The organism is Streptomyces sp. NPDC046915 (assembly GCF_040644935.1).
Lineage (GTDB): Bacteria > Actinomycetota > Actinomycetes > Streptomycetales > Streptomycetaceae > Streptomyces.
In genome coordinates this window covers 1-115,092 of sequence record NZ_JBEYXB010000022.1, presented here as the reverse complement: position 1 = coordinate 115,092, position 115,092 = coordinate 1, and the positions used below count along the sequence as shown (strand labels likewise).

At 71.1% G+C, this 115,092-nt stretch carries 92 protein-coding genes and 8 pseudogenes (1 of these 100 only partly in view); 37 read left to right on the top strand and 63 right to left on the bottom strand.

What is annotated here, in order from left to right:
- The 12 genes from ABZ915_RS39630 to ABZ915_RS39575 all read right to left on the bottom strand — a co-directional run.
- Positions 1-49 carry the beginning of an acyl carrier protein gene (locus ABZ915_RS39630; protein WP_361813563.1) on the bottom strand. Its footprint begins 224 nt before the window's first position, so the window shows 49 of its 273 coding nt (coding positions 1-49); its start codon is at positions 47-49; its stop codon lies off the left edge, out of view.
- Positions 49-1,371: a type III PLP-dependent enzyme gene (locus ABZ915_RS39625; protein WP_361813561.1), complete on the bottom strand. Its 1,323-nt coding sequence runs from the start codon at positions 1,369-1,371 to the stop codon at positions 49-51. The genes ABZ915_RS39630 and ABZ915_RS39625 overlap by 1 nt, the downstream gene beginning before the upstream one ends.
- Complete coding sequence (locus ABZ915_RS39620) at positions 1,355-2,869, bottom strand: class I adenylate-forming enzyme family protein (RefSeq protein ID WP_361813559.1); 1,515 nt, start codon at positions 2,867-2,869, stop codon at positions 1,355-1,357. The genes ABZ915_RS39625 and ABZ915_RS39620 overlap by 17 nt, the downstream gene beginning before the upstream one ends.
- Positions 2,869-4,089, bottom strand: a complete 1,221-nt coding sequence (locus ABZ915_RS39615; protein ID WP_361813557.1) for a hypothetical protein — start codon at positions 4,087-4,089, stop codon at positions 2,869-2,871. Before ABZ915_RS39615 ends, ABZ915_RS39620 begins: the two co-directional genes overlap by 1 nt.
- Positions 4,079-5,443, bottom strand: coding sequence for a TrpB-like pyridoxal phosphate-dependent enzyme (locus ABZ915_RS39610; RefSeq protein ID WP_361813555.1), 1,365 nt, complete (start codon positions 5,441-5,443; stop codon positions 4,079-4,081). The genes ABZ915_RS39615 and ABZ915_RS39610 overlap by 11 nt, the downstream gene beginning before the upstream one ends.
- Entirely contained in the window at positions 5,440-5,718 is a 279-nt protein-coding gene (locus tag ABZ915_RS39605; protein ID WP_361813553.1) for a phosphopantetheine-binding protein, read from the bottom strand. The genes ABZ915_RS39610 and ABZ915_RS39605 overlap by 4 nt, the downstream gene beginning before the upstream one ends.
- A 24-nt stretch (positions 5,719-5,742) precedes the next feature.
- Positions 5,743-7,035, bottom strand: coding sequence for a glutamate-5-semialdehyde dehydrogenase (locus tag ABZ915_RS39600; RefSeq protein ID WP_361813551.1), 1,293 nt, complete (start codon positions 7,033-7,035; stop codon positions 5,743-5,745).
- A gap of 6 nt (positions 7,036-7,041) precedes the next feature.
- A complete protein-coding gene (locus ABZ915_RS39595) occupies positions 7,042-7,782 on the bottom strand; it encodes an SDR family oxidoreductase (RefSeq protein ID WP_361813549.1) in 741 nt (246 codons plus the stop codon).
- Positions 7,779-8,528 carry an alpha/beta fold hydrolase gene (locus ABZ915_RS39590; protein ID WP_361813547.1) on the bottom strand — a complete coding sequence of 250 codons (750 nt, stop codon included), beginning with the start codon at positions 8,526-8,528 and terminating at the stop codon, positions 7,779-7,781. The genes ABZ915_RS39595 and ABZ915_RS39590 overlap by 4 nt, the downstream gene beginning before the upstream one ends.
- Positions 8,528-11,734: an amino acid adenylation domain-containing protein gene (locus tag ABZ915_RS39585; protein WP_361813545.1), complete on the bottom strand. Its 3,207-nt coding sequence runs from the start codon at positions 11,732-11,734 to the stop codon at positions 8,528-8,530. The genes ABZ915_RS39590 and ABZ915_RS39585 overlap by 1 nt, the downstream gene beginning before the upstream one ends.
- On the bottom strand, positions 11,731-11,985 hold the full coding sequence (locus ABZ915_RS39580; RefSeq protein ID WP_361813543.1) for a phosphopantetheine-binding protein: 255 nt from the start codon (positions 11,983-11,985) through the stop codon (positions 11,731-11,733). The genes ABZ915_RS39585 and ABZ915_RS39580 overlap by 4 nt, the downstream gene beginning before the upstream one ends.
- Before the next feature lie 272 nt (positions 11,986-12,257).
- Positions 12,258-13,583 carry an MFS transporter gene (locus ABZ915_RS39575; protein ID WP_361813541.1) on the bottom strand — a complete coding sequence of 442 codons (1,326 nt, stop codon included), beginning with the start codon at positions 13,581-13,583 and terminating at the stop codon, positions 12,258-12,260.
- Positions 13,584-13,725: 142 nt separating this feature from the next.
- Between ABZ915_RS39575 and ABZ915_RS39570 the strand changes: the two genes are divergently transcribed.
- Positions 13,726-14,298, top strand: coding sequence for a CGNR zinc finger domain-containing protein (locus ABZ915_RS39570; RefSeq protein WP_361813539.1), 573 nt, complete (start codon positions 13,726-13,728; stop codon positions 14,296-14,298).
- 145 nt (positions 14,299-14,443) lie between these two features.
- Here the strand turns inward: ABZ915_RS39570 and ABZ915_RS39565 are convergent, their stop codons facing one another.
- Entirely contained in the window at positions 14,444-16,858 is a 2,415-nt protein-coding gene (locus ABZ915_RS39565; RefSeq protein ID WP_361813537.1) for a condensation domain-containing protein, read from the bottom strand.
- Positions 16,859-17,131: 273 nt separating this feature from the next.
- Here ABZ915_RS39565 and ABZ915_RS39560 point away from each other — a divergent pair, with 273 nt between their 5' ends.
- Positions 17,132-18,691, top strand: coding sequence for an amino acid adenylation domain-containing protein (locus ABZ915_RS39560; protein ID WP_361813535.1), 1,560 nt, complete (start codon positions 17,132-17,134; stop codon positions 18,689-18,691).
- A gap of 371 nt (positions 18,692-19,062) precedes the next feature.
- Here the strand turns inward: ABZ915_RS39560 and ABZ915_RS39555 are convergent, their stop codons facing one another.
- From ABZ915_RS39555 to ABZ915_RS39535, 5 genes are all read right to left on the bottom strand, one after another.
- A complete protein-coding gene (locus ABZ915_RS39555; RefSeq protein WP_361813533.1) occupies positions 19,063-19,983 on the bottom strand; it encodes a LysR family transcriptional regulator in 921 nt (306 codons plus the stop codon).
- Between the two features lie 107 nt (positions 19,984-20,090).
- Positions 20,091-20,684, bottom strand: coding sequence for a TetR/AcrR family transcriptional regulator (locus ABZ915_RS39550; RefSeq protein ID WP_361813531.1), 594 nt, complete (start codon positions 20,682-20,684; stop codon positions 20,091-20,093).
- A 192-nt stretch (positions 20,685-20,876) separates the two neighbouring features.
- Complete coding sequence (locus ABZ915_RS39545; protein ID WP_361813529.1) at positions 20,877-21,650, bottom strand: glucose 1-dehydrogenase; 774 nt, start codon at positions 21,648-21,650, stop codon at positions 20,877-20,879.
- Between the two features lie 36 nt (positions 21,651-21,686).
- Entirely contained in the window at positions 21,687-22,391 is a 705-nt protein-coding gene (locus ABZ915_RS39540) for an HAD family phosphatase (protein ID WP_361813527.1), read from the bottom strand.
- Between the two features lie 71 nt (positions 22,392-22,462).
- Complete coding sequence (locus ABZ915_RS39535; protein ID WP_361813525.1) at positions 22,463-23,119, bottom strand: ScbR family autoregulator-binding transcription factor; 657 nt, start codon at positions 23,117-23,119, stop codon at positions 22,463-22,465.
- Between the two features lie 299 nt (positions 23,120-23,418).
- Here ABZ915_RS39535 and ABZ915_RS39530 point away from each other — a divergent pair, with 299 nt between their 5' ends.
- Complete coding sequence (locus tag ABZ915_RS39530; RefSeq protein ID WP_361813523.1) at positions 23,419-24,357, top strand: ScbA/BarX family gamma-butyrolactone biosynthesis protein; 939 nt, start codon at positions 23,419-23,421, stop codon at positions 24,355-24,357.
- Positions 24,354-24,734, top strand: coding sequence for a DUF4440 domain-containing protein (locus tag ABZ915_RS39525; RefSeq protein ID WP_361813521.1), 381 nt, complete (start codon positions 24,354-24,356; stop codon positions 24,732-24,734). The genes ABZ915_RS39530 and ABZ915_RS39525 overlap by 4 nt, the downstream gene beginning before the upstream one ends.
- A 239-nt stretch (positions 24,735-24,973) precedes the next feature.
- Here ABZ915_RS39525 and ABZ915_RS39520 read toward each other — a convergent pair whose 3' ends face one another.
- The 3 genes from ABZ915_RS39520 to ABZ915_RS39510 all read right to left on the bottom strand — a co-directional run bounded on the left by ABZ915_RS39520 (position 24,974) and on the right by ABZ915_RS39510 (position 26,586).
- Positions 24,974-25,645: a nucleotidyl transferase AbiEii/AbiGii toxin family protein gene (locus ABZ915_RS39520; RefSeq protein ID WP_361813519.1), complete on the bottom strand. Its 672-nt coding sequence runs from the start codon at positions 25,643-25,645 to the stop codon at positions 24,974-24,976.
- Positions 25,646-25,659: 14 nt separating this feature from the next.
- Positions 25,660-26,007, bottom strand: coding sequence for a hypothetical protein (locus tag ABZ915_RS39515; protein ID WP_361813517.1), 348 nt, complete (start codon positions 26,005-26,007; stop codon positions 25,660-25,662).
- 225 nt (positions 26,008-26,232) lie between these two features.
- A complete protein-coding gene (locus tag ABZ915_RS39510) occupies positions 26,233-26,586 on the bottom strand; it encodes an antibiotic biosynthesis monooxygenase (RefSeq protein WP_361813515.1) in 354 nt (117 codons plus the stop codon).
- Positions 26,587-26,853: 267 nt separating this feature from the next.
- Between ABZ915_RS39510 and ABZ915_RS39505 the strand changes: the two genes are divergently transcribed.
- Positions 26,854-27,390 carry a response regulator transcription factor gene (locus ABZ915_RS39505; protein ID WP_361813513.1) on the top strand — a complete coding sequence of 179 codons (537 nt, stop codon included), beginning with the start codon at positions 26,854-26,856 and terminating at the stop codon, positions 27,388-27,390.
- A 65-nt stretch (positions 27,391-27,455) separates the two neighbouring features.
- On the opposite strand, the gene ABZ915_RS39500 is transcribed toward ABZ915_RS39505, so the two are convergent.
- Positions 27,456-28,256: a calcium-binding protein gene (locus ABZ915_RS39500; protein WP_361813511.1), complete on the bottom strand. Its 801-nt coding sequence runs from the start codon at positions 28,254-28,256 to the stop codon at positions 27,456-27,458.
- A gap of 299 nt (positions 28,257-28,555) precedes the next feature.
- Here ABZ915_RS39500 and ABZ915_RS39495 point away from each other — a divergent pair, with 299 nt between their 5' ends.
- The 3 genes and pseudogenes from ABZ915_RS39495 to ABZ915_RS39485 all read left to right on the top strand — a co-directional run.
- Complete coding sequence (locus tag ABZ915_RS39495; RefSeq protein WP_361813509.1) at positions 28,556-28,975, top strand: MarR family transcriptional regulator; 420 nt, start codon at positions 28,556-28,558, stop codon at positions 28,973-28,975.
- A 49-nt stretch (positions 28,976-29,024) separates the two neighbouring features.
- Positions 29,025-30,446, top strand: coding sequence for an MFS transporter (locus ABZ915_RS39490; protein ID WP_361813507.1), 1,422 nt, complete (start codon positions 29,025-29,027; stop codon positions 30,444-30,446).
- Between the two features lie 43 nt (positions 30,447-30,489).
- Positions 30,490-30,624: pseudogene (locus ABZ915_RS39485) on the top strand (IS5/IS1182 family transposase); the annotation flags it as partial.
- On the opposite strand, the gene ABZ915_RS39480 reads toward ABZ915_RS39485, so the two are convergent.
- Entirely contained in the window at positions 30,624-31,352 is a 729-nt protein-coding gene (locus tag ABZ915_RS39480) for an SDR family oxidoreductase (protein WP_361813505.1), read from the bottom strand. The pseudogene ABZ915_RS39485 and the gene ABZ915_RS39480 overlap by 1 nt on opposite strands.
- Before the next feature lie 75 nt (positions 31,353-31,427).
- Here ABZ915_RS39480 and ABZ915_RS39475 point away from each other — a divergent pair, with 75 nt between their 5' ends.
- Together ABZ915_RS39475 and ABZ915_RS39470 are read left to right on the top strand one after the other, a co-directional pair.
- Entirely contained in the window at positions 31,428-31,805 is a 378-nt protein-coding gene (locus ABZ915_RS39475; RefSeq protein ID WP_361813503.1) for a MerR family transcriptional regulator, read from the top strand.
- A gap of 16 nt (positions 31,806-31,821) precedes the next feature.
- On the top strand, positions 31,822-32,085 hold the full coding sequence (locus ABZ915_RS39470; protein WP_361813501.1) for a hypothetical protein: 264 nt from the start codon (positions 31,822-31,824) through the stop codon (positions 32,083-32,085).
- A gap of 297 nt (positions 32,086-32,382) precedes the next feature.
- Here the strand turns inward: ABZ915_RS39470 and ABZ915_RS39465 are convergent, their stop codons facing one another.
- The 3 genes and pseudogenes from ABZ915_RS39465 to ABZ915_RS39455 form a co-directional block, all read right to left on the bottom strand.
- Positions 32,383-33,579, bottom strand: a complete 1,197-nt coding sequence (locus ABZ915_RS39465) for a macrolide family glycosyltransferase (RefSeq protein ID WP_361813499.1) — start codon at positions 33,577-33,579, stop codon at positions 32,383-32,385.
- A gap of 59 nt (positions 33,580-33,638) precedes the next feature.
- Positions 33,639-34,079 (bottom strand): annotated as a pseudogene (locus ABZ915_RS39460) (CatB-related O-acetyltransferase); the annotation flags it as partial.
- Between the two features lie 97 nt (positions 34,080-34,176).
- Complete coding sequence (locus ABZ915_RS39455) at positions 34,177-35,646, bottom strand: MFS transporter (RefSeq protein WP_361813497.1); 1,470 nt, start codon at positions 35,644-35,646, stop codon at positions 34,177-34,179.
- Positions 35,647-35,797: 151 nt separating this feature from the next.
- Between ABZ915_RS39455 and ABZ915_RS39450 the strand changes: the two genes are divergently transcribed.
- Entirely contained in the window at positions 35,798-36,364 is a 567-nt protein-coding gene (locus tag ABZ915_RS39450; protein ID WP_361813495.1) for a TetR/AcrR family transcriptional regulator, read from the top strand.
- A 637-nt stretch (positions 36,365-37,001) separates the two neighbouring features.
- On the opposite strand, the pseudogene ABZ915_RS39445 reads toward ABZ915_RS39450, so the two are convergent.
- Positions 37,002-37,445: pseudogene (locus ABZ915_RS39445) on the bottom strand (RHS repeat-associated core domain-containing protein); the annotation flags it as partial.
- Here ABZ915_RS39445 and ABZ915_RS39440 point away from each other — a divergent pair.
- A pseudogene (locus ABZ915_RS39440) lies at positions 37,446-37,676 on the top strand (XRE family transcriptional regulator); the annotation flags it as partial.
- A gap of 303 nt (positions 37,677-37,979) precedes the next feature.
- Here the strand turns inward: ABZ915_RS39440 and ABZ915_RS39435 are convergent.
- Together ABZ915_RS39435 and ABZ915_RS39430 are read right to left on the bottom strand one after the other, a co-directional pair.
- Positions 37,980-38,339, bottom strand: a complete 360-nt coding sequence (locus ABZ915_RS39435; RefSeq protein ID WP_361813493.1) for a hypothetical protein — start codon at positions 38,337-38,339, stop codon at positions 37,980-37,982.
- Between the two features lie 379 nt (positions 38,340-38,718).
- Complete coding sequence (locus ABZ915_RS39430; RefSeq protein WP_361813491.1) at positions 38,719-39,456, bottom strand: helicase associated domain-containing protein; 738 nt, start codon at positions 39,454-39,456, stop codon at positions 38,719-38,721.
- A 142-nt stretch (positions 39,457-39,598) separates the two neighbouring features.
- On the opposite strand from ABZ915_RS39430, the gene ABZ915_RS39425 reads away from it, so the two are divergent.
- Positions 39,599-39,988 carry a hypothetical protein gene (locus ABZ915_RS39425; protein ID WP_361813489.1) on the top strand — a complete coding sequence of 130 codons (390 nt, stop codon included), beginning with the start codon at positions 39,599-39,601 and terminating at the stop codon, positions 39,986-39,988.
- A 51-nt stretch (positions 39,989-40,039) separates the two neighbouring features.
- On the opposite strand, the pseudogene ABZ915_RS39420 reads toward ABZ915_RS39425, so the two are convergent.
- Positions 40,040-40,324, bottom strand: a pseudogene (locus ABZ915_RS39420) (helicase); the annotation flags it as partial.
- Between the two features lie 216 nt (positions 40,325-40,540).
- On the opposite strand from ABZ915_RS39420, the gene ABZ915_RS39415 reads away from it, so the two are divergent.
- Positions 40,541-41,344 (top strand): methyltransferase domain-containing protein, encoded by an 804-nt coding sequence (locus ABZ915_RS39415; RefSeq protein ID WP_361813487.1) that lies wholly within the window; start codon positions 40,541-40,543, stop codon positions 41,342-41,344.
- A gap of 26 nt (positions 41,345-41,370) precedes the next feature.
- Here ABZ915_RS39415 and ABZ915_RS39410 read toward each other — a convergent pair.
- Together ABZ915_RS39410 and ABZ915_RS39405 are read right to left on the bottom strand one after the other, a co-directional pair.
- Positions 41,371-41,886, bottom strand: a pseudogene (locus ABZ915_RS39410) (nucleotidyltransferase family protein).
- Positions 41,887-42,248: 362 nt separating this feature from the next.
- Entirely contained in the window at positions 42,249-42,476 is a 228-nt protein-coding gene (locus ABZ915_RS39405) for a hypothetical protein (RefSeq protein WP_361813485.1), read from the bottom strand.
- Positions 42,477-42,763: 287 nt separating this feature from the next.
- Here ABZ915_RS39405 and ABZ915_RS39400 point away from each other — a divergent pair, with 287 nt between their 5' ends.
- Positions 42,764-46,564 carry a DNA-binding protein gene (locus tag ABZ915_RS39400; protein WP_361813483.1) on the top strand — a complete coding sequence of 1,267 codons (3,801 nt, stop codon included), beginning with the start codon at positions 42,764-42,766 and terminating at the stop codon, positions 46,562-46,564.
- 2 nt (positions 46,565-46,566) lie between these two features.
- Here the strand turns inward: ABZ915_RS39400 and ABZ915_RS39395 are convergent, their stop codons facing one another.
- From ABZ915_RS39395 to ABZ915_RS39385, 3 genes are all read right to left on the bottom strand, one after another.
- Positions 46,567-47,244, bottom strand: a complete 678-nt coding sequence (locus ABZ915_RS39395; protein WP_361813481.1) for a TnsA-like heteromeric transposase endonuclease subunit — start codon at positions 47,242-47,244, stop codon at positions 46,567-46,569.
- Between the two features lie 117 nt (positions 47,245-47,361).
- Positions 47,362-50,001, bottom strand: a complete 2,640-nt coding sequence (locus ABZ915_RS39390; protein ID WP_361813480.1) for a Helicase associated domain protein — start codon at positions 49,999-50,001, stop codon at positions 47,362-47,364.
- Positions 49,998-50,564, bottom strand: coding sequence for a hypothetical protein (locus ABZ915_RS39385; protein WP_361813478.1), 567 nt, complete (start codon positions 50,562-50,564; stop codon positions 49,998-50,000). Before ABZ915_RS39385 ends, ABZ915_RS39390 begins: the two co-directional genes overlap by 4 nt.
- Before the next feature lie 149 nt (positions 50,565-50,713).
- On the opposite strand from ABZ915_RS39385, the gene ABZ915_RS39380 reads away from it, so the two are divergent.
- The 4 genes from ABZ915_RS39380 to ABZ915_RS39365 all read left to right on the top strand — a co-directional run bounded on the left by ABZ915_RS39380 (position 50,714) and on the right by ABZ915_RS39365 (position 53,406).
- Positions 50,714-51,007 carry a hypothetical protein gene (locus ABZ915_RS39380; protein WP_361813476.1) on the top strand — a complete coding sequence of 98 codons (294 nt, stop codon included), beginning with the start codon at positions 50,714-50,716 and terminating at the stop codon, positions 51,005-51,007.
- 128 nt (positions 51,008-51,135) lie between these two features.
- A complete protein-coding gene (locus ABZ915_RS39375; RefSeq protein WP_361813474.1) occupies positions 51,136-51,303 on the top strand; it encodes a hypothetical protein in 168 nt (55 codons plus the stop codon).
- Between the two features lie 1,246 nt (positions 51,304-52,549).
- On the top strand, positions 52,550-53,023 hold the full coding sequence (locus ABZ915_RS39370) for a transcriptional regulator (RefSeq protein WP_361813472.1): 474 nt from the start codon (positions 52,550-52,552) through the stop codon (positions 53,021-53,023).
- Positions 53,023-53,406: a helix-turn-helix domain-containing protein gene (locus ABZ915_RS39365; RefSeq protein ID WP_361813470.1), complete on the top strand. Its 384-nt coding sequence runs from the start codon at positions 53,023-53,025 to the stop codon at positions 53,404-53,406. Before ABZ915_RS39370 ends, ABZ915_RS39365 begins: the two co-directional genes overlap by 1 nt.
- Positions 53,407-53,479: 73 nt before the next feature.
- Here ABZ915_RS39365 and ABZ915_RS39360 read toward each other — a convergent pair.
- Positions 53,480-54,106, bottom strand: a pseudogene (locus ABZ915_RS39360) (class I SAM-dependent methyltransferase); the annotation flags it as partial.
- Between the two features lie 169 nt (positions 54,107-54,275).
- Here ABZ915_RS39360 and ABZ915_RS39355 point away from each other — a divergent pair.
- Positions 54,276-54,764, top strand: a complete 489-nt coding sequence (locus ABZ915_RS39355) for a hypothetical protein (protein ID WP_361813468.1) — start codon at positions 54,276-54,278, stop codon at positions 54,762-54,764.
- Here ABZ915_RS39355 and ABZ915_RS39350 read toward each other — a convergent pair.
- Positions 54,758-55,312 carry an XRE family transcriptional regulator gene (locus ABZ915_RS39350; RefSeq protein WP_361813466.1) on the bottom strand — a complete coding sequence of 185 codons (555 nt, stop codon included), beginning with the start codon at positions 55,310-55,312 and terminating at the stop codon, positions 54,758-54,760. The two genes, ABZ915_RS39355 and ABZ915_RS39350, sit on opposite strands and share 7 nt — an antisense overlap.
- 241 nt (positions 55,313-55,553) lie before the next feature.
- Positions 55,554-56,216 carry a DUF4097 family beta strand repeat-containing protein gene (locus tag ABZ915_RS39345; protein WP_361813622.1) on the bottom strand — a complete coding sequence of 221 codons (663 nt, stop codon included), beginning with the start codon at positions 56,214-56,216 and terminating at the stop codon, positions 55,554-55,556.
- Between the two features lie 245 nt (positions 56,217-56,461).
- On the opposite strand from ABZ915_RS39345, the gene ABZ915_RS39340 reads away from it, so the two are divergent.
- Both ABZ915_RS39340 and ABZ915_RS39335 read left to right on the top strand, forming a co-directional pair.
- The gene (locus ABZ915_RS39340) at positions 56,462-57,187 is read left to right on the top strand and encodes a helix-turn-helix domain-containing protein (protein ID WP_361813463.1); all 726 of its coding nucleotides are present in this window, start codon (positions 56,462-56,464) and stop codon (positions 57,185-57,187) included.
- 13 nt (positions 57,188-57,200) lie between these two features.
- Positions 57,201-58,454, top strand: a complete 1,254-nt coding sequence (locus ABZ915_RS39335; RefSeq protein ID WP_361813461.1) for an MFS transporter — start codon at positions 57,201-57,203, stop codon at positions 58,452-58,454.
- On the opposite strand, the gene ABZ915_RS39330 is transcribed toward ABZ915_RS39335, so the two are convergent.
- From ABZ915_RS39330 to ABZ915_RS39245, 18 genes and pseudogenes are all read right to left on the bottom strand, one after another.
- A complete protein-coding gene (locus ABZ915_RS39330) occupies positions 58,362-59,738 on the bottom strand; it encodes a hypothetical protein (RefSeq protein WP_361813459.1) in 1,377 nt (458 codons plus the stop codon). The genes ABZ915_RS39335 and ABZ915_RS39330 overlap by 93 nt on opposite strands.
- Before the next feature lie 6 nt (positions 59,739-59,744).
- Positions 59,745-61,595, bottom strand: a complete 1,851-nt coding sequence (locus ABZ915_RS39325; RefSeq protein WP_361813457.1) for a B12-binding domain-containing radical SAM protein — start codon at positions 61,593-61,595, stop codon at positions 59,745-59,747.
- Between the two features lie 30 nt (positions 61,596-61,625).
- Positions 61,626-62,441: a hypothetical protein gene (locus tag ABZ915_RS39320; RefSeq protein ID WP_361813455.1), complete on the bottom strand. Its 816-nt coding sequence runs from the start codon at positions 62,439-62,441 to the stop codon at positions 61,626-61,628.
- On the bottom strand, positions 62,434-63,876 hold the full coding sequence (locus ABZ915_RS39315; protein WP_361813453.1) for a radical SAM protein: 1,443 nt from the start codon (positions 63,874-63,876) through the stop codon (positions 62,434-62,436). The genes ABZ915_RS39320 and ABZ915_RS39315 overlap by 8 nt, the downstream gene beginning before the upstream one ends.
- 89 nt (positions 63,877-63,965) lie before the next feature.
- Positions 63,966-65,750, bottom strand: a complete 1,785-nt coding sequence (locus tag ABZ915_RS39310) for a methyltransferase domain-containing protein (protein WP_361813451.1) — start codon at positions 65,748-65,750, stop codon at positions 63,966-63,968.
- Entirely contained in the window at positions 65,747-67,624 is a 1,878-nt protein-coding gene (locus ABZ915_RS39305; RefSeq protein WP_361813449.1) for a non-ribosomal peptide synthetase, read from the bottom strand. Before ABZ915_RS39305 ends, ABZ915_RS39310 begins: the two co-directional genes overlap by 4 nt.
- Positions 67,611-71,558 carry an amino acid adenylation domain-containing protein gene (locus tag ABZ915_RS39300; protein WP_361813447.1) on the bottom strand — a complete coding sequence of 1,316 codons (3,948 nt, stop codon included), beginning with the start codon at positions 71,556-71,558 and terminating at the stop codon, positions 67,611-67,613. Before ABZ915_RS39300 ends, ABZ915_RS39305 begins: the two co-directional genes overlap by 14 nt.
- Entirely contained in the window at positions 71,555-78,571 is a 7,017-nt protein-coding gene (locus ABZ915_RS39295; protein ID WP_361813445.1) for an amino acid adenylation domain-containing protein, read from the bottom strand. The genes ABZ915_RS39300 and ABZ915_RS39295 overlap by 4 nt, the downstream gene beginning before the upstream one ends.
- Positions 78,568-80,286, bottom strand: coding sequence for a condensation domain-containing protein (locus tag ABZ915_RS39290; RefSeq protein WP_361813443.1), 1,719 nt, complete (start codon positions 80,284-80,286; stop codon positions 78,568-78,570). The genes ABZ915_RS39295 and ABZ915_RS39290 overlap by 4 nt, the downstream gene beginning before the upstream one ends.
- On the bottom strand, positions 80,279-81,211 hold the full coding sequence (locus ABZ915_RS39285; RefSeq protein WP_361813441.1) for a TauD/TfdA family dioxygenase: 933 nt from the start codon (positions 81,209-81,211) through the stop codon (positions 80,279-80,281). The genes ABZ915_RS39290 and ABZ915_RS39285 overlap by 8 nt, the downstream gene beginning before the upstream one ends.
- A gap of 2 nt (positions 81,212-81,213) precedes the next feature.
- Positions 81,214-83,076 (bottom strand): fatty acyl-AMP ligase, encoded by a 1,863-nt coding sequence (locus tag ABZ915_RS39280; RefSeq protein ID WP_361813439.1) that lies wholly within the window; start codon positions 83,074-83,076, stop codon positions 81,214-81,216.
- A gap of 1 nt (position 83,077) precedes the next feature.
- Positions 83,078-83,284: an MbtH family NRPS accessory protein gene (locus tag ABZ915_RS39275; protein WP_361813437.1), complete on the bottom strand. Its 207-nt coding sequence runs from the start codon at positions 83,282-83,284 to the stop codon at positions 83,078-83,080.
- Between the two features lie 91 nt (positions 83,285-83,375).
- Positions 83,376-86,894: an amino acid adenylation domain-containing protein gene (locus ABZ915_RS39270; protein ID WP_361813435.1), complete on the bottom strand. Its 3,519-nt coding sequence runs from the start codon at positions 86,892-86,894 to the stop codon at positions 83,376-83,378.
- 7 nt (positions 86,895-86,901) lie between these two features.
- Positions 86,902-88,137 carry an MFS transporter gene (locus ABZ915_RS39265; RefSeq protein ID WP_361813433.1) on the bottom strand — a complete coding sequence of 412 codons (1,236 nt, stop codon included), beginning with the start codon at positions 88,135-88,137 and terminating at the stop codon, positions 86,902-86,904.
- Between the two features lie 234 nt (positions 88,138-88,371).
- A pseudogene (locus tag ABZ915_RS39260) lies at positions 88,372-88,707 on the bottom strand (transposase); the annotation flags it as partial.
- A gap of 189 nt (positions 88,708-88,896) precedes the next feature.
- Positions 88,897-89,280 carry a DUF6009 family protein gene (locus tag ABZ915_RS39255; protein WP_361813431.1) on the bottom strand — a complete coding sequence of 128 codons (384 nt, stop codon included), beginning with the start codon at positions 89,278-89,280 and terminating at the stop codon, positions 88,897-88,899.
- A gap of 193 nt (positions 89,281-89,473) precedes the next feature.
- Positions 89,474-90,994 (bottom strand): phage/plasmid primase, P4 family, encoded by a 1,521-nt coding sequence (locus ABZ915_RS39250; RefSeq protein ID WP_361813429.1) that lies wholly within the window; start codon positions 90,992-90,994, stop codon positions 89,474-89,476.
- Positions 90,991-92,052 carry a bifunctional DNA primase/polymerase gene (locus ABZ915_RS39245; RefSeq protein ID WP_361813427.1) on the bottom strand — a complete coding sequence of 354 codons (1,062 nt, stop codon included), beginning with the start codon at positions 92,050-92,052 and terminating at the stop codon, positions 90,991-90,993. Before ABZ915_RS39245 ends, ABZ915_RS39250 begins: the two co-directional genes overlap by 4 nt.
- Before the next feature lie 823 nt (positions 92,053-92,875).
- Here ABZ915_RS39245 and ABZ915_RS39240 point away from each other — a divergent pair.
- Positions 92,876-93,133: a hypothetical protein gene (locus ABZ915_RS39240; protein ID WP_361813425.1), complete on the top strand. Its 258-nt coding sequence runs from the start codon at positions 92,876-92,878 to the stop codon at positions 93,131-93,133.
- A gap of 32 nt (positions 93,134-93,165) precedes the next feature.
- On the opposite strand, the gene ABZ915_RS39235 is transcribed toward ABZ915_RS39240, so the two are convergent.
- The 6 genes from ABZ915_RS39235 to ABZ915_RS39210 form a co-directional block, all read right to left on the bottom strand.
- Positions 93,166-93,654 (bottom strand): carboxymuconolactone decarboxylase family protein, encoded by a 489-nt coding sequence (locus tag ABZ915_RS39235; protein WP_361813423.1) that lies wholly within the window; start codon positions 93,652-93,654, stop codon positions 93,166-93,168.
- A 190-nt stretch (positions 93,655-93,844) separates the two neighbouring features.
- Positions 93,845-94,939, bottom strand: coding sequence for a ParB/RepB/Spo0J family partition protein (locus tag ABZ915_RS39230; protein ID WP_361813421.1), 1,095 nt, complete (start codon positions 94,937-94,939; stop codon positions 93,845-93,847).
- Positions 94,936-96,198 (bottom strand): AAA family ATPase, encoded by a 1,263-nt coding sequence (locus tag ABZ915_RS39225; RefSeq protein ID WP_361813419.1) that lies wholly within the window; start codon positions 96,196-96,198, stop codon positions 94,936-94,938. Before ABZ915_RS39225 ends, ABZ915_RS39230 begins: the two co-directional genes overlap by 4 nt.
- A 174-nt stretch (positions 96,199-96,372) precedes the next feature.
- Positions 96,373-96,666 (bottom strand): acyl carrier protein, encoded by a 294-nt coding sequence (locus ABZ915_RS39220; protein WP_361813417.1) that lies wholly within the window; start codon positions 96,664-96,666, stop codon positions 96,373-96,375.
- 137 nt (positions 96,667-96,803) lie between these two features.
- The gene (locus ABZ915_RS39215) at positions 96,804-97,745 is read right to left on the bottom strand and encodes an RNA polymerase sigma-70 factor (RefSeq protein ID WP_361813415.1); all 942 of its coding nucleotides are present in this window, start codon (positions 97,743-97,745) and stop codon (positions 96,804-96,806) included.
- Positions 97,742-98,959 carry an FAD-dependent oxidoreductase gene (locus ABZ915_RS39210; protein WP_361813413.1) on the bottom strand — a complete coding sequence of 406 codons (1,218 nt, stop codon included), beginning with the start codon at positions 98,957-98,959 and terminating at the stop codon, positions 97,742-97,744. The genes ABZ915_RS39215 and ABZ915_RS39210 overlap by 4 nt, the downstream gene beginning before the upstream one ends.
- 657 nt (positions 98,960-99,616) lie before the next feature.
- Here ABZ915_RS39210 and ABZ915_RS39205 point away from each other — a divergent pair.
- The 3 genes from ABZ915_RS39205 (at position 99,617) to ABZ915_RS39195 (ending at position 102,665) form a co-directional block, all read left to right on the top strand.
- Entirely contained in the window at positions 99,617-100,729 is a 1,113-nt protein-coding gene (locus ABZ915_RS39205) for a bifunctional DNA primase/polymerase (RefSeq protein WP_361813411.1), read from the top strand.
- 98 nt (positions 100,730-100,827) lie between these two features.
- Positions 100,828-102,267 carry a phage/plasmid primase, P4 family gene (locus ABZ915_RS39200; protein WP_361813620.1) on the top strand — a complete coding sequence of 480 codons (1,440 nt, stop codon included), beginning with the start codon at positions 100,828-100,830 and terminating at the stop codon, positions 102,265-102,267.
- On the top strand, positions 102,264-102,665 hold the full coding sequence (locus ABZ915_RS39195; RefSeq protein WP_361813409.1) for a DUF6009 family protein: 402 nt from the start codon (positions 102,264-102,266) through the stop codon (positions 102,663-102,665). The genes ABZ915_RS39200 and ABZ915_RS39195 overlap by 4 nt, the downstream gene beginning before the upstream one ends.
- Before the next feature lie 307 nt (positions 102,666-102,972).
- Here the strand turns inward: ABZ915_RS39195 and ABZ915_RS39190 are convergent, their stop codons facing one another.
- Positions 102,973-103,911 (bottom strand): ScbA/BarX family gamma-butyrolactone biosynthesis protein, encoded by a 939-nt coding sequence (locus ABZ915_RS39190; protein WP_361813407.1) that lies wholly within the window; start codon positions 103,909-103,911, stop codon positions 102,973-102,975.
- A gap of 298 nt (positions 103,912-104,209) precedes the next feature.
- Here ABZ915_RS39190 and ABZ915_RS39185 point away from each other — a divergent pair, with 298 nt between their 5' ends.
- From ABZ915_RS39185 to ABZ915_RS39135, 11 genes are all read left to right on the top strand, one after another.
- Positions 104,210-104,965 carry an HAD family phosphatase gene (locus ABZ915_RS39185; protein WP_361813405.1) on the top strand — a complete coding sequence of 252 codons (756 nt, stop codon included), beginning with the start codon at positions 104,210-104,212 and terminating at the stop codon, positions 104,963-104,965.
- A complete protein-coding gene (locus ABZ915_RS39180) occupies positions 104,962-105,735 on the top strand; it encodes a glucose 1-dehydrogenase (RefSeq protein WP_361813403.1) in 774 nt (257 codons plus the stop codon). The genes ABZ915_RS39185 and ABZ915_RS39180 overlap by 4 nt, the downstream gene beginning before the upstream one ends.
- A 179-nt stretch (positions 105,736-105,914) precedes the next feature.
- Positions 105,915-106,583 (top strand): ScbR family autoregulator-binding transcription factor, encoded by a 669-nt coding sequence (locus ABZ915_RS39175; protein ID WP_361813401.1) that lies wholly within the window; start codon positions 105,915-105,917, stop codon positions 106,581-106,583.
- A 387-nt stretch (positions 106,584-106,970) separates the two neighbouring features.
- On the top strand, positions 106,971-107,606 hold the full coding sequence (locus tag ABZ915_RS39170) for a ScbR family autoregulator-binding transcription factor (RefSeq protein ID WP_361813399.1): 636 nt from the start codon (positions 106,971-106,973) through the stop codon (positions 107,604-107,606).
- Between the two features lie 245 nt (positions 107,607-107,851).
- A complete protein-coding gene (locus tag ABZ915_RS39165; RefSeq protein ID WP_361813397.1) occupies positions 107,852-108,697 on the top strand; it encodes an AfsR/SARP family transcriptional regulator in 846 nt (281 codons plus the stop codon).
- A gap of 138 nt (positions 108,698-108,835) precedes the next feature.
- A complete protein-coding gene (locus ABZ915_RS39160; protein ID WP_361813395.1) occupies positions 108,836-109,780 on the top strand; it encodes an SRPBCC family protein in 945 nt (314 codons plus the stop codon).
- Positions 109,781-110,565: 785 nt separating this feature from the next.
- A complete protein-coding gene (locus ABZ915_RS39155; protein WP_361813393.1) occupies positions 110,566-111,240 on the top strand; it encodes a hypothetical protein in 675 nt (224 codons plus the stop codon).
- Complete coding sequence (locus ABZ915_RS39150) at positions 111,237-112,133, top strand: 4'-phosphopantetheinyl transferase superfamily protein (RefSeq protein WP_361813391.1); 897 nt, start codon at positions 111,237-111,239, stop codon at positions 112,131-112,133. The genes ABZ915_RS39155 and ABZ915_RS39150 overlap by 4 nt, the downstream gene beginning before the upstream one ends.
- A gap of 196 nt (positions 112,134-112,329) precedes the next feature.
- Positions 112,330-114,363, top strand: a complete 2,034-nt coding sequence (locus ABZ915_RS39145) for a condensation domain-containing protein (protein ID WP_361813389.1) — start codon at positions 112,330-112,332, stop codon at positions 114,361-114,363.
- Between the two features lie 285 nt (positions 114,364-114,648).
- Entirely contained in the window at positions 114,649-114,849 is a 201-nt protein-coding gene (locus ABZ915_RS39140; protein WP_361813387.1) for an acyl-CoA carboxylase subunit epsilon, read from the top strand.
- A 37-nt stretch (positions 114,850-114,886) separates the two neighbouring features.
- On the top strand, positions 114,887-115,092 hold a 206-nt coding region (locus tag ABZ915_RS39135; protein ID WP_361813385.1), incomplete at its 3' end, for a carboxyl transferase domain-containing protein.

Here is a 115,092-nt window from a genome sequence, read left to right as displayed (position 1 = left end):
CGAGGAACTTCAGGAACGGTGCGAGCAGTTCGGTGAAACGGGCATCCATCACTTCACTCCAGGGTGGGTGCGGGCCGAGGCCGGGACGGTGGTGCGGGTCAGGTGGATCCGGGTGATGTCGGGGACCGCGCCGGGGCGGTCGCTGTCGATGACGGCTTCCGCGGGCAGCGGATGGCCGAGGAAGGCGACGAGGCTCGCGCTGAGCCCGTAGGCGCCGACGTTGGGGACGGCGAGCAGGTCGCCGGGCCGCAGCGCGGGCAGCCGCGCGGCGCGCGCCCAGGTGTCGAGCGGGGTGCACAGCGGGCCGGTGACCAGGGCGTCGATGGCCGGTTCGCGGTCGCGCCCGCCCTCGCCGCGGGGGTCGCCGGGCACCAGGCGCGGGTTCAGGGCGGGCAGCCGCCGCAGTCCGGACATGCCGCCGAGGTGGTTGATGCCGGATTCGAGGACGACCACGTCCTTGCCGTGGGACCGCTTCACGTCGAGCACGGCCGTCAGCAGGACCCCGGCCGTGCCCACCAGATAGCGGCCCGACTCGAAGACGACCCGCGGGCCGCCGTCGTGCCGGCCGGGCAGTTCGTCGTCGAGCAGTGCGGTGAGCCTGGGACGCAGTCCGGACAGGTCGAGCCGCGCGCCCTCCGCCGCGAACGGCGCGCCGAAGCCGCCGCCGAGGTCCAGGACGCTGATGTGCACGCCGTGCTCCGCCAGCGCCGCCGTCAGGGTCCTGGCGGTACGCAGCGAGCGGGCGAACTGGCCCACCAGCGCGTCGACCTCGCCGAGGTTGGTGCCCATGTACAGGTGGAGGCCGACGACCTCGGCGTGCGGCCGGCCGGCGAATCGTTCCGGCTCGCCCAGCACCCATCCGGTGTCCGCGCCGAACTGCGAGGCCACTCCGGTCATCGCCAGGCCCTGGCCCGGCACCGGCTGGTCGTCGTTGACCCGCAGCAGGCACCGCGCCGTGACACCGGCACGGCCGGCGAGCCGGTCCAGTTGCTCGATCGCGTACGGGGAGTCCACGGAGAACGTCCGCACGCCGTGGCGCAGCGCGTGGCCGATCTCCTCGTCCCGCTTGCCGGGGCCGGTGTAGAGCACGTCCCCGGCCGGCCAGCCCGCGCCGAGCGCCGCCTCCAGCTCGCCGGTGGAGCACACCTCGGGGTGGGCCCCCCGCTCGCGCAGCACGGCCAGCAGGGACGGGTGCGCGTTGGCCTTGAGGGAGTAGTACAGACCCGAACCCGGCGGCAGCGCGTCACGCAACGCGTCGTGGTTGCGCCGGACTTCGGCCAGGTCGTACACGTACGCCGGGGTGGGGACGCGGGAGAGGACCTCCGGCGGCACCGGCGGGACCGGCAGGACGGCGCTATCGGGCCCGGACACGGGTGGCCTCCTGCGTCAGGACGGCCAGCGCCTTGCGGTCGACCTTGCCGTTGCCGGTCAGCGGCAGCGCGTCGACGATTCTGCAGTGGCGCGGGATCTTGAACTCCTCGATCTGCTCGCGCATGCCCTGGAGCACCTCGGCGGGCGACAGCTCGCCGACCGCGAACAGCAGGGCGGGGGAGGAGTCCTGGGGCGGCAGCACGGCGGCCGCGCCGACGCCGGGGATGCGGCGGGCGGCCGCCTCGACCTCGGTGGCGCTGACGCGGAAACCGTTCTCCTTGTAGATGTCGTCGCGCCGGCCGTCGAAGTACAGGTATCCCTCCTCGTCCACCCACCCGTAGTCACCGGTGTGCAGTTGCGGCAGGAGACCCTCCACGCGGCGGAAGCGCTGCGCGGTGAGCGCCGGGCGGCGCCAGTAGCCCGCCATGACGTTCGGGCCGCGCACCACGATCTCGCCGATCTCACCGGGGGGCCTGCGGCGGCCGTCGTCGTCGACGACGAAGACCTCGGTGCCGGGCAGCGCGCGGCCGCTGGAGCCGGGCCGTGTCAGGTCGCCGTCGGGCGGCATGATGGTGGCGCGCTTGCACTCCGTCAGGCCGAACATCAGCTGCACCCGCAGGCCGGGCAGCGAGGACCGCAGCGCCTTCAGCGTCTCGGCCGGCATCGCCGCCCCGGTGTTGGTGAGCAGTCGCAGCGGCGGCCTGTCGTGGGACGCCCTGCGCAGCAGCCGGGCCAGGGCGTCGGCCACCGACGGGACGGCGGCGAGTACGGTGGCGCCCGCGCGGACCAGGTTCCCGAGCAGCGCCGGACCGACCTCGGCGGGCCGGCCGAGCACGACGTGGGCGCCGGCCGGCGCCGACACGAACAGCTGGTACAGGCCGTAGTCGAAGGAGAGCGGCAGCGGGCTGTAGACGACGTCGTCCGCCCGGTAGTCCAGCACCGATCGGATGGCCGCGGCGGAGAACGTCAGCTGCTGGTGGGTGCTGACGACGGCCTTCGGCAGCGAGGTGGTGCCCGAGGTGTAGATCAGGCACACGGGGTCGACCGCGAGGGGACCGGGCCGGACAGCCTCCGGCACGGGCGTGTCCGCGAACGCCACCGCGGCCACCGCCTGGGTGGTGGCGGTGCGCACCCCGCGGCGCTGCGCGGCGAACTGCGAGTCCGGGGTGTCGGTGACGAGCAGGCCGGGCTCGCAGTCGTCGAGGACGTGGTCGAGCTGGATCCCCTGGACCTGTTCGTGCAGCAGCGAGAAGGCGACCCCGGCCCGCGAGGCGGCGTACACGAGCGCGGGCTGGACGGTGGAACCCGGCGCGCAGACCACGAGCCGGTCGCCGCGCCGCAGCCCGCAGGCGTGCAGCCAGGCGGCCAGCCGCCGGGAGGCGGCGTCGAGTTCCCGGTAGCGAAGCGTGTGGTCGCCGCTGGTGACGGCGGGCCGCTCGGGCCACTGGGCGGCGGCCCGGTCGAGCAGCTCGTGCAGCAGGGCGGGGTGGGCGGACATCAGTTCCCTCCGGTGCGGGCGACGGGACGGGCGGGGGACGGCGCCGTCGTGCCGGTGGGCAGGGCGCGCAGCACGATGCGGCAGATGCCGTCGACGTGGTGAAGGTTCTCCGGTACGAGGTCGTCCGCGACGAACTCCACGGACAGCTCGCGTTCGAGGCGTTCGACGATCTCCACCACCCGGAAGGAGGTGAAGCCGGGTACGTCCGCCAGGGGCTGCCCGCCGAGCAGGGCCGCCGGGTCGGTCCTCAGCACGGCGCCGGCGCTGGCCGCGACCCGCTCCCGGAGCGCGGCGGGCACGGGCGTCCGGTCGGCTGTCCGGTCGGCCGGGACCGGATCGGGCGCGCGGGCCGCTGTTCCGGAGCCGAACACCTCGCGGTCCCGGCCGAGTTGCTCCGCCAGGCGGGTGAACAGCTCCCCGGCCGCGGGCCGGCCGCGCTCGACGCGGCGGTAGCCGAGGTAGACGCTCTCGGCCAGCTGCTCCCAGGCCCGCACGTGCGCGAGGACCGTCGGGTCGTCGGCGAGCACGCCACGGGAGTGGAGGAAGCGGGCGTGCAGCTTGCGGGAGCGGGCGAGGAGCCAGGTCTCCAGGGTGAGCCGGTCCAGGGCGGCGAGCCGGTCGGGGTGCTCCGCGTAGGCGGTGACGTACCGGTCGGCCACCTCCTCGTCGGCCAGGTCGAGTCCGGCGGCGGCCGGAGCGGTGGGTGTCTCGGCGGGAGCGAGGGTGACGGACAGGGCCGGTCCGGGCACGGCGGCGGCCAGCTCGGCGCGGCTCAGCGGGCGGCTGACCGGCCGGGCGCCGCCCCAGGGGGTGTCGTTGTGGTAGCCGTCCACCACGACGGCGCCCGTGCCGTCGGCCGGCTCCAGCAGGAAGCTGTGGTCCATGTGCCGCCGCCCGAAGTACGGCACCCACGGCAGGTGGTAGGCGTCGGCCACCAGGTAGCGGCCCGCGGCCGGTGCGACCGCCTCGCCCGGCCGGGTCGTCCGGAGGTCCAGGACGGTGAGCCCGAGGCGGTGGGCCGTCTCGGTGAGCTGGTCGGCGGCGGAACGTTCCACCGTGGGCAGCCCGTCCGGCCCCGGCACCGGACGGAAGCGCAGGACGGCACCCAGGTCCAGATGGGTTCCCGGGCCGTGCCAGCGGTCGGCCAGGACCGCCAGATTGACCTGGACGCAGTCGAACAACTGCCATTCCACGGTTCCGGGTGCGACGTCAGCGTTCATGGCCGGCTCCCGCACCCGCGAGCTGCGCCACCCGCTCCAGGTCCCCCATGGCGCGGCCCAGCGCCTCCGGGTCGGGCCTGTCGTTGCTCAACTCGCCGTCCAGCAACTGCTGGTAGGCCCCCAGGTCGAGGTAGCCGTGGCCGCTGACGCACACCACCACGCCCTTCTCGGCGCGCAGCGGGCCGTTGTTCCCCTCGGCTCCGGCACCGGCCAGGCGCGCGGCCGCGGCCAGCGCGTGGCCGGACTCCGGGGCGGGCAGCACCATCTCGCTGCGGGTGAAGCGACGCCCCGCGTCGAGCGCCTCGACCTGGCCGACGGCGGTGGCCGCGATCTGGTCGCGGTGACGCATCGCGGAGAGCACCTTCGCGGCGCCGTGGAAACGCAGCCCGGCCGAGTGCGAGTCGGGGATCGGGTAGGAGCTGCCGATGGTGTACATGGCCTCCATCGGCCCGGTGCCGGTGGCGTCCGTGTGGTCGTAGGCGTACGTCCCGCGGGTCAGCTTGGGCGTCGTACTGGACTCGGCGGCCACCAGCAGCGGCGGCTCGGCGCCCGCGGCGGCCGCGGCCGAGAAGAACGGCAGCGCGATCCCGCCGAAGTTGGAGCCCGCGCCCACACAGCCCACCACCGCGTCGACCGACGCGTCGAGGCCGGCGAGCTGGTCGGCGGCCTCCAGGCCGATCACCGACTGGTGCAGGATGCTGTACGTCTCTCCGCTGCCGATGCAGAACGCCGCGCCCTCGGTGCGGGCGGCGTACTCCACCGCCTCGCCGATGGCCAGCGACAGGCTGTTGACGCCGGCCTCGCTCCGCCGGGCCACGTCGGTCAGCGGGCTGGGACTCGCGTGCACGGTGGCGCCGAGGGTCCGCATCAGCGTGCCCCGGTACGGCTTGCGGCGCAGACTCCCGCCGACCATGAAGACCGTGCACTTCATGCCGAACAGCGCGCAGGCCGCGGCCAGGGCGGTGCCCCACTGTCCGGCGCCGGTGCCGCTGACGAGCTCCCGCACGCCGGCCCGCGCGTAGTAGTAGGCCTGCGCGAGGGCCGTGTTGAGCTTGTGGCTCCCGGAGATGTTGCCGCCCTCGTACTTCACGTAGACCGGCACCCGTGCCCCGACCGCGCGCTCGAAGCGCTCGGCCCGCCACAGCGGCGTGGGGCGGAACGCCCGGTAGGCGTCGGCGACCTCGGCCGGGATCTCCCAGTACTCCTTCAGCTGCACGCTCTGCCGCACCAGCTCCATCGGCAGGTTGACCTGGACGCTGCCGCCCGCGGCCCGCCCGCTGCGGTCCGGGGGCAGCTGCTCGTCCAGACGTGGCAGGACACTGCGCCAGCGGGCCGGCAGACCGGTGCCGCTCACCGGGACGCCTCCGCCCCGGACAGGACGATCTCGATCAGGTCGTGGACGGTCTGGAAGCTGCGCCCGACGAACAGGTCGTCGGGGAGGACGATGTCGAGTTCGTCCTCCAGGCGCACCAGCATGCCTACGAATCCCAGCGAGTTGACGCGCAGGATCTCTCCGTTGAGCGGTTCGTGGTCGTCGATGTCGGCGGGCCGCAGGGACAGCCGCGACTCGGCGATGACCACGCGCTTGACGGACTCGGTGACCGCGGTGCGGTCAAGTCCGGTGATCATGTTTCCTCCGTGGAAGGTCCGGGGTCAGGGACGGGGTTCGGTGAGCGGGCTGCGCAGCGTGCCGTGCGCCTCGACGACCCAGCTGTGGGTGACGAGCGAGCCGAGGGTGACCGGGCCGCGCACGTGCATGCGGCCGGTGCTGATGGAGATCTCGGAGCCGAGGCCGAGCGTGGGGCCGTCGTGCAGGCGCAGGGAACCGTTGACGACGATCGCCGCGGCGTCGACCCGGCGGGTGAACTCCTCGCTCACGTCGTCGTCCCCGGCGAGTACGCCCTCGGTGTGCCCGGAGCCGTGCCGCCGGATGTGGGCCACGGCCTCGTCCAGGCCCTCGACCGCGCGCACACCGATCGTGGCGTCGAGGAACTCCCGGCCGAGGTCGTGCTCCCGCAGCTCCTCGATCCGCCAGGGCCGGCCGCCGCCGGCCTCTCCACCGGGCCGCGGCACCCGCGGGTCGAGCCGTACGGTCACCTGCCGGTCGCCGCGCTCGGCGGCGCGCAGCATCGCGGTCACGAGGTCCTCGGCGACCTCGGCGTCGACGAGCATCATCTCGGCGGTGTTGCAGGCGGTCGGCTCCGGCAGCTTGCTGTCGAGGGCGACCTCCGCGGCGAGCTCCAGGTCGGCGCTGCGGTGCACGTAGACGTGGTTGACTCCGCCGCCGCTGGCGATCACCGGGATCGAGGAGGTGCCGCGGCAGTGGTCGATGAGGGAGGGGCTGCCGCGCGGGATCAGCACGTCGACGGCGTCGGACCGCTTGAGCAGGGCCCGCAGCTGCGCCCGGTCGGGGTCGTCGAGGACGGTGACCAGGTGGCCCGGGAGCCCGGCGGCCTCCAGGGCCTCGCGTGCCACGGCGGACAGCGCCTCGTTGGTGCGGGCGATCTCCTTCCCGCCGCGCAACAGCACGGCGTTGCCCACCGCGACGGGCAGCAGGGCGCCCTCCACGGTGACCGTGGGACGCGCCTCGTACACCATGAACACCACGCCGAGCGGCTTGGGGACGCGCAGCCGCACCCCCCAGTCGCCCACGGGGACCCCGGGGTCGCGGGCGGTCACTTCGGCCAGTTCGCCGAGGACGGCGTCGGTGAGCCGCTCCAGCCCGCCGAGGTGGGCGTCGGTCAACCGCAGCCGGTCGAGCAGGACGGGTGACAGGCCGCGCTGTTCGGCGCGGGCCAGGTCCTCGGCGTTGGCGGCGAGGACCGCCGGCCAGTGGTCGGCCAGGCGCTTGGCGAGTTCACGGCAGTAGCGTTCGTACGCCGGATCGCCGGTCGGTGGTGCGGCCGCCAGGGCGGCACGCGCGGATGTCAGTACTGCGTCGGTCATGATCTCCTACCACATGAACTGGCCGCCGTCGACGATCAGCTTCTGGCCGGTGACATAGCCACTGAGCGGGCCCACGAGGTACTCGAGGGCGTCGGCGATGTCGTCGGTGGAGCCGATGCGTCGCTGCGGGATCTCGGACAGGACGGCGGCGCGGTTTCGGGGTTCGTTCAGCCGGAACCGGGTGACGAGCTCCTCGGTCTCGGTCATTCCGGGGATCAGGCAGTTGACCCGGACGGTGGGCGCCAGCTCCAGGGCCAGGCACTTGGTGAGCTGGAGCAGACCCGCCTTGGCCGCGGCGTAGTTGACGCCGTCGGCCCGGGGGCGGATGCCCGTGGTGGCACCGATGTTGACGACCGTGCCGTCCCCCGCGGCGAGCATCGCCGGGGCGAACGCCTGGGTGAGGTGGAAGGGCCCGGACAGATTGGTGTCCAGGACGCGCTGCCAGTCGGACGCCGTGAGGTCGAGGAACGGGCGGTCGATGTTGATGCCGGCGTTGTTCACCAGCACGCGCGGCGTGCCGTGCTCGGCGAGGATGTGCCGGGCCGCCTCGCGCACCGAGTGGCTGTCGGAGACGTCGGCCGGCACGGCGATCAGGCCGTGTTCGTCGGCGGCCGCCCGGGCCGCTTCCTTGTCGGCCCGGTAGAGGGCGACGGTGCGGTGGCCGAGGCGCACCAGGCGCCGGGACAGGGCGAGTCCGATGCCGCGGGTGCCACCGGTGACGACGGCGAGCGGGCCGCGGCCGGTCATCGCGCGTACTCCTGTGCCGCGGTGGTGAGACGGTCCAGGAAGGCGAGACGGCCCAGGAACTCGTCCAGATGCCCGAGCAGGACGGACCGGTGCGCGGGCTCGAACACCTCGAAGTGCCCGCACTCGATACGGCGTACGGCCAACCGGTCGGCGAGGCGCTGCCAGCGGTCGACCTGCTGCGCGCGGTGGGCACTCGCGCAGGCGATCAGCAGGGCCAGGCCGGTGCCCCGGACCTCGGTGCGGTGGCCGGCACTGGCCCGGATGTGCGCGAGCGCCGTGGCACGCGCCCGTGCCGCGTCCCGGCCGCCGCCCAGATCGCTGACGGACCGTTCGACGGCGGCCGCCAGGTCGGCCCGTACGGCGTCGCCGACGGTCTCCCGTTCGGTGAAGCTGTCGATGAGGACGACGGCGGGCGCCGGCCCGTCCTCCGCCAGCCGGGCGGCCAGCTCCCAGGCGATCACGCCGCCGAGCGACCAGCCGACGAGCAGGTTCGGCCGGCGCGGCAGCCCGGCCACCAGGCCGAGGTATCTGCGGGTCATCTCCGGGACGCTGTCGTCGGGTTCCTCACCGGCCAGCAGTCCGTCGGCGCGGATGCCGTGCACACCGCCGTGGCGGGCGAGCCGGCTCGCGACTCCGAGGTACTGGGCGAGCCCGCCGCCCGCCGGGTGGATCAGCAGGCTGTCCAGCGGGCCCGGCCGCCTCGCGAGCGGGACGAGCAGGCGCGTGTCGGGGGCGAGGGCGTCCATCAGGCACCGCCCCGAGCCTTGTCGATCCACTCGGCCTGGGCGCCGATGGTGGGGTCGCGGAAGAAGTCGAGGAGGGGGATCTGCACGCCGTGGTGTTCCTCGATCCTGGCGCGCGCGGTCATCACGTTGAGCGAGTGCGCCCCGTACTCCAGGAGCGAGCGGTCGACGGGGATGCCGGTGCGGCCGAGCAACTGCCCCCACATCTCCTGGAGCCAGGCCTGGAGCGGGTTCCCGGCCGTGGTGACGGCCCCGGTGCCGGAGCGGGCCTCCTCACGGACGGCCCGTTCCGCCTCCGCCACGAGGGCCGTGCGGTCCACCTTGCCGTTGCGGGTGGTGGGCACGGCACCGACCGCGAAGACCCGCGAGGGCACCATGTACCCCGGGACCGCGTCGGCCACCCGGCGCCGTACGTCGTCCGGCTGCGGCGAGCGGCCGTCCTCCGGTACGAAGAACAGCACCAGCCGCCGGTCGGCCCCGTCCCCGAGGACGGCGGCCACCGCGAGGCGTACGCCGGGGTGGGCGGCGGCCGCCGTCTCCAGTTCGCCGAGCTCCACCCGGTAGCCGCGGATCTTGACCTGGTCGTCGTCGCGGCCCAGGAAGACCAGCGTGCCGTGCTCGTCGCGCAGCACCTGGTCGCCGGTGCGGTACATGCGGGCGTCGTCCTGCCCGCCGCGCGGATCGGGCAGGAAGCGTTCCGCGGTGCGCACGGGGTCGTTGACGTACCCCCGCGCCGGGCAGGCACCGCCGAGGTACAGCTCGCCCGGCACTCCGAGCGGCGCGAGGTGGCCGGTGCCGTCCACCACGTGGGCGGTCACATGGGTGATCGGGCGGCCGATCGGGACGTGGGCCGGCCACGGACGGGTGCCGGCGGTGAGCCGGTGCGTGGTGACGGCGTGGGTCTCGGTGGGGCCGTAGAGGTTGACCAGACGGATGTGCGGGCGGTCGGCGAAGAAGTTCCGGATGCCGTCGTCGAGGAGGAGCTGCTCCCCGGAGACGCACACGTGACTGAGGTCCGGCAGGTCGTCCCCGGCGTCCTGGGCGGCCCGGGTGAAGGGGCGCAGCGCGGCGACCGGGAGGTAGACGTGGGAGATCCGCAGCGCGCTCACCCGGGCGAGCACCGCGGGCAGGTCCCTGCGGTCGGCGGGCTCGCGGGAGACCAGGGTCCCGCCGGCCACGAGGGTGGGCAGGATCTCCTGGAAGGAGACGTCGAAGCCGAGGGGGGCGTACTGGAGGAAGCGGGTGCGCTCGTCCATCTCCAGCGCGTCGAGCTGCCAGGCGGTGAGGTTCAGCAGCGGGCCGTTGTCCATCAGGACGCCCTTGGGCCGGCCGGTGGAGCCGGAGGTGAACATCACGTACACCCCGTCCGTCCCTCCGTCCGTCCCTCCGTCCGTCCCTCCGTCCGTCCCTCCGTCCGTCCCTCCGGCGTCACCGGCCGGCTCGCGGTCCGGCGGTACGTCGCCGTCGCCCGGCCCGGTCAGCTCGCCCAGCGCCACCACCCGGGCGCCGTCGACCGCGCCACGGCCGACGACCAGGCGGCAGCCGGCCTTTTCGGTCATGTACGCGAGCCGCTCGCCGGGCAGGGTCAGGTCCAGCGGCAGGAACACGGCGCGCCGGTCGAGTGCGGCCAGGACGGCCACGACCGTGTCCACCAGCGTCGGCGTGGTCAGGCCGACCACGGTGCCGGGGCCGACACCGTGCCGGGCGAGGCCCGTCGCGGCGGCGCGGACCAGCGCGCCCAGCTCGCCGTAGGTCACGCGCCGGCCGTCCTCCTCGACGGCGGTCGCGTCGGGCCGCCGGGCCATGCCCGCGCGCACCCAGCGGTGCAGGTCCGGGTGGGGCGGCCGGCGCCAGAAGCCGTCATCGGCGTGGGACTCGGCTAGCGAGGCGTCCTCGAAGAGTTCGGCGAGGACCGTCCCCGGACGTTCGACGGCCCTTGCCAGCAGGCCGGTCAGCGAGTCGGCCAGCGCGGAGACGAGCGGCTCGGGCAGCAGCTCGCGGTCGTGTTCCAGTTCGAGCAGCCAGCCGTCGGGCCCGGGGGTGACGCCCAGCCAGAGGTCGAACTTCGCGGTGCCGTTGCCGTGCTCACGCACCCGGCGGACGACGGAGCCGGGTTCCGTGCCGGTGGCGTCCTGCATGGCGAGCATGCAGGAGAAGACGGGGTTGCGGTTGGTCGAGCGGTCCGGTTCGACCCGGCGCACGATGCGGTCGAAGGAGACCGCCGCGTTGCTCTTCACCCGGTCCGCCTCGGCCCGGACCGTCTCCTTGACGAAGACGTCGAAGGGCTGGTCCCAGGGGACGTCGACGATGAGCGGCAGCGTGTTGACGAAGAAGCCGCACAGGTCGAGGGAGCCCAGGGTGCGGCGGGCCAGCACCGGGCTGCCGAACACCACCGACGCGTTGGCCGAGTGCCGGGCGAGGAGTGCCGCGTAGACGGCCGAGAAGAAGACGAACGGGCTGACGCCGAGCCCCGAGCAGACCTCGTCGAGGGCCCTGGAACGCTCCGGGGACAGCCGGAGCTCGCGGCGCGCGCCGGCGAAGGCGGTGCCGGCGGGCCGGTTCGGGCGGGGGTTGAGGACGGTGGCGGGCACCGCGCGCAGCCGGTCGGCCAGTTCGGCGGCCGCCCGCTCGACGTGCTCCTCGTCGGCGGCGGAGAGCTGTGCGGCCAGCTCCCGGCACAGGGCTCGTTCGCGGGCGACGCGCATGCGGTCGACGTCGAGGTCTCCGCGTACGGCGGAGGTGAGGTCGCGGACGAACTGGCGCAGCGAGAAGCCGTCGAAGACGAGGTGGTGCACGACCAGCAGCAGGGTCGAGCGGGAGCGGTCGCCGGTGTGCAGCAGCGCGGCCCGCAGCAGCGGGGGTTGCTCCAGGTCGAAGGCGTGCCCGCCGAGTTCCGCCAGCAGTTCGGCGCGCCGCCGGGCGAAGTGGCCGGCGTCCGTCGAGGCGACCGGCAGCGGGGCCTCGTCCGGGACGGCGCCCAGTTCCGCGTGCGGGGTGGGCCGTTCGCGCACGGCGAGACGCAGCGCGGGCTGTACGGCCAGGACGGCGGTGAGCGCCGACCGGATCGTCCCGGGGTCGAGCGCCGGGTCCAGTTCCAGCTCGGCCACGACGTTGTACAGGTGCGGAACCGGCACGGTGCCGTGCACGACGAGCAGACCCTGCTGGGCCGCGGTCAGCGGCAGGGTGGCGAGCTGGGGCGCGACGGTCATCGAACGCTCTCCGCCGGGAGGAGCAGACCGCGCAGCCACTGCTGGAGGTCTCCGACCGTACGGACCGCGCTCAGGCCCGTCGGATCTATCTCCTGGTCCGGGTCGGGGACCAGCTCACTGGCGATCCGCACCACGGACAGTGAATCCAGTCCGACCTCGGCCAGCAGGGAATGGTCGTGGAAAGGTACGCGCACATACCTCCTGACCACCGAAATGATGTCGCCGCCGGTCATGTCGTCCGTACGGTTCATTACTCAGACTCCTCAGGCAACGGTCGCTTTTCATGGCGCTGAAAAGATGATTGGGAATTGCCGAGAAGTGGTCAAGCGGCGATTGCCGCGGTTATCGAGGGAGTTGATGGACCGGTCGCCGGCGGAGCGACCCATTGAATTACTCGATCGGGGATGATCGAATTCTTCGCTCGGAAAAGGCAGGCCCGACGCGAAGAGGAGGCCGGTGATCCGGCCTCCTCTCCGGGTGGGGGCGCGCTACGTCCCCCCGCGGGGGAGCGCGCCGCGGCGTGTCATGCGCGCTCCTCGCCGAACACCTCCGCGAGGGCGGGGCGTGTCAGGACCCGCAGGAAGGGGGGGACGGTGAGGGCGACCGACGCGGCGAAGACCATGAACGCGAGCCGCAGGCCGAGCCACTCGGCGAGCAGGCCCATCACGCCGGCCCCGATGGGCATGGCGCCCCAGCTGAAGAGGCGGCTCACGGCGCTGTAGCGGCCGAGCATCGCGTCGGGCACGAGGCGCTGCCCGATCGTGCGGGAGTTCACCGTCCACAGCGTGCCGCCCATGCCGCCGGCGAAGGCCGCGGCGGCGACCGCCCAGAGGCTGGTGGTCAGCGCGGGCACGGCCATCATCGCGAAGGTGCCGACCAGGTCGGCGAACATCACCCAGCGGCGCCCGAGAGCCCGGTTCACCCAGGTGACGGCGAGGGCGCCGACCAGGCCGCCCACGCCCAGCGCGCTCAGCAGCGTCCCGTACTGACGGGGGCTGAGCTCCATCACGTCGGTGGCGAACAGCGGCATGAGCGCCAGCCAGGCGCCCCAGCAGGCGCACAGGACGGTCAGGATCAGTGACATGGTGCGCAGCAGCACGTGCTGCCACAGGTAGCGGAGCCCGCCGGCGATCTGCTGGTTGACGCTCGCGGCGACGTCCGCCGCCGAGGCGTCCCGGGCGGCCCGGAAGCGGCCGGCGAGCAGGAGCAGGACCAGTGCGGCGGCCAGGTAGGACACCCACGTCACGCCGAGGGCGACGCCCGTGCCCGCCGCGAGCAGCAGGCCGCCGACGAAGGGCCCGCAGAACTCGTTGCACACCGTCTCGGCTCCGGCGATCCAGGCGTTCGCGCGCTCCCGGCCCTCCGCCGGGACCAGGGCCGGGATCAGGGCCGACGCCGCGGTCAGCGCCATGACCTCGGCCACGCCGAGCACCGCGCCGACGGCACAGAGCACGGCGATGGTGATGCCGTCGGCCGCCGCGACCTGGACCAGCGCGCCGAGCGCGAGCAGCCGCAGCGCGTTCGCGCCCCACAGCAGGCGCCTGCGGTCGACGCGGTCGACCAGGACGCCGACATGGAGGGCCACCAGCAGCCAGGGCAGCGACAGGGTGAGCGACACCAGCGACACCTGGGCGGGGGAGCCGGAGGCGCGGGTGGCGAGGAGCGGCAGGGCGATCTTGGTGACGCCGTCCGCGAGGTTGGTGATCGCGGTGAAGGCCAGAAGGACCAGGGTGTTCCGCGTGCCGCGCCGCGCGGTGGGCTGCCCGGCGCGCTCCGCCGCGACCGTCACCGGCGCTCGCACGGGCACGGGCACAGGCACGGGCACGGCCTCGAGGGCTTGGTCGCTCATCACTCTTCCCCTAACCGCCTAACGGCTTCACCGGTTATTCCCGAGGGGTCGAGTCTGACACGGGACGGGCCGACTTCGCTACCCGGTAAAGCCGTTAGCCGGTTATCAGGTGTAGGCTGGCCTCCTTCCGAGGAGGTGGCTCATGCTCGACGCCCCGGCTGCGGCCCAGCTGATCGAGGCCTTCGCCAACACCGTCGACGTGGAACTCGGCACCGACGAACTGGACAGCGCGAGCGCGCTCTCCAGCTGGCTCGTCGACCGCGGGCTGCTCGACCACGGCCGCCGGATCAGTGCCGAGGACCACGCCCTGTGCCTGCGCCTGCGCACCGGCATCCGGGAGGAGCTGGGGGTCAACGTCGGCGACAGCGCCGACGCGGCGCTCCTCGCCGGAGCCGACGAGGCACTGCGCGAGCTGCCCGTACTCATCACCGTCCGCGGCGGCACCCACGACCGCGGCGTCCTGTCCCCCGCCCCGGACCTGCCACCGGTCAGAAAGGCCCTGGCCGGCCTCGCGATCGCCTGGAGCGAGCTGCGCATCACCGGTGACGCGGCCCGGCTCAAGCGCTGCGCCGAGCACGCCTGCGCCTGGGTCTTCTGGGACGTCTCCAAGAACCGCAGCCGTCGCTGGTGCTCGATGCGCGTCTGCGGCAACCGCGTCAAGGCCCGCCGGCACTCCGCGAAGCAGGCCGCCGCGGCCACGGGCGAGCCGGCCTGAACGACGCCGGGCACGCGAAAACGCCCGGCCGGGAAACCCCGGCCGGGCGTCTGAACGAACTCGAACCAATCGCTGCCTGGAACCAATCGCTGCCTGGAATCGCTACCTGGAACCAATCGCTACCTGATCGAACGTGCGCCGGCCTTCAGCGCACCATCACCGGCAGCAGCGTGGCCGCGAGCTGCGCGACCCGGCGGACGGGCTCGCCCCGCAGCAGCGCGTAGTGGTCGGTGGGCAGCCGCACCGTGCTCGGCTCGCCCGTGAACAGGCGCCGCCAGCGTGCCACGTCGTCGTCGGTCAGATCGGCCGCCACCAGCAGCGCCGGGACGTCGACCACGCCCGCGTCCCGATACCCGGCCATCGCCGCCCCATGCCGTGCGTGCAGCGCGTACCGGGCGTGCAGCGCCTGCGAGGGCGCCTCACCCACGGTGGCGCGCAGCAGCGCGGCCAGCGTGTCGATCCCGCGGTCGGCCCGGCGCCCCAGACGCAGCCGGTCCGGCCGCACCGCCGGGTCCGCGGCGTGCAGCGCGGCCCGCGCGAACGCGTCGAGATCGTCCCGTTCCCCGCCGGAGGAGTCGCCGGGGACGGGCGGGTCGAGCAGGAGGAGCGGGGGACAGGGCTGGCCGTGTCGCCGGAGCCCGGCCGCCATCGCGTGGGCCAGCAGCCCGCCCATGGACCAGCCGCCGAGCAGATCCGGCAGCCGCTCGGCGCGCAGCAGCGGCTCGAGATAGTGCTCCGCCATGTCCTCGACGGTCGTCCCGCCCGCACCGTTGTCCTCGCTGACGGTCACCCGCCAGTCGGCGGGCAGCGCGTCGACCAGCTCACGGTAGGGAACCCTGCCCACGCCCGCGCCGTGCACCAGGTGCAGATACGGACCGCCCGGCGCACCTCCGCGCATGGTCACGGGTCCGCTGCCGCGGACAGTGGCGGGGGTGCCGGCCGGGGCCTGCTCGGCGTGCGGCGCGAGCAGCTGGGCCATCCGCCGCGGTGTGGGCTCGTCGAGCCATTCCGTTATGTCCAGCTCCCGGCCCGACTCCGCCTCCACCAGGGCGACGAGTTCGAGGACCTGCAACGAGTACCCGCCCACTTCGAAGAAGTCGTCGTCCATGCGCACGGCCGTACCGAGCACGCGCTGCCAGTCGGCCAGCAGTCCGGCGGCCGGTCCGGCGGAGGACGTGCGCCCGGCCGCCGGGACCGCCCGCGGCGGCGCGGGGAAGCCGGCGACGGCCCGTGAGGCCACGCGGAGGCCGCGCAGGGTGCCGCCCGGGGCGGCCGAGGCGGTCAGCACGCTCTCGATGTCGTTCAGGAAGGCCCGTACGGTGCTCTCCCCGAGCTGGTTCGTGTCGTACTCGATCTCCAGGACGGTGTGCTCCCCCTCCTCGAAGATCCCGACGAGGAGCTGGCAGCGTGCGCTGGTCGACGGGCTGGGCAGCAGCCGGGCCGGTCCTTCGCCGAGCGACAGCCCGGAGCCGATGCCCCCGTGATGGGTGACCAGCACGGGGTGTGTCGAACCGAGCGCCGCCCGGTCCTCGGCGGACAGCTCGGCGAACACCTCGGAGAAGCCGACGTGTTGGTAGGGCAGGCTCTCCCACAGGCCGTCCCGGGCGCGGGCGACCACGTCGTCGAAGCCTTCGTCGGCGGCGACCTCGTCCGCCAGGAGCACGGTGTTGGCGCAGTAGCCGACCCGCCGCTGGTCCTCGGCGGTCAGCCGGTTCGCGACGACGACACCCAGCGCGGTCCGCCCCACCGCCCCGCCCCGCGCCAGCACCGTACGGACCGCGGCGAGCTGCACCGCGAAGGCGGTGCAGCCGACCCGCTGGGCGATCTCCGCGACGGCCGCCTGGGCACCACCGGAAAGCCGGTGCCGCAGTCCCGCCCCGGACGAACGGCCCGCCGGCCGCTCCGCACGGTCCGGTGCGAGAGCGGCGGCCTTCACCCCGCGCAGTCGTCCGCTCCAGAACGCGCGGTCGCTCGCGGCCTTCGCGTCGCTCCGCTCCCGCCTGCCGAACTCCCGGTACGGCACGGCCGGTTCCCGGAACACCTCCGTGGCGGTCACCTGCGGCCCACGGTTGCGTACGGCCTCGTACGCGACCCGCAGGTCGTCCACCACCAGCTGCATCGCCCAGCCGTCGAGGACCGCGTGGTGCACGGTGATCAGCACCTCCTCGACCTCGCCCACGGTGACGTGCGCGAGCCGGGCCAGCGGCACGGACTCCAGGTCGAAGGGCGTCGCGTGGAACCGCGCGGCCACGTCGTCGAGCAGCGCCTCGGGCAGGCGGTCCGCCGGTGGCCGGCTCCAGCCCACCTCCTGCGGCGCCGCGTCGGCGGCGTGATGGACCAGCTGCACCACGGTGTCGCCGCGGCGGGCGAAGGAGGTCCGCAGGGCCTCGTGCCGGTCCACGACGAGCTGCCAGGCGACGGCCAGGACCGCCGGGTCGAGCCGCGTGACCCTGAGCCGCCAGGTGAGGTTGTAGAGATCCTTGCGCTCAGCGCGGTGCTGAATCCACCACAAGGCCTCCTGGGCGGGCGAACTGGGGAGTTCTACGGGTACCGATGTCATGGGTCCTCACCGGGAATGGGGATTCGTGTGCTCGCAGAAGAGCTCGCGGCAGAGAGGGCAGCGGCAATTGTCTTCGCGTACCGGCGCTCACGACAAACAAGGAATTCAGAATCTCTATGGCCGGTCGCGCACCGGCGGACGCACTCTTGACCGTTTTCGGCCGACTGCCAATACCATCCTCCCGACGCCTCCAACATGCATTTGATTTCCTTATCGCGAAGCCGAGAGCTGTTCCCGCGTCATGCGACGCGTCACGGAAGAGGACCGGACATCATGAACGCCACCAGGACCATGTACGACTGGTTCGCCGCCTCCGTCGCCGCGCACGGCGACCGGCAGACCGCACTCGAAGTCGCCGGGGAGCACCTGACCTACGCCGAACTCGACGCCACCGCCCACCGGCTGGCGGGCGAACTCGTCGCCGGACACGGCGGTGTCCCGTCCCGGGTGGGCCTGCTGGCGGCCCGCAGCACGGCCGCCTACGCGGGATACCTCGCCGCCCAGCGGCTCGGCGCCACGGTCGTTCCGCTCAACCCGGCCTTCCCGCCCGCCCGCAACGCCACGATCGCCCACGACGCCCGCCTGGATCTCGTGATCGCCGAGGAGGACGCGCCGGGCCACGCGGACCTGCCCGTCCCGGTCGTACGGCTGTCGACCGAGCGGATGGCGGCGCTCCGCACCGGCGCGGTACCCGAACTCCCGGCGTCCACGGCCGGACCCGACGATCTCGCGTACATCCTGTTCACCTCCGGCTCGACGGGCCGGCCCAAGGGCGTACCCATCGCGCACCGCAACGTCTCGGCCTATCTGAGCCATGTCATCGCGCGCTACGAACTGGGGCCGGGCGCCCGTGTCTCCCAGACCTTCGACCTGACCTTCGACCCGTCGGTGTACGACATGTTCGCCGCGTGGGGCTCCGGCGCCACCCTCGTCGTGCCCAGCCGCAAGGACCTGCTGTCGCCGGTGCGGTTCGTGAACCGGCAGCGCATCACCCACTGGAACTCCGTCCCGTCCGTGGCGTCCATCGCGCTGCGGCTGCGTGCCCTGAAGCCCGGTTCCATGCCGACGCTGCGCTGGAGCCTGTTCTGCGGCGAGGCCCTGATGCTGAACCACGCCGAGGCCTGGCGGGCCGCGGCCCCCGGTTCCATCCTCGAGAACATCTACGGCCCCACCGAGATGACCGTGACGTGGACGGAGTTCAGGCTGCCCGCCCGCGAGGAGGACTGGCCCCGGCCGGCCAACGGCACGGTGCCCATCGGCACCCCCTACCCCGGTCAGGAGCACCTCGTCGTCGACGAGGACGGTCGCCCGGCCCCCGACGGCGAGCTGTGCGTGCGTGGCTCGCAGCGCTTCCCCGGCTATCTGGACCCGGCCGACGACATCGGCAGGTTCCTGTCCTTCGACGGCGACCGGGCCGTCCCCTACGACGGTTCGCGGCCGCTGACGTCCGCACACTGGTACCGCACCGGCGACCGGGTGACCACGCTCGACGGGGAGCTCGTCCACCTCGGGCGACTCGACCACCAGCTCAAGATCCGCGGCTATCGGGTCGAACTCGGCGAGATCGAGTCCGCCCTGCTCGCCCGGACCGGCGTCACGGAGGCCGTCGTGGCCGCCCTGCACCGGCCGGACGGCGAGGTGGAGCTCGCGGCCGTGTACACCGGCTCCACCCGGGACACGGAGGGCCTGCTCGCAGGCCTGCGCGAGCGGCTGCCCGCCTACATGGTTCCGAACAGCCTCACCGCGCTGGACGCGCTGCCGCTCAACGCCAACGGCAAGGTGGACCGCGGGGCCCTGACCACCCTGCTGTCCGCACCGACCGCGGCGGCCTGATCCGCCAGGGCCTGTCCGGCGGATCAGGCCGCAGACGCGGGGCTTGGCACGCCCATCTGCGGCGTTGTCGTCGGTTGCCGACTCCCCCACGCTCGGCTTCTCCCCCACTCTCGGCTTCGCTCGAGCGGGGGGACCCCCATGCGCGGGGGGACCCCCATCGCGTCGACGCCCTCCTCCGCCTTGCAGCTGGACGCCCCAAGCCCCGCTCACCAGTGCCGATGAGGCACCGCGCATTTCCTGCGGCCGGATCCGCCGGACAGGCCCTGGACAGGAGAGACCACGGCCGGGTTCCCCGCGAGGGGGCCCGGCCGTCGGCCGTGGGTGTCCCGCGCCCCGCGCATTGGGGCGGGCGACCGGCCGCGGCCGCATGGTCAGCCGACCGCCTGCGGCGCCGGCTCGGCGGCCGCGTCCGACTCGGCCATCACCTGCCGGGCCGTGCCGAGCACCGTGTGGAACACCGAGTCGTCGCCGAGGCCACGACGCCAGACGCACTGGGAGTACACGGCGAACGGCGGCCGCCAGTCCACGCACCGCAACTGCCCCCGCCGCAGCTCCTGCGCGACGGCCACGGTGGGCAGCAGCGCCATGCCGATGCCCTCGCCGACGCTGCGCTTGACCGCGTCGACGGAGCCGAGGACGAGGATCCCGCGAACCGCGGCACCCGCCTCGGCCAACGCCGTCTCGAAGCCGCGCTGGTAGCCGCTCCCCCGATGGGCGCAGGCCACCGTGTGGGAGGCGAGGTCGGCGGTGGACCGCACCGGCCGGCCGGCCAGGGGATGCGAGGGGTGGGTCACCAGACTCATGGTCTCGGGGCGCAGCACGAGGTGGTTCACGTCGGCGGCCGCGGTGCGCGGGCCGATGAAGAACGCGCAGTCGACCTGTTCCTCCCGTACGAGCCGCACCGGGTCGTCGTCCAGCGTGCGCAGCGACAGGTCGAGCTCATGGTGCCTGAGGTGCAGGTACTCGATGAGCGGGACCAGGCGGTAGGTGACGATGCATTCGGCGGCCCCGATCACCAGCGTCTCCGGGGCGTCGGCCGGCCCGGACACCGACTGCTGCGCCAGCTCGCTCAGTTGGACGATGCGGCGCGCGTAGCGGTGGAGCCGGCGCCCCGCGGGAGTGAGCCGGGCTCCGCCGGCCGTGCGGTGCAGCAGCGGTGTCTCGAGCGTCTGCTCGAGGGACTTGATGCGGGCGGTGACCGTCGGCTGGGCGAGTCCGAGGATGCGGGCCGCCTGCGTGAAGCTGCGGTACTCGGCGACCGTCAGGAACGCGCTGAGATGCTTGATGTTCATCCGTCAGCTCACACCATCTATTCCGAGGGCAGTCGTTCCGGGCTCACCACACCATACAGAACGTTCGCTATGTTTTTCTAGTACGGAATGGCGGCTGCCGCCGGCGCTCACCGGGCCGCGACACCCCGCAGAACCAACTGCCACATCAGTTCCACCTGGTCGGCGAGGCTCTCGGTGCCGCAGACCCTCGCCACATCGTCCGTCCGGACCGTCGACTCCACACCGGCGAGCAGATACACGACCAGGGCGGCGAGCGTCTCCGGACAGCCCACCGACCCCAACTGACCATCCGCCCGCGCCCGTTCCAGCAGGTCACGCACGGTGGGCAACCAGGATCGCGACCACTGTTCCGTCACCTCCGGCTGCTCCCGGGCGACCCGCGCCGCGGCACGGACGGCGACGTCCCGCTCAAGGAGCTCCGCGAGCGCCACGGTCACGTCGATCGCGGCGCGCAGCCGCGACGTGTCGGCCGACAGCGTCCGGTCCAGCACCGCGGCGACGCTCGCCTCGCCCTCTTCCCGCACCGCCTCGGCCAGCGCCCTCTTGGACGGAAAATGAAAGGTCAGAGCCCCCATGGACGCATCCGCCACCTCACAGACACGGGACAGCCTCGTCCCCTCGTAGCCCGACCTGTCCATCTCGAGCGCCGCCGCCTCGACGATCCGGGCCCGCGTACGCACGGCTCGCTCCTGCTGCCCCATACATCTCCTCCTCAGTGATCAACCTCGTACAGAAGATGCCACCACCGCCTTGTCTTAGCAAAACGATCGTTCGCTATGCTTTACTTTCGGACAACCGCCTTCTAGCTACCGAAAAGGGATGTTGGGGGGCGCCGCACCGCGTGGGCGCACCGCGCCGGGACGCGGTGCGCCCACGCGGTGCGCCCGCGAGACCTACACGGCGGTCGAACCGCCGTCGACCGCCATCGCGGCCCCCGTGACGAACGACGACCGGTCGCTGCACAGCCACGCCGCGGCCTGCGCCACCTCGTCGGGCCGCGACATCCGCCGTTGCACCGAGTCGGCGAGGAAGACCTCCTCCAGCTCGGGCCGTTGAGCGATGACGTCGTCCATCATCTCGGTCCGGGTGGCACCCACGACGAGTGCGTTGACGCGGATACCCCGTTGCCCGTAGTCATGCGCCGCCGCCCGCGTCAGGCCGATCACCGCGTGCTTCGCGGCGACGTACGCCGCCGAGGCTCCGGTGGCCTTCAGCCCCGCGACGCTGGAGGTGTTCACCACGGCGCCGCCGCGGCCGGAGTCGAGCATCGCCGGTATCTGGTGGTACAGGCAGTTCCACACCCCCCGCACATTGACGTCCATGGTCCGCTCGTACGCCTCCGCGTCCACCTCGTGGAGGGGGACTCCCGCCGTGGCGTAACCGGCGTTGTTGAAGGCGGCGTCCAGCCTGCCGAACGTGTCCACGGCCGTCGCCACGGCCCGGCCGACGTCGCCCGGCACGGTCACGTCGCCCGCCACCGCGGCGGCCCGGCCGCCGGCGTGCCGGATGCTCTCCACCAGCGCGGCCAGCCGCTCCTTCCGGCGGGCCATGAGGACCACGGCCGCCCCCTCGTCGGCGAACAGCCGGGCGGCGGCCGCACCGATCCCGCTCGACGCCCCGGTGATCATGGCCACCCTGCCGCTCAGCAGCCTGCGCTCGTCACCCATGGGTCAACTCCCCCCTCGCCACGTCACGGTGGCCGCTCAGACCGCCCACACGGCGCCGGCGGCGGCCTCGGCGTCGACCGACCGCAGCAGCTCTTCGTCGATGGCGTGCAACGAGTCCACCAGATGCCCCGCCCCGACCCCGGCCTCGCGCATCAACTGCCGCTGGAAGCTGTGCTCGAAGCGGCTCGGATGCCCGATGAACGGCATCCCCAGCGCTCTGGCCGCCTCCGCGACCGTCGCGACGTCGTCGATCACCAGCACCTGGTCGTACGTGAGGCCGAAGTACTCGGTGGCGATCTCGTGCAGACCCGGCCGGAACGCGTCGGTGCAGATGTAGCCCGGCTCGTCGAACAGGTCGGCGTGCTCGCCGAGGAACCTGTCGAAGTGGCTCTTGTCGAGACCTCCGTAGCAGACCGTGCGCAGCCCCGACTCCCGCAGCCTGCCGACGAGTTCGAGCGCCCCGTCGTTCACCCGCACCGGGTGCTCCGCCACGTACCGCGCGCGCTCCTCGAAGTACGCCTCGAGCGCCTCCTCGCCCGTCATGGGCTCGTCGATCGCCTCGGCGAGCAACCGGCCCGCGACCGAGCGGGGCCGGGAGAAGATGCTCCGCTCGATCTCGGCGGTGTAGGCGCAGCCGCGGCTCACCAGGAAGTGGTGGATGACCGGGCTGAAGGTGTCGTTGAGCATGACGCCGTCGATGTTGACCGCGCCGAGGCGCAGGTGTCTCGGACCGTGGACCATGTCTTCTCCCCAGTGGGATACGGATGGGATATGGATCTCGCGGTGGTCGCTGCGCTCGCCGGTGCCGGCCGTCAGTCGTTCACGGCGCTGCCCTGCTCCCGGCCGAACGCCGCGGACGTCGCGGCCTGCAAGATGTCCTTCGCGCGTGCCTCGTTCACCTCGGTCCGGGCGATGACGGCCGGCACGGCGATCCCCGGAAGCAGCAGCCGCCACATCCGCACCACCCGGTCCCCCAGATCCGACCGCCCCTCGCTCGCCACGGCGGAGTAGGTCTGCATGCCCGTGCAGGCCTCGACGACGAACTCGGCGAGTTCTTCGGGATCGACGCCTGCCTGCAACTCGCCCTTGGCGGCCGCGACTCGCAGACAGTCGGCCATTATCCTGCCCCAGTCCTGGTAGGGCTTGGCGTCCCGCATGCCGAACGAGCCCTGTTCACTGGTGAGTCGCACGCCCGCCCGCAGCAGCGGATCCGCCCTCAGCTGCTGGGACCAGGCCAGGGTGATGTCGACGAGCCGCTGAAGGCCCTCGGACTCCAGCCACGGGACGATCGACTCGGGCTGCGCGTTCATGACCGCGCGTGCGAGCTGTTCCTTCGACTCGAAGTGGAAGTACAGGGCCCCGGCTGTGAGCTCGGCTCGCCGCAGGATGTCCTTGATGCTCGCGCCGGCGAAACCGGACTCGTCGAATACCTCCGCCGCCGCCCGGAGCAAGACATTCCGAGTCTGCACTCCCCGTTCCTGTTTTGCCTGACGAGCCACGAGCACCTCCTAGCGAAACCGAACACTCTTTACGATATCGAGTCTTCGCTGCCGAATCAGCTGGCACTCAAGGAATAATCAAGTCCGCTTGCCCGTAAAAACACCATTTGCCAGGATCCATGATCCCGATCCTTGACCGATGTCAAACCTCACCTTTACCTTTTATTGGAGGAAAAACAAAACGAGCGCTCTCTATATTGTCGATGGCACCTGTTCCTGCCGCATCCCGCACGTCACGCAAGGTCAACCACATCCCTGGGGGGATCAGCATGCTCGTGACTGCCCTGGCGCCGAGGGTCATAGTGCGTCCGTCCGCCGCCTTCGTCACCCGTCAGTACGTGCACAAGACGGCCGCGTCCGAAGTGCTGCTGACCGGGCTGTCCCCGACCGGGGCCGACCGCTACCACATCACCGCCCGGTGGCCGTCCGAGCACCCCTTCTACGGCCCGCAGAGCGGCTTCCACGACCCGCTGCTCATCGCCGAGTCGGTCCGCCAGACCGTGCCGCTGCTCAGCCACGTCGCCTACGGAGTGCCCTTCGGGCACCGCCAGACATGGAGCAGCTTCCGCTACGAAGTCGACCCCGTCGCCCTGACGTTCACCGGAGCGGACGCGCACATCGACATGCGGACCACCTGCTCCGAGGTCATCCGCCGCGGCGGCCGGCTCTCCTCCCTGCGCATGCAGGTCGACCTGTTCATCGACGGCCGCCCCCTGGGCGTGGCGGAGTCCAGGTTCTGCAGCCTGCCCCCCGCCGTCTACCGCCGCCTGCGGGGCCCCTACGCCGACACCGCACAGGCCGCACGGCACACCCTCCCCCTCGCACCCCCCATGGCACCGGCCCGAGTCGCCCGCACCCACCCCGCCGACGTCGTCCTGTCCCCCACCCCGTCACCCCTGCGCACCCAACTGCGAACCGACCTCTCCCACCCCATACTCTTCGACCACCCCGTCGACCACGCACCGGGCATGCTGCTCCTCGAAGCCGCCCGCCAGACCGCCCACGCCACGGTCCACCCACGCCCCATGCTCGCGACGGGCCTCGACGCCGTCTTCACCCAGTACGTCGAGTTCGACGCCCCCTGCTGGATCGACCACGCCCCGACCCCGACCCCCGCGAACGGCCCCGCGCTCGTCCGCATGGAAGCCACCCAGAACGACACCAGCGCCTTCGCGGCGACCGTCGCGATGACCCCCGCACTCGGATGACCGACTCCCCGCGCAACGGTGAGAGCGAGCACGCCGTACAAGCGGCCATGGACGCGGAACTACGCCTGCTCGATCCCGAAGTGCGCGCCTCCTCAACCCTCGTACTGGAGCTGCTGGACCCGGACTTCACCGAGTTCGGCGCATCGGGCCGCCGGTGGGACGTCGAGTCCATCCTCTCGGTGACCGGCTCCGGCACGGTGTCACCGGAGTCCCCGGTGGAGGTCAGCCAGATGTCCGGGGTCGTCCTGGCCCCCGGCATCGTCCACCTGACGTACTTCGCCGACCACCAGGGCCGCCGTGCCTGGCGGAGCTCCGTGTGGCGACTGGCAGACACAGGCTGGCGCCTGTACTTCCACCAGGCGACTCCGACCAGCTGAGCCGGCAGAGACCTCCGCCTGCTCCCGCACAACCCGAAAACCCCGCCTCCGGTAACCCGGGGGCGGGGTTTCTCTGTGGAGCGCCGGGCAGGCCTTGCACCTGCATTTCCCCGCAGGAAGCGGGACGTCTTTCCTTGGACCACCAACGCACTGAGCCCTGCCCGCTCTTGAGCGGCGAACTCAAGATCTACTGTACACCTTCTACAGCCCTGCCCCACCCCCGCGAAGCGGAGCCTGGATCAGAGATCGTCGGGGTCCTCCTGACTCTGCAGACGTGCTCCGATCTCGGTGGCCCACTCCAGAGCCCACGCCCGCAGGGCACCGATCTGATCGGGCTGGAGGCCGTAGTCGGCGTAGTCCTGGTCATCCCACCACTCGGCGCCGGTGAGACGGTCGTGTAGGTCTCCCAGACTGAATTCGAACCGCGCGTGACGTCGACCGAGGTTCTCGAGATCGGCCTTGGACCGGTGCTGGGAGGCGGCGTGGACGTCGATCAGATCGCGCACCGCACCTCTGTCGGCCAGCGCCCGCACCTTGGTTCCGATCACGTCGTCCAGCGACAGCACCGGGCCGTACTCGCTGGACGTCGGCGGGTGCCAGAGCACCTCTTTCAGGACGTCGACCTCGCACTGCTCGCCCGTGCCGGGGTCGGTGGCGAGGAGCCGGCCCGAAAGCGCCCCGATCTCGATCTGTTCGACCTGCCAGCCACGCTCCGTGAGCCCGTCACGCACGGAGCGGACGATCTCGCCGATCGGCGCCGGGTTCTCGGTGGCTACGTCGACGTCCTGGGACAGGCGGTCGACCAGGCCGTGAGCCTGGACCGCGTACCCACCGGTGATCACCAGCGGGTACGGGGTCCCGATGTCGAGGACGTCGGCCAGAAGACGACGGTGCAGTTCGGTGAGGTTCACGCGGCAGCGGCGGCCTAGTTCGCGGGCAGCTCTGGGAAGCGGTCCTCCCAGGCGTCCCGGAGGGGACGGCTGACCAGCGTGCGCAGGACGGGCCACTGGGCGATGAGCAGATCGCGGCTGAGGAAGGCGACCAGGTCCTGACGCTGCCCTTCAGCCAGTACGGTGCGGTACAGACTCATCCGCGACCGAGGCTGGCCGAGCCCATAGGAGCGGCGGCCGGACCAGACGACGTGCAAAGGCAGATCCACCGTGCCGGCCGACGGACCGGCGAGCTCCTCCAGCGACGCGGGGAGCCGCCGAGCGTACTGCTCACGCAGCATCTCGTATGCGTTCGGCGCCGAGGACGTGAGGGACACGGACATGCCTCTCAGTATCGCCCCTCTGGGCCCCGTCACACAAAAGGATCCCGCCCCCGGTAACCCGGGGACGGGATCCTGTGTCGGAGCGCCGGGCAGGCCTTGCACCTGCATTTCCCCGCAGGAAGCGGGACGTCTTTCCTTGGACCACCAACGCACTGAGCCCTGCCCGCCCTTGGGCGGCGAACTCAAGATCTACTATACAACACTCGTACGTGGCCTGATCCCGGCCTACGCTCGCGTGAACCCGTGGCTCCGCTCCACTTTCGCCACATGCAGCGTGTAGCTCCGGTACCACTCGGCCTGCCCGCGCTTCTGCGCCGCGCGGTGCTCGGCGTTGCTCCGCCACTCCGCGAGGGCGTCGGCGTCGCGGAAGTACCCGACGGTGATGCCCAGCCCGCCAGGAGTCTGCGCGTGGTCCATCCCCAGGAACCCAGGGACGTCCTTCACCAGGTCCTCCATGCGTGCGTTGGTCTCGCTGTAGCCGCTCTGGTCCTGGGCCCGCACTGTGGTGAAGACAGCCACGTAGTAGGGGGGTTCATAGGCCTCGACGGGCATGACAGGCGCTTCGGAGTGATCGCTCATGGCGCCACCGTAAGCCAGGGTGCGCCGCCCAACGGCCGGCGCTGATGTCGGCGGCGTGATTTATTCCGGGATTCGGTTGATTTAGTCCGGGCTTGATGGTCTTGTAGCTTCCCCTCCGCGGATGTCATGTTGAGAGACACCGCTTTCAAACGCGGTCGGCCGTTCCAGCATTGAGAGAATTTCATGCGGGTAGTTCGAGTAGCCGTGCACGCGGAGGACGCCCTCACGCTCCTCGGACTGATCGGATCGCTGGCAGGAACACCAGGCTTGGCCCTGACCAGCCCCGCAACGGGCGCGGCAGCCGACGTGACCGTCGTGTCCGAGCAGCGAGTGGACCCCGCTGTCATGGAGCTACTGAGAAGCCTGGGCAAGCCGCTGTCCGGGTTCCTCCTCATCTCCGACAACACCTGGCAAGCCGACTACTCGGAGGCGATCGAGCTGGGCGTACGTGCCGTCTTGCGCCGAGACGAGTTCACCCAGCAACGGCTGCTCGAAAAAATCCGTCTCGTGGCGGACGGCCATGCCTGCTTTCCCACCGAACTGCAAGGCGGCCTGCTCAACCATATGAGCCGCATCCAGCGGGACATCCTGGCCCCCCGCGGTCTCGCCCCCTCAGGCCTCTCGGCGCGGGAAATCGACGTACTGCGGATGGCGGCGGACGGCTATAGCCAAGCCGAAATTGCGGAGAAAATGTCCTATTCCGAGCGTACGATCAAGAATGTCTTCCACGGCCTGATGAAGCGCCTCCACCTGAGGAACCGCACCCACCTTGTCGCATACGCCGTCCGGGCCGGCCTGATCTGATCCAGCCACAGAGGGGCCCCGCCTGCGGCGGGGCCCCTCTGTGGCTGGACGGGGTGCTTGCCGGATCAGGGACGCACATCGACGTAGTCGCCGGTGGCCTTGGCCGGCCCGGTGGTGTTGGTGCCGGTGAAGCTCCACCGCCAGTAGCCGTCCTTGACTGCCTTGGCCGTGGTGCGAAGGGTGCCGGTGTCGCTGGTGTTCACGGTGGCCACCGTGGTGTAGGTGCTGCTTCCCTTCGGGCGGAACTGGAGTTTCACGGCTTGGCCCGCGTATCCCGCATACCGGTAGGTGTCCCAGTTGGCCCGCACGAGCTTGCCGGTGACGGTGATACGAGCGCCCTTGGCCACCGGTTCCGGTGAGGCGTTGACCGTGAGCCGCGCGGCACGCTTGAGGCTGAAGGACCCCACGCCGGGGGCAAAGGCGGAATCGCCGTCGTTGGCGTCGACCAAGGCGTCGACCGACCATGTTCCCGCGTTGGTGTTGGCCAGGTCCACTGGGTCGTCGCTGCCCGGAGCCGGGTGGGCGTTGACGGTGAACCCCGTCGTGCATGCCGTCGCGGTCTCGCAGAACGCATCGGTGGTGTAGAAACCGCCGTGCGGCCCCTTCAGATCGACATCGGCGAAAGACAGACCGGAGTCATCCGATCCGGTGACCGTGACCGGGAACTGCACGTTGTGCGTGATACCCACGATGACGTCATGTCCGGAGTTGACGGTGGCACCGCTGACCACCGGGCCGCTGGGCGCGGTACCGGACGCGGCATCGGCCGAGGCGCCGACCCCCGCCAGCAAGACGGCGACGGCCCCCACCACGAGACCGCGGCCTGTGGCGCGACCGACGGGCTTGGGCCGGGCGAAGCGGCTCATGAATCCTCCCAGGGATGACAGGCCTTGCTGCCAACCACACCGCGCGCGAAGGCAGTTGATGGCGAGCGCAGGAGACCGATGTATGTCACTCCCTACGACTGCCGAACCGGCCCGATCGTTGCCCCAGCCCGGACGGGAAGACAATCAGCCACCCGCCGGTAGAAGGGTGATCGATCCACCGGGGGGCTTGCCAATATTAGAAGGTTAGCCTTGCAAAATTATCCTTGCAAGGCTAGCCTTCTAATGTGACATCGCGAGCATCGGACGACCGCACCGAAACCTTTGAACCGGACCCCGCGTTGATCGGGGTCGCCACGCGGCTGCGGATCAGCATCGGCGCGTTCAGGCGCCGCAGTCACGAAGCGCTGAGCGAGGGAGATTTGACGGGCCCGCAGCTGACGGGCCTCTCGCGGCTCGAACGGCTGGGTCCGGTCACCACTGCGGCACTGGCCAGGCGTGAGCAGATCACTCCCCAGGCGATGGGCGCCACCGTCGCGGTCCTGGAAGGCCGTGGGCTGGTGGCCCGTACCGCTGATCCCGCTGACGGGCGTCGCTGGCTGCTCACGGTCACCGATGCCGGCCGGGCCGTGCTGAGTTCCGAGCGCAGCGCCGTCGCCGACAGGATGGCAACGGCGATGGCGACGTCCTTCACTTCCGAGGAGATCGCGACTCTCGACGCCGCGGCGCCGCTGATCGAGCGGCTGGCCGACCTGTTCTGACCGGCGACCGTGATCACCGACTCTCATCCCAAGGAGCGGAGGGCGTGCCATGCCTGAGCCGGAGTCCGACGTCGTCGCAGACGCCCGGAGCGAGGCGGGCGGCGCTGCGCGTCCATTCTCCTGGCGGTTCACCGTGCCGCTGTTGATCGGCTCCGCACTGAACCCGATCAACAGCTCACTGATCGCCACCGCGCTGGTACCGATCGCCGCCGGCCTGCACGTCCGAGTCGGGCAGACCGCAGCCCTGGTGACCGGACTGTATCTGGCCAGCGCCATCGCCCAGCCCACAGCCGGCAAGGCCGCCCAGGTGTTCGGTCCGCGACGGGTCTTTCTGACGGGGACCGTGCTGGTGGCAGCCGGCGGCACGGTGGGCGGCCTCGCGCAGAACCTGATCACCCTGCTCATCAGCAGAGTCCTGATCGGCCTCGGCACCTCCTGCGCCTACCCGACAGCGATGCTGCTGATCCGCGGCCGAGCCCACGACGCCGGCCTCGACGAACCACCCGGCAACGTCCTCGGCGCACTACAGATAGCCGGCACCGCCACGGCGTCGCTGGGACTACCCGTCGGCGGCGTCCTGGTCGGCGCCTTGATCTGGCGATCGGTGTTCTTCCTCAACGTGCCGGTAGCACTGATCGCCCTTGCCGCGACACTGGCCTGGATCCCCCGTGACAACCCCGTCGGCAGCGACCACACCCTGCGTGGCGTCGCCGCCGCCCTCGACGTGACGGGCATCCTCGGTTTCGCCACGATGATGACCGCACTGCTGGTGTTCCTCTACGACCTGCCCGTCGTGCACTGGTACCTGCTGGGCATCGCGGTGGCAGCGGGAGCGGCGCTCGCGGTCTGGGAACTGCGTGCCACCACCCCCTTCCTCGACGTCCGCCTGCTCGCGGCCAACCGGGCCCTGACCCGCACCTATCTGCGTTTCGGCCTGGCGATGCTGTGCGTCTACATCGTGCTCTACGGCCTCACGCAATGGGCCGAGACCGTACGTGGCCTGTCCGAGAGCGAATCCGGGCTGCTCCTGCTGCCCATGACCCTGGTGTCCGCGCTGGTCATCTCGCCGGTGTCGCGACGCAATCTCATACGAGGACCGCTGATCGCCGCCGCACTGATGTGCCTGGCGGGGTCGGCGGGCGTCCTCCTGCTGACCTCGTCGACCTGGACCGGCCTGGTCGTCGCCATCACCGTCGTGTTCGGCATCTCGATGGGCGCCGCATCAGCCGGCAACCAGACCGCCCTGTACGACCAAGCTCCCCATCAAGAACTCGGCAGCGCCTCGGGTCTGCTGCGCACCTTCGCGTACATGGGCTCGATCGCCTCCTCGGCCATCACCGGCATCGTGTTCCACACCCACGTCACCGACCACGGCCTCCACCTGATCGCCTGGATCATGGTCGCTATCAGCGCCGCCCTGATCACCATGACGATCGCCGATCGCTCGCTGCACCCGCGACCTCGACGCTGACACCGGCCACTTACAACGGCTGACGCAACGAGGTGGATCGGCGCTCGCCGCCCTGCTGACCGGCGGCGACCGCAACGACGTCACCCAACTCCTGCCCCTCCTCGATGCGATCCCGCCGGTCCGCGGCCGGGTCGGACGGCCGCGCCGCAAACCCGAGTCGCTCTTCGCCGACCGCGGCTAGGCCGCCGTCAGTGCTGCCAGGGCGCGGTCCATCGCGGTGTTGAACTCTTCCGGCGTCAGCGGGAGCCGGGACTTGACGTCCCGGCTCCACTGGTCGGCGAGGACCTCGGCGGAGCCGGCCTCGACACCGTCGAGCGCCGCGTCGGCCAGGTCCGACGGCGCGATCTTGGCCACGGGCCAGCCCGCGGACATGTCGGTGTCGGCCAGTCCGAGGTGGACCGCCGTCACGAGCGTGCCCTGCTCGGCGAGCTCCAGGCGGACACCGTTGGTCATGGCCCACGCGGCGGCCTTGGTCAGGTGGTAGGCGTTGGCGCCCTTGACCCCGAACCACGACATGGCGGACAGGACGTTCACGATCGCGCCCCCGCCGTTCCTGGCGAGCACCGGCGCGAACTCCCGGATCATTCCCAGGTGGCCGAACACGTTGGTCTCCAGCTCGTGCCGCACCGCGTCCAGCGAACCAGTCACCAGGTCGGTCCCCGTCTGGATCCCCGCGTTGTTGACGAGCAGCGAGACGTCACGGGCGGCCTCGGCGGCGGCCCTCACGGATGCGGGACGGGCGATGTCGAGAGGCAGCACCTCGACCCCGGGCAGGTCCACGGTCTCCGGTCGGCGGGCCGTCGCGTAGACCTTGCGGGCGCCCCGTTCGAGCAGGCGCTGGGCGAAGGCGCGGCCCAAGCCGCGGTTGGCTCCGGTGACAAGGGCAACCGAGTTGTTGATATCCATGTCCGGCACGCTAAATCCTGACGCTAACGTCAGAGGCAAGTACTGGTCGTCAGGACCGGAGTGAGAGGAACCAACATGACCGTCACGGGGACCGCGACCGAGCGGCTGGTCCGCATCGGCGAGGTGGCGCGGGGCGCCGGCGTCTCGGTACGCGCCGTGCGCTACTACGAACAGCAGGGGCTGCTCACCGCGGAGCGCAGCCCGTCCGGCCAGCGCCTCTACCGACAGGACACCGTCACCCTGGTGCGCTTCTTCCAGCAGATGTACGCCGCCGGCCTGACCAGCCGAAGGATCATGGAACTCCTTCCGTGCTGGGACTCCGGGCACACCGACGCCGAGCAGCGAGCCATGCTGCGCGCCGAGCGCGACCGCATCCAGGCCAAGGTCGACGACCTGCAAGCCGCCCTGGACCGCCTCGACGAGGTCATCAGGATCACGGACGCGCACCCGTAGACGCTTCCTCAACCAGTTGCTGCCTCCGGAGTACGCGGCGCGCCTGTTCGCGGCCCAGGAGGCCGGCGTCCCCGAGGCCGAGCTCCGGGCGATCCTGGCCGAGGGCCTCGCGCAGATGTACTTCCGCGCCAACAACACCAGAGCGCATGGCCTGGGCGTGGAGTTCTCCGACATCGAGCTCTGGCGCCGCCGTCAGACCACGGACAAGGGTTGCCCCTGCACGCTGCTCCCTCGATCAACGACCCGACCAGGTTGGTCCGGCATGAGGGAGACACGGTGATGACGGCACACCGACCGCAGGCCAGCGCCCGACGCGCCCACCCCGACCACGAGGGCGGCCAGCGCCGGGCAAGCCGGTGGCAGGGTACTGGCAGGTGCATGCAGTCAGTCTCAGGTGGCAGGGCGCCGTCGGGACCGACGGTGATGCCGTGCGCGGTTCGGAGCGGGGGGCGCTGCGCGTACATCTTCTGAATCCACTCCGCGGCCCCGACCTTGGCGGTGATCTTCCCCGCGCCTGTACTGCAGGTACAGGCCCTCGGATGAGGACGGCGCCAGCCGGGGCAGGGAGCGGCAGTGCTCAGAGCGCGGGACCCTCGGCGGCGGCCAGCATGTTCTCGATGAGGTCGGCGGCGCGCGGGGTGCCGCCCTCAGCTCGGGCGGCGGCCTGCAGCTGCTTGGACCGGTTGACGCGTTCCGGATCTGTGACCAGTTCGTTCAGCGCCGCGTGAAGGGCCTCGGCGGTGGCGTCAGCGGTGTCCACGCGGCGGGCGACGCCGAGTTCCACGAGCCGGTCGGCGTTCATGAACTGCTCGGCTCCCTGCGGCACGGCGATCACGGGAACGCCGGCGAGGAGCCCTTCGCCGCAGCCGCCCATGCCGGCGTGGGTGACGAAGGCGTCGGCCTGTTCCAGGATCGCCCGCTGCGGGATCCAGGAGTGCACTTCGACGTTGGGCGGGATGGTGCCGAGTTCCTCAGGGTCGGTGTACTTGCCGATCTGGAGTACGACGTGCCAGCCGGGCAAGTCACCGAAGGCCGCGAGGCATTGGCGGTAGAACGCGGGCCGGCGCGTGTAGGCGGAGCCGAGCGAGATCAGCAGCACGTGGTCCGCGGACGCCGGGCGGGTCCAGCCGTCCGTGTCCGCTCGAGTGTCGAAGCAGGGGCCGACGAAGGTCACCGTGTCGGTGTCGACTCGATCGGCGTGCGGCTGCATCGCCCGCGGGATCAGGGCGAGGGCCCGGGCGGGTGGGCCGGAGAACGTGTCCACGTCCGTGGTGGTCGCACCGCAGTCGGCGAGCCACCGTGCGAACCTGTCCCGGTATGCGTCGGCGCCCGGCAGCTTCCGCAGATGGGCCGCGACTTCCTCCTGGTAGCCATCCCAGGCGACGAATGTCGGGGACAGCTGCAGGAAGGTACGGCCGTGCGCTTCGGCGAGGGCGCGTGCGGCATACGCGCCGATGTCGTAGAGGTACAGGTCGGCCGGGTCGTCGTCGTAGGCGGCGCGCAGTTGCGGGAGCGCCTGGACGGCGTCGTCGAGGAAGAGGCTCGCCGCGGCGATGGGATCGGCAGGCCAGTCGTTGTCCGCGAAGGGCAGCGTGGAGGTGCACGGCACCAGCTCCGCGCCGGCGGATTCGATCCGGTCGGCCACGAACGGGTCGTTGGCGTAGGTGACTCGGTGCCCGCGGGCCACCAGCTCACGGATGAGCGCCAGGCTGGGTAGGACATGGCTGACGATGGGGACGCCGACCATCGCGATATGGGCGCGGCGACGGGACATGGGCGATCACTCGTTTTCTGGCGCGGGACGGATGCGGGCGGTGTGGCGAGGACGCGGTGTCAGGGCTGGTCGATCTGCGCGGCGGCCTCCTCCAGGTCGGCGACGGTCCCCGACATGATCGTCCGTACCTGCCTGGTGATGGACTGCAGGGGCCAGTCCCACCACGCCACGGCGAGGAGCCGGGCGATGTCCGCAGCGTCGTAGCGGGTGCGGATGAGCCGGGCCGGGTTGCCGCCGACGATGCCGTAGTCGGGGACGTCTCCGGTGACCACGGCGCCGGCGGCGATGATCGCGCCGTGACCGATGCGTACACCGGGCATGACCGTGGCGCCGTGGCCGAACCACACGTCGTTGCCGACGACCGTGTCGCCCCGGCCGGGCAGGTCGGTGATCAGGTCGAAGTGCTCCGCCCAGGAGCCCCCCATGGTGGGGAACGGAAAGGTGGAAGGACCGTCCATGCGGTGGTTGGCGCCGTTCATGATGAACCGGGTGCCTGTCCCTCTCTAGTGGACCCAGGGCGTCATCCTGGTGTGCTGGGAGGTGTCCCGATGGAGGAGCCTCCAGCGGGACACCTCCCAGCCGAGGCGGTTGTTGTTGTCAACGGCTGTTCGCGGATGCCACGTTCGAGGTGGTGACCGCATCTGGATCGGTGGAACGCTGCGGCGCCACGGAGCCTTCCGCGGGCTTGGCCCTCGCCAGCCACAGGCCGGTGAACACGGCGGTGGCCAATGTGATGGCGCCAGCCGCGACGAAGGCGCTGTTGAGGCCGGTCTCGAAGGAGGCGCCGCCGGATTGCCGGGTGCGGACGATAGCTCCGAGTACCGCCACGCCGAGCACCGCGCCGATCTGCCGGGTGGTGCTGCCGATACCTGACGCGAGGCCGCCTTCCTGCGGACTGACTGCTTGGATGGCGGCTCCCGTCAGTGGGGACATGGTCAGGGCGAAACCGATGCCGACGACTCCCAGCCGCCACCACACGTTCCCGTAGCCGGTGTCGGCGTGCACCATACCGAGCGCCAGCAGTCCCAGGCCGGCCAGGACCAGGCCGGTGGTGACCACGATTCGGAAGCCGTACCGGGCGGCGAGCCGGCCCGCGTACGGGCTGACGATCACCATGGCGAGGGATACCGGCAGGGTCTGCAGGCCGGCGCGCAGGATCGAGCTGCCCTGGACGTACACGAAGAACTGGGAGAAGAAGAACGACGAACCCATGAGCGCGAACCCCACCACGACCATGGCGGTGTTGGACACGGTGAACAGGCGCTGCCGGAACAGCCGCAGCGGCAGCAGCGGCGCGGAACGACGCGCTTCGACGGCGACGAAGGCGGCGAGGAGGACCACCGCGGCGGTGAAGCTGCCCAGGATCACCGGCGACGTCCAGCCGCGGGCACCACCCTCGATCAGCCCGTAGGTCAGCACCCCCACCCCCAGAACGGACAGCACCGTCCCCGGGATATCGATCGCGGGGGCGCTCGGATTGCGGGTCTCTTCAAGGCTGCGCAGACCGACCAGCAGAAGGACCACGCCGATGGGCAGATTCACCAGGAAGATGGCGGGCCAGCCGAAGGCATCCGTCAGCACGCCGCCGGCCACGGGGCCTGCGGCCAGACCGATTCCGCTGAATCCGGCCCACATCCCGATCGCCTTGATTCGTTCTTGCGGCGCGGGATAGGCGGCGGCGAGCAGGGCGAGCGAGGCAGGGCTCAGTGCCGCGGCCCCGATACCCTGCAGCACCCGGCCGGCGATAAGCCAGCCGAGCGAGGGCGCGAGGCTGCACAGCAGCGACGCGGCGGTGAACACCGCCACGCCGGTCAGGTACACCCGCTTGCGGCCGAACCGGTCGGCGAAGACACCGCCGGACAGCAGCAGCATGGCGACCAGCAGTACGTATGCGTCGACGATCCATTGCAGACCGGTCAGCTGAGTGTGCAGCCGGTGCTGCATATCGGGCAGCGCCGCTCCAACAATCGTGTTGTCGAGCAGGACCATGAACTGGCCCAGGCAGGTCACCGTGAGCAGCACAGCCCGGTTCGATCGACTGCCTACGGTCGCATGCGATGCAGCCATGGGGATCCCCCTCAATCGGTAGTTGCGCCCGGTCACGGTCATCGCGGGTGGCGATACAGCTGAGCACCCTAAAGCAGTCGGCGACTGCGTTAGGCGACTATAAGAGGGTCGCCTAACAAACGCAAGTACTGACTGCGTTAAGGTGGGGGGCATGAACGAGCGACAGCGAGCCCGGCGGCCCGGCGGGCGCAGCGCCCGCGTCGGCGCGCAGGTGCACCAGGCCGTCACCGAACTGATCAGTGAGCGCGGCTACGGCAGCTTCACCGTCGGCGAGGTCGCAGCCCGCGCAGGCGTAGCCGACAGCAGCATCTACCGCCGGTGGGGCAACCTGGAAACCCTGCTCACCGACGTGGTGCTCACCCGCCTCAACACGCGGTCGCCGATGCCCGACACCGGGAGCCTGGCTGGCGACCTGCGCACTTACGCGGCCCAAGTGGCCCGCGAGATCACCGGACCCGACGGCCCGGCGGTGCTGCACCTGGCCGTCGCCCTGTCGAGCAGCGGTCGGCAGGGCCTGCAGGCTGGTGCCGACCTCCGCGCCGAACGCACCCGCCAACTGCAGTCCATGCTCGATCGCGCCCGCGACCGTGGCGAGCACGCGCCCGACGCGTTCGAGGTGCTGGACCACATCCTGGCCCCGATGTACATCCGCGTCCTGTTCGGCATGGGCCCGCTCACCCCGGACTACATCGACGGGCTGGTCGACCGATTGCTGTGACCTCAACCCGGTTCCCGCGATCAGCCCTCGGCCGCGGTGCCAGGGTTCGGTGAGGTGCTCGCCGACACGCGCCCGGCCAGCTCAGGCATCCGGCCTTTGGCCGGCTCACGCGGCCTGGCTGAATCCGTCGGTCGGCGGGCCGTCGCCGCGCATCGGGGTGAAGTCGACGTCCAGGTGCGGGTTGTAGGCGTCGAGTTCGTCGGCGGCCATCCGGACTCCAAGATCATCCCGTGGCGGGTTTCCGGCGTATCTGGGCCATTCCCCTTGTAGCGGCGCGGGGCGACTCAACTCTCGTAGTGCTGGACCGTGCTCCACCGTGCGGGATGCCAGCAGCTCGGTGGCCCCGGTCTGGGTGTGGCTGGGTCGGCAGGGCCCGGACCGGAGGATTGGGCTGGGACAGCGCGTGGAGGAGCTGTCGGTTGTGCGTGGTCAGTTGGTTGACGACGTGGACGAGATGCTCGACCGTCCGCAGCTGGGCGAGTTCGGTGGCGTCCTTGGCCCGGAGCTCCTTCAGTCTGCCGGTCTGCTGGCGCAGGCGGATCTCAGACTCCGGCGTCTGTCCGCTCGCCCTCATGCGCGTAGAAGTCGTTCCTGAGGTCCAGGTGGCGCTGGGTGACCGCGTTGCGCGGTACGCCGGCAGGCCGGTGGGGTCGCTGAGGGTGGCGGGGTTGTTGTTGCCGTAGGTGTAGCCGTTGAGTGACTGGTGCTGGTCGAGTGTCAGGGCCGGGTCGACGCTGAGGAACTGGCCGACGGTCGGGTCGTATTCGCGCGCGCCGACGTGGGTCAGGCCGGTTGAGTCGTCGGCGGGCTTGCCCCGGAAGGCCTTGTCGTCGGGCCAGCCGGTGGGCTTGGTACCTCGTGGGGCGCCGAAGGGGGTGCTGTAGCGCTTGGTGACCGCGTATGTGGTGGCGTCCATGAGGAGGCTGGACGTGCCGTGCTGGTCGGCGGCGAGGAAGTTGAGTTTCGTGCCCGAGACACCGGACGTCGCCGTGCGGACCGCGATGGTCTGGCCGTTGGCCGTGTAGTAGCGGGTGCCGGTGAGGGTCTTGGTGGTGCCCTTGACCGTCAGGTGAATCTCCGTGCGGCCCCCGGTACCACCGACGACGCACGGCTGCGGCACATCAACCAGGCCCTGCCGCCCGACTACGCCGCCCGGCTCTTCGACGCCCAGGCCGCCGGCGCCACCGAGCAGCAGCTTCGGGCGATCCTCGCCGAAGGCCTGGGCGAGATGTACTTCCGCGACCGCGGCCGCCGCGCCACCGACCTGCTCGTGGAGCTGACGGACGTGGAGCAACTGGACATCGAATTCTGAGCGGGCGGTTACACCGCCTCCGTGGCCTGGACCGCTGAGCCGAAGCACGATAGTTGTCACAGAGGCGGTCCTGCTGTCACCGGGATTTGTTCCGGCGGTGGCAGCCCCGCCTCGATGTGGTGGGCAGTTGGTCGGCGTAGGTGTCCAGGAGGGGCTTGAGCTGGTGGTAGTAGTGGACGCAAGTTGGTGAAAGGCGCGCACCCGGCGGACCGCGATCCGTCAAACGCGCGCCTATATGACGCCCTGTCAATCTCACATCAGATGCCCAGCATTGCGGCCACGGGCATCGGGGCCTGTTTCAACTCAGTTGCCGGTGAAGTGAATCAAATTCAGTGTGTTCCCGTTAGTGGCTGTGCAGTTGTTGCTGCCTCGGTAGAAGTTGTACGTGCGTCCCGAAGTAGCCCGCACCCATCCCGTGTAGCTGTCCGAGCACACCTGGAGGGAATTCTGGATGTTCATCCAGCCTTCGTTGGCGGGCCCGCCGTCCCAGACGTAGCAGTAGGTGTAGATGTGCGAGTTCTGGACGTATTGGACCCTGACGACGGACGACAGGTTGCACGTGGAGTTCACGACCGTGGCGCTGGCCGGGGTTGCAGCGGCGACGCCAGCCGTGGCGAGGCCGGCTGCGATGGCTCCGGCTGCCAGCTTTCGGGCGATATTCATATGGTTCCCCCTGAGATGTGTGGTCGGTGAGTTGTTCCCCATGCAAGCAGCGCCGCCGAGAGGCGAGTGAGCCCCCGTGACGCGCTTTAGTGCATGACGGCTCATTGCGAGGCCGTTGTGCACGATCGAAGCTAAAAGTTGCCGTCCTAGATCCGTCCTAGATCCGTCCTTGCGCACTCCGTTCACATGAGCGCATGTGACAAGTCGAATGCCTTGTTGGTGACAACCAGACTGCTTCGACCGGTCTGTCACCTGCGGGGCCTACTGCTGATGGGCGGCTGGTCGCGCGTGAGTGAGTACGCTCCACCGCTCCAGTTCGTCCGAGTGGCTGCCAGCCGCTGTTGCCCGGGCGACCTCTTCGGCTTCCTTCGGTGTCGGCTCAGCTCAGCCGGTCCCGCTGGTGACAACTCCTGAGCTTCGGCTCAACCGCCCAGTCGAGGCCGAGGCCGGCGAGCCGTTGAAGCTGCGCGGCGCTGAGCCCCGCGCGCCGGGTCTTGGTGTTGGACAGGAACACCCCCAGTTTGACCTGGTGTTCCTCGCCGTTGATGGTGATCGTTTCGATGTGGGAGCGGCTGATGGGTCCGACGGTGCCGGTACGGGCCCGGTACTGCGCCAGGGCTGCGCATCCCCGCTCGAACGCCGCGCTGCCGCCCCGGGAGGCCTTCGTGGGTGTCTGCTGCGGGGGGAGGGGCGTGACGCCCAGGTCGGTGAGCCGTGCGCGCTGTCGCTCGGTGAGGCCTTCCCATACGACGTGCTGGCGCTGGCGGTGCAGCCATGCGCCGATGTCGGTGCCGCCCGCGGTGACGCCGGGCACGATGTCGTCCAGTTCGGCGCCGGTGGCCAGCAGTCGTGCGACGGCGGCGTAGGTGCGTTGCCAGTCGACCGGCCAGCCGGGCCGCCAGTCCTCGTCGATCGCGGCGAGCTGCTGTGCGCGCCGCGCGGCGGTCGTGGTGTCTTTGCCGAGTCCGCCTTTCTTGCGGCAGTTGGCCAGCCACTGGCCGACCGGCTTGTCGAGCGCGGTGGCGGTGACGGGGGCGGCCAGTGTGCCCGTCTCGGCGTAGTAGGCGCGTGCCGCGGCGAGGTTTTCCTCCCAGGCCGCGTCCGTCGGGTCCCACACGATGCCCAGCTCGTCGAGGTCGTTGGCCCGCTCGGTGGCCAGGCCGCCGGCCGCGAGCGCGCCGCTGGTCGGCGAGCCACCTGCCCAGCGGGTAGGAGTGCCCGTTCGGCATCAGCTCCCGGTGCTCGTAGGGAACGGCGAGGTGTCCGGTCCGCCGGCGGTAGGCGACCGCCGCCCGGTGCCCGGCTTTCCAGTTCTCGTGTTCCGGCTCCAGCAGGTTGTAGCGCACGAGCCGGGCGATCAGGGCGGGGTCGCGGTGCGTGCCGAACCTCAGCAGCATCCGCTGGTCATCTGCGCCTTCCTCGGGGGCCTCGCCCAGGTACGAGGACTGGGCGGGGGTGCGGTGCAGGCCATCCTGCGGGACGGCGAGCATCTCAACAGCCCGCTCGTCGTGCGCGCGCAGCCCGGACAACACCTTGATCAGCGGCCGGTACGACACCGAGTAGGGCATGTCCTCCTCGGTCTCGTCGGGGCCCAGGAAGACGGGCACGATCAGGGTGGCGAGCTTCCCCTGACCGGGCTTCTGCCGTAGCGCCCGCCCGATCGCCTGCACGATGTCGACCGCGCTCCCCTTCGGGTCGATCAGCGCCACCGAGTCCACCGTCGGCACGTCCACGCCCTCGCCCAGCACCCGGCAGTTCGCCAGCACCGCCCGCCCGGCCCGCGCACCGAACCGGGCCAGCCGGTCCGCCCGCACGTCCGCATCGTGCTCACCCGACAGCCACCCCGACCACACCCGCTCCGGATACCGCTCAGGGTCCCCAGCGTGCAGCCGCGCCACCACCCGGCCCAGGCCCTCGCCGAAGGCCCGCGCCTCCACAGTCCGGTGATGGAAGGTGATACACCGCGCCAGACCGTGCTCCGCCATCGTCTCCATCAGCGCCGCCTGGAGCACCGCCAACCGCGGTACGAGCGCCTCGCAGGCTGAGAATACGGGTGCAAGGCGGACGCGCCGGCTGGTAGCGTCCCGCCGTCTACAGCCGGGCGCATCGCCCCCGACCCGAGCAGGTGCATTGTTTGAAGGTCCGACCGAGCTCCTACGCATCCCGTCCCTTCCTCAAGGACTCAAGGAGCCCGTTCACCGATGTCCGACATCACATCGACGACTTCGAACGACGACCTCGCTAACCGCCTGAACCACCCTCGCCACCCGCGCAGCAACCGCTACGACGTCCGCTGGACCATCGAGAACCAGATGGGCCCACACGCCCTTTGGCTGCTGGAATGGCTGTCCCCCGCGCTCGGCCTCGAGGAACTGCGCCCCGGCGCCCGCGTCCTCGACCTCGGCTGCGGCCGCGCCATGACGTCCGTCTTCCTGGCCAGGGAGTACGGCTTCCAGGTCGTCGCCGCCGATCTGTGGGTCAAGCCCGACGAGAATGCGGCGCGCATCGCCGAGGCGGGCGTCGCCGACCGCGTCCTGCCCGTGTTTGCCGAAGCCCACGACCTGCCCTTCGGGCAGGGCCACTTCGACGCGATCGTGAGCATCGACGCCTACCAGTACTTCGGCACGAACGACCTCTACCTGCCCACCCTCGCCCGGCTGCTGAAGCCCGGCGGGCGGATTGGCGTCGTCGTACCCGCGCTCCGGGAGGAACCGGACGGCACCGAGCCTCCCGAGCACCTGAAGCCGTACTGGGACCCGGGATTCTGGGCGTTCCACTCCCCAGCCTGGTGGCGGCGCAACTGGACGCGCAGCGGAGCCGTGGAGGTAGAGGCCGCCGACTGGCAGCCCGACGGCTGGCGCGACTGGCTGCTGTGGAGCGAGGTGTGCGCTGAGGAGAGCCCTTTCGAATGGATGGCGCACATGGCCCGCGAATCGGTGGAACTGCTACGCGCCGATGAAGGCCGCGCGCTGGGCTTTGCGCGGGTCGTGGGGCGTCGCCGCTAATCAGCGCAGCGCCCGCGCCGCAGCCATTACGGCGTGCGGCGCGGGCGCGTAGGCGTACTGTTTCGCATGCCTGGATCAGGAACGGGCACAGAAGTCACCGTGATCTCGGTGGACGGCCAGTCCAGAACGGTCAGCTCGGGCCACTCCTCCTGCCACCGCGCCGCCTTGGCCTCATAGACAGACCGCGGAGCGAGCACCGGGTTCGGCCGGACGACGAGGTTGAACACGTCCGACAGCCCATGGGGCGCATAGACACGCCACCGCCCGTCCGTCTCCACACGTACTCCCAGACAGCATGTCGTTGCGGCGAAGCTGTCGATCGCTGCCTCGGCGGAGTCATACGGCGGACACGGGACACCGAACTTGTCCTCATACCAGAGGTGAACCCGTGCCTCGTTCCTGATCTCGACCTCTGCGGGCAGGCAAAGACCTCCCGTCCGGTCTGGATCACTGCGTCCTCCACCTCAGGAAAGATCGCTGCCATCGAAGTAGAAGACGTCGTAGTCCTTGATGTCGCTGGTCGGAGGCTTCTCCGTGACCACGTTCCATACCGTTTGGAACAGGCACCCGGCCGTCACATACCACCAGGCAGGCTCAATGCCGCAGTTCGCGCCAGCACTTCCGTCAACACGTGGTTACGGGAAAGCACCGAACGCAGGGACTCAAGTTACTGGTCAAGAGGAAGTCGGCTGATCACCAGCCCTGCCTACCACAACTCGCCCATGGGCAGCCTCGATCAACTTCGATTGGCCGACACACCGACGGGGCGTTCCTGGAACTCGACAACATTGCGGACCCGCTTGATCAACATCTGTTGCCCGAACTCGGCATCAACCGTTCTCGCCCTACAGGGGTGGCCCCAGGACTCGGCCACCATCTGGAAGAACTTGCCGCTGCGGTTGAGTCATACCTTGTATTCGCCAGCTGCCTTGTCGGTGCCCCACCAGTAGCTCTGCGTGTGGATGTCGCCCGGGTCGGTGCTGCTGACCTGGTGGGCCACTGTGTGCTGCTGGGTCGGGGCCGGAGCCTGCGGTTCGGTGGCGGCGAAGGCGTTGGTGGTCGGCCCTGAGGCCATCGCTACGGCGCATACAGCGGTGCCGAGAGCGAGCGCGGAACGCCTTAGTGCGGTCATCCTCGACTTTCCTACCAGACATGCGGAGGGGGGACACCAGCCGCGATGAACCGACGCCTTGCGGGCTGCGGCGGTGTGCTTGTGACATCGAGTTCAGCGGCCTTGGAATTGAATGGGCAGCCGGTTCTGCCATTCTGATCAATGGACGCGTTGCAGGTGAGGGGCACCGCGTTGCCCCGTGACCGAAGACAAGGGCTCAGGATTGCCCTCCTGTTACGGGCTGCGTAACGTCCGGGTGGTCGTGCCGCGTCCACGGGGGAGGCGGACGGATAGAGGGTGAGCCGCCGATGGCAGGACGTCCTGAGAGCCCACTGGATCCCAGCACCGGGCCGGTGGCGCGGTTCGCGGCCGAGTTACGCAAACTCCGGGCGGAGGCCGGGAGCCCGACGTACCGAGTGATGGCGCAGCGCACAGGGCAGGGTGCGAGCACGCTGTCGCAGGCGGCCGGGGGTGAGCGGCTGCCGGCCCTGCCCGTAGTCCTTGCATACGTGCATGCCTGCGGTGGCGATGAGGAGGAGTGGGAGAAGCGGTGGCGTGAGGCGGCCACGGAGGCGGCGACCGTGCCCCGCACCGAGGACGAGAACGCCGAGCCTCCGTACCGGGGCCTGGCCCGCTTCGAGCCCGGCGACGCCGAGCTGTTCTTCGGCCGCGACCAGCTCACCGACCGCCTGCTCGCGCTGACCCGCACCCGCCGGTTCACCGCCGTGTTCGGCCCGTCGGGCAGCGGCAAGTCCTCCCTGCTGCGGGCGGGCCTCATCCCCCGCCTGCGCACCGAGGACCAGTCCGGTCCACAGCCGGCCGCGTTACGCGTCCTCACCCCCGGCGAACACCCGATGAGCACACACGAGCAACGGCTGATGCCGAAGGACGCCGACGGCGATACATGGCTAATCGTCGACCAGTTCGAAGAGCTCTACACCCTCTGCCACGACCCGGCCGAACGCGATCAGTTCCTCGACCGCCTCCTGGCCGCCACTGAACCCGCGAGCAAGCTACGCGTCGTCATCGCCGTACGCGCGGACTTCCTGGGCCGTTGCGCCGAACACCCCCAACTGACCACGGCCCTGCAGGACGGCACCGTGCTCGCCGGGCCGATGAGCCGCGACGAACTCCGCGAGGCCATCGTCAAACCGGCACAGGCCGTCGGCCTGATCGTGGTACGCGAATTGACGACCCGCATTGTCAACGAGGTCGAAGAGGAACCCGGGGCGCTACCGCTGATGTCGCACGCTCTGCTGGAGACCTGGCGCCGCCGAAAGGGCCGCGCCCTGAGCGTGGAGGCCTACGAAGCGGCCGGTGGCCTGCACGGCGCGATTGCCCGCACTGCGGAGAACACCTACGCCTGCCTCACTCCAGCCCAGGCCGGCGTCGCCCGCGGGGTCCTGCTGAGGCTCATCGCCCCAGGCGAGGGAACAGCCGATACCCGGCGCCCGGCCGTGCGCGCGGAACTCGACGTCGGTGACGCCGTCGCCACGGCCGTCGTCGTCGAACACCTGGTCCGCGCACGGCTGCTCACCCTTGACCAGGACGTCGTCAGCCTCGCTCACGAAGCGTTGATCACCGCTTGGCCCCGCCTGCGCGCCTGGATCGACACCGACCGGGAACAGCTACGCATCCACCGCAGCCTGACCGAGGCCGCACACACCTGGGACGATCTCAGGCGTGAACCAGGCGCCCTTTACCGGGGCACACGCCTGGCCGTCGCCGAAGAGCACTTCGCTGCGCCTGAACCATTCGCCACACTCACTGGGCTGGAACAGGCGTTCTTGACCGCCAGCCGTGCCGCTCGCGCCGGAGAACAGCGCCGACGGCGTGGCTTCGTCACCGGGCTGGCCCTGGTGGTGGTGTGCGCCCTCATCGCGGGAATCGTCGCCTGGCAGCAGAACATCACTAGCGGCCGTCGCCACCTGGAGGCCGAGTCCCGCCGCCTTGCCGCAGTTGCCGCGAGCATGCGCTTCTCCGACCCGGTCACGGCGATGCAGCTCAGCCTGGCGGCGTGGCGTCTGAATAATTCGACCGAGACCCGGTCTGCCCTTCTCGGGGCCGTGACACAGCGCGAGGAGGACGTCTTCTCCGTGCCGGGCACCAAGTTCGACTACAACGGCGGCATGCCGACCGCATTACGCGCTATGACCGCGGACGGACGGTCACTCGTATCCGTCACAGCGAACCGAGTCCGCACCTGGGACCTGCGCACTCATCACTTGTCGTACTCCTTTCCCGGTCCGGGCAGACTGTTGGACCGCGACACCTCGGTCGTCATCGCCCCGAACGGCCACACACTCGCCCTGGTGAGCTTCAGGGGCGGGGTCAAGCTGTGGGACATGCGCACTGCACGTGTGACGGCGACGCTCGGCCTTGAAACACCCAGCACGGCGTCGTTCAGCCTGGACGGCGAGATATTCGTTGTGGAAGACGAAGGTTCGGACGGATCAGATCCATCCCTCCAGGTGTGGGACCTGCGCCACCACCGGCTCCGGCTGCGGATACCCGAGCAGAAGGGCGAAGCCCTGCAATTGGCGTCCGTCAGCGGCGACGACAGGCAGCTCGCCCTGTGCACGGACGCGCGCCCCTTGCAGCTCTGGGACATCGAGACCGGCCGGAAGGCGACGCACGCACCATGGGCGTCGAACGGTCGCCCTGGCTGCACCGCGACCGCGATTGCCTTCACCCCGGACGACAGGACCCTCACGGTCCTCGCCCAGAACAAGATCCGCCGATGGGACATTGCTATGGGACACGGCCTGCCGAGCCTGGAAGCCGAGGGGATGAATACGATGCGCTACGACGCGCAGGGGTCCTTCCTCGTCGCCATCGGCCCCCGCCAACTGCTCGTCTGGCGCATGTCATACCCGGATGCCCCCGTACTGAGCCAGAAACTGAACACCGACCCCCAGGTCGGCTTCGCCTTCGACACAGAGGCGGGATCCGTGCGCTACCTCAACCAGGCCGCCACGATTGTCCGGTCACTGAGCCTGGGGCGCGCCACCACCAGCCGCTGGGAGAGCAACGGGCCCGACGAGGCCACACTGTCCCAAGATGGCCGGACCGTTGCCCGCCTGCTCCCGTCCGGCGACACTGAGCGGCTTCAGGTGCTCAACACCCGCACCGGCCGGGTCGCCTTCGAACCGAACGCGGAGCACTGCCCCGTGGCAAGCCGGCAAGGCACGACCTTATGCATGGATCTCATGGCGGTGAACCCCGATGGCCGGTACGTCGCCAGTGGCGTCGTCCGGGAAGTCGACTCGGGAACGCCGCCCCGGCCACAGCTCACAGTGTGGGACGTCTCCACCCACCGCCCATACGCGACAATCACGCTCCAGTCCAAGTCTGCGGATACCCTCGAAGTCAGCGGCATCGCCTTGGACGCCCACGCCCGCACCCTGCTGGTCTACCGGGAAACCACACCACCGTCGGTTGAGGTGTGGGACCTGCAGCACAAGAGGCTCATCACCACGGTCAGCAACGAACAGTCCGCTCTCTCAGGCTCTCCACACGAAGGAGGCATGGACCTGGCCTTGCGCCCCGACGGCCGCATGCTGGTGACCGAGGGCGGCTTGGTGGTCGACACCGCCGCACGAAGCGCCGAGCCCCGCGAACTTGGCGAGGGACTGATCAGCGCCGCCGCGTTCGGACCACGTAACGCCTATCTGGCCGTGGGCGACGATCTGGGACGTGTCACCCTCTGGGATGGTGCTGTGCGTAACCGCCTCGGTGTGCTTACCGGCACCATGGCCGACAGCGAGACGGCCGAGAGTGGGAACGTGACGGCCCTCGCCTTCTCCCACGACGGCCGAACACTTGCCGTCGCAGATTCCAGCGGCACCGTGCAGTTGTGGGACGTGGCGTCCCGCCGACTGCTCGGATCTGCCCTGCCCACCCCGGGAGACCTGGTACGCAGCCTCGCCTTCAGCTCCGATGACACCACCCTTTACGCCGCCGGCGCCAACACGTCAGTACAGGCCTACGCCCTCAACCCCGACCGCCTTGCCCAACACGTGTGTGAGCGCGCCGGGTCCGGACTGTCCGCAAGGGACTGGAGGTCCTACCTGCCCGACGTGCCGTACAGGCGTACTTGCCCTCGGTGACACTAGGGAAGTCGTCCGTCGCGGCCGGCCTGCGCCAGCCGTCCCGCCCACAGGGCATGGAACAGCGCGGGAAGCACGACCAGCGGATCCCCGACCCTGCGTACGCCTTCCCACAGCGGCGCCGGTTCGGCGAACGCCTCCTGCAGCGCGGCAGCCAGCAACTGACCACCGTGGTGCCGCGGGTGCCGGTATCCGGCCAGCCAGGTCACATTGCGCCGGTAGATCGGGTCGACAGGCCCGAGCACCCAGTACTGCCAGCCCACCGCCGTACAGATCTCTCCAACCACCGCAGCAACAGACCGCTGACGCCGAGGCAGCTCCCCTCTCCCTGTGCAGTCGGCGAGCACCCCCTGGCCATCGGCCAGCCGGAGCATCAACTGAGGAGCATGCGACCGCACCCCGCTCGGCCCATGCCACCGCAGTTCAAGCGGCCGGGCGGCCAGGCCGCTGACGCGCGGGTCGCGGTCGAGCAGCATCACGTGCAGCCGCATCGCTGCGGACCCGTAGTGCACCAGCCGTCCGGTGGTGGCCGACCACCACCAGCCCGGTGCCAGCCGCTTGCCTTTGCGGACTGGGAACGGCTTCAGCGGCGGACAGTTTTCGAAGACCACCTCGGCGGCGGCCGACGACCACCTCGAACACTCCATCGCTTCGCCCGCAGCCCGGAACAGCACATCCACCGCCTCGACTTCGGGCCGCCGTGCCCTCGTTCCGTCCAGCCCAGCATCCTGCATACAGAACTAAACGGTTTATCGGCCCATCCGGTAATGGGCGACGCGCGGCCCATCGGCGAACGTTCAGCTGCGCCCAGACTGTTCTGCAGCCCAGGTGTAGCCCAGTTCGGCGAGGGCGGCCCGCTGTGTCGCATCCAGCCGGTCACGCCTGGCTTTCTGGTTACTCAGAAACACACCCAGCTTGATCGCCGAACCGTCCGGCAGCTCCTCAATGTGCGCCCGTCCAACGACGGTTCTGCCTTCCCGCTGGATGTACTGGGTGAGGGCTGTCAGACCGCGTTGGAAGGCCTGCTGCGCCTTGCTCGAACGCGACGTCGCCGGGGTGGGAGACGGAGCCTCGGCGGGTGTCACGCCCAGCTTCGTCAGCCGTTGCTGCTGTTCTTCGGAGAGCTCCGTCCAGTTGTGGCGCTGCTGTTGGAGCCACCGCCCGATGTCGTCGCCGTCCATGAGTATGCCGGGTGCGATGTCGGGCAGACGGCCGTGGGGTTCGTCGGCCGCGAGGTCGGCGAGCACCCGGTAGTGGCGTTGCCAGTCGAGCGGCCAGGGGCAGTTCCAGTCCGGGTCGATCGCGGTCAGCTGCTGCGCGCGCTCCGCCGCCCGTTCCGGGTTCTTGCCGAGGCTGCCCTTGCGGCGGAGGTTGGCCATGTGTTGCCCGATGGGCACCATCGTCTCGCCCTCGCCCCACAGCGCGTCCTGGCGCGGGGCGAGGTGGCCGGTGGCGCGCCGGTAGGACCGGAGCGCGGCGAGCTTGGCCTCCCATGCCTCTTCACCGGGCTCCCAGACCATCCCGGCCTCCGGGGCGTCCAGCAGGGTCTTGCGCCGCTCCTCCAGCTCGCCGGCCCGCAGCGCCTTGCGCTGCTGGTGCACCCACCGCCCGAGGGGGAAGTCCTTGGTGACGCCTACTTCGGTCTCAATGTCGTAGGGGACGGTGTACAGGCCGGTGATCTCGTTTTCCGTCCTCCAGCGGATGAGGGCTTGGTAGCCCTCGAGCCACACGAGGGACTCCGGCCGGTACACCCGCGTACGGAGGAACGCCGCGATGGTCGCGGCGTCGCGCGGGCTGGAGAAGTGGAGCAGGGCGGACTCGGCCGCGCCGCCGTCGCCGTCCTCCCGGTCCTCACCCAGGCCGCTGGTCCCGATGATTCGCCCGTCCTCGTCGCGTCGGATGTGGACCGTGCGCTGTCCGCTGGTGTGGGCGCGGGAGGCGAGTTGGTCGACGAGGTGTTCGTCATGACTGCGCAGGCCTTGGAGGACGGCTACGAGGGGGCGGAACGAGGCGCTGGCGACCATGTCGGTCGGGTCTTCGCCGGGTTCGAGGAACACGGGCACGATGATCCGTGCGACCTTGGTGGTGCCGTCGCGGTTGGGCCTGAGTGCGCGGCCGATGTTCTGGACGATCTCGACCTGGGAGCCGCGGGTGTCGGCGAAGCAGACGGCTTCTACGCCCCGCTCGCCGGTGATGTCTACGCCTTCCCCGAGGACGCGGCAGCTGGCGAGGAACGCGCGGTGGACCCGGCGTCCGGTTGCGTCGATGCCGCCTGCGAACTGGCGCAGGGCCTCGCGCCGCTCGGTGACGAGGTGGTCGCCGCACAGCCATGCCGACCAGACTCGGTCCGGGGGTACGTGGCGGCCGGCCTCGAGTTCGTAGAAGGCCGCGTCGATCGTCGACTTCGGGAGCCGGTCCGCGGCGGCCAGGTCGTCGCTGGTGGTGTCGCCTGCGTACAGCTCGGCTGCCGTCTGCGGCATCTTCTCCGCGAACGCTGCGGCTTCCTGCACCTTCTGGTGGAAGGTCATGACCGTACGGAGGTTGTACGCGGCAGCGTGCTCCAGGAGGGCGGTCTGCAGGAGCGCCAGGCGTCGGCCCCGCTGCGCCTCCTCTGAATCCCCGGGGACGGGGGAGGGGTCGTGGATCTCTAGGACGTCGATCTCGAAACCGGCGAGGATTTCCCGCTCGATCGCTTCCGAAAGCCCGAGTTCGGCCAGCCACGGCCCGTAAGTCTCCGAGTCCGCGCCCATCGACGCGATCTCCAGTTCCTTGCCGCCCGCGCCCCTCTGCGGCTGGGGCGAGGCCAGGATGCGGGGAGTCGCGGTCAGGTAGAGACGGAAGTCCGCCGGAATCCGGGCGTTGTCGTGGATCGCCGCCCACGGACGACCGAGATCACCGGCGGTGCCGTGGGCTTCGTCCACGATGGCGAGGTCGAAGCCTGCCATCTGCTGCCCGTAGAGCCGCTTTCCGCCCGCCAGAGCAGCCTCCAGCGGCCCGCGGACCTTCCGCTGGCTCATCGGTGCGTCGATGGCCTCGCGGTCCACCAGGGAGGCATACGTGGCGAGCACGACCACCGGCCCGGACCCGGCCCATAGAGCGAGCTGGATCGGGTTGGTGGTGGTGCGCACCTCCAGCTCGTTGAGCACCGGGTCGTTCTCCAGCGAACACACCGCCACCATGGGCGCCCGGTGTCCTACGACACGCCACGCCTGGGCGGTCTGCACGAGCAGGTCCAGGGTCGGCACGGTGACGAGGATGCGGCCGCCCGGGAAGCACTCCAGTGCGCTCGCGGCGGCGGTGATCGTCTTGCCCGATCCGGTCGCGGACACGATCGTGCCTCGCGCCCCCTCCGGGGGCACGGATGATCTTGCAGGGAATCCGACCCATTTCCGGAAACTCGATTTCTGGTCCACCTGGTGTTCTCGGAGCTGGATCAAAAGAGTTCTCCCGGCTCGGGAAGGGCTTGTTCGACGGAAGCAATCCGGTATCCGCCGCGTTGGTAGAGGCCGCCGTCTCTTCCGTGGACTGCCCAGGCTCGCTCGGCCGCTTCGTCGGGTGATGCGGCCATCAGGTGGACGATGGGGGCGTGCATGTCCGGGCGGGAGCAGCCGGCGGTGGGCCGGGCGTCGATCCGGTGGACGCGATGCCGCCAGATCTCCGGAGCTGCGATCCCCGACCGCTCGACCTCATCCACGTCCACGACCAGCCGCTGCAAACGCTGCCCTTCATACCGGACAGCACGCGAGTCGCGGGAGGGCACGTACGCGGCCATCCGCTCCTGCTCCATGAGACAGGCGATCCGTTCCCACTGAAGGCGCCGCAGCTCCGCGATGAACAGTTCACTCACGTGATGCGGTTCTGCCGGGACCATCCGTGCGCGCCCGGCGCGTTCCTGAGCCAGGCGTACCTGCGCGGCCACCTGACGGTCATCGAGGCCAGCTGCTCTCGAGACCACACCGAGTCGGGCAAGCTCATGAGGAAGGTACTCGTAAATCAACACACACCGCTTCCCACCGGGTGTCCCTGCATTACGCCAATGCTACATGCTGCATCACATTAAGATGCAGCATGTGCGACTCCCGGGAAGACCTCTTCGGCAAGATGCCTTCCGCCCCGGTGGCCATGGCGCATCGGGGTACACGGACCCGCATGGCACCGAAGACCGAACGCATTACGTTCCTGCGGGCCGTACGGCAGCTGCACCGCGTCCGCTCCTTCTACGCTTTGGGCGTCCTGCTATGGGCGGCGTCCGCCGCCTGGAGCGGCTGGCAGGCACCGGGAAGCCGGCAGATGTGGACGTGCGTCCTGCTTCTCGCCGTCTTCACCGGCCTCCTCGTCACCGCCGGCCTGTCCCTGCGGCGCCTCGAAACCCCCGAGGCAGACCGGCCCGCGCATCACGCTGCATCACACAAGACGGCAAGCACCCGCCACGCCCACGCCTGAACGCCCGTCAGCCGCCCCTGTAAGCCCGGCACGCGCTAGCGGGCCCAGCGGTCTGGAGGCGCCGCTCAGGTCTGCTGGGGCAGTGGCCGGGCATACGGGCTTCACCCCCTGTGAGAGGAGCTCATTTCATGCTTGGCATAGTCGCGGCGGTGCTGTTCTTCGTGTCGTTTCTGATCAACGCGGCAGATCTCAGCACCAACGACACGTTTTCTTCGACGAACGTGATGCTGCTGGGATTGACCGCTCTGGCCCTGCACGTGGCCGGAATCGGCACCGGCTGGGCCCGCAGACGCTGACCCGCGATGCAGGCCTGATGACAGCTCGTCACCAGGCCTGCATCAGCACCCCGTCCCTCGTAGCCAGCCTGGCCCGCGGCAGCGGGCCCAACGATCCTGGAGGCGCAGCCGGAAGGATCGTCAGGCGGGGGAGCGCAGCGGACCCGCCGGTCAGGCTGGAGCGAAGCGGAAGCCTGATAGCGGGACGAAGTCCCGCCGGTCCGGGAGCGCAGCGGACGGACCGTCAACCGGGCTGCGCAGCAGCCCGGTTGCGCGGAGGGCGAAGCCCTCCGCCAGCGCTCACGCGGAGCCCTCCGCCAGCGCTCCCGCGAAGCGGGAGCGCAACACCCGCGCGCAGCGCGGGTGTTCGCTTGCATCGCGCGCAGCGCGATGGGACCCGCTCCGCGTGAGCGCTGGCGGTTCGCTTCGCTCACCGCACAGTTCGCTTGCTGCGCAAGCGAACTGACGCTCCCTTCGCTGCGCTCCGGGAGCGAGCCGGCCTGCGTTGCAGTCCGGTGCCGGGCTCCGCCCGGCTGGAGTCTTCCGCTCCGCTCCAGTCTCCACCGCGCTGCGCGCGGCAAACGGGCCTCCGGCCCGTGCGGCAGCAAAGAGTCCGCACGTGTCCGCCTGGAGGGAAGTGACTATCAGTCAGGAGTGGCTTCGGAGAAAGGGAGCCGAGGCACATCGGTCCCGGTACTGTGGAGGTCCGAGGCTGAGCACTCAGATCTGTGCTTCAAGATACATGCCAGATCGATTCTGGACCATGGCTTCCCTGCCGCTCTCCTCACTGCTTCCACCTGTCACTAACCACTGAAACTGCGCAGTGCCCAATGATCCTGTGCTGCTCGCAGTCAGTGGAAAGCCTGGGTTCCGGCACTAGGTCGCCAATGGGCCGTCAGCGCATCGCGTACGGATGGGGTTTGGGCCTTTAACCGGGAGGCTGGGGGCAGCCCTGCATGTCTTCGAGCAGGGTCCAGGGCAGGTGGTGAGCGTTGCTGAGTGACCGCACCGCTGGGAGCGATGCTGGGCGTACAGAGAGATGTATATAGAGGGGGCGGGCATCACCGCAGGTCAGGGGTCATGTGGTGTAACGCTGAGGGCTATTCGAGTGTCAAAACGGGACGCTCCTTTCCCCTGGAGGGGAAAGGAGCGGGAGTGAGAGGTGACGTCGGAGATCATGTGAGGTTCCCTCCGGGGGGAATCGCCCGTAACCGCCAGCACGCGTACATCGTTCCCCTGTAGGGGAAAGTCCTGGATGAGGAGCGGTATGGGCGGGGCCAAGCCAGCGGTGAACACCCGGACTGGGGAGTACGTCCAGCTTGAGCTCCTGCGCCCGGATGAGAAGCCGTACCTCTGGAGCGGTGGCGGGCGGCATGTCAACGTCAGCAAGTCGCTCGCTGCGGGCATCTGGGCGAAGGACAGTGGTTACACCAAGAACGACAAGCTCGTATACGGCTACTACCTGTTCAACTCACCCCCGAGGGATGAGCCGTTGCGGCAAAGCTTCCGGGAAATCGGTGCCCACCTGGAGCTGCGCCCGAACGCGGTGAGCAGGTCTGTCGGCAACCTCCACCGCGGAGGCTTCCTCCTGGAAGCCGAGAAGGTCGGCCGCGTCATCTTCTACAAACTCAATCCCCGCGCCGCCTATGACGGTTCCTCCGGACAACAGCGCAAAGCCACCGAGCCCGCCCGACACCCCGTAGTACCCTGCCCACCGCAGAAGACGAAGGAGGCGTCCTGATGACACCCGCCGCCGAACCTTTCGCCGCCCATTTCATGGACGCCGACGAACTCCACGACCTCCTGCTGCGCTCCCAATTGAAACAAGGCGCGGATCTGAAGGTCCTGATGTACTACGCCACCGCTGTCCCCGTCGGCGAACCCGTACGCACCACCGCCACCGACATCGGCAGACAACTCGGCCTCAGCACCACCAGCGCCTCACGCAGCATCGGCCGACTCACCCAGCAAGGCTGGCTCCAGCACGCCTACACCGCCGTCGGCGTCAAGTTCTACCGCCTCGGCCCCAACGCCAACCCCCAAGCAGCACACCCAGACCCCCCAGACAGCCTCGACAAGCCCCTCGCAGCCGTCCACCAACTCCACCCCCACGCCAAACCCTGAAAAAGCCTCAGCGGCGCACACAACAGACTTGCCCCCACATAGGCGCGGTGACAGCTCTCATGAACCGCTCGGCTCAGACCGGGCAACGGCCCACCGCCAGCAAGTGAGAACTGGCTGCCAGCAGTTCCGGGTAGGGCTCAGCCAGACGGGCCGCTGCGAGGGCCGATTCGAAGAGGCTGGATTCCCGGAAGGACTGACCGGTGTTGCGTTCGGCTGCCGCCAGCAGCGACCAGGCTGGTCCTTCGATGCCGAACACTTGCGCGTCGGTGAAGCCGGCCGCTGCCACTTCGCCGCGCAGTTGCTCGCCAGTGTGGAAGTAGGCAGCGGTGAAGGCCTTCTTCCCGTCGTGGATCTGGGTGGCCAGGATCGTGCCGATGCTCTTCCGCATCGGCTCGTCGTGCAGGTGCGCGAAGGCCGTGTGCTCGAACAGCGAGGCGTACCGGTTGATGCCGGCCGCTGCCAGGAGGCCGCCTGGTTTGAGGACACGGTAGGCCTCGGCGAGGGCTTGGTCCCGGTCGGTGCGCTCCCGGAGGTGATAGAGCGGGCCCAGGACGAGTACGACATCGTAGGAGGCATCTTGGGCAGTGAGTCGGCGGGCGTCGCCGAGTTCGACGCTGGCCCCTGAGGCCTTGGCCTGTTCGATGTGCCGGGGGACCGGGTCGACCAGGTGGACGTGGTAGCCGTCCTCGACGAGCCATCGGGTGCGTGTCGCGGGCCACCGTGGTCAAGGCCTACGACGTCTTGCGCACCGACGGCCTGGTGTGGCGTGCGCGTCTGTGACTTCTGTCGTCGCACCATGCCAAGGGCTGCGTGAAGGAACCCGGGTGGCTGCCTGGGCGTGGCACGTGCTGGTGAGGAGCGTCGACACCATGGAGCGTACGAACGAACCCGAAGCCGTGGCACTGCGGCCGGCCGAAGCCGAGCCCGGCGTGCTGGTGCACTCCAGTGGTGAGCGGAGACTGGCCGCCGAGCACTGGCTGCTCGCCGCCCACCCCGCACCCGAGCAGGCCCCCCTGGAATGGCAGGAACACAAAGTCGCCCTGCTACCGCTCGGCACGCTGTTCTCCGCCGTACGCATTCCCGGCACGCTGATCGCCGCGCTGGCCGGATCAGAGGAGCCCGAAGAAGTCGAGGCCTTCCTCTCGGACGCGGCACCTACCTCGGTGTACCCAGTCTGGTGGACTTCGATCCTCGCTCGTGCCCTTCGTACTGGGCCGTACCCATGCCCTCCCCTGCCTCCCTGTGCGCGCCGCTCAAAACCGCACGGCTCCTCACAGCAGCACAACACACACTCATCGACGAAGCGCAGTGACCCACGACCCGCACCAGAGCGCCATAGCCCCTGCCGGAATCAGTAGTGCAGCTCCAGCTGCTCGATGTCCGTGAACTCCACCAGCAGGCCTTGAGCGCGGCGGCCCGCGTCCCGGAAGTACATCTCCCCCAGACCCTCGGCCAGGACCGCCCGCAGCTGCGCCTCGGGGGCGCCGGCCTCCTGGGCCGCGAACAGGCGGGCCGCGTACTCCGGGGGGAGCAGCTGGTTGAGGTAGCGGGTGCGGGGGTCGTCCGTGGTGCCCACCGCGGCCGTGAAGCCGAAACGGGCCCGGGTGGAAAGGAAGACGCCGTCCGTGGTCGCCGCGCGCTGTCTCGCCCTGGCCCGTACTCGGGGCTGCCAGCGGTGGCGGACCTCGCGGTAGAGGCGGTCGGCGAGGGCTTGGCGGGGTTTTTTCAGCTGGCCCTTCACGTAACGCTCCACGGTCCGCTGGGAGATGCCCAGCAGATCGGCCACCGGCTTCGTGCCCTTCAACTGCCGCACCAGAAAACGCATCTGCGCCTGCGCCGACCTCGGCACCGGACGGGTGAAGTGCTCCGCGTCCGCCTCGTCCAAGCTGTCACCGATGTCCGCCATCCAGTCCCTCACTCCCGTTCTGCCCCTGATGGGGAAACAGGGCTGGTGGGGGTCGGGTCACGGGCGCAGTGCTGTACAGTAGATCTTGAGTTCGCCGCCCAAGAGCGGGCAGGGCTCAGTGCGTTGGTGGTCCAAGGAAAGACGTCCCGCTTCCTGCGGGGAAATGCAGGTGCAAGGCCTGCCCGGCGCTCCGAAGAGAAACCCCGTCCCTGGGCTCGTCAGGGACGGGGTTTCTGCTGTTTCAGAGGCTGCGGGCCGTGATGTCGCCGTGGGATGTGGTGGCGCGGATGTCGAGGTCGGGGGTGCCGTCGTTCTTGAGGGCGTTGCTGACGCGGCCGTAGGCGGTGCCGGCATCCAGGGTCGCTGAGACGCCGGGGGCGGTGGCGACCGTGATGTCGCCGGACTGGGTGCGGAGAGTGAGAGTGCCGCTCACCGCCTCGGTGATCCGGATGTCGCCCCTTGCGGTGCTGATCTCCGCGGGGCCGTCCAGGCGGCCGACCTCGATGTCGCCGTCGACCGCGGTGAGGCGGACGCTCGCGGCCTCGTCCAGCTTGATGTGGTGGTACGCGCCTTCGAAGGCGATGTCGCCGAGGCGGCCGACGGTGCGGAGTTCGGCGCTGGCCGCCTTGGCCTCGACCCGGGAGCCGGTGGGCAGCTTGACCGTCAGTTCGATGGATCCGGAGGGGCCGAGGTACTGGTTCTTCGCCGAAGTCTCGATCCGCAGGACTCCGTCGGCGTATTCGACCGTGGTCTGCTCCGCCGCCTTCACGTCCCGGCTCTTCGCGGGGTTCGCGGGCAGGACCTCGACCGCGGTGTCGGTCCGGTCCGCGGCGATGAACTGGACGCGTCCCGCGGGGATGTTCAGGACGGCGGAGATCGGGGCGGGGGTGTCGAACTTCTGCATCATGCTCTCCCTTGTGGATCCGTGTTTCTGATGATGGAAACGCTACGTTGCTTTCCATAGGGATGCAATTAGATGTTTACTTTGGAGTCTAATTTATGCAGGTCGGAGCCCTATAATCGTTGCAACGCCCTCTCGTTTAACGCAACGACACGGCGGTTGATCGTTGCAATGCGTTGCATGTGAACGCTATGGTGGAGGCGTTCAGGGACACCGAGCGGCCCCCGTGGGGCAGGAAGGGGGACGTGATGCCGGGAGGCAGGCTCACCCAGCAGGAGCGTCAGCAGATCGCGGTGGGGCTGGCCGATGGGCTGGCCTATGCCGAGATCGCGCGCCGGCTCGAGCGTCCGACCTCCACGGTCACGCGTGAGGTGATGCGGAACGGCGGCCCCACCGGCTACCGGGCCGACCTGGCCCACCGTGCCACCCAGCAGCGGACCCACCGGAGCAGGCAGGCCGCGTCCTCGGGGGCGCAGGCGCTCCCGCAGGCCCATGGACGCGACGCCGAGGCCGTGCGTGACTACCAGGAGGCGCTCACCACTGTCTTCATGACCTCGGGCCTGCCCAAGATGATGGCCCGGGTGCTGGGGTGCCTCTACACCACCGACACCGGCAGCCTCACCGCCTCCGAACTCGCCCAGCGCCTACAGGTGAGTCCGGCGTCCATCTCCAAGGCGATCACGTTCCTCGCGGGCCTGGACCTCGTCCGCCGGGAACGCGACGAGCGCCGCCGCGAGCGCTATGTCGTCGACGACGACCTCTGGTACCAGTCAATAATCCGCAGCGCCCGGTCCAACGACGAGTTCATCGAGACCGCACGGCAGGGCGTCGGCATCCTCGGCCGAGGCACCCCGGCCGCCAACCGCCTCGAAAACGCCGCCCGTTTCCTCGACTTCGTCAGCGAAGCGCTCATCCGCGCCGCGGAGCAGGGGCGCGAAGTCCTCTACACCAGAACAGGAACAGCCCCGGAGTAGTAACGTCCGCCGGATGGATCTTCGCGCTTCACTGTCCGTCCTGGGCAACCGCCCGTTCCGGAGCTTATTGCTGGCCCGGCTGATCTCGGCGAGTGGTTCGGCCATGGCTCCTGTTGCGCTGGCCTTCGCCGTGCTCGGGTTCGATGCCGAGCCGACCGCCCTGGCGATCGTGCTCGCGGGCAACACTCTGCCGCAGCTGGTGCTGTTGCTGGTGGGTGGGGTGGTTGCGGACCGGGTCTCCCGGCGGGGGGTGATCGTGATCGGTAATTTGGTGGCTGCGCTGTCGCAGGCCGGTGTTGCCGTGCTGGTGGCCACTGATGCGGCCACCACTGCTCGTGTGGCCCTGCTGGCCGGCGTCACAGGTGGCGCGAACGCGTTGATGTCCCCTGCGATGAACAGTCTGCTGCCGCAGTTGGTGCCGGCCGGGGAACTTCAGGAAGCGAATGTGCTGCTGCGGCTTCCCACCAACTTCATCAAGATCCTCGCTCCCGCGGCCGGCGGCGGGATCGTCGCCGTGGCAGGCTCTCAGTGGGTGCTGGGCTGGGATGCGGCGAGCTTCGCCGCCGCAGCCCTGCTGTGTGCGCGTCTGGCCGTGCCCCGGGCCGCCGGCTCCGGTCCTCGTACATCGGTGTTGCACGACTTCCGCACCGGGTGGCGGGAGTTCGCCCAGCGGCCGTGGTTGTGGTCCTACACGCTTTCCGGCACTGTCGTCGTCGCGCTGTGGCTCGGTGGGTACCAGCTACTGGGCCCCCTTGTCCTCGACAGCCATGGGCTGAACGCCGCTGCATGGGGCACCGTGCAGGGGAGTTTTTCGGCGGGGCTCCTTCTCGGTGGCCTCATAGCCCTGCGGTGGAAGCCGGACCGGCTGATGGTCGCTTGCGTGGCCACCGGGCTGCCGCTGGCACTGCCGCTGTTCATGCTCGCCGCCAGGCCGGGTCTTCCCGCCCTCGCGGTATCCGCGGCCCTGGCGGGGATCGGGCTGGATCTGTCGATCGTGTGCTGGACCACGGCGCTCCAGCAGCAGCTCGCACCCGAGGTCCTGGGCCGGGTCACCTCGTTCAGCTCCATCGGGGAGCTCATGGCCGTCCCGCTCGGCTATCTCGTCGTCGGCCTGGCCGCGACCTCGGCCGGGGCGGCTCCCGTTCTGCTCTGGAGCGGCGTTCTCGTCGTCGTGTCATCGGTTGTCCTGTTCGTCGTGCCTGACGTGTGGGCGATCCGCCGCCTGCCTGCCGAGCCCGTCCCCGAGCCCGCTCGGGCCCTGGGATAGCGACAGCCAGTGCTCCAGGGAGTCGGCTGACGGGAGTGCGGTGCCGGGGACGGTTTCCTCGGTGCCGTCCGCCGTGGTGAGGGCGAACTCCAGGTGGCTCATCACGGCGTGGATCGTGCGGAACATGTCCGTGTGGTCCGGGGCCGAGCCGCACAACAGGTCCAGTTCCTGCGTGGCCACTCCCGTACTGAGCCGCGCGGGAGCGTGCACCAGGGGCCGGTAGGAACTGACGCCCGGCTCCTTGCGTGCCGCGCCGACCCCCTCGATGCCGCGGACCGTCTGCGTGTACGGCGGCGCCAGACTGCTGAACTGGTAGTGCACGCCCGGCTGCACGGCGGGCAGCGGAGCGATGCCCGCGCCGGTGGAGGCGGCCGCCGCGACGGACATGAGGTCGACGCCCAGCAGGCGGCGGGCCAGTTCGTTGATGAAGCCGCCGACCCGGCCGTTCACCTCGATGATCCGAGGGCCTCGGGGAGTCAGTTTCACCTCCGTGTGGGTCAGGCCGCAGGTCACGCCGAGGGCGGCCAGGGCGGCGTCCACGAGGGCTTCCACCTCCGCGCGTTCCGCCGCCGGCAACGGCGCCGGCCAGAACTGGCCGGTCTCCCGGAACGGCGCCACCAGCGGGAACTTGCCCGACACCGCGAAGTGCCGCGGTTCCTTGTCCACGACGAGCGACTCGACGCTGACGTAGTCGCCGAACGGCCCCGACTCCCGGCCGACGAGGAGTTCCTCCAACTGGTAGGAGACGCCGGACCCGGCCTCCGGCAGCAACCGGGTGACCAGCGTCCGGCCGTGCTCCACCTCGTCGATGCGGTAGGTGTCCCGGCTGCCCTCCCCCACCGTGGGCTTCACCACGGCCGGCACACCGACCTCGGCCACCGCTGCGGCGTACTGGCCGGCGTGGGAGATCCTCCGGGACCGCGCGCTGCCGACCCCCGCGGCCAGCAGCGCCCGGCGCTGGGCGTCCTTGTCCGTCAGCCGCACGGCGGTGTCCACGCTGTGGAAGGGCAGGCCGAGTTCGGCGGCGAGTTCACTGCCCGGGCGCAGCATCCGTTCGCTGAAGGTGACCATGCCGTGCACCGGCCCCGTGGCCCGCAGGGCGGCGGCGGTGCGGGTGGGGCCCTCCCAGAGGGTGACCGGGCAGAACTCGGCGAGCACGGGAAGCATCTGCCGGGCGTGTGCCGAGTCGCCGATCACGAAGACGGGGTCGGCGGCCTCGCCCACGCCGTGCACGATCTCCATCGGGGCGGCGGAGCCCAGGTCGTACAGGACGGCCACACGCACGGCCGTTCACCTGCCTTCCGTGATCGGCGTGGCGAGGTCGAGGCCGTCGGCGTGCAGGGCCGGGCCGAGTATTTTGATGGCCTCCTCGTACACGGCCTCCACCTCCTGGCCGCGCAGTGACGAGAACTGGTGTGCCGTCTCGAAGGCGTGGTGCCGTACGAGTCGTTCCCGGTAGTCGGGCATCGGGTCGTCGCCGCCGAGCATCCGGACCCACTGCCGGGTACCGGGGTACGGGCTGTTGATGTTGAGGGACACGCAGCTGTCGGGGACCAGGCCGTCCTGGTGGAGGTCGGCGACCATCTGGAGCGTGTTGGTCCGGTCGGCGGGGGATTCGCCCAGTCCGAACTGGAGGGACGTGCCGATCCTGACGCCCGCGTCCCGGCACCAGCCGGCCACCTGCTGGAGGCGGGCGGCCCAGCTGGTTCCCGCCGAGGTCGTGCCCAGTTGCAGCACCTTGTGCACCTGCGCCGGTTCGGGCATCGCCGACTCGACACCGAAGTAGACGTAGGTGCAGCCGGAGTCGGCCATGCGGCGCAGCATCGGGCCGTCCAGGTCGTTGATGGTGGTCTGGCAGCCCCATTCCACCGGTTCGGCGAATGCCGTCTTGAGCCGGTCGAGGAACTCGTTGAGCCAGACGGGGTTCTGGGTGAAGGTGCTGTCGTCGAAGAAGAACGCCTCGTAGCCCTGTTCACGGCGCAGCAGCATCTCGTGCACGACGTGCTCGGACGTGCGCTGACGGAACTTGGACACCGCGTAGAGGAAGGCGTCGGCGGACTCGTGGCAGAAGGCGCAGGCGTACTTGCAGCCGAGGCAGGCCATGATCTGGGCCGTCAGCCGGTTGCCGAATATCTCGAAGCGGTTGGGGTGGGACAGGCCCCGCACGTCCATGAAGGGCAGTTCGTTGCCGTCGATGGAGGTGCCGCTGAGCGGCAGCCGCTCCACCCGGCCCGTCTCCTCGTCGTAGAACGCCACGCAGCCGCTGCCCGGCAGCCGGACGAAGGTGTCCCTGCGAGCCCGCAGCTCGTCCTTGACGTCGTCGACGGCGCCGTCCGGGGCCTCGGCGACCACGCGGAAGAACTCGACCAGGGCGTGCGGTGCGTCGCCCGCGAAGACGAAGTCGACGCAGGCGCGGTCGCGCGGGTCGGACAGGGTCTCCAGGTCCGCCAGGCGCGCGGCCGGTGTGGTCTCCAGCTCGAAGTCGGTGTACGCGGCGCGGCGCCTGAGCGGCATGGCGCGTACGCGGTCGCCCGCCGAGAGGTACGCGGCGGAGTTCACCCCGTCCTCGTGCTGGCCGCCGAACACCACCATGGCGGTGGGCAGTTCACGTTTGACCAGGCGTGCGATGCGCAGCGCGTAGTGGTGCCCCTCCGACAGGTTGCTCACGCCGACCACGACGGGCCGGTGGCGTGCGAGGTGTTCCGTGAGGTCCCGCTCGAAGGCGTCGTTGTACGTCGCCGGGTTGAGGACCGCTACGGTGCGGGGTACGCGCGGGCCTGGGAACTCGTCGATGCGTACCAGACGGTCCAGCAGGCAGGTGGCGTACAGCAGGGGTGTGGGCATACCGGGGAACGCTCCGGTCACGCCGTCCTCGATGTGCGGGGCGCTGACGAACAGGACGGGGAAGTACTTCAGGTCGGCGGCCGTCGGGGCCCCGTCGGCCGACTCGGCGCGCTGTCGTGCGGCCCGGTCCTCGAGTGCGGTCTCACGGGCCAGGGCCGTCTGGGACACCTGCTCCGGCAGTCCGCCGTCGCCGGGGTACAGACGCCAGCCCTGCTCGTACGTGTACAGCTCCCGCTTGATGCGCAGTGCCCGGTCCATGCGGAGCCGTTCGGCATGGACGGGAGTGCCTGGGTTCATGGATCGGCCTCTCCAAGGTGTTCGGGTACGTCAGGGACGCCGGAGGCTTGTGCGTACGAGGTCGGCCACCGTCCGGTCGGCGAGCAGGGCCGCTCCCGGGCCGGCGTGTCGGTGGCCGCGCGGGGGTGCCGGCAGTGCGGCCCTCGACGTGCCGGACAGCACGGTGAGACCCGGTTCGGCGGGTGCCGTCGCGGCACCGCGGGCGGCGGCGACGAGGTATTCCAGGTACGACGTGAAGCGGTGCTCCAGCTGCCGGCGGAAGGTTTCGGGGACGCCCAGGGCGGCGCAGGCCGTGGTGCAGGCGGTCCGGTATGCGGCGTCGAGGGATGCCGCGAGCGTGCCGAGGCCGCCGGTCCCCGCGTCGGCGTCGGCGTCCGGGGCCGAGGCCGGCGCGTACGCCTCGGCCTGTGCCTGTTGGTCCAGTTGGGGGGCGAGGGAGTCGATCGCGGTGGTGTAGGCCCGGCGCAGCTCGGACGCGTCCGGTACCTCGGGGTCGAGGGCGACGAGGACGGGCCGCGGGCCGTCGTCGGCCAGCCGGCCGGTCAGCGCGCTCGCGAGGCCCGCTCCGGCGCAGTGCCCGAGCACGGCGTGCACCTTCCGCGCGGCGGCCCCGAGTTCGTCCAGCCACGGGGTCAGGTAGGCCTCGGGGGTCTGGTCCCAGGCCGGGGAGGTGCGGGGTACGGCGCCCGGTCGGATCTCCAGGATCCGTAGGCCGTCCCGCGCGAGTTCGGGTGCCAGGTCGGTGAAGGACGCCTCGCCGCGGGCGGGCTCGAAGTCCACGGCCAGGACGAGGACGTCTCCGCCCTCGGTGAGCGGGCGCCAGATCCGCCGGTCGGGCTCAGACATGGGCCTCGGCCCAGAACGCGCCGTAGCTCTCCCGGGGGTGGACCAGGTCGCCGGAGAAGTAGGGGGGCTTGTCCATCGCCTGCCCGAGGCTGGTGACTCCGTCGAGGAACACCTCGTACACCTCGTCGGGCGAGCTGTGCGCGGTGCGGAACACCGGCGGAAGGTCCTCGTGGTAGCGGGCGTAGTCGTGGTGCAGGATCTCCATGCCGAACCGCTCGGGGAAGTCGTACATCGCGCTGCCCGGGTAGGGCACCAGGCCGAACAGGTAGGACGCCTGGAGCAGGTTCCGGTCGATGAGGGAGCAGACGAAGTCGATGCTGCGCCGCATGTCGTCCGGCGTCTGGTCGGGGAAGCCGTTGACGGTGAAGGCGCAGGCGGCCAGTCCCGCGTCGCGGACCCGGAGCAGGGTCTCCTCGACCTCCTTCAGTTTCATGTGGTGTTTGTGCTGGTCCAGGCTGGACTGCACGCCGGTCTCCAGACCGATCTCCACCCAGCGGCAGCCGCTCTCCTTCAGCGCCTTGAGCACGGTGTCGTCGAGCAGGCAGTTGAGCCTGGTCTGGCAGTCGTATCCGATGTCGCCCTCCTCGCTGAGCGCCGCGAGGAGTTCGAGGGTGTGGTCGCGGTGCAGCGTGAAGGTCTCGTCGCCGAAGTAGATGTTGTGGTGTGTGCCGTAGTGGTCGCGGTAGGCGCGGATCTCCGACAGGACGCGGTCGACCGCGAAGTAGGACGGCTTCTGGCCGATGGTCTGGATCGTGCAGAACGTGCACCGGTAGGGGCAGCCGAGGGCGTACACCTGCCGCAGGTAGCGGAGGTCGCCGCCGGTGGACCGGGGAAACAGGTCGATCTTGGGGAAGGGCAGCTCGTGCGGTGTCATGTCGGGGTAGGTCAGGCCGGTGCGCCGCACCGTGTCGCCCCGCCGGTACACCAGTTGTCCCACTCCGGCCGGGTCGCTTCCGCGGTCCAGGGCGCCGAGGAGGGCGGGCAGCGCGTATTCGCCCCGGCCTTCGACGACGTAGTCGACGCTGGGGTGCGCGGCGACGGTCTCGGCGAGCGGGGTGGCGACGACTCCGCCGAAGACGGTGCGGGCCCGCGGGTGGATCTCCTTCACGGTGTCGGCGATCTGGAGGGCGAAGTGCAGGTTCACGGTCATCGGCGAGAAGAGGTAGCAGTCCGCCGGGTGTGTGCGGACGGCCGACCGCACGACTTCCCGGTCGAGGACGCTGGTCTCGCCCACCGCGCCCGGCTCGGTGTAGAGGTCCATCACGGCCAGATCGGTGTGACCGGCGTCGACGAGCACGCCGGCGAGCCAGTTCATCCAGTGGGGCAGTTCCCACATGGGGCGTTTCATGTGCGGCAGGCCGGGGTGTGTGGCGTGGTACTGGATGTCGAAGTTCTGCCAGAACAGCTGTCGTTGTGGGACGGGGACGGTGGACATGGGTGTGTGGACGAAGGCAATGCGCACTGGGGTGTGCCTTTCTGGGCTGTCCGAGAACGGCGTGGGTGCCGCTCGCACGGGCGGGGGCACTAGGACCGGCGGGCCGCGCCTTCTTGCGCGGTGTGCCGGAGGTCTGGCTTGCGCGCGATGAGCAGGAACATCTGGCCGGCGGCGGACGCGTCCCGGGCGCGGGCCACCGCGTCCCATTCGGCGAGCGCCCGCAGCCAGGTGGGTACGTCGGTGTCCAGCCCGGCGCCGGCGGCGACCCAGTCCGGGAACATCGCGAAGGGCAGGGCGGTCACGTCCTCGAAGCCCTGCCGGCGGGCCAGGGCCACGAGGTCGTCCGGGGGCACCAGCAGGCCGCGGAGTTGATCGCGTTCGGCCGCCGAGTACATCTCCAGGAAGGTCAGGTGGGGGCAGCGCGGGTCCCATGCGCCGACGGCGGCGACGCCACCGGGCGCGAGGACCCGCCACGTCTGGGCGAAGAGGGCGGCGCGCAGACCGGGCGGCAGGTGGTCGACCGTGCCCATGGCGCAGGTCACCAGGTCGAACACGCCGTCACGGAACGGCAGCCGGGTGCCGTCCGCGCACACGAACCGCTTGGCCGCCTCGCGTGGCATCTCCCGCACGCCGGCGGTGCTCAGGTCGATACCCACGGACTCCACGCCGCAGGCCGCCAGGGCTTTCGGGTAGCGCAGGGTGCCGCTGCCGATGTCGAGGGAGCGGCGCACCGAGCCGATGTCGACGGCGGTGAAGATGCCGACCATCTCCAGCAGTTTCTTGGCGCTGTCCGCCGCGGAGGTGGCATCGAAGTTGTGGTACCAGGAGGCGTCGAAACTGACCGTGTGCTCGACGGAGGGCGGCAGCACCCCGTACCGGTTCAGCGCGTCCACGGTCGCGCCGGGTGCCCCGCCTCCCGGCGTCTCGGTTCCGTGCCGGGGCAGTGCGGCCAGGCGCTTCTGTACGTCGCCGAAGGCCGCGTCCCAGGACAGCAGCAGCTCGTACCCGAGCCGCGCCTCCTGCGAGCGTCCCGTTTCCGCCAGCCGGCGGGCGGACTCGTACATCACGTGCTTGGCGGGCTCGCCGGGATCCGCGACCGCGGATCTGCGGTAGGCGAGGTCCGCCGCGCGCCGGGCGCCGAGGGTGTGCAGGCAGTCGGCGGCGGCCTTCAGGGCGCGTGAGCGCAGGTGCTGGTCCACCGCGGCTCTCTGGTAGAGCGGCAGGGCCGTGTCCGGGGCGCCGCCTCGCTGTACCGCCTCGGCCAGGAGGAACACGGTGGCCGTGTCGAGGCGGGCCGCCGCGGGGTCGCGGGCCAGGGCGGCGAGCCCGCGGGCCAGGGCGGCCTCGTCCACCTTGCCCGCGCGGTGCAGCGCCACCAGGCGGTCGGCGCGGAACCGGAGGCCGGGTTCGTCGTACGGCGGTATCGCGGGGCGGTCCCCCGGGTCGCTCTTCAGCCATGTCTCCTCGGCGTCGCGCAGCGCGGCCGCCACGTCGGCGGTCAGGGCGAACCGCAGTCCGTAGACGTCTCCCTCCTCGGTGGCGGCGGCGAGGAGAGGGCCGCCGGGCTGGGGCACGAGGTGGGTCACCGGGGATCGCAGGTCCACGGACTCGATGACGGTGCCGTCGAAGAGCAGGGCCACCCGGCAGCCGTCGTGGACCGCTTCGGCGGGCGGCCGGGGCGGGGGCCCGGCGGGCGGGGCCGTGGGGTGGCCGCGGACGGGGCAGCCGTCGGCGTCGAGGAGCATCTCCGTGCCGTCGGCAAGGGCCGCGCGCAGCAGGTGTCCTCCGGCCGGAAGGTGGCCGGTGTCCGGGGGCGTGCAGGAGCGCAGTTCGCGTACGGCGGCGGGGAGGCGGCGGGACCAGGCGATGATCAACGCTGTGCCTCTCCCGGCTCCTGGACGCGCCCGGCGCCCCGGGTGTCCCCGGCCAGCCAGGCCGCGAGTGCCGCCGGGCTCGGGTGCTCGTACAGCGTGTCCAGGTCGATGACCCTGCCCTCGGCCGGGTCCGCGTGCGCTGTGAGCCGGGCCAGGAGCAGGGTCGCGGACAGCGAGGTCCCGCCGATGTCGAAGAAGCTGTCGTCGGGTCCGACGTCGGTGGCCCCCGCGATCTCGCCCCACAGCCGGGCGAACGGTGCCCACCGCTCGGCGGCGGCGTCCGGTTCCGTACCGCCTCCGCTGCCCGTCACCGCCCGCCGGGACAGGCCGAGACGGTCCACCTTGCCGCTGGGGGTCAGCGGGAAGCGGTCGAGCACCACGACGGCGGACGGCACCATGTGCGCGGGCAGCACGCCCGCCAGGCGCGTCTTGATGTCCCCGGGTGTGGTGTCGGCCAGCGCGTACGCGACGAGGCGGCGGCCCGCGCCCTGCTGCTCGTGGACGACCACCACGCCGTCCCTGAGCCCGTCCAGGGCCTTCAACGCGCCCTCCACCTCGCCGAGTTCGACGCGGTAGCCGCTGATCTTCACCTGGTGGTCGGTACGGCCCAGCCAGCGCACCGTCCCGTCGTCCTCCAGGCAACCCAGGTCGCCCGACCGGTAGGTGCGGGAACCCGGCGCACCGGCGGCGTCGGGCACGAACTTCTCGGCGGTGAGCCGGGGACGGTGCAGATAGCCCCGGGCCAGGACCGTGCCGCCGATGCAGATCTCCCCGGTCGCGCCCGGCGGCACCGGTCTGCCCCACGGGTCCCTGATGTCGATCAGGGCGCCGTCGATCGGTGTGCCCACGACCGGTGTGTCCGGCCACTTGTCCGGGTCACGGCCCAGGCGGAGCGAGGTGACGATGTGTGTCTCGGACGGCCCGTACTGGTTGAACAGCGTGGTGTCCGGCAGTTCCCGGAAGAAGGCGCGCAGCGCCGGGGTCACCACCAGCTGCTCGCCCGCCGTGATCACCTCGCGCAGCCGGGACGGGCGCGCGCCGCCGCGTACGGCCTCCTGGGCGAGTGCCTGAAGGGCGACGAACGGCATGAAGACCCGCTCGATTCGCTCCCGTTCGACGAGGGCCAGCAGCGCGCGAGGGTCCCTGCGGAGTTTCTCCTCGACCATGACGAGGCAGCCGCCCGACGCCCAGGTGCTGAACATCTCCTGGAACGAGGCGTCGAAGCTGGCCGCCGAGAACTGGAGGGTGCGTGCCCCCGCCGAGCAGGCGGAGTCCTGGCACTGCCATGAGATCAGGCCGGACATGGGCGCGTGCGGCATCCCGACGCCCTTGGGGAGCCCGGTGGATCCGGACGTGTACATCACGTACACCAGGTCGTCGGGCCGGGGCTCGGGCAGCGGAGCCGGGCCGGCCGGCGCGGAGGCGGAGGCCCCGGAGCCTGACGCCCCGGCCTCCACGACCCTTGTGCCGGGCGGCAGTTCGATGCCGTCGAGGCGGCCCGGCTGGGCCACCACCAGGTCGGCCCCGCTGTCCTCGATCATGAACGACAGCCGTCCGGGGGGATACGCGACGTCGAGGGGCAGGTAGGCGGCACCGGTGCGGAGAATGGCCAGGACCGTCAGGGGCAGGTCGGCGGAACGGTCCACGCACATCCCGACGATCCGGCCGGGACCCGCACCGTGGGCGGCGAGACGGTGGGCCATCGCCGTGGAGTCCCGGGCGAGTTGCCGGTACGAGATCTCCCGCCCGCGGTCGGCGACCGCGGGGAGGCCGGGAGTGCGGTCGGCCTGCCGGTCGAACAGGGCGATCACCGAGGGTGCGGGACACGGTGGCGGCTGCGGCCCGCCCGGACTGGTCGGCTCAACGCTGTCCATCGGTGTCCTCTCCTTCGTGCGGTGCCGTGGTGCCGTGCCGTGCCTCGTCGATCGCCGCGGCGAGCGCGGTCACCCACGGCCGGCGCAGCAGGGTGAAGTGGTCTCCCGGCAGGGTGCGGATCTCGGCCGCGGGCAGCAGGGCGCGCCAGCGCTCCGCGCTGCGGGCGCGCAGTTCGGCCGGCTGCTCCGCCGCGAAGAGGACCAGGGCCGGCCCGTCGTAGGGGGACGGGACGTGGTGTACCGCTGCCCGGGCGTGCCGGTGGAAGGCCCGCGTCCAGCGCTCCAGTCCGGTACGGGCGCCTGCCGGGAGGGGGGCCTGGGGGCCGCCGCCCGTCAGGTCCCACAGCTCTTCGGGGGTGAGCGCGTCCTCGTCCGGGGCGCCGCCCCACGGGTAGCTGTCGATCAGGACGAGCCGCTCGACGCGGTCCCCGTCGGCGGCGATCCGCCGTGCCGTCTCGAGTGCGACGAGGCCGCCCATCGACCAGCCGGCCAGCAGGTGGGGGCCGTGCGGGCGCACCCGCCGCAGGGCGCGGACGGCGCGGGCGGCGCCGTCCTCGACGCTCCACTCGCCGGTGCCCGCCTCGGTGTCCTCCAGCCCGTACACCGTCCCGCCCGGCCGCAGCGTCTGCGCCAGGGCGTGGAAGCCCGCGACCTCGCCGCCCGCCGGGTGGACGCAGATCAGCGGTGTCCGGCTGTCACCGGCCCGCAGTGTGACCAGGGCCGGGTCGGGCGAGTGGCCGGACGCGCGGTCCTCGCCTCTGAGCAGCAGGGACAGCCGTGCCACGCTGTCGGGGGCCCGGCCGGTGCCGGTCTCCTCGAACAGGTCGGACAGGGCGACCGGAGTGCCGTCGGCCAGGTCGTTGAGGCGCGCGACGAGTTGCACGGCGAGCATGGAATGGCCGCCGAGGTCGAAGAAGCCGGCCTCCGGGTCGTGCACGCGGGTGCCGAGCAGTTCCTCGAAGTGGCGCGCGACCTCGGCCTCGTGCTCGTCCATGGGGCGTACGGGTGCTTCGTCGCCGGAGGGTAGGGGCAGGCGGGCCAGGGCCGCCGTGTCCACCTTGCCGTTGACCGTCAGCGGCAGCCGTCCGGTCCAGACGAGGGTGTCCGGGATCATGTGGCGCGGCAGTGTCCGGGCGAGGAACTCCTGTATCTCGTGCGGTGCGGGGAGCGCGCGCTCGGCGCTCGGCCGGGCCTCGGCGTAGGCCACCAGGCGGGTCCGCTCCTCCTCCCCGGTGCCTTCGGGCGCGTGCTCGTGCCGCACCCGCACCGCGCAGTCGGCGACGGCGGGGTGGCCGGCGAGGGCGGCCCTGATCTCCTCCAGTTCCACCCGGTGCCCGCGGATCTTGACCTGTCCGTCGGTGCGTCCGAGGAAGAGCAGGGTGCCGTCCGGCCGGCGGCACGCCCGGTCGCCGGTGCGGTAGAGGCGTTCGCCGGGCGCTGCCGGGGTGGGGTGGGGCACGAAGGAGGCCGCGGTGGCCCGGGGGTCGTCGAGGTAGCCGCGGGCCAGGCCCGGACCGCCGACGCACAGCTCGCCGACGACCCCGGCGGGCACCTCGCGCCAGGCGTCGTCCAGGACGTGCAGTGTCACGCCGTGCGGCGGCCGTCCGATCGGCACGGGTCCGGTGACCGGTTCCCGCCCGTCGCCCTCGGTGCCGGCCTCGGTCCCGCCCTCGCCGCCGACCTCGAAGACGGCGCAGCCCACGGTCGCCTCGGTCGGACCGTACTCGTTGAAGACGCGCACGTGCGGGGCGTGTGCGCGCCACGGGGCGAGCAGTTCGTAGCGCAGTTCCTCGCCGCCGACCACCAGGGCGCGGGCGGCCTGGGCCAACCGCTCGGGCGGTACGAGCTGGTTGAGCAGCCGCAGGTGCGACGGGGTGAGCTTCAGCAGCGTCAGGTCCTCACCCGCGGCCAGTTGCCCGGCGAGTACGTCGATCCGGCGGGAGCTCTCCTCGATGCGGACCTGGCCGCCGACGGCGAGGGGCACCAGCAGGCTGGTGACGGTGAGGTCGAACCCGAGCGAGGTGTGGACGCGGCTGCCCCGGCCGCCGTGCGCGTAGGCGCCGGCCGCCCACCGCACGTAGGCGACGACGGACCGGTGTGTCACGACCACGCCCTTGGGCACGCCGGTCGAGCCGGAGGTGAACAGGATGTAGGCCGCGCGGTCCGCGAGGCGGGGGTCGCCGGCGTCGCTCGGCGGGTCTTCCGGCGGGTCCGCGTCCGCCGTCAGGTCCCGCACGCGGATCACGTTGTCGCCGAGCCCGTCGGGCGCGGTCGCGTCCGGGTCCGTCAGCAGCAGCCGTGCCCCCGCCCGTTCGACGAGGGAGCGGAGCCGGTCCGGCGGGAGCGCGGGATCGAGCGGCACATAGGTGCCGCCCGCCTTGAGGACGGCGAGCAGCGCCACGACCAGGCGTTCGCTGTGGACGCCGAGCAGCGCGACCCGGGTCTCGGTGGTCACTCCGGCCCGGCGCAGGCCCGCGGCCCAGGAGTCGGCCGCCGCCTCGAGTTCCCGGTACGTCAGGGTGGTGCCCGCGGAGCGGACGGCGATGGCGTCCGGGGTGCGGGCGGCCTGCCGCTCGACCAGGGCGTGCACGCTCGGGGCGGGTTCGACCGCCGTTCCGGCGGTGGGCAGCGGCGCGGCGGGCGCCGGGGGCGGGCCGAGACGGAGCCGGCCGAGCGCGGCGCCGGGGGTGGCGAGCGCCGACGCCACCAACTCGGTGAACCGGTCGAGCAGTTCCGTCGCGTGGCCGGCGGGCAGCCGCTCCGGGTTGTGGTGCAGTACGGCGCTCAGCCCGGCGGCGGACCAGGCGCAGCTGAGTTTGAGTCCCGCCGCGTCCGCGTCGACGTCCAGCATGTCCGTGTGCACGAGCGCGTCGCCCACGTGCTCCGGTTCGGGCAGCCGCACGCATTCGAAGGCCGTCTCCCCCGGGCCGGGGCAGCCGTCGGGGGCGTCGGCGGTCAAGTGGTCGGTCTCGTCCAGGAGTTCCTGCCGGGCGTCGCGGACGCGGACGAGGGCGTGCGTGAAGGGCAGGTCGCCGGAGAGTTCCGGTGCGGCGGTGGCCCACTTGGCGTACGGCCCGATCCCGCCGTCGAGTTCGTCGCCCCGCCCGGCCAGGAGCACCGAGACCGCCGGGCCGTCCTGCCCGCAGGATCTGAGCAGCAGGGTGTGCCAGCAGGTCAGGAGGACCGCGTCGACGTCGCTGTCCGTGCGGGCGGCCAGGTCCCGCAGCGCGGTCACGGTGCCGGCGCCCATGTGCCGCCGGACGGTGCCGCGGGGCGCCGGGCGGGCGTCCGCGGGCTCGGTCGCGAGGCGGGGGCGGCTCAGCTGCCCGCGCCGGGTCTGGTCGGCCGCGGCCGAGAGCTGTTCGGGGGTTCCGCCGAGGGAGTGCTGCCACTCGGTGAACTCGCAGTACTGCAAAGGGTCGTCGGGACCGGCTTCGCCCCGCAGGATTGCGAGGAGTTCGGCGCGCAGTACGAGCAGGGAGGCCGCGTCCGCGAAGAGCGCGGGGACGGTGAGGGTGAGCCGGTGCGTGCCGGGGCCGTCGGGCCGCCGGGCGACGCCGACCAGCGCCGTCTCCGCCGGGCTCGCCGTCTCCGCCGGGCTCGCCGTCTCCGCCGGGCTCGCCGTGTCGGCCGGCGGCTCTTCGGTGAGGCGGACGTGTCCGTCCGGCGTCGGGTCGACGACCTGGACCGGCACCGCCCCGCCGGCCATGGTCCGCAGGCGGGTCCGCAGGATCTCGTGGCATCCCACGACCCGGGTGACGGCCTGTTCCAGCGCGTCCTGGGACAGTTCGCCGCGCACGGTGAGGACGAGTCGCGCGAGGGGCGTCCGGCCGGTGCGCAGCGCCCTGATACGACGCTGCTGCTGGGAGAGCCGGTAGCCCTCGACGGAGTCCGCGGACGCCGTCGGCGCCTGCGCGTGGGTGTGTGTGGTCACCGGTACTCCACCGTCCCGCCCATCGCGACCAGCAGCCTGCGCTCGCCCCGGTAGGGGTTGCGGGCGTGGGCGGCGAGGATGTTGTCGACCATCAGCACGTCTCCGCGCTGCCAGCGGAAACTGGTCTCGCAGTCCTGGTAGACCCGCAGGATCTCGTCCATGTGCTCGGCGGGGATCTCCGTGCCGTCGCCGTAGGTGCACTCGCGGGGCAGGCGGTCGCCCACGACGGTGCGCAGCGACTCGCGGGTGGCGCGGTCGAGGCAGGACAGGTGCCAGTGCTGGGCCTGGTTGGTCCAGCACCGGGCGCCGGTCACGGGGTGCCGGATCGCGGCGGGGCGCACGCATTCGGTGCGGAGCACGCCGTCGCGCCAGGACCAGGAGAACCCGTTTGCGCGGCAGCGCTCCTCCACCTCCAGGCGGTCGGAGGTGCCGAAGACGTCCTGCCAGGCGACGCCCAGTTCGGGCAGGTAGGTACGGACGTAGCGGACGCCCTTCTCCAGGAAGGGCCCGCGGACGTCCTCCGGCAGCCGTTCGAACACCCGGCGGCTGTCGGCGACGGGCGTCTCCCCGCCCCGCTCGGCGGGCAGCGCGCAGCAGAAGAAGATCCTTCCGGGGCCCGTGGCGTTGAAGGTGTTCTCGTTGTGCCAGAGCAGCTTCTCGTGGGGGGCGAAGAAGACCGGTGTGTAGACCCCGGTGCCCAGGGCGGCACGCGGGTGTTCGCCGTTGTCGGCGATCAGGTCGTCGACGAACACCGTGGCGAACCGCTCGAAGGGAGCGGGTTCGGCCACCTCGAAGTCCCGGAAGAGGACGGCGCCGTGGGCCAGCAGGTCGGTCTCGACGTCGGCGCGCCGCTCCCGCGCCCAGGCCGTCAGGTCCACGTCGGGGTGCAGCCGGGTGTAGGTCGCGATGCCGTCGCGGCCCTCGTCCGGTGCGTCGCGCCGGACCAGTTCGGCGGCTCGCAGGGTGGCGGGCCGCGTTCTGCGGCGCAGGCCCGCCCGGTGGCCGGCGGCGCCTGGTGTGTCCGGTGTCGGCGGGGCGGTGTTCGTGGGTGTGGGGTCGGGCGTCCGTTCTTCCATGGCAGTCATGGCGGTCTCCGGGGCGGCGGTGGCGTCGAGGGGGACGGCGGCGTCGTCGTGTGCCGCCATGGCCTGGACGAGGTCGGTGAACCGGGCGCACAGCTCCGTCATCGAACGCCGGTCGAAGAGGTCGGTGTCGTACTCCCACACGCCCTTGACGACGTCCCCGTCCTCCTCCAGCAGGACCGTCAGATCGAAGCGGACGGTCTGGAGGCTCATCGGGAACGGGGTGAGGGAGAGGCCGGGCAGGTGTTCCTCGCCCCTGGGCGTGTTGTCGAGCACGAGCTTGGTCCGGAACAGGGGGCTCTGCTCGCGTGAGCGCCGCGGGTTGAGGGCTCGTACGACCCGTTCGAAGGGCAGGTCCTGGTGGGCGTACGCGTCCAGCGTCAGGGCGCGGACCTGGTCGATCAGCTCCCGCCAGGTCGGCGCGCCGGTGAGGTCGCAGCGCAGGACGAGCTGGTTGACGAAGAAGCCGATCAGGCCCTCGGCGGCGAGGTCCGAGCGGCCCGCGACGTCGGTGCCGACCACCACGTGCCGTTCCCCGGACCGCTGGGCGAGTGCGACGAACAGGGGTGCGAGGACCAGCATGAAGGTGGTCGCCCCGGTGTCCGCGCCCAGGGTGCGCAGCGCCCGCACGGTGTCGGCGGGCAGTTCGAAGGGCAGCCGCTCGCCGCGGAACGTGGGCCGGGCGGGGCGCTGCCGGTCCAGTGGCAGGCCGCGCAGGGCGGGCACCCCGTCGAGCCGCTCGCGCCAGTAGCGCTCGCTGTCGTCGAACTTGCCGTCGGCCAGCCGGCGTTGCTGATCGGCGGCGAACGCCGTGTACGGGCGCTCCAGGGGCGGCAGTTCGGCGGGGCGGCCTTCGCGCCGTGCCCGGTAGTGCGCGGTGACCTCCTCGATGATCACCTTGGTGGACCAGGCGTCGTAGGCGATGTGATGGAGGGTCAGCAGCAGTACGTGGCGGTCCGGCGCCGCCCGAAGCACGGCCATGCGGATCTGGGGGTCCCGGCCGAGGTCGAACGGCTCGGTGTAGGCGGCGCGGGCGTGGCGTTGTGCCTCCGCCATCCAGGGGTCGGCGTCCTCGGAGGCGGTGGTGTGGTCGAGGTCGATCACTTCGCACGGCACGGGGGCCGGTTCGAGGACGATCTGGCGCAGTCCGCCGTCGACCATGCGGAACACGGTTCTGAGCACCGCGTGCCGTCGCACCATGTCGTCCACGGCGCCGCGCAGGGCCGCCAGGTCGAGGTCTCCGTCGAGGCGGACGTACATCGGCACGTTGTAGTGGTGGGCGGAGGGATCGAGTTGCTGCACGAACCACAGCCGCTCCTGTGCCGGGGAGGCGAGCGGCGGCCCGTCGGCGGCGGCGTCCGCCGGTTCGGCGGCGTCCGCGTCCGGCGCCGCGACGGCAGTCAGGGATGCGACGACCGAGGCGAGATCGTGCAGCGTGCGGTGCTCGAACGGGGTCCGTACCGGCAGGTCCACGCCGAACTCCGAGCGCAGCCGGTACACCAGCTGGAAGGTCAGCAGCGAGTGCCCGCCGAGGGCGAAGAAGTCGTCGTCGGGGCCGATGTCGGTGACGGCCAGGAGTTCCCGCCAGACGGCGGCGACGGACTCCTCGACCGGGGACAGCGCCCGGCGGGAGGCTCCGGCCCCACCCTCCGCGGGCCCGGCGGTCCCGGCCAGCGCGGCCCGGTAGCCGGCCAGCGCGCGCCGGTCGGCCTTGCCGTTGGCCGTCAGCGGGATCTCGGGGACGGGCACCAGGGAGGCGGGCACCATCGCGGGCGGCAGCAGGGCGGTCAGGCTCTCGCGGATCTCGGGCAGCAGGTCCGCCGCGGTCCGTCGCCACAGCGGGTCGTTTCCGTGGCGCCGGGCGGCGGACGGGGCGCCCGGGTCCGGTGTTCCGGCGGGCGCGGTCCGTAAGCCGGGGGCGGTCAGCCGCGCGTCGTAGGAGCCGTCGGCCGCGCCGCGCCGCCAGTCCAGGCGTACCCGGTAGCCCGCTTCCTCGCCGAGCCGGACCACGTCCTCGGGCAGTACGACGGGGGGCGGCTGCTCCAGGTCCGCCAGGGCGTCGCCGACGGCGCTCGCGGGGTGGGCCCGCTCCAGCGCGGTCCGCCGTGCGGCGATCGGGGCCACGCGGCCGTGCGGGACGGACGTCAGCCACAGTGCCGGCGGGCGCTCCTCGGCCAGCAGGCGCCGCAGCCACTCGGCCGACGGCTCCCCCGCCGGCCACTCGACGAGGCGCGGCCGCGGGCCGCCGTCCCCTTCCCGCTCCGGGGCGGGTACGCCGGCCGGTGCCACGGTGAGGACCACGTCGAAGCGGAACCGGGTCAGTTCGTTGTCCGCCGGGCCGAACCGCGGCGTCACCTCGACACCGGTGAGCCGGGGGTGGGCGGCCGCGAGGTCGGTGAAGAACTCGGGTGCCAGGCAGAGTTCCTCCTCCAGCAGCGTCCGCCGCCGCACTGCCGCGAGCACGTCCGAGACGCGGGTCCCCGAGGCGGCCGAGGCCAGCTCCACGGAGGTGTGGAACAGCTCCAGGAGCGGCAGGCTGCGCACGTCTCCGACGAAGACGCTGCCGCCGTCCGGCATCGCGTCGACCGCCGACCGCAGGACCCGCTCCGTGTAGGAGACGCTGGGGAAGTACTGCACGACCGAGTTCAGGACGACGGTGTCCACGGCGTCGCCGTCCCGCACGGCGGTGTGGGCCGGGGCGTGCCGCAGTTCGACGGACGTGTCGAGGGACGTGTCGCCGGGCATGTCGTCCAGGCGGTCGCGTACGTAGGCCAGCGCGGCCGGTGAGATGTCGGTGCCGGTGTAGGAGCGGCAGCCCGGCGCGACGCCGCGCAGGATCATGCCGGTGCCGCAGCCGATCTCCAGCACGCGCCGGGGTCGCAGGGCCCGTATCCGGTCGACGGTCTCCTCCCGCCAGGAGGCCATGTCCGGCGCCGGGATGGGCGCGCCGGTGATGCTGTCGGTCCAGCCGGCCAGTTCCGCCTGCTCGGCCGGGAGTTCCCGCAGCGGCGCGTACAGGTCCTGGTAGACGCCGTCCCATTGGGCGAGCCGGTCGTCCTCGCGCCGTCGGGTGTCCTCGTCCCTGGCCGGCTGCGTCACCCGCAGATAGCCGACGAGTTCCGGCTCGCCGGCGTCGGTCTTCTCGGTGGTCACCTCGGCGGCCACCACCTCGGGCCGGTCGAGGAGGGCCGCCCGGACCTCGCCGGGCTCCACCCGGTGGCCGCGGATCTTGACCTGGTCGTCGAGGCGCCCCAGGTACTCCAGGTTCCCGTCAAGGAGCCTGCGCACCCGGTCGCCCGTGCGGTACATCCGGGTGCCCGGCCCGGGTGCGAAGGGGTCGGGCAGGAACCGGGAGGCCGTCAGTCCGGGCCGGTGCCGGTATCCGTGCGCGAGGCCCGCCCCGCCGATGTACAGCTCGCCGTGCACGCCGTCGGGGACCGGTCGCAGGTGTGCGTCCAGGACATAGGCCCGGGTGCGGGCGACCGGTTGGCCGATCGGTACGGCGTCGGCGGGCCCGGCGCCCGCCGACTCGTACGCCACGCAGGCCACGCAGGCCTCGGTGGGGCCGTACTCGTTGACGATCCGTATCTCGCCGGCCGCCGCGCGCAGCGCCGTGAGGTCGTCCTCGTACAGTGCCTCTCCCCCGACGACGAGCACGTCGACGCGGGAGGCGAGCCGTCCGGCGAGGCCCGCCCGGACCAGCAGCCGCAGATGGGACGGGGTGAGCTTGAGGAACGGCGCGCCCTCGGTGGTCTCCACCCATCGCACCAGCGACTCGCCGGGGGTGTCGGACTCCTGGAGGAGGTCGAGCCGGCCGCCGGCGGTCAGCGGGCCGAGGAGGCCGGTGACGCTCAGGTCGTAGGCCGCCGAGGTGTGCACGGGTACGCCGCGCGGGTCGGCGAGGTCGACGACCGAGCCGATCCACCGCAGGTAGTCGACGACTCCGCCGTGGGGGACCGTCACGCCCTTGGGGCGGCCGGTGGAACCCGAGGTGTAGATCACGTACACGGTGTCGTCCGGGCCGGCGGGCACATGGGGCCGGGTGTCGGGCGCGGCCGCGAGGTCCGTCTCCAGGAGCCCGAGGTCGATGACGTCCGCGCCGGGTGCCGCACCGCGGGTGACGACCGCCGACGCCGCGCTGTCGGCGAGGACGAGGGAGGTGCGCGCGGCGGGGGCCGACGGGTCGAGGGGGAGGTAGGCGGCCCCGCACTTGAGCACGGCGAGGAGGGCGACCGGCAGGTCGGGGCCGCGGGGCAGCAGGACGCCGACGAGGTCGCCGCGGCCGACGCCGGTGGCCAGGAGCAGGTGGGCGAGCCGGTTGGCCGCGCGGTCCAGCTCGGCGTACGACAGGTCGGTGCCCTGCCAGGTGAGCGCGGGCGCGTCCGGGGTGCGGTCGGCCTGCCGCTCGACGAGTACGTGTAGCGGTTCACGCACCGGTGCCGGCCGGTCCGCGGCGGCGTCGGCCTGCCGTGGCCCGCTGTGTGCCGGGCCGGTCAGCAGCGGCAGTTCGGCGATCGTGCGGTGCGGGTCGTGGACGGCGGCGTCCAGCAGCGTCTGGAGGCACTCCACGAACCGCTCGACCGTCCGGGTGTCGAAGAGGTCGGCGGCGAACTCGACGTACCCGTGGAAGCGGCCGTCCTCCTCCCACATGTTCAGGTCGAGGTCGAAGCGGGTCGCCCCGGTCTCGAAGGGCACCGCCGTCACCGTCAGACCGGCCGCCCGGGTGACGATCTCCGGCGTGTTGTGCAGCGTGAAGTTGACCTGGTACAGCGGGTTGCGCGACAGGTCCCGTTCCGGGAAGAGACGTTGGACGATGACGTCGAGCGGCATGTCCTGGCAGTCGTAGCCGGCGTTGCAGATGTCGCCGGTCTCCCGCAGCAGGTCGGCGAAGCCGGCCTCGGGCCGCAGCGGGATCCGGAACAGCACCGTGTTGGCGAAGAACCCGATCAGGCCGTGGGTCTGTTCGTCGCGCCGGTTGACGATGGGGGCGCCGACCACGATGTCGTCCTGGCCGCTGTACCGGCCGAGCAGCAGGGCGAAGCCCGCGAGGAGCGTCATGTACGGCGTGCGGCCCTGCTCGGTGCTCAGTCGCATCAGGCCGTCGGTGAGCCGCTGGGAGAACGCGAACCGGACGGTGCCGCCCCGGTGGCTCTGCACGGCGGGCCGCGGCCGGTCGGTCGGGAGCGTGAGCTGCTCCGGCGTGCCGACCAGTCGCCTCTTCCAGTAGTCGAGCTGCCGCCGCGCCTCGGCCGACTCCAGCCAGTCCCGCTGCCAGCGGCTGAAGGCCCCGAAGTCCAGCGGGAGCGGCGGGAGTTCGTCCGTCCGCCCGGAGAGCCGGTGCTCGTACAGTTCGCCCAGTTCCCTGCTGAAGATGCTCAACGACCAGCCGTCGACGGCCACATGGTGGAAGGTGATCAGCAGGACGTGCTCGTCCTCGGCCACCCGCAGCAGGCGGGCACGCATGGGCACGCCGTGTTCGAGGGCGAAGGGCGCCGTGCGCTCCTCCTCCATCACCCGCCGGTACGCCGTCTCCCGCGCGCCCGCGTCCTGGTCCGTGAGATCCACCAGGGGCAGGGCGACGGGGACGGACGCGTTGACCCGCTGCACGGGTACCCCTTCGACCAGCGGGAAGCTGGTCCGCAGGATCGGATGCCGCCGCACCACTTCGCGCAGCGCGTCGGTGAGCGCCGCCCGGTCCAGTCGGCCCGTGAGGCGGCAGACCAGGGGCGTGTGGTAATGCGAGCCGTCGGCGGACAGGCGCTGTAGGAAGAGGATCCTGCGCTGTGTGAAGGAGGTGGGCGCGTCGGTGTCCGCGGGCTCCACATAGGCGGCGAGCGGCGGCTGGACGCCCGCGTCGAGCAGCCGGGAGCGCAGTCGCGCACGGTCCTCCGCGGGCAGCCGCGTGATGCGGTCGGCCAGTTCGGATGTCATGGCTTGACCTTCCCGTCCCCCGTCTCGCGTTCCGCTTCGAGGTCGGCGAGCACGTCCGCCAGCAGTGCGGCGTCCTCGTCGGCCGTGGTGCGCAGCGCGCCGATCTGCGCGGCGAGGTGCGCCGGTGTGGGGTCCTGGAGGAACCGCTCCAGGGAGACCTGCACGCCGCAGCTCGCGTCGACCTTGCTGAGCAGCACCATGACCTGGAGCGAACTGCCTCCCTCGGCGAAGAAGTTGCGGTCCGGTGCCGCGCTGGTGCCGGGGAGGACCTCGTGCCAGATCTCCAGCGCCTGTTTGAGGAGGTCCGTGTCCGCGGGTTCGGCCGCGGGCAGTGGTGTGCTCGCGCGGGTGTCCGGCTCCGTGACCGTCGTACGCTCCGGGTGGCCCGCCCAGGCCTGCACGGGGAACGTGCCGAGCGGCCGGGCCGGTTCGGCGAGCAGCCGGTCGGTGAGGTCGAGCCACTGGTCGACCGTGCGCGCGACGGTGTGGGCGTCGTGGAGTTCGCCGCGGTATTCCACGGTCACGGAGAGCGGGCCGCCCTCGTCGACGACCGACACGAGCAGGTCGAGGGCGGAGGGCCGGCTCGGGGCGGGCAGCAGGCGGATGTCGAGCCCGGGGACCTCGATGGGTTCCTGCGGCGGGATCATCTGGAACAGGACGGGGAAGAGGGGATGCCGGTCGGTGTCCCGCTCCTCGTTCACCAGGGCCACCACCCGGTCGAAGGGCACGTCCTGGTGCTGGTAGGCGTCCGCCCACGCGGTGGCCGTGGTCCGCGCGAGACGGGTGAGGCCCGCCGTTTCGTCGACGCGGGTCCGGACGGCGACCATGTTGGCGAACAGGCCGACCATGGCCTGGGTCTGGGGCTGGGTCCGGCCGGCCACGGTGCTGCCGACCACCAGGTCCGCCGTGCCGAGGGTCCGCGAGAGCGCCGCGCAGAAGGTGGTCAGCAGGGCGGTGAACAGGTCGCCGCCCGCGGCCCGTCCGGCCGCGCGCAGCGCGTCGGCGGTCGTCCCGTCGATCTCCCGGCGCAGGTCGTCGACCCGGACGGGCTCGTGCCGCGGCCGGGGGCGGTCGGTCGGCAGGTCCAGGGGGCGCATGCCCCGCAGCCGGTCGCGCCAGAAGTCCAGGTGGGGCTCCAGTGCGCCGCTGTCGGCGAGCTGCGACTGCCACGCCGCATAGTCTGCGTACTGGAGTTCGAGCGCAGGAGGGGTCCAGGGACACCCGGAGCGGCGGGCGTGCAGCGCCTGGCCCATCTCACGGACGAGCAGGTTCAAGGACCATGCGTCCACCACGATGTGATGCACCGTCAGGTGCAGGACGCGTGAGGTCTCACCGGTGCGGGCCAGCGTCACGCGGGCCAGCGGGCCCCGGGCCGGCTCGAAGGGGGTGTCCGCCGCCGCCCGGAGCACCTTTTCGAGGGCCTCGTCGCTCGCCTCGTCGCGCAGGTCCACGACCCGTACGCGGGCGCCGTGCGGCGAGATGACCTGGTGCAGGCGCCCCTCGTACATGCGGAAGCCGGATCTCAGCACCTCGTGCCGGGCCAGGACCGCCTCGACCGCGGCGACGAGGTCGGCGTCGTCGAGGTCCCCCTCGATCGCCACCCCGCCGGAGAGGTTCAGTGCCGCCCGGTCCGCGGACGACTCGTGCACGAACCACAGCCGCTGTTGCGCGTACGAGGCCGCGACGACGACATCGGGCTCCTTCTGCTCAGCCAAGGGGACTCCTGTGCGAGGGTTCGGCCATGGCGACGGCCACCTGGCGTGGCCCGGTGAAGGGTTCGCGGCCGTGGGCGGCCAGCATGTTGTCGACCACCAGCAGATCGTCGGCCTGGTAGTCGAACCTGGTGAGGGCGGCGCGGTAGCAGCTCCGCAGGTGGTCGAGGACGTCTTCGCCGATCGGCCCGCCGTCCCCGAAGTAGGTGTTGCTGGGCAGTTCCTCCTCGCCGACCATCTCCAGCAGCCCCTGGCGCACGACCGCCGGGAGCGTGCTCACGTGGAAGACGGTGATGTGGTTGAACCAGACCCGCTCCCCCGACCGGGGGTGCCGGTGCACGGCGTCCCGTACGGCCACGGTGCGCAGCACGTCCTTGCCCCGCCATTCGGTGCGCAGGCCGCGGGCCGCGCAGTAGGCGTCGACCTCGGCGCGGTCGGCGGTGTCGAAGACGTACTGCCAGGGCAGGCCCAGCTCCTCCCGGTAGGTCCGGGTGACGGTCCACCGGCGCCGGGTGAACTCCTCGACGACCTCGGGATCGACGGCCCGCAGGACCTCACGGGTGTCCGCGAGCGGGGTGGCTCCCTGCGTGGCGGCGGGCCGCACGCAGTGGAAGAACAGCGTCATGGGCCAACTCGCCTGGTAGGAGTTCTCGTTGTGCAGGAAGATCTCCTCGGTGGGCGGGTAGTCGGTGGAGGTGTAGATCCGGCCCTGGATGGCGCGGCGTGGCGAGGAGCGCTCCGTGTACGACAGCGGGGGGCCCGACAGCGTGGTCACGGCCGCCTCGTGCCCCTGCGTCCCGCCCATGTCGAATCCGCGCAGCAGTACGGCGCCGTGCGTGTGCAGGCGTTCGCGGATCTCCGCCCGGCGCCGGGTCAGGGTCTCGACGAGACCGGTCCCGGTGTGGTTCACGGTGTACGGCAGGTCCACGCTCACTCCTCGCATCGCCAGCGCCGCAGCCCGCCGTCACGCCACATCCGGTGGCAGACGGCGCGCTGCACCTTGCCGCTCGTGGTCCGGGGCAGCCCGCCGGGGAGCAGCAGCTCCACCCGCGTGACCGCGACCTGGTGCTCGGCGAACACCTTCGCCTGCACCGCGGCGGTCACCTCGGCCCGCAGCCCGGCCGGGTCCCCGGCCGGGGACAGCGCGGCCAGCGCCTCGCGCCGCAGCTCGGCCACGACGACCACGGCCGGTCCGGTGCCTTCCGGTCCGGCCCGTTCTGGTCCGGCGCCTTCCGTTTCGGCCAGGAAGGCGGCCGTCCCGCCGACGGCGACGGCGGGGTGGCTCGCCGTGACCGTCTGCTCGATGTCCTCGGCGTGGTGGTTGCGGCCGTTGACGACCATGACGCTGTCCCGCCGGCCGATGACGAACAGCTGCCCCTCGTGGACGAATCCCAGGTCTCCGGTGCGCAGGAACGTCTCTCCCGACGTGTCGCCGGCCAGGGTCGCCCGGAACTTGTCCCCGCTCGCCTCGTCCTGCCGCCAGTAGCCGCCGGAGACGCCCGCGCCGCGGATCCAGATCTCACCGATGCCGTCCGCGGGACACTCACCGCCGGTGGACGGATCGACGACGACGAGGCGGGTGCTCCCGGGCCAGCGGCCGCAGCCCACGTAGACACGCGCGTCGGCCGGGTCGGGGTCGGTCACCACGCGCTTGTCCTCATCGGCCGCCCGCGCGGAGACCGTGAGGGTCAGCGGGTCCCAGGGCGCGCGGAAGCCGCTGACGTACACCGTCGACTCGGCGAGCCCGTAGGAGGGGCTCAGGGCGGCGGGTGCCAGGCCGCAGGGCTCGAAGGCGGCGAGGAAGCGGGCGAGCGTGCCGGGCCGGACGGGTTCCGCGCCGTTGAGGGCCACCCGCCAGTGCGTGAGGTCCAGTTCGGCCTTCTCCGCGTCGGTGACGCGGTCGACGCACCGGTCGTACCCGAAGTTCGGGGCGGACGCGCTGTATCCGCGGTACCGGGTGATGGCCCGCAGCCACGCGGCCGGCTTGCGCAGGAAGGCGGTCGGGGACATCTGGACGGAGCTGCCGCCGGCCGAGAGGGGGGCCAGGATCTGCGCGAGCCCCATGTCGTGGAAGTGCGGCAGCCAGCTCACGGTGACGAAGTGGGCCGGGTCGGCGAGTTCGCCGACGCCCTGCGCCGCGAGGATGTCGGTCAGGTTGCCGATGAAGTTGCGGTGGGTGAGCCGCACACCACGCGGCACGGACGTCGAGCCCGAGGTGTACTGCAACAGCGCGACGTCGTCCGGGGACGGGCGGTACCCCTGCCACCGGCCGACCGGTGCGCCGAGCCGCTGCGAGGTGTCCAGCACGGGCACGTTCCCGCCGAAGTGCCCGGCAAGGTCGTACTCCTCGGATCCCGCTGTGAGCACCAGCTCGGGCGCGCAGTCCTCGATCACGGACGCGGTCCTGGCCGACGCCCGTCCGCCGGAGGCCGGGCCGGTGGGGAGCGGGACGGTGGGGAGCGGGACGGGCACCGCGACGAGGCCGGCGTACAGACAGCCGAAGAGTGCCGACGCGAAGTGCCTCGAGTCGGGGTAGGCCAGCAGCGCCCGCTCCCCCGGTGCGGCGATCCCGCCGAGCCGGACCGCCAGGTCGCACGCTTCCTCGTGCAGCTGCCCGTAGGAGAGCCTGGCCACCTCCGTGCCGTCGGGCCCGAGATGGACCAGCGCGGTGTGGTCCGGGCGGGTGCGGGCGTGCCGGGTCAGCAGCTCGACCAGGTCCTGCGCGGGCAGGGGCACGGCGGTGGGGTGTATGTCCTCGGCGTGTATGTCCGTGGCGTGTGGTGTGACGCTCATGTCAGGACTCGTTCGCCAGGGCCTGCCGCAGGCTCAGCGGGCGCAGATCGGTCCAGACCCGCTCGATGTGGTCGAGGCAGACGTCCCTGCTGCCCCGCACGCCCACCTCGGTCCAGCCGTCCGGGACGTCACGGCCGGACGGCCAGATGGAGTACTGCTCCTCGTGGTTGACCACTACGCGGTACGTCTCGGGCTCGCTGCTGAGCATGGCGAGGCTCCTCCTGCTGGTGTCTAGGGTGGTCCGGTTCGCCGGTGGCGCTGTCGTGGGCGCGGCCTTGGGACTTGGCGGTACTCGCGGCTCAGTCAGGAAGCCGGACCGCGCGCCGTTCGATCCGCTGGATGGACGGCAGCGGCCGGTGGGCGGCGGGATCCGTCCCGGCGGCGGCCGCCGTGTCGATCTCGGCGGCGAGCTGCGCCACGGTGGGGTTGTCGTAGAACTGCTTCACGGTGATCTCGGCGCCCCAGATGGCCCTGATCTCGCCGATCACCCGCATCGTGAGCAGGGAGTCGCCTCCCGCGTCGAAGAAGTCGGCGCTCACTCCCACATCGTCGAGTTGCAGCGCCTCGGCCCAGATCGCGCGCAGGCGGCGCTGGGTGTCCGTGGACCGTCCCTCCTCCGGCCGGGGGCCCGGGGCGCCGTGCACCGGCCGCGCCACGGCCCGGCCGGCCGCGGGGGTGAGCGCGGCACGGTCGACCTTGCCGTTGCTGGTGGTGGGCAGCTGTGCGACCACGACGATGTGGTCGGGCAGCATGTAGTGCGGCAGGGCGGAGCGCAGTCCCTCGTACCAGCCGGTGGTGTCGGCCGCGTCCGGGCCGCCCGTGGGGACGGCATAGGCGTCGATCTTCCGCTGCCCCGCCGCGCCGGAGACGACGGCCACCGCGTCGGCCACCCCCGCGAGGGACCGCAACGCCGCCTCGATCTCGCCGAGTTCGATGCGGTAGCCGCGCACCTTCACCTGGTCGTCCGCCCGGCCGACGTACTCGAGCTGCGGACCCGACGGAGTGGCGCGTTCGCGGACCAGGTCCCCGGTGCGGTAGATCCGCCGGCCCGGCTCCCCGGCGAAGGGGTGCGGCAGGAAGGCGGCGGCCGTCTTGGCGGGGTCGCCCAGGTAGCCGCGGCTGAGCGCGGTTCCGCCGAGGTGGAGGACACCGGTCTCGCCGGGCGGTACCGGTCTCAGGTCCTCGTCCAGGACCCAGGCCTCGACTCCGGGCAGCGGGCGGCCGATCAGGGCGTTGCCGTGCCGTTCGTCGCCGTCCGCGTACACCGCCACGGTGGCGTCGATCGTGCACTCCGTCACGCCGTAGCAGTTGACGGCTTCGCCGTGGGGGCCGAGAAGGCCTCGTACGGACCTCATCTCCTCGGTGTGCACGAGGTCGGAGCCGACGATGAGCAGGTCCAGCCCGCGCAGCGGCGTCTCGGCGTGCTCGCGGGCGTGGGCGGCCAGGCGGCGCAGTACCGGCGGTACGAAGTCGGCGATCCGCACCCGGTGTTCTTCGATCAGGGCGAGCAGGCGCTCCGGGTCCAGCATCACCTCGCGGGGGCAGACGACGAGTGTCCCGCCCGAGCCCAGCGCCCGGATGGTCTCGCCGAGGAAGCCGTCGAAGCTGAAGTTCGCCATCTGGAGCTGGGCCAGGCCCGGTGCGATGCCGAAGGTCTCCTGCCAGGCGCGGTAGGTGCTCGCGAGGCCGCCGTGGGTGCCCATGACGCCCTTCGGGCGGCCCGTGGAGCCCGAGGTGTAGATGACGTACGCGAGCGAGGCGGCATGCGGCGGCGTGGGGTGCGGGGCGGTCTCGGTGTCCGGAGCCTGCTGCGCGTCCGCCATCGCCTCTTCGGGCGTCAGGACGGGCAGGGCGGTGCCGGCGAAGCGTGCCCGCAGGGAGGCGCTGGTGACGAGGACGGCGGGCGCGGCGTCGTCGAGGATCTGGCGGTGCCTCGTCGGGGGGTCGTCCGCGTTCAGCGGGACGTAGGCGCCGTTCGCCTTCCACACGGCGAGGACGGTCGCCACGAGGTCGATGGAGCGGTCGAGGCAGACGGCCACCCGGGACTCGGCGTCGACGCCGGCCGCGCGCAGTCCCCGCGCGAGCCGTTCCGCCCGCTCGTCGAGCTCGCGGTAGGCGATGCGGTCGGCGCCGCAGATCACGGCCGTCTGCTCCGGGCGTTCCCGTGCGTGCCGGGCGAAGGATTCCGGCAGCAGGCGGTCGCGCCCGGGGCGAACGGGGCGGTCGGGCGCCTCGGTGAGCCGTGCCAGGAGGTCGCGGAATCGGTTAGCCAGGCCGTTCACGGTGTCCTCGTCGAGGGTTTCCGCGCAGTACGCGAACGTGCACCGCAGCGCGTCGCCGTCCGGGCGCAGGGAGACGTCGAGGTCGGCGTACACGCTCGTACGGGGGGCGGGAACGCCGCGCACGTCGAGCCCGGCGAAGTCCGCGGCCCGGCGTTCGGGCACCAGGTTGAAGAGCGGCAGTTCGGTGCCGTGGCCCTTTCCGGTGCTGTCTTCGAGGGCCCGCAGCAGGTCCGAGAGGGGATAGCGAGCGTGCTCGTACGCATCGAGCAGCGACCGGGAGACGGTGTCCAGGAGGTCGCGGAAGCTGTCGCCGGCGCGCAGCACCGTGGTGACCGGGACGACGCTCACGCAGTTGCCGACGGTGCGCGACCCGTCCTCGGCGGACAGCAGCCGGACGGGCACGGCGACGGTGACCTCCTCCTGCCCGGTGATGTCGTGGAGGAGGGCCGCGTAGGCGCTGAAGTACAGGGTGAAGGGGGTGCGGCCCCGGTCCCGTCCCCAGGCGGCGACCCGGTCGGCCAGGGCGGGCTCCAGGGCGAGGACGACCTCGGCTCCGGTGCGCCGGCCGCCGCGCGGTACGGGGCGGTCCAGGGGCAGCTCGGGAGCGGGGATGCCGGCGGGGTAGCGGCGCAGCCAGTAGGCCTCGTCGGCCTGCCGCCGCGCGCCGGCCCGGTAGGCGCTCTGGGTGCGGACGAACTGCCGGTAGGGGGCGGGCTCGGGCAGCGGGCTGGCGTCCGTACCGGAGCAGGCCGCGTTGTACAGCGCGGCGATCTCATCGAGGAGGATCTGGAACGAACCGCCGTCCGCGACGAGGTCGTGTCCCGTCAGGGAGAGCAGGTGCCGGTCGTCGTCGACCCGGGCGAGGGCGATCCGGTACAGGGGTCCCTGGGCCAGGTCGAAGACGTGCCGCGACCCGGCACGCACGAACGCCTCGATCAGTTCGGCCCGGTGCTCGGCGGGTTCCTCGCCGAAGTCGGCACGCAGGATCGCGGCCCGGCTTCGGCGGACGCTCTGGTGGGTGCCGTCCGGGGCGAAGACGCTGTGCAGGCTTTCGTGCCGGTCCACGACGGACCGCAGGGCATCGGCCAGTTCGGGGACCCGGAGTGCGCCGCGGAGGTCGAGGACGACGGTCTCGTTGAAGGAGCGGGAGACGTCGTCGCCGAGCTGGCTGAGGAACCAGGTCTGCCGCTGGCCCTCCGTCAGCGGATACCGGTCGCCGTCGGGCGCGGGGGTGTCCGCCTCCGGCCGGGGGGCGTCCGCCGTGCCCCGCCGCTCTTCCACCGCGGCCACGGCCCGGGCCAGCGAACGCGGGGTCCCCTCCCCCGCCAGCGCCTCCCGCAGGGAGAGGGTGAGGCCGAAGCCGGTCTCGATGCGGTGCAGCAGGTCGAACATGGCGAGGGAGTCGAGTCCGAGGGCCACCAGCGTGGTGTCCGGGTCCAGGGGGCCGGACGTGTCGAGCAGTGCCTCGAGCTCGGCGGTCAGCGTGGCGAGGATGTCGTCGGTGCGCCGTCGTGTCCTGTCGGCTGGAGTGCTCATGTCTCCCTTACGTTCCTTCGGTCTGGGGTGTGGGCACCAGGGGGCGCCCGGCGCCCGCGCGGCCCACGGCGGTGAAGATTCCGGAGAGCGCGATCACCGCGCAGGCGATACCGGCGACCAGACAGACCGAGGCGACCGAGTACGCGTTGACGGACGCGGTCAGTACGGCGGCCCCGAGCGGGCCGACGGCCTGGTGGATGGTCCAGAACGCCGAAGTCACGCGTCCGAGCAGGGCGTCGGGGGTGAGTTCCTGGCGCAGCGACATCGAGCAGATGCCGGCGAGGCCGGTGAAGAAGAGGAAGCCGACGGCGAGTGCGGCCACCCCATAGACATTCTTCGTGAATCCGATGGCCGCGATGGTCAGCCCGCACAGCGTGAACGCGCCGATCCAGGTGACGCCGAAGCCGAGTGTCCTACGCACGATGTCGACGAGTCCGCCGGCGAGCATGGACCCGATCGCGGCGACGGCCAGCATGTAGCCGACGGCGCTGTCTCCTTCTCTCAGATCGTGCTTCAGATAGAAGATGAAGATATCGGTGAGGCCCAGCGTGATGAACGTCTGAAGTGAGAGCAGTACGGTCAGGGCGCGCAGCAGCGGGTTCCGCCAAAGGAACCGCACGCCCGCGGTGAATTCCGTCTTGGATACCGTGCCGGTGGATGCCGGGGCCTGTTCACCCGTCGGCGGCCGGAATCTGATGAGGGTCAGGCCCAGAGCCGAGACGCCGAAGGTGGCCGCGTCGATCGCCACGGCGGTAATCGGTCCGAGGACCGCGGAGAGAACGCCGGCACTCGACATGCCGACGATCGTCATCACGGCGAATGTCGCTTCGAGACGGCCGTTCGCGGCTGTTATCTGTTCCTTGTCCACCAGGTTCGGCACGGCGGTGACGTACGTGATCTGGAACCCCATGCCGAAGACGGCGCCGAGCGGAACCACGAGGTAGAGCAGCCACACCTGCGGGGAGATCAGCCACAGCAGGGGGACGAGGGCGTAGAGCAAGGCTCTCGCCGTGTCGCAGACGATCATCAGTTTCCGCCGGTCGACCCGGTCGACGATGACGCCGGCGAAAACTCCGGTCACGATGGAACCCACGGAGGTAAGGCCCGTGAGCAGGCCCATCTGCACTACCGAGCCGGTGTCGTGCAGGACTAGCAGAGGAAGCGCGACAAGCGAAAAGGAATCACCGCCTACAGAGATTCCTTGGCTGATCCAGAAGAATAAGAACGGTCGATTTTTGCGCAATGCGCCAGCGATGACCTCTCACCACCCCAGCCGCTTCTCCGTACCCGCCGGATCAGGCGGATAGTAAGCCTCTTTTACGCCTTTCCGCTAAACACGGTTGCCCACTCTTACATGGAGATCCAGTCCTGTCAAACACTTTCCGCGCCCTCGCCATCCGCGGGGCGATCTCATATTCCGGAGTCGATTTCAAGTAAAAGATGAACCAAATCGCTTATTGGCCATCTCATTTGGAGTGCGCATGCGGACCGAATCGATGACGCAGCGGAACCAGTCCAGCTCACCGCGGGATCCTGGCTCGTCGAGGATCGAGCGGTGGAGTTTCGCCCACACTTCGGCCTTCGACCACTCCATGAAGCGCCGGTGGGCCGTCGCTCCCGACGGCCCGAACGAGGCGGACGGCAATTGCTGCCACGTACAGCCCGACGTGGCCACGAACACGATGGCGGCCAGGACTTCCCGGTCACCGTGCCTGCGCCGGCCTCCTCCTTGGGGACGGGTCGGCGCCTCCGGCACCACCCGCTGGAACAATTCCCACAGCTCATCCGGCACCAGCCGCTCGACAATCCCCACGTCGGCAGGCTATATCAAGCGGCCAAATGATATGGCCTGTAAGGATCTTCCGGGGAATGGAAGCACATGGCTATGCTCACGCCCTTGCAGGGAATGGGGCGTTCACCATGATCGATACCGCAGAAAACGAGATACCGGATTCCGCTTTCTAGAAACTGCTCGACGACGAATAATCTCCGCTGTGCGTGTTCACGGTGCCGTAGTGGCTATGGCCGTGGTGCGTCCCTGGGAGCGGTCCGTCTTCGCTCCGGGGTTCTTCGGCTGGATGGTGCGGGGGTCGACGGCCTCCCCGGGGGCCCCGACGGCGTAGGGGCCGTTGGGCTGGCTGTCCCGGTCGTGCGGGAGGAGGAAGAACACGCGCCGGCGGTACAGGCCGCTGTCCGGGTCGGGTTCGGCCTGGTCGTCGAGGACGGCATAGCCGATCATGCGGCCGTCGCGGGCGTAGCGCGGCTTGTTGTTGCGACGTGGGGTCTTGTCGATGGCCTGGCGGACGTAGTGGAGTTTGCCTGGGTCCTCCAGCCACACCACGTCCTGCTCGTGGGTGATCTCGCTTGCGTCCAACAGCGAGCTCATGGCTGCAGCCCCTCCTTCATCGGCCGGCCCCCGGAACGGGGGGCGGCCTGGCGTGCGTATGTGGTGCGGTGCTCGGTGCGCCGGGTGGCGCTGGAGCGGGGCGGGGCCGCCGGAAGCGGGGCCGGGGCTCCATGGTAGTTCGGTCGGCGGCGTCGGCGTAGGGCCGCAGGTGCGATGGAGGGGGCGTGGTGGGTCATTCGCCGGCCTCCAGGGCGATCCCGGGGTAGTACTTGCGGCCGTTGGATTTGATCATGTCGGAGGGCGAGCTGAGGCCGACCTCCTGTCTGACGCGGGTGGCGAAGGTGCGCGGGGTGGCGGGGCGGATGCCCTCGCCGGAGGTGCACCAGGAGCTGTATTCCGTGTAGAGCAGGCCCTGCTCGACGCGTAGTTCGCTCTCGCCGTCGGTGTCGCGGGTGCAGCATTCGGCGAGGAAGCGGCCGATGTGGTCCTCGGTGTTGGCGTAGGCGCTGGTGGCGATGCGGACCCGGTCCGGGCCCTCCAGGGGGTCGCGGGTGGTGAGGTAGCGGCGGGCGCCTTCGACGAGCCACTGGAGGATGCCGGGGCCTTCGTCGCGGACGAGTTCGAAGGCGAGGTTGTCGATACGGCGCTCGGCGGCGACGGTGCGGGTGAACGGCACCAGGCGGATGCGGCGCCAGAAGGCGAAGCCGCCGGTGGAGACCTCGGGGCGGTGGTTGCCCAGCAGCCACAGGTGGTGGGTGGGGCTGAAGGAGAAGTAGTCCTGCCGCATCCGGCGGGCCTTGATCTTGTCGCCGCCGGTGAGGAGCCGGACCCGTGCTTCGTCGAACTTGTCGTTGGGCTTCAGTTCGCTGCACACCACCAGGCGGCGGCCGTGCAGTTCGGTCAGTTCCGTGGAGTGCTCGGCGTAGGCGCCCCGGTCCATGAGGAAGCCGGGCGGGGCGGCGTCCGCGTAGTCCCCCAGAACCTGGATCATGGTGTCGAGCAGGACGCTCTTGCCGTTCTTGCCCTCGCCGTGCAGGAACGGCAGGACCTGGGCGCCGACGTCGCCGGTGATGGAGTAGCCGAGCAGCAGGTGCAGGAAGTCGACCATCTCCCGGCCCTCGGCGTCGTCGCCGAAGGTGTCGGCCAGGAAGCGGTCCCAGCGCGGGGTGTCCATGGTCTGTGGGGCGACGCTGGTGGCCCGGGAGTGCAGGTCGCGTGCGGGGTCGGGTTTGCGCAGCTGTCCGGTGAAGAGGTCGACGACGCCGGCCGGGGTGCACAGGGCGTAGGGGTCGCCGTCGAGGATGTCGGGGTCGACGGACAGGTCCGGGGAGGCCTTGGCCTGGGTGAGCAGGGCCTGCATGCCGGTGGTCGAGAGGGTCCGTCGCTTGTGCTGGGCCAGATCGCGGTCGGAGAAGATGCCGTGCGAGTCGGTGGTGGGCATGTCCTCGGCCATCTCGCCGGCGGCCCACAGGGCTGCTTTCTCGCCGCCGGTGCGCTTCCAGCGGTAGCCGCCCCACACGAACCAGCCGAGGCCCTCCGCGTGGCGGAACTGGTCGCGGTAGAGCTGGATGAACAACCGGGCGTTCCCGCGGTCGGACAGGGACGGCGGCAGCAGCCCGGGCGAGGGCGGAAAGGCGGCTGGGGCCGACGTGGCCTGTGCCGGGAGCAGCTTAGAGGTCTGTGCGGCCGCCTCGAGGTCGAGCATCTGCTGAGCGGCGGCCTGTGCATCGAAACGCGGCGTGTCGGCGCTCATGGTCGTCCTTCGAGGTGGAACGGGTGGGCGGCCCCTGCGGCGAGGCCGTGGTCGATGATTTTTTCGTTCCGGGCAGGCTGGGCCGGGCGGGCTTCGTCGGCCGTCCGAAGCAGTTCGTCACGGGCGGCGGCCTCGTCGAGGTGACCGGCCGCGGCGAGACCTCCGGCGGTGTAGGCGGCCCGGTTCAGCTTCTCGGTGAACGCGGTGCCCTCCGGGGCGGCCGCACACGCGGCGACCTGCTCGAGCAGCGGGGCGAGAACGCGATGGGCGGCCGCGCGCCGTGCACCGCGTCCGCGGGGGCGGGGTATCGAGGCCGGGGGTCGGACGGGCGGAGGCGCGATGACGTGCCCCGTGCGGACGAGTTCGTCCTCCAGCCATCCGGGGAGCGGAGCGGGCAGCCGGGTGGAGCCCTCGGCCTGGTAAGTGCCGCCGCTGGTGCGGGTGCCGGGGGCGATGATGTAGCCGCCATCGGCCCGTACGTCGACCTGCCAGGCGAGGGCCGTCTTCGGGCTGGAGCCGGTCGAGCAGCGGAACCGCCGCTCGGGGCCGGTGGTGCGGTACCAGACGTGCAGGCCGCCCGAGGGGGTGCGGACCCGCAACGTGGCGTCGTCCAGGGAGGGATCGGGCTGCCGGCGGTAGGCCGCGAGCAGCGCCAGCGTGTCGAAGCCCGACGCCAGACCGTGGAGGTCCACTGCCTCGGGGATGGGGATCCCCGGCAGGAGCCGCCCCCGGTCGGGGACCGGCGCCCGGTGCGCGTCGACGTCGATGACGATCAGACGGGCCGGGCCGCAGGCGACGCCCACGCCCGCCGACGGCTGCTCGCCCCACCAGGAGTCGATGGACTCCACGTCGGTGGTCGCGGCATGGAAACCGTGGCACGGCCTGCCCTGCGGCAGGCACGGGCATGTGCTCGGATGGTGGTTCCGGTCCCTGCACCGTGAGCAGTTCGCGGCGGGCGTCTTGCGGCCCGGGGCCAGCGGGTGGACCGGCCAGCCCTGCGCGGCGCACCAGCGGGCTACGACATGCGGCGGCACCGGCCTGTCCCCAGCGACAGGCATGCGGGTCTCACCATGGCGCGGCACGCGGATCGTCCTCGTCAGCTCTCGGTCTTCGTTTCGGTCCCTATGGAAAAGCGCCGGTCCGCAGCGTGGATGACACCACTTCAGGGACCGAAGGGACTGTACTTCGGGAAGAGAGTGTAGGTCGTGGTGAGGCAGGAGTCCGGTAGCCGGCAGGCGCGCCGCTGTATCCGTCGCTCAGTCCCTTGGGTCCCTGTCCACGCCCACGCCCGAAATGGGGGATTGATCCAGCCCCGGCGGGAGGGAGGGACTAAAGCTCTCCCACTGGAGGGGCTGACGACTGCCTTTGGTCCCTTGGGAAAAACCGCAGGTCAGCGGGCTAATCCTAGTCCACTGAGGGACTGAAGGGACTCAAATCTCTAATTATGAGCTGAGGTTGAATCTGTGTCATACGCGCCCGCGCGTACGAAACGACAGGCGTAGCCACGTGATAATTAGGAGTTTGAGTCCCTTCGGTCCCTGCTGGAGCTGTCGCAGCGCTCTGACCTGCTAAAACACGGAGGGACTGAAGCGCAGGGACCCAAAGCGCGAACAGTCCCTGCGGGCACGGTCCCTACTTGACGGCCCCTCCCCCGGCTGGGACCCTCCTGCAGAACGGGAAGAACAAGGCAAGAATCCACCGGGAGCTGTCCTGAGGATTACGATCGAGGGCGCCTCCGCTGAATTCGAACGCGGACTGCTCGCTCTGCTCGCCGAGCATCGTCACGAGCTGACCGTCACCGCCGGAACCGAATGGACCGTCGACCGGGCCGAGCACTACCTGCGTTCGCTGACCGCCGGCGCCCGTACCTTCGCCCGCCTCGTGGTGCAGGCCGACGGCTCGAAGGACGCCGACGAACTACGCGAACACTTCAACGGCGAACTGCGCGGCCCCACCATCGCCCTGTCGCGTGCGGTGCCGCGCGGTGTGCGGGACGGCTGGTGGCCGGAGGGCACGCCGGCACCCATCACACCGCTCTACGACCCCGCCAACCCGTCCTGGCAGCGCGCCGTCCGCTATGAGATGGCCGCCGAGCGCGTTCCCGCCTTCCGGGAGGCCTTCGCCCGTCTGGATGCGTGACGCGGGCCAGACGGGCGGCTCTTCCGGCTCGGTCAGTCCCACTGCTCGTCCGCGAGCGAACTGACCGGCTGGGGCTTGCCGATGACGGCCAGGGCGATGAAGAAGTTGATCTGGCCGATGGCGATGGTGAGGGTGGCCAGTGCCTTCTGGTCGTAGTGCTTGGCCACTTCGGCGTAGAGCTCGTCCGTGACGCGTTCCCGGCCGTGGGGAGCGGGCTGGAGGGTGGCTTCCACCAGGGCGAGGGCGGCGCGCTCGGCTTCGGTGAAGTAGGGGGCGTCCTGCCAGGAGGACACGGCGGTGATGCGTTCCTCGGACTCCCCCGCCTTGCGCAGGAAGCCGGTGTTCAGAACCGTCAGGTAGGTGTTGTGAACGATCTGCCCGGCCCTCAGGTGGACCAGGCTCATCGTGGTCCGCGGCACCGAACGGTTGCCCGTCGCCCGGAAGAGAGCGGCACTGATGTCGCTCAGCTCGGGCACGAACTCCCCCGGGTTCGGCATACGGGAGATCGAGGTGTTCGTCATGACTGCACTCCTTCACATCGGCCTGATCGGCGTCTTCACCCCACTGACGGACCGTGCGGCGCAGATGTGACAGCAGGAGGCAGACGATTTTCTGCGAGGCACGCAGCAAGGCCCCGGCGGATTGCCGGGGCCTAGTGCAGTGGAGGCTCGGGAGCGGTGATCGAGCTATTACGCCGTAATAGCGTCGGGGTCAGCTCTGGGGCTCCTGGTCGACGGGCACGCGTTGTGCCTGGTGCTCGTTCAGGATGCGCAGCATCTTGTCGAACTCCGTGTCCGTCATCTTCCGGATGAGATGCAGGGCCAGGAAGGCCCCGTCGTCGTACGGGAGCTTGGGCGGGGCGCCCGAGTCGGTGCGAGGTTCGGGGACCGTGGTGGCCGGTTGCTCCGCCTCTGCTTGCTGTACCTCTGCTTGCTCCGCCTCTGGTTGCGCTGTGGCTGGTTCCTCCGCGATCGGGTCCGCGGAAGGCGCTTCCTCTATTACGTCGTAATGGGCGGGGGGCTCGGTTGCGGGCTCGGGTTCGTTTTCGGGCGTGGCCGCCGGGCGCCTGCCCGGCTTCTGGACGGGCTTCTCGGCTTCCTTGCGGGCGCGTTCGGCCTTGAGTTCCTCCAGTGCGGGCTCCTGCTGCTCGGCAGGCTTGTTGCCGACCGCGCGCAGGAGGTCGATGGGGTCCTGGCCGATGCGGATCTGGAGTTCCGGGGTGAGGTTGAGAAGGGCGAGGCGTTGGGAGACCCAGCCCTGGGAGCGGTGAAGGCGTTTGGCGAGGGCCGTCTGGCTGCCGTGGATCGCGAGGAGACGGTTGAGCGCCTTGGCCTCGTCCAGCTCGTCGAGGTCCTGCCGGTGGATGTTGGCGACCAGGGCGGATTCGAGGAGTTCCTCGGAGGTGCTGCCCTGGTCGTCGCTGACCATGACCTTGACGGTGGCGAGGCCTGCCTCGCGGGCGGCGGCCAGGCGGCTGCTGCCGTCGATGACGACGTAGTGGGTGTCCGGCTCGAGACCGGACTCGTGGTCGGGGTTGGCCTTGATGTAGGTGTCGCGGTTCATGACCGTGATCGCCTGCTTCTGGCCGTGGGTGCCGAGGCTGCCCGCGAGGTCGGTCAGGTCGCCGAGGGTGGAGCGGGGGTTGTCGGGGTTGAGGCTGACGCGGTGGGTGGGGAGTTCGGTGGGCGGGGCGACGCCGTCCGTGGGAACTCCGGTGGCCGCCGCGACCGCGGCACGGCGGGCGCTGACCGGGCGGGCGGAGCTGCCGAAGCGGCCCGCGCCCAGCTGGTCGGCCTTCTTGGTCATGAGATCTCCCGGGCCAGGGCACGCATGCTGACCGCCTGCTGGGACTTGGGGGCGTAGGACAGCAGGGGCTGCTTCACACGGACGGCTTCCTTCTGCTCCTTCAGATCGCCGATGAGGCCGACGACCCGTGGGTCCTTTATGTCGACCCAGCCCTGGAGGGAGGAGGTGGCGATGTAGCCGCGGCGGCCGTCGTAGAGGTTGACGACGATGCCCAGGTAGTCGATCTCGAGGGAGAGGTCCCCGCGGAGGTCCTCGATCTGGGTGGTGAGGAGCTCGTAGGCGTCGGCGGAGCTGTCCTCGGCCTGGACGACGATGAGGGCACCGGACTGACCGGGCTTCTCGTTGTCCCGGCGGCGGCCGTAGTAGGCGGCGGCGTCCATGCTCAGGCCGAGGCTGGGCGGGCAGTCGACGAGAATTACGTCGTAATAGGGCTCCAGGGGGGCCAGGGCCCGCTCCAGGGCGGCTTCCCGGGCCCGCACGGCGGAGAGCCGTACGTCGAGGAGGAAGGCGTCGTTGCAGCCGGGCAGCAGGTGCAGCCGGCCGCCGAAGTTGTCCTCGTCGATGGAGACGACGAGGTCGCGCAGCTCGCCCTTGGGATCGCCCGCCATGTGGTTGGTGAGGCTGTCGCCGTTCATCGGCAGGGGGGCGGCGCCGAGTTGGTTGGTGAGGTGGCTCTGGGGGTCGAAGTCGACCAGGAGGACCCGCATGCCGAGGCCGGGGAGGCTCTCGATGTCGAGGGGGTCGCTGTCCTGGCCGCTGGTGTCGGTGGCTTCGACGGCGCGGAGGGCGGCGACGAGCTGCTTGGCGACACGGACCGGGTAGAGCTTGTTGGGGTCCTCGGCCATCGCCTCGCCGGTTCCGGCGGTGATGGCGGTCTTGCCGACGCCGCCCTTCTGGTTGCAGACGATGATGCGCCGGGTGACGGCGGGTCGTACGACGTCGGGGGCGGGGTTGGTGTCGAGCCAGAGCTTGACGGACTGGGCGAGGCCCTGGATGAGGGAGACCCCGCGGTCGGCCGCGGTCTGCTTGAAGGCGTCCCACTGGCCCTGGGGGAGGAAGGTGGAGAAGGAGTCGGCGCCGGAGGTGTCGATGGTTTCCAGGGCGGAGGCGAGGTCGCACCAGGCGGCGATGCCCTGCTCGACGGCGCTCTGGATCTCGAGGCCGTGCTGAGCGGCCCTCACTTTGAGGTCCTGCCGGAGCCATCCCGGCAGCTTGGACACGACCTTCTCGCGGTCGCTGGAGGTGGCTGGAGAACTCATGGGGGCTACCTTACTAACGTCCATGATCGAAAGCTGCCATTGACACGTTAGTAAGGGAAAGTTGGCTGGGGAGGGTGGGCTATTACGGCGTAATAGCCCGTCAGCGGAGGGGGAGTGGCCACCCCTGGCTATTACGCCGTAATAGCCAGGGGTGGGAGAGAGGGGCGAGGAGCGTCAGGCGATGGCCCAGGGGCTGGGGTCCTGCGGGCGGGGGGAGGCGGGGTGGGCGGCGGAGACGATGTCCCACAGCTGACCGGCGGTCAGGGTGCGCACGGGAATGACGACCTGGCCGGTGAGGCTGATGCCGAAGGCCGACTCCAGCTCGCTGACGATGCCGATGAGGGCCAGCGAGTCCAGTTCGTAGATCTCCAGGGGCTCGTCGGCCACGGGAGTCCCGTCCTTGCCCAGGCCGGGCAGACACCGCTGGAGGATGGTCTCGAACGTCGGGTTCCACGGTGCTGAGGCCATCGGCGGGATTCCTTCCGGCTACCGGAGTGACGCGGTTCCGCGAGCAGCCTGACGGACGGCGCTTGAGCCGCGCTATTACGCCGTAATGGGTCGCGTGCCACGGCGCGGGGGACCGTGAGCTATTACGCCGTAATAGCTCACGGCCTTCCGACGTCATGGGTGGCGCCCGTGGTGACGGCCTGGAGCTTGTCCGGGTTGGCCACGTTGTGGATGGCGGTGATGCGGCCGTCGGGGTCGAAGTCGAAGGTGACGGTGGCGATGACCCGGTCGGGGCCGGTGAACAGCAGCCCCGGGCCGCCGTTGATCTCGGCGAGCTCGGTCTTCATCTCCGTGGGGGCCACGCCCTGGTAGGTGACGGTGCCGATGGCGGCGAACCAGGAAGCCACCGTCCGGGCGCCGACGACCGGGCGCAGGGCCTGACGGACCTTGCCGCCGCCGTCGGTCCACAGGGTGACATCGGGGGAGAGCAGTTCCATCAGGGTGTTGATGTCTCCCCCGGTGGCCGCGGCGAGGAAGCGTTCGGTGGCCTCGCGGCGATGGGCGTGGCCGGCGGTGAAGCGGGGGCGCCGGGCCCGTACGTGTGCGCGGGCGCGGTGGGCGGCCTGGCGGACCGCTGCTTCCGAACGCTCGACCGCCTCGGCGATCTCGGCGTGGCTGAAGCCGAAGACCTCCTTCAGGACGAAGACCGCGCGTTCGAGGGGGCTGAGGGTTTCCAGGACGACCAGCATCGCCATGGACACCGACTCGGTCGCCGTGACGGTCTCGGCGACGTCGGTCGTGTCGGTGGTGGGTCCGGCGGCGGTGAGGATGGGCTCCGGGAGCCAGGGGCCGACATAGGTCTCGCGCTTGTGCCGGGTGGAGCGCAGGCGTTCCAGGGCCAGGTTCGTGGCGATCCGGGTCAGGTAGGCCTTGGGGTCGGCCACTTGGGAGCGGTCGGCGGCCGACCATTTGATCCAGGCGTCCTGGACGGTGTCCTCGGCGTCGGCGGCGGTGCCGAGGAGGCGGTAGGCCACCGAGAAGAGGAGCCTGCGGTGCTGCTGGAAGACCTGCTGGCCGGGGTCTGCCGGCGAGTGGGTCACCGGGTCCCCCGGAGGCGGGTGAAGCGGCCGCCGCGCGGCCAGAACGCGCCCGAGGCGGGCATCTTCTTCATACGGCCGTAGGTCGGCCAGGGGGAGGCGGTCACCGTCTCCTTATAGCGGGCCGCCGTGCGGCCGGTCAGGTGAATTCGCCGCGGGCTGTCGTCGGGGCGGGTGAACTGCACGACCGCGTCGTCCCGGCCCAGGCTCACCGGCGTGTGGTAGTAGCCGAAGCGGAACGGCTTGGGCTGCTTGCCCTTGAGGGTGCGCAGGACCGACAGCGCGGCGTGCACGCCCGTGGGCATGCCGCCCTGGCAGGTGCCGTGCATGACGCCGTAACCCTGGCGGATCGCCGCGGCGTCGCCCACGGCGTACACCTGCGGGTGCGACACCGAGCGCAGGGCGGTGTCGGTGACGATGCGGCCGTGTTCGTCGACGGTCAGCCCGGCGGCGGCCGCGAGCGGGGAGACCCGGGTGCCGCTGGTCCACAGCACCGCGTCGGCGTGCACGCTCTGGCCGTCGGCCAGTTCGACCGCCTCGGGCAGGACCTTCACGATCTCCACGCCGGTGAGGACCCGCACGCCCAGACGCCCGAGGGCGGAGTGCAGATAGGCCCTGGCCCTCGGGGCCATGGACGCCCCGGGCTCCCGCCGGCCCAGCAGGACGACGTCCAGCCGCGGGAAACGCTCGGCGATCTCGGCGGCCGACTCGACGCCGGTCAGGCCGCTGCCCGCGACCACCACCGTGCCGCTGCCGAGCCGTTGCAGCCGGTCGGCCAGCAACTCGGCCTCCTGGGCGCTGTCCAGGGTGTAGGCGTGGTCCTCCGCGCCCGGTACCGCCGAGGTGCCGGCGACGCCTCCCAGGCCGTACACCAGCGTGTCGTAGGGCAGTTCCCGGTCGTCGTCGATCCGTACGGTCCTCGCGTCCGCGTCCACCGCCGTCACCCAGCCGCGGACGAACCGCGCGCCCGTACCCGCGAGCAGCTCCGGGATGCTCAGTCCGGCCGGCTGCTGCCCCGTCGCGGTCATGTGCAGCCGCATGCGTTCGGTGAACCGCTCCCGGGCGTTGACCACGGTCACCTGGACGTCCTCGGACCGCCTGACCCGGGCCGCGAGCTGGACGGCCGCGGACAGGCCCGCGTAACCCGCTCCCAGGATCAGGACGCGGTGGGGGGTGGCCGGGCCGGCTCCGTGCGGTGCGCTCATCGTCGCGCTCATCGTCTCCGCCTTCCTCAAGTCGCTGTCGACGACCACCAGATGGGAGCTGCCCGGCCGTCCGTGACATGGGTCCGGTGTGACCCGCGTCACTGGATGGGCGGCGACGGAAGCTACTGAAGCGACCGAAGCGACCGTGCGGCGGAGTCGACGGCGCCCGGCGGAGGGCGGGCGGGGGTGCGGGGTTCAGCTTCGCTTCAGGGTCGCTTGAGTCGCTGCGTCGCGATGTCAGGAGCCCGGATGCCCGGCAGCGACTCGAGGAGAGCGACCGAAGGGAGGCGGGGGCGATCTCAGTCGCTGGCGAAAGTGCCTGGTCAGAGGGGAGTTGGGCGGGGAACAGCGACTGAAGCGACTGAAGGTCCGGGTATATGGAGACATTGGCGTGCGTGCGTGTGCGCGTGTGCGCGTCATATATAGGAACCTTGAGTCGCTTCAGTCGCTGTCTGGGCAGGTACGTACCCTGTGACCTGCGGGTTCGTTGAACCACTGGGGCAGCGACCCAAAGAGCTTGGGTCGCTGGGGCGTTCGGCGCTCGGTCGCTGGAGCGCCGATGGCCGGTACAGGGGTGTTTTTTGTTTTCCCGTGTGTCCCCTTCTGTCTTTGTGGTTCGCTAATCTGTCTCAATCGTTGAGTCGCTTCGGTCGCTGGTGGGGGATGTGGATGGCTCCTGAGCTGCGGGTTTCACGCAGCGACTCAAGGCAGCCGTCCCCGGCCCCGCAGGACGCGGGCCGGTCCCTGGCGACCGCCCGGTGGTGCGCGGGCCGGGGCTGGCCTGTGCACCCGCTGGCGCCGGGGCGCAAGACCCCCGCGGGCAACTGCGAGGCCTGCCGGGCTCCCGGGCACACCCACCGGGGCTGCGGCTGCCCGGCCGCCGGTCGCTGGTGCCACGGGTTCCACGCGGCCACCCTCGACTACGCCCGGATCGAGCAGTGGTGGGGGGCCAACCCCCGCTTCGGCGTCGGGATCGCCTGCGGTCCCGCCGGGCTGGTGGTCGTGGACATCGACGCGCACGCCCAGTCGCTGCCCGACCGGGACCGGCTGCTGCCCGGGATCGAGATCTCCGCGGACATCGACCTCACCGGGCTCGCCAACGGCTTCCACACCCTCGGTGTGCTGGCCGCCCTGCGCGGCGAGCACAGCCCGGCGGAGGACACCGGCACCCTGCGCGTACGCACCCCTTCGGGAGGCCTGCACGTCTGGTACCGGGCGCACGGCGGGCAGCGCTGGCAGTGCTCCGCGGGATCGGGCGGCGGGCGCTCACTGGCCTGGCAGGTCGACGTACGGGCGCACGGCGGGTACATCGTCGCCCCCGGGACCGTGACCGAGGCGGGGGTGTACGAGCCGGTCGGGCCGGTACGTGAACCGGTGCCGTTACCCGGCTGGCTGGCGCGCGAACTGGAGCGCACCGGCCATCTGCCGCCCGCACACGTGCCGGTGCCGCGTCCGGTGCCCCCAAGGGCCCGGCAGGCCGTGCGTGCCGCCGGGGGAGGGCAGGCCGCCGCGGGCCGGGCCCTGGCCGCCGTACTGGCCGAGGTGGCCGCCTGTGCCGCCGTACCCGAGGGGGCGGGGTTCTCCGAGAAGCTCAACCGGGCCGCGTACACCGCCGGAGGCCTGGTCGCCGCCGGGCACCTGGCCGAGGAGGAGGCCGAGCAGGTGCTGACCGAGGCCGCGGAGCACGCCCGGCCGGGACAGGAACGGCGCTACCGCGCCATCATCCGAGGTGGTCTGAGCGCGGGCCGGCTGCGCCCGCTGTCCCCGGGAGGCCGTGGGTGACCGCCGACGACAAGGCCCTCTTCGAGGCCCGGGACGAGGGCACGCTCTTCGACGCGCAGGCGGTCGCCGCGCAGATCCTCGCCCGGCGCGGCCCGCAGATGCCCCGGCAGGCGAGCGAGAGCCGGCTGGAGGCGGGCGCACGGGACGGGGAGGCCACTCCCGACGGACTGCTGCCCGACACGCTCAGCGACCGCGGCAACGCCAAGCTGTTCGTCAAGCTCTACTCCAACGACTACCGGCACGTCCCCGGCCTCGGCTGGTACCGCTGGGACAGCACCCGCTGGCAGATCGACGAGGACGACACCGTGATGTGGGCCGCCGGTGACCTGGCGGAGTCCCTGGCGAGCAACGACCCGCGCGGGGTGCACACTTCGGTCGCACTCCAGCAGCACCGGCGGCGCGCGCTGAGCACCAGCGGCATGAACGCGATGCTCGCGCAGGCCAGGTCCGCGCCCGGGATGGTGCTCAACGCCGCCCGGCTGGACGCCGATCCGTACGCGCTGTGCACCCCGGCCGGGGTCGTCGACCTGCGCACGGGGCTGATCCGTACGCCCGACCCGGACAAGGACTTCCACTCCCGCTCCACCACGGCCGCCCCGCAGGCGATGCCCACCCCGCGCTGGGACCGGTTCCTCACCGACACCTTCGGCGGGGGGCCGGAGGGCGCGCAGATGATCGACTTCCTGCACCTGCTGCTGGGCTACTCCATCACCGGGGACGTCGGCGGGCAGGTGATGCCGTTCCTGTTCGGCTCCGGCAAGAACGGCAAGTCGGTGCTGCTGGACGTGCTGATGAAGCTGGTCGGGGACTACGCGGACGCGGCGCCGCCCGGCTTCCTGATGGCCCGGCCCTACGAGGGGCACCCCACCGACCTGGCCGAGCTGCACGGGCGGCGGGTCATCGTGTGCAGCGAGGTCAAGCCCGGGGACCGGTTCGACGAGGCGCGGGTGAAGCTGCTGACCGGCGGCGACCGGATCAAGGCGCGGCGGATGCGGCAGGACTTCTTCAGCTTCCAGCCGACGCACAAGCTGTGGCTGCTGGGCAACCACCGGCCCGAAGTGGGCACCGGCGGCTTCGCGTTCTGGCGCCGGATGCGGCTGATCCCGTTCGAGCGGGTGGTCTCCGACGACCGGAAGATCGACAACCTCGCGGACATCCTGGTCACCGAGGAGGGCCCCGGCATCCTCAACTGGCTGATCCTGGGCGCCCGTCGCTACCTGGGCGGCGAGAAGAACCTCACCGGCCCGGAGCGGGTGCGGATCGCCACGACGGCGTACGCGGAGACCGAGGACCACACCGGGCGGTTCCTGGCCGAGTCCTGCCGGCTCGGGGCCGATCTGAGGGCGGAACAGGCACAGCTCTACGCGGTCTACAAGACGTGGTGTCAGAATGAGGGCGCCCCGGCCGTCTCGTCCCGGGCCTTCGCGGCACGGGTCCGAGAAGTGGTGGGACTTGCGTCGCCCAAGGAGATGATCCTTTCCAACCAGCGCAAGTACTACCCGGGCATCGGACTGGTCGCCGACGAGGAGACAGCATGAGCGCCCTCATAGAAGAGGACGAGATCATCCACGAGGTCGACTTCGTCTGGCTCGAGGACATCGGCGAACTGGACTACGTGCGCCAGAGCCTGGACCGGCTGCCCACCCGGCGGGGCAGGCCCGCCTACCACCGCAACGGCCGGATGGTCGGTTACGCCCTGCTCGGTCCGGGAGCCAAGCCGTCGCGGTCCTCGGGCACGTTCCGCCGCCGGGTGTTCTGGCTGCTGCCGCACGACCGGGACACCGTTCCCGACGGGCTGTACGCCACCGGGGCCCCCGCCGAGGCGGTGGATCCGCGCACGCTGGCGCCGGGCAGCAAGGGACGCAAGACCGAGCGGTCGGAGGGCGGGCCGCCCTCGTCGACGACGCGGGGCCGGGGCGTGTCGCTGCCGTTGTGACGGGTGCCGCCCACGCGGCCGTCGTCGCCGGCCGCGGGTCGTCGGCCATGGGCCGGAGAACGATCCTCGTGCGGACGTGCGGACCGGTCGGCACAGCGGGAGAGGGCCTGCCGGGCGGCATGGTCTGCCGGACAGGCCCTGGGAGGCTCGCTCTGTTCGCGCTGCAACTGTTTCACCAATCGGCGTACAGCCACCTTCTGGTTTCCACGTTGGTGCTGTACTCCGGTAGTCGGGCCGCGTGTGCGATCGCGCGGCCCAGGACATCCATCGACGCCGGCCAGGGGGAGGCCCGCTCATGGGACGGGGGTCAGACGACCGGTCCGGTGATGGTCGTGGTGAAGACCGGGGTGCCGTCCTGGTGGCCGGTCACCTCGACGGTCATCATGCCGCCGCTCTCCGGGGAGACGTGCGTGACGTCGATCCAGCAGGGCCGGTCGAGCTCGGCGTAGCGGTAGAACGTGGTGGAGGCGCTGGTGGGGGTCAGGCCCCGGGGCGCGATGAGCGCGGAGGCGGCCTGGCGGGCGCCTTCGAGGAGCACCATGCCGGGCACGTGGTCGGCATGGTGCTCGAAGAGGATCGGGTGGTTGAGGTCCGGCGTCAGCAGCCAGCGGCCGGGCTGGTCGGTGGGGGAGAGGACGACGTCGGTCGCGAATCTGCGGCCCACGCTGGCCGGGGGCACCCGGTGCGTGCCTGGCGCGGGGGCGTCCGTCGGCTGCGCGTCCGGCCGGTTGGCCCGGAGCCGGCTGTAGACGGACGGTGTGATCAGGGAGAAGCGGATTCCGCCGTGGGCGACGAGGGTTCCGTCCCGGTGTATGGAGAGCTCCACCCGCAACTGGCTGACCGTGCCCCGGCGCCGGGTGATGTCCGAGCACCTGACCTCGACGTCGAAGTCCGTGGGGGCCGAGGAGATGCGCAGCTGCTCCAGGTCCGTGGTGTAGCTGAGGTCCCACATCACGAAGTGGTGGTCGAGGGGGATGCCGAGTTCCGCGTGCGAGACGAACATGGTCGCCTGACGAAACGTCTCTGCAGCCTGAAGCGGATCATGGCTCCGGCCGTCGGCGCTGTTGAAGAGCGAATGGACCCGCGGCCACTGACCGGTGAGGGAGAAACGGAGGTCGTCGCGCGCGGTGCAGCCGGAGAGGAACACCTCGGCCAGGCTCGCGCGATGGACGTACTCCTTGGGGACCGTCGTGGTCAGCCGTGGCAGTGCGGGCAGTCCGACTTCGCTCTGAGTGGACACACTCATTGGGAACCCCCGTCTTGAAGCTTCGTTCGACGACGCCTATAAGATACGGACCTACCGGTTTTCTTGGATTGCCCAAAAGGTAAAGAATTTGGCAAGCCGCTGCTCGATCAGTGAACTATTGATTCCGTTTAGGGCGGTTTATCCATGTATCTTTGCGCGGAACTAAAGCTTCCTGCTAGGGGAAGTAGTGCGCGAAACAGGACAAGTTCGGTGTCCGGATCTACCCAACCTCAAAATATGAAACCTGCATGACGGTTTTGTTTGAGCGCGTCAGCCTGCCTTTGACAGGGAGACAAAAGTGACGAACCCCCCGTTGAGCACCCTCCGTCTCGCCGCCGTCAACATCGACGGCGTCCTTCTCAACGACACCTTCAGTCCCGTGATCCACCGCTTCGTGGGCCGGCACCAAGTGGCCTACACCCAGGAGCTGGAACGGGAGGTCCTCTCCCAGCCGCGCCTCGTCGCCGCCCGGGTGCTCGCGCGGGCGATCGGCTCCACCGCCACCCCGCAGGAGATCCTCGACGCCTTCTTCGAGGAGCGTGAGCGGTATGTACGGACGCACCCGGAGGGGCCGCTCGACGGGGCGGAGGACCTCCTGCGGCGGCTGGGCGCCCTCGGCCTCGACGTCGTCTGCTACGGAGGCCTGGACGCGCGGCACTTCGAACGCCACCTCGGTCCCTGGGCGTCCCTCTTCACCGAGCCGCGCTACATCTGCACCAACGACTTCCGGCCCGGCATCCGAGAGATCGTCCGGGACCGCTTCGGGCTCTCCTTCCGCCAGGCCGTCTTCATCGACGACGCCGCACGGTTCGCCGAGCGGGCCAAGGAGCTCGACGTGCCGTTCATCGGTCACCCGAGCGACTTCGAGCACGGATTCCAGCGGCAGTTGATGCGCGCGGCCGGCGTCCGGCACGTCGTGGACTCGCTGCACGCCATCGACGAGCGGCTGCTGCGGACCCTCGACCGGGAGGCCGCCGAGGGCACGGTGTGGCACGGCACCCACGCACCCGCCGCGCCGGCCGGGGTCGGCGGCATGGCCGGAGAGGGGTCGTGAACCGGGACGGCACCGCCTCGCTGACCGGGAAGGTCGTGCTCATCACCGGCGCCAGCAGCGGCATCGGAGCGGCCGCGGGCCGTGTCTTCGCCGGCCAGGGCGCGACCGTCGTGCTCAGCGCCCGCCGTGAGGACCGGTTACGGGAACTGGTCGCCGACCTGCGCGAGCAGGGCGTGGAGGCCGGGTACCACGCCATGGACGTGCGCTGCGGGGAAGAGGTACGGCGCGCGGTCGAGAGCGTCGTCGAGCGGTACGGGCGGCTCGACGCGGCCTTCAACAACGCCGGTGTCGCGCGCCACCGGACGCCCCTGCACCTCATCGAGGACGCGGCGTACGAACTCGTGATGGAGACGAACGTACGCGGGGTCTGGAACTGCATGCGGCACGAGATCGCGGCGATGCTGACGGCCGGGGGCGGCGCGATCGTCAACACCAGCAGCGTGGGCGGACTGGTCGCCTCCTCGGCGGCCGCTCCCTACATAGCCTCCAAGCACGCGGTGATCGGACTGACGAAGGCCGCCGCGGTGGAGTACGCCTCCGACGGCATACGCGTCAACTGCATCGCGCCGGGGCTGACGCGCTCCGAGATGGTCGACGAGTGGTTCGCCCTCTCTCCCGGAGCGGAGGAGAAGGCGCACCGTTCCGCCCCCCAGCGGCGGGCCGCCGCTCCCGAGGAGGTGGCCGAGACGGCCGCCTGGCTGTGCAGTGACCGGGCGAGCTTCGTCACGGGCGCCACGCTCCCCGTGGACGGGGGCCGGACCGCGTGGTGAGGGGGAGTACCGTGCGCTCCGCCTGACCCGCGGAGCGCACGGCGCGTTCGACATGTCGAACGGCAGACCGACTGTCGTATACCGAGGCTCCAGAGTCATCCCAGGTTCCCCGGGTATTCAGTCTGAAATGGGGTAAGGTACGTCACGTTCGGTTTTGTTTTTGACTGAGGAGGGTCCCCATGGCGCGGCAAGAGCGTGCGCTACGGACCCGTCGCGCTGTTATCGAGGCCGCGGCCTCGGTCTTCGCCGAGCGGGGCTACGCCGCGGCCACCATCGCCGAGATCCTCGAGCGGGCCGGGGTGACGAAGGGCGCGCTCTACTTCCACTTCGACTCCAAGCAGGCCCTGGCGCGCGGGGTGATCGACTCTCAGATCACGGCCGACTTCTGGTCGCCGCGGGAGCTGAAGCTCCAGGAGTTCGTGGACCTGGGCATGACGCTGGCCTACCGGATCCCCAGGGAGGTCCTCCTCCAGGCGGGTATCCGTCTCTCGGCTGACCTGCAAGGACGCCAGCTGTTCGGGAGCGCGTGGCCGGCGTGGGTGAAGGTGCTGACCGAGCAGCTCGCCGAGGCCAAGGAGCGGGGCGAGGCGCTGCCGCACCTGGTGCCGGAGGAGACGGCGGAGTTCTTCCTCGGGGCGTGGAACGGCATCCAGGCGGTCTCCGAGGCGAACGCCCAGTGGACGGACCTGAATTACCGTATCTCCGTGCTGTACAAGCACATACTCCCCGCCATCGCCACACCCGCCTCGCTGATCAGGCTGGACATCGCGCCCGACCGGGGCATGCGGGTCATAGAGGGAATGCTGGAGCGCACCGACGAGGACGTGCTCGCCTCGTCGAAGGCCTGACCTTTAACAAACCTCGCAGCTGGTTTGTGACGCGTCCGCGTCATCGTCGAACCGCTGTGCGGAATCCTCTTCCGGGGCAGTGACGGGTGATCCCGGTGATCCCTCGGCCCTGTAATCACATCTCAAAAAGACCGAACATGCCTTTTCTGTTGTGCAAAATGGGATGATAGTGGATCATAGTAAGCGGTTGACTGAGATAGGCGAATCGAGTTGACCAGCGAAGCTGACGATGAGTGACACCAAAGCCGCACAAGGGCCGCACTATCTCGACTCTAGTAAACCTACCAATCATGCGGTTTGCTAGGGTGCAGAAAACGGAACGCTGCAGGACCCGGGCGAAGCGGATCGGTTAATTCCGCGTGCTGCTCGGGGCAGGAGGAGGACCTGATGGTCAAACAGGTGCGCGCGGCCCGTACGCGTCAGGCTCTCATCGTGGCAGCGGCCGAGACCTTCGCGGACGAGGGGTACGCCCTGGCGACCCTGCCCGCCATCAGTAAACGGGCCGGCGTGAGCGCCGGGGCCCTGCACTTCCATTTCGCCAGCAAGGACGACCTGGCGAGGGAGGTGGAAAGTGTGGCGGCGGACTCGGTGGAGAAGCTCGCCGAGCGCTGTCGGTTCACGGCCGACACCTCGTTGCAGTCGCTCGTCCACGCGACCTCCGGTCTGCTGCTGGCCGTCGCCCGCGATCCGGTGGTCAGGGCCGGGTTCAAGCTGAGCGGCGATCCGTCCCGCAAGAACGGCGCCGAGATGCTCCAGTGGTGGCAGCGGCAGGTGCACGACTTCGTGGTCGAGGCGCGGGACGCGGGAGAACTCGCCGAGGACGTCTCGGTGGAGGCCGCGACGACGGTGGTCGTGGCCGCGACGCTCGGCCTCCAGGCGCTCGGCTCGGCCGACCGCACCTATCTCTCGGCCGAGCGGATGTCGCAGTTCTGGGCCTTCCTCCTGCCGCGGCTGGCGGCGTCGCCGGACTCCGTGGCGGCGGGTGTGGTGCCGGAGGCGTGCACCGAAGGCCGTATCGAGTAAAACAGCATGCATGGTATGGTCAACGGTTGCCCAAATGCGTGAGCGCCGGATCGCCCGCCACCTCCATCTGTCCGAATTTTGAGGCTCCTTGTCACGGTTTCACCTGGCTTGATTGAACGGCCCTCGGGTTTGAGTCGCGGACAAGTGGGGTGTCCGGTTTGGTATTGACATACCGCGCGTGCTGTTTTTTACTCGAAGTGCTAGGGAATGGCTGTAGAACGGCACCAGAGGACGGGGGACACGGCGTGGACATCGACGTACTCGGCACACTCGCCGTACGCGAGAAGGGCGTGTCGATCACACCGACCGCCCCCAAGCCGCGACAGGTGCTCGCACTGCTGGCCCTGCACGCGGACCAGGTCGTGCCGGTGGGCATGCTGACCGAGGAACTGTGGGGGGCCGAGCCGCCGCGCAGCGCGCGGCCCACGCTCCAGACCTACATCCTCCAGCTGCGAGAGCTGATCACCGTGGCGCTGGAGGACGGCGCCGGCGACGCCGCGGACGGGACCGGCGACCGGCGGTCGGCCAAGGACGTGCTGCTGACCGTGCCCGGCGGCTATCTGCTGAAGAGCGCTCAGGGCACCAGCGACGTACGGGAGTTCGAGCGGCTCGCCGGCACGGGATACCGGGCCATGGACGCCGAGGACTACCCCCAGGCCGCCCGCCTGCTGCGCGAGGCCCTCACCCTGTGGACCGGTCCGGCCCTCGCCGACGTGCACACCGGCACCCACCTCCAGACGCAGGTCAAGCGGCTGGAGGAGAGCCGGCTGTGCGCGCTGGACCAGCGCATCGAGGCCGACCTCAGACTCGGCCGGCACCGCGAGCTGCTGGCCGAACTGACCGTACTGGTCAGCCGCTACCCCACCCACGAGAGCCTGTGCGGCCAGTACATGCTGGCCCTCTACCGCTCCGGGCGCCGCGGCGAGGCCCTCGACGCCTACCAGCGGCTGCGCGCCACCCTGGTGCGCACGCTCGGCCTGGAGCCGTCGTCCGCGCTGGGCAAACTCCAGCGCTCCATCCTGATGTCCGGACCCGAGACCGCGCCCGCCGTGCGTCTCGCGCAGACGGCCCCGGTCACGCCGGTGGGCTGACCGGCCTGACCGCGGGTGGGCCGACCGACCGGACGCACCGGCCGGTCGGCCCGTCGAACGTTCCCTCTACCAGCGATCGAGCACCGCTTTAGGCCGGCGGTGGAGCGTTGATCACACCTGGAGGAGGGGGGATCTCGCATGTCGTCGCAGCGGATGCACTCCACCCGGCACACGGTGTCCGTGGCCGCTCCCGCCGGAGTGGTCTACGGCCTGCTCGCCGACTCCCCCCGCTGGCCGGTCTTCCTGCCCTCCCACGTCCACGTCGAGCGGACGCGGTTCGACGGCCACGAGGAACACCTGCGGGTGTGGGACGTACACGCCGACCACGTGCGCTCCTCCGTCGCGCGGCGGGTGCTGCGGCCGCAGCTGCGCTCCATCGACTTCGAGCAGGAGGACACCTTCCTGCCCGGTGCCCCCACGTCCGGTACCTGGACCGTCGAGGCCGAGGGCGAGGAACGGTCCCTGGTGACCCTGCGGCACGACCGGCCCTCCGGCCCCGGTGAGTCGCCCGACGCGCTGGAGGCGGACGTGCGCGCCCAGCTCGCCGTGCTGCGGGAGACGGCCGAGCACTGGGAGAAACTGGACGAGCTGCTGCTGTCGTTCGAGGACAGCGTGCACGTCGAGGGGCCGCTGGAACTCGTCTACGACTTCCTCTACCGCATCGAGGACTGGGTCGAGCTGATCCCGCACGTCGAGTGGGCCGGGGTGACCGAGGACCAGCCCGGCGTACAGGTCGCCGCGCTGGACACCTGCGCCACGGAGACGGGGGAGACGGTCACCACCGAGAGCGTACGGCTGTGCTTCCCGCACGCCGGACGGATCGTCTACAAGGAGACCGTGACGCCCGAACTGATCGCGGCGCACATCGGGGAGTGGTACCTGGACCCGGACGAGTCCGGGGTGCGGGTGGTCTCCGCCCATCACGTCATGCTGCGCGAGGAGGCCGTGGCGGCCGTCCTGGGCGAAGGCGCCCTTCTCGTGGACGCCCGCCGGTATGTGCGCGAGTGGCTGGGCCGGGCCAGCACCGAGGCGCTGGCGCTGGCCAAGTGGCATGCCGAGAGCGCCGTACGCCGGTTGCGATGAGCGCGGCGGGGAGTGCGGCGACGGTGGTCGGCACGGCGGGGACCGCAACGACGAGGAGGTCGGCGATGGCTCTCACGCAGGCGTATGCCGAGGTGCAGGCGCCGGTCGGGGTTGCGCTGCGGGCGCTGCGGCTGGAGGCGCTGCTGGGCGATCCCCGCGATCCCGCCAACCCTTATGGGCGGCCCGCGTTGTGGGCTTCGGCGGGGGCGTGGCCCGAGCCGCCCGAGGCCCTTGCGGGGGCCCTGGCCGGGGTGGTGTCGGAACTGGGCTCGCGGGAGCCGGGGCCGGACCAGGTGGCTCGTGCGCTGCGGCCCGTCTTTCGCCGGGACCTGGCTCTCGGTCATGTGTGGGGCGTTCGGCCCCTGTCGGGCGGTTCTGAGCTGGAGCCGGTGGGTGCTCTGCTGGGGCCGGCGGCGTTGATCGCGGCGGCCGGTGACGTGTTGCGTGGGGTTGCGCGGATCGTGGACGGGCTCGGCCGGCATGAGCCGGGGGTCGGGCAGTGGCGGCCCGTGCTTGCTTCGGCGTTCGGGGATCTGCTGGCTTGTGAGAGTTTGACGACAGTGGGGCTACGGGGAGCCCGTGCGGGTGCGTTGGGGGGCACCCGGCCTTCGGCCGGGTCCGGGGTTCCCACCCGTACCACCCGTGCGGATTCGTCGTCGGGTGCGGGTGGCCCTCGTGGGGGTGTCGTGCCGTCGGCGGGTGCGGGTAGTTCTTGTGGGGAGGGCGGGGCGTCTGCGGGTGCTCGTTCGTGGGTGGGGGGTGGGGTTTGGGGTTTGGCTGGTGTTGTGGGGTATGTCGTGCCGTTGCTGGTCGGTGAGGTGCTGGACGATCTCGAGCTGGTGCTGAACGAGTGCGGGTTCGGGGCGGACAGTCCTGAGCGGCGTACGTTGGCGAAGCTGGGCGGGGACCGGGCTGTGGCGGGGGTCGACTGGGCGGCGGCGGCCTCCTGGCAGGAGCTGATCGTGCGCGGGCTGGCCGAGCTGACCGACCCGGCGTGGCACGGCGTCGATGCCGGGGACGGTGACTGCCACGGCGTCCTCGCGGCCACGCTCGCCGGCGCGACCGCCCGCCTGGACCGCGACGGGGACCAGGCCACCGCCGCGCTCGCCCGCGTCGCCCGGCGGCTGGTGACCGAGCAGCGGGCGCTGCGGGTCGCCTGCGGCCCCGACGCCTCGCACGACCCGGCCGACCCGGCGGCACGGGCGCTGGCCGACCGGCACGCCCTGCTGCTGCTGGCCGCGGCCGTACTCGGGACGCGGGAGGCGGCCGAGAACACGTGGGTACGGTTCCTCGGCGGCCCGCACTGGGCGCTGCTCGCGCTGAGCCGTATCACCGAGCGGCTCGGCGCCCCGCTGCCCGGCCGCACACCCGATCCGCACCCCGCCGTCTGGGCCGAGCTCGCCGAGCGGAGCGGGCACGGCGTCGACTGCGACCTGTACGCCAGCAAGCTGCTGTGGTGACCGGGACCAGCGGGCACCTCCCGCCGCCCTGCCACGTCGCCGGACCCGAGGGGCCCTGGGACGAGGTGCAGGAGCGGATCGAGGAGACGGGCCGCGCAGTGGTGCACACCACCTGGGGCCAGTGGCTGACCTCCGCCCTGCTCGACCCCGGGCTGCGCGCGCTGCTCGGCCGTGACTGGCCGCGCTACCGGCAGCATCCCGCCCCGGCCGGACGGCTGAGCTTCGCCGTCTCGCGGGTGGTCGTCAAGCACACGGTCGCCGCGGCCCTCCAGGTTCCCCCGTCCGCGCTCGACCTCGCCTATCTGCCGGGCGGGCGGCCCGTACTGCGCGGGCTGGGCACGGAGCTGCACATGAGTCTCACCCACACCGACGAGCTGATCGTGGTCGGCGTGAGCCGCGTGGGCCCGATCGGGGTGGACGCCGAACCCGCCGCGCGCCGGGTCTCCTTCGAGCTGCTGCGCGACCACGCGTGCACCCCGGAGGAGGCCGAGCTGCTCGCCGGTCTGCCCGACGGCGAGCGCACCGACCGGTTCCTGCGGCTGTGGACGCTGAAGGAGGCGTACACCAAGGCGCTCGGGCAGGGCATGCGACGGCGGTTCGCCGCGTTCGGTTTCCGCTGGGACGAGTCGGGGGCCGCCGTGCTGGCCGACGACGCCGACCGCGAGTGGTCCTTCGCCACCCATCTCGTCCAGGAGCGCTTCCTGGTGAGTGAGGCGCACCGCCGGAGCGCGCGGGCGGAGGCGGATGCGCCCGGTGTGCCCGTCGCACCACCCGCGGAGCCCGGTCCGGTGCCGAGTCCGGCGCCGGAGGCTGTGCCCGGTCCGGTGCCGGATCCGTTGCCCGACGCACGCGTCATAGGTTTTCCGGGGCCGCGGGGCCCCGGTGGACGATGAGGCGGGGCAGCCGGACGCGGGCAGCCGTGCGGATCCGGGCGATGTGTGAGAGAGCCGTGTCGGAAACCGTGGTGCGGGAACGGGCCGTACCGGAACCCGCGATGCGAGGACGAGCCGTGCAGAAACGATTCGAGAAGGAGGGCAGGGGGCCGGTCCGCCCTGCCGAGGCAGCGGGACGCGGCACCCGGGGGAGCGGATGAGCAGCCATCACTCGCACGCCGGCGCCGTACTCGCCGTGGTCCATGAGCCGTCCGGTACGCAGTCGTGGGCGCCGCTCGCCTTCGAGCTGTGCGGGCTCGGCGCCGCCGAGGCCGAGTCGGTCGCCGCCCGGATCGCCGAGCGCCATCGCGCGTACCACGTCGAGCTGGACGCCGAACGCCCCGGCCGGCCCCTGTTGCGCCTCACCCCCGTCGACCCGGCGCGGGACGACGCCCCGCTCACCCCCGAGCTGGTGGCCGACCTGCTGGCCTCGCCCACGGGGGGCACCGTCCCGGTGACCGGGCACCAGCGTGAACTGCTGCTCGCGTCGGTGACCGGGCAGGGCGGGCCCGGCCGCCATGTGGAGCAGCTGTTCTGGGACTGGTCGGGGCCGCTGGACCTGACCCGGTTCATCACCGCCTGGCAGTCCGTCGCCGAACGGGAAGCCGTGCTGCGGGCGTGCTTCGACTGGGCGGGCGCCGCGCGGCTGGTGCTGCACGAGCGGTCCGTGGTGGAGGTCGTACGCCATGTGCACACCGCGGTCGGCTGGAGCGAACTGCTCCGGCAGGACCGGGCGCGCGGCTTCGAGCTGTACCGGCCCGGACTGATGCGGGTGTCCCTGCTCGACGGGCCGCCGGACACCACGGGGACGGGACGGTCGCCCACCCGGGTGCTGGTGACCTACCACCGGGCCCTGCTCGACGAGCGCGGCGCCCGGCTCCTCGTCCGCGAGTTCTACCGGTCGTACCTCTCCAGCGGGGTGCTGCCCGGCGGGGACCGGCGGCCCGATATCCGCGACCATGCCGAGTGGCTCGCCGAGCAGGACCCGCACGCCGCCCGGGAGTTCTGGACGGCCACCGCGCCACCCCCGGACGCCGCCGTCAGCCCGGGCCGTCCCGGCGGGCCGCCCCGGCACACCGTCGGGGCCGGCCGGATCCAGCGCCGGCTCCGGCCGCCCCAGACCTCCCGGCTGCGTTCCTGGGCGGTGAGCCGGGGAGCGGGGGAGAGCAGCGCCCTGCACGTGGTGTGGTCCCTGCTGCTGTACCGGGCGGCGGGCGCCGACGGGCCGCTGCCGGTCGCCTTCGGCGTGCACCTCTCCGGCCGCGACATGTCGCTGCGGGCCGCGGCCGGCATCCCCGGGCTGCTGGGCAACCCGCTGCCGATGACGGTCACCGTCGATCCCTCGGCGCCCCTGGTGGACCTGCTGCTCCAGGTGCGCGACGCCGCGCTCGACCTGACCCCCTACGCCTGGGTGTCCGGCGACCGGATCAGGGAGTGGACCGGACGGCGCGACGACACCGACCTCACCGAGACCACCGTCCGCTTCGACAGCCACCCCGAGCTGCCGGACAACCTGCGGGCCGAACTCAAGGCGCAGGGCATCCGGGTGGGCGTCCCGCAGAGCGCGAGCGGTGACACGAGTCTGCCGGTCACCCTCGTCGCCCACTACGACACCGAGGGCGGCCTGGTGCTGACCGCCCTGTACGACCGGGCCCGGTTCGCGGACACCGACGCCTCGGGGACGCTGTCGCAGTGCATGCAGCTGTTGCGCAGCCTGCCCGACCAGAACGAACGGACCACCGTCGCCGACGTGCTGGGGCTGCTGCGGGCCGTCGAGGTCCCCCGGATGACGCGGCGCGGTCCGGGCTTCGGCCAGCTGGCGCTGGCCGTGCTGCGCGCCGGGGAGCCTCAGGCGGACGTCGTCTGCCTGGTCGCGGTCCCCGGGGTCACGCCCGGCGCCTACGAGTTGCTGGCCCGCGAGCACGAGGGGCCCGAGCGGATCGTGTCGCTCAGCATGGCGGGACCGACCGGCCCGTCGCCCGCCACTCTCTTCGAACTGCTGGATCCCGGGCGGCGGTTGGTGGTCTGCGGCAGCGGACCCGCCGGCCCGACGGCCTACGAGATCGCCCGTATGGCGGCGGAGCGTACGGGTGAGGTTCCGGCGGTGGTGATGACCGGGGTCGGGGGTGTGTCGGAAAGCGCCCGCGCGCTGTCGGAGGCGCTGCGGGCGGTGCGGGCGCGTAGCGCGTGAGGGCGAGGCCCGCCGGGTGGCGGCTGCTGTAGTCGGCCGTGGCCCGGCGGGATGGTGGTTGCTGTGGGCGGCTGTGGCCCGGCCGGGGTGCCCGCGTGCCTGTGAGGGTCGCTGGGGCGTCCGTGTGTCGTAGGAGGGGCTGTGGGCGGTGCGCGCGCGGTGCGTGAGAGTGCGGGCCCGCCTGTTGGCGCCCTGGCAGGCCCTCGGTCGACCGCGCTTCGAGCGGGCCGAGAGTTGCTCTTGAGCCGCATGCCGGACGGTGGCGAAAACGCTGGAGGAGGCGGCATGGGGGACACGGACCGCGAGGAGCCGGCCCTGCGCGTCGAGCGGGGGCGGGCGAGCGACGAGGAACTGGCCGCGCTCACCGTCGTACTGCTCGCGCTGAGTGGTCGGGCGGCGGACGAGGACCAGGACAGGCGGCCGGTCAACGGTTCCCGGTGGTGGCGACGGCCGGAGAACTACCGGGGATCGCGCAGCTGGCAGTGACGGGATGCTCCGCCCCTCAGAAAGGGATCTGACGAACATGTCGACGACGATTGCCTCTGCCTCGGCTCCGGCCGAGGCCGCTCCGGCCGACATCCGCGGCCGTGTCGCGGAGTTGCACGCGACCCGTGCACGCGCGCTCGCGGGCCCGAGCGAGAAGGCGACTCAGGCGCAGCACGCCAAGGGCAAGCTGACGGCCCGGGAGCGCATCGAGCTGCTGCTGGACCCGGGTTCTTTCCAGGAGGT

Excerpts from the sequence above, each read along its gene's own strand:
- ABZ915_RS39620 (WP_361813559.1), bottom strand. The coding sequence starts at position 2,869 with ATGTCCGCCCACCCCGCCCTGCTGCACGAGCTGCTCGACCGGGCCGCC.
- ABZ915_RS39615 (WP_361813557.1), bottom strand. The coding sequence starts at position 4,089 with ATGAACGCTGACGTCGCACCCGGAACCGTGGAATGGCAGTTGTTCGAC.
- ABZ915_RS39605 (WP_361813553.1), bottom strand. The coding sequence starts at position 5,718 with ATGATCACCGGACTTGACCGCACCGCGGTCACCGAGTCCGTCAAGCGC.
- ABZ915_RS39600 (WP_361813551.1), bottom strand. The coding sequence starts at position 7,035 with ATGACCGACGCAGTACTGACATCCGCGCGTGCCGCCCTGGCGGCCGCA.
- ABZ915_RS39595 (WP_361813549.1), bottom strand. The coding sequence starts at position 7,782 with ATGACCGGCCGCGGCCCGCTCGCCGTCGTCACCGGTGGCACCCGCGGC.
- ABZ915_RS39590 (WP_361813547.1), bottom strand. The coding sequence starts at position 8,528 with ATGGACGCCCTCGCCCCCGACACGCGCCTGCTCGTCCCGCTCGCGAGG.
- ABZ915_RS39585 (WP_361813545.1), bottom strand. The coding sequence starts at position 11,734 with ATGACCGTCGCGCCCCAGCTCGCCACCCTGCCGCTGACCGCGGCCCAG.
- ABZ915_RS39580 (WP_361813543.1), bottom strand. The coding sequence starts at position 11,985 with ATGAACCGTACGGACGACATGACCGGCGGCGACATCATTTCGGTGGTC.
- ABZ915_RS39575 (WP_361813541.1), bottom strand. The coding sequence starts at position 13,583 with ATGAGCGACCAAGCCCTCGAGGCCGTGCCCGTGCCTGTGCCCGTGCCC.
- ABZ915_RS39570 (WP_361813539.1), top strand. The coding sequence starts at position 13,726 with ATGCTCGACGCCCCGGCTGCGGCCCAGCTGATCGAGGCCTTCGCCAAC.
- ABZ915_RS39565 (WP_361813537.1), bottom strand. The coding sequence starts at position 16,858 with ATGACATCGGTACCCGTAGAACTCCCCAGTTCGCCCGCCCAGGAGGCC.
- ABZ915_RS39560 (WP_361813535.1), top strand. The coding sequence starts at position 17,132 with ATGAACGCCACCAGGACCATGTACGACTGGTTCGCCGCCTCCGTCGCC.
- ABZ915_RS39555 (WP_361813533.1), bottom strand. The coding sequence starts at position 19,983 with ATGAACATCAAGCATCTCAGCGCGTTCCTGACGGTCGCCGAGTACCGC.
- ABZ915_RS39550 (WP_361813531.1), bottom strand. The coding sequence starts at position 20,684 with ATGGGGCAGCAGGAGCGAGCCGTGCGTACGCGGGCCCGGATCGTCGAG.
- ABZ915_RS39545 (WP_361813529.1), bottom strand. The coding sequence starts at position 21,650 with ATGGGTGACGAGCGCAGGCTGCTGAGCGGCAGGGTGGCCATGATCACC.
- ABZ915_RS39540 (WP_361813527.1), bottom strand. The coding sequence starts at position 22,391 with ATGGTCCACGGTCCGAGACACCTGCGCCTCGGCGCGGTCAACATCGAC.
- ABZ915_RS39530 (WP_361813523.1), top strand. The coding sequence starts at position 23,419 with ATGCTCGTGACTGCCCTGGCGCCGAGGGTCATAGTGCGTCCGTCCGCC.
- ABZ915_RS39525 (WP_361813521.1), top strand. The coding sequence starts at position 24,354 with ATGACCGACTCCCCGCGCAACGGTGAGAGCGAGCACGCCGTACAAGCG.
- ABZ915_RS39515 (WP_361813517.1), bottom strand. The coding sequence starts at position 26,007 with ATGTCCGTGTCCCTCACGTCCTCGGCGCCGAACGCATACGAGATGCTG.
- ABZ915_RS39510 (WP_361813515.1), bottom strand. The coding sequence starts at position 26,586 with ATGAGCGATCACTCCGAAGCGCCTGTCATGCCCGTCGAGGCCTATGAA.
- ABZ915_RS39500 (WP_361813511.1), bottom strand. The coding sequence starts at position 28,256 with ATGAGCCGCTTCGCCCGGCCCAAGCCCGTCGGTCGCGCCACAGGCCGC.
- ABZ915_RS39490 (WP_361813507.1), top strand. The coding sequence starts at position 29,025 with ATGCCTGAGCCGGAGTCCGACGTCGTCGCAGACGCCCGGAGCGAGGCG.
- ABZ915_RS39480 (WP_361813505.1), bottom strand. The coding sequence starts at position 31,352 with ATGGATATCAACAACTCGGTTGCCCTTGTCACCGGAGCCAACCGCGGC.
- ABZ915_RS39475 (WP_361813503.1), top strand. The coding sequence starts at position 31,428 with ATGACCGTCACGGGGACCGCGACCGAGCGGCTGGTCCGCATCGGCGAG.
- ABZ915_RS39465 (WP_361813499.1), bottom strand. The coding sequence starts at position 33,579 with ATGTCCCGTCGCCGCGCCCATATCGCGATGGTCGGCGTCCCCATCGTC.
- ABZ915_RS39455 (WP_361813497.1), bottom strand. The coding sequence starts at position 35,646 with ATGGCTGCATCGCATGCGACCGTAGGCAGTCGATCGAACCGGGCTGTG.
- ABZ915_RS39450 (WP_361813495.1), top strand. The coding sequence starts at position 35,798 with ATGAACGAGCGACAGCGAGCCCGGCGGCCCGGCGGGCGCAGCGCCCGC.
- ABZ915_RS39435 (WP_361813493.1), bottom strand. The coding sequence starts at position 38,339 with ATGAATATCGCCCGAAAGCTGGCAGCCGGAGCCATCGCAGCCGGCCTC.
- ABZ915_RS39415 (WP_361813487.1), top strand. The coding sequence starts at position 40,541 with ATGTCCGACATCACATCGACGACTTCGAACGACGACCTCGCTAACCGC.
- ABZ915_RS39405 (WP_361813485.1), bottom strand. The coding sequence starts at position 42,476 with ATGACCGCACTAAGGCGTTCCGCGCTCGCTCTCGGCACCGCTGTATGC.
- ABZ915_RS39400 (WP_361813483.1), top strand. The coding sequence starts at position 42,764 with ATGGCAGGACGTCCTGAGAGCCCACTGGATCCCAGCACCGGGCCGGTG.
- ABZ915_RS39380 (WP_361813476.1), top strand. The coding sequence starts at position 50,714 with ATGGCACCGAAGACCGAACGCATTACGTTCCTGCGGGCCGTACGGCAG.
- ABZ915_RS39375 (WP_361813474.1), top strand. The coding sequence starts at position 51,136 with ATGCTTGGCATAGTCGCGGCGGTGCTGTTCTTCGTGTCGTTTCTGATC.
- ABZ915_RS39370 (WP_361813472.1), top strand. The coding sequence starts at position 52,550 with ATGGGCGGGGCCAAGCCAGCGGTGAACACCCGGACTGGGGAGTACGTC.
- ABZ915_RS39365 (WP_361813470.1), top strand. The coding sequence starts at position 53,023 with ATGACACCCGCCGCCGAACCTTTCGCCGCCCATTTCATGGACGCCGAC.
- ABZ915_RS39355 (WP_361813468.1), top strand. The coding sequence starts at position 54,276 with ATGGAGCGTACGAACGAACCCGAAGCCGTGGCACTGCGGCCGGCCGAA.
- ABZ915_RS39350 (WP_361813466.1), bottom strand. The coding sequence starts at position 55,312 with ATGGCGGACATCGGTGACAGCTTGGACGAGGCGGACGCGGAGCACTTC.
- ABZ915_RS39345 (WP_361813622.1), bottom strand. The coding sequence starts at position 56,216 with ATGCAGAAGTTCGACACCCCCGCCCCGATCTCCGCCGTCCTGAACATC.
- ABZ915_RS39340 (WP_361813463.1), top strand. The coding sequence starts at position 56,462 with ATGCCGGGAGGCAGGCTCACCCAGCAGGAGCGTCAGCAGATCGCGGTG.
- ABZ915_RS39335 (WP_361813461.1), top strand. The coding sequence starts at position 57,201 with ATGGATCTTCGCGCTTCACTGTCCGTCCTGGGCAACCGCCCGTTCCGG.
- ABZ915_RS39325 (WP_361813457.1), bottom strand. The coding sequence starts at position 61,595 with ATGAACCCAGGCACTCCCGTCCATGCCGAACGGCTCCGCATGGACCGG.
- ABZ915_RS39320 (WP_361813455.1), bottom strand. The coding sequence starts at position 62,441 with ATGTCTGAGCCCGACCGGCGGATCTGGCGCCCGCTCACCGAGGGCGGA.
- ABZ915_RS39315 (WP_361813453.1), bottom strand. The coding sequence starts at position 63,876 with ATGTCCACCGTCCCCGTCCCACAACGACAGCTGTTCTGGCAGAACTTC.
- ABZ915_RS39305 (WP_361813449.1), bottom strand. The coding sequence starts at position 67,624 with ATGGACAGCGTTGAGCCGACCAGTCCGGGCGGGCCGCAGCCGCCACCG.
- ABZ915_RS39295 (WP_361813445.1), bottom strand. The coding sequence starts at position 78,571 with ATGACATCCGAACTGGCCGACCGCATCACGCGGCTGCCCGCGGAGGAC.
- ABZ915_RS39280 (WP_361813439.1), bottom strand. The coding sequence starts at position 83,076 with ATGAGCGTCACACCACACGCCACGGACATACACGCCGAGGACATACAC.
- ABZ915_RS39275 (WP_361813437.1), bottom strand. The coding sequence starts at position 83,284 with ATGCTCAGCAGCGAGCCCGAGACGTACCGCGTAGTGGTCAACCACGAG.
- ABZ915_RS39270 (WP_361813435.1), bottom strand. The coding sequence starts at position 86,894 with ATGAGCACTCCAGCCGACAGGACACGACGGCGCACCGACGACATCCTC.
- ABZ915_RS39255 (WP_361813431.1), bottom strand. The coding sequence starts at position 89,280 with ATGAGCTCGCTGTTGGACGCAAGCGAGATCACCCACGAGCAGGACGTG.
- ABZ915_RS39250 (WP_361813429.1), bottom strand. The coding sequence starts at position 90,994 with ATGAGCGCCGACACGCCGCGTTTCGATGCACAGGCCGCCGCTCAGCAG.
- ABZ915_RS39245 (WP_361813427.1), bottom strand. The coding sequence starts at position 92,052 with ATGCCTGTCGCTGGGGACAGGCCGGTGCCGCCGCATGTCGTAGCCCGC.
- ABZ915_RS39235 (WP_361813423.1), bottom strand. The coding sequence starts at position 93,654 with ATGACGAACACCTCGATCTCCCGTATGCCGAACCCGGGGGAGTTCGTG.
- ABZ915_RS39230 (WP_361813421.1), bottom strand. The coding sequence starts at position 94,939 with ATGACCAAGAAGGCCGACCAGCTGGGCGCGGGCCGCTTCGGCAGCTCC.
- ABZ915_RS39225 (WP_361813419.1), bottom strand. The coding sequence starts at position 96,198 with ATGAGTTCTCCAGCCACCTCCAGCGACCGCGAGAAGGTCGTGTCCAAG.
- ABZ915_RS39220 (WP_361813417.1), bottom strand. The coding sequence starts at position 96,666 with ATGGCCTCAGCACCGTGGAACCCGACGTTCGAGACCATCCTCCAGCGG.
- ABZ915_RS39210 (WP_361813413.1), bottom strand. The coding sequence starts at position 98,959 with ATGAGCGCGACGATGAGCGCACCGCACGGAGCCGGCCCGGCCACCCCC.
- ABZ915_RS39205 (WP_361813411.1), top strand. The coding sequence starts at position 99,617 with ATGGCTCCTGAGCTGCGGGTTTCACGCAGCGACTCAAGGCAGCCGTCC.
- ABZ915_RS39200 (WP_361813620.1), top strand. The coding sequence starts at position 100,828 with ATGCCCCGGCAGGCGAGCGAGAGCCGGCTGGAGGCGGGCGCACGGGAC.
- ABZ915_RS39195 (WP_361813409.1), top strand. The coding sequence starts at position 102,264 with ATGAGCGCCCTCATAGAAGAGGACGAGATCATCCACGAGGTCGACTTC.
- ABZ915_RS39190 (WP_361813407.1), bottom strand. The coding sequence starts at position 103,911 with ATGAGTGTGTCCACTCAGAGCGAAGTCGGACTGCCCGCACTGCCACGG.
- ABZ915_RS39175 (WP_361813401.1), top strand. The coding sequence starts at position 105,915 with ATGGCGCGGCAAGAGCGTGCGCTACGGACCCGTCGCGCTGTTATCGAG.
- ABZ915_RS39170 (WP_361813399.1), top strand. The coding sequence starts at position 106,971 with ATGGTCAAACAGGTGCGCGCGGCCCGTACGCGTCAGGCTCTCATCGTG.
- ABZ915_RS39160 (WP_361813395.1), top strand. The coding sequence starts at position 108,836 with ATGTCGTCGCAGCGGATGCACTCCACCCGGCACACGGTGTCCGTGGCC.
- ABZ915_RS39145 (WP_361813389.1), top strand. The coding sequence starts at position 112,330 with ATGAGCAGCCATCACTCGCACGCCGGCGCCGTACTCGCCGTGGTCCAT.
- ABZ915_RS39140 (WP_361813387.1), top strand. The coding sequence starts at position 114,649 with ATGGGGGACACGGACCGCGAGGAGCCGGCCCTGCGCGTCGAGCGGGGG.